This window comes from Clostridium sp. AM27-31LB (assembly GCF_003480745.1).
Lineage (GTDB): Bacteria > Bacillota > Clostridia > Lachnospirales > Lachnospiraceae > Butyribacter > Butyribacter intestini.
Genome location: NZ_QUJS01000010.1, coordinates 1 through 115,343 on the forward strand (window position 1 = coordinate 1; position 115,343 = coordinate 115,343).

At 35.8% G+C, this 115,343-nt stretch carries 88 protein-coding genes, 14 tRNA genes, 1 pseudogene and 1 other annotated feature (1 of these 104 running past the window's edge); of the genes and pseudogenes, 84 read left to right on the forward strand and 19 right to left on the reverse strand.

Annotated features, from left to right (window positions below; translation table 11 throughout):
• The first annotated feature begins 189 nt into the window (after positions 1-189).
• From DW721_RS13025 to addA, 18 genes are all read left to right on the forward strand, one after another.
• Positions 190-263 (forward strand) — tRNA-Asp (locus DW721_RS13025).
• A gap of 8 nt (positions 264-271) precedes the next feature.
• Positions 272-344, forward strand: a tRNA-Val gene (locus DW721_RS13030).
• A gap of 10 nt (positions 345-354) precedes the next feature.
• Positions 355-427 (forward strand) — tRNA-Thr (locus DW721_RS13035).
• Positions 428-454: 27 nt separating this feature from the next.
• Positions 455-536 (forward strand) — tRNA-Tyr (locus DW721_RS13040).
• A 47-nt stretch (positions 537-583) separates the two neighbouring features.
• Positions 584-657 (forward strand) — tRNA-Met (locus DW721_RS13045).
• 23 nt (positions 658-680) lie between these two features.
• A tRNA-Phe gene (locus tag DW721_RS13050) sits at positions 681-753 on the forward strand.
• Positions 754-780: 27 nt separating this feature from the next.
• Positions 781-853 (forward strand) — tRNA-Lys (locus DW721_RS13055).
• Positions 854-1,225: 372 nt separating this feature from the next.
• Positions 1,226-2,152: a DUF6512 family protein gene (locus tag DW721_RS13060; RefSeq protein WP_118746010.1), complete on the forward strand. Its 927-nt coding sequence runs from the start codon at positions 1,226-1,228 to the stop codon at positions 2,150-2,152.
• Between the two features lie 451 nt (positions 2,153-2,603).
• On the forward strand, positions 2,604-4,043 hold the full coding sequence (locus DW721_RS13065) for a hypothetical protein (RefSeq protein ID WP_118746011.1): 1,440 nt from the start codon (positions 2,604-2,606) through the stop codon (positions 4,041-4,043).
• Positions 4,044-4,411: 368 nt separating this feature from the next.
• On the forward strand, positions 4,412-5,359 hold the full coding sequence (locus DW721_RS13070; protein ID WP_118499683.1) for an ROK family glucokinase: 948 nt from the start codon (positions 4,412-4,414) through the stop codon (positions 5,357-5,359).
• Between the two features lie 1,153 nt (positions 5,360-6,512).
• Positions 6,513-6,677: a hypothetical protein gene (locus DW721_RS16165; protein ID WP_022014132.1), complete on the forward strand. Its 165-nt coding sequence runs from the start codon at positions 6,513-6,515 to the stop codon at positions 6,675-6,677.
• 314 nt (positions 6,678-6,991) lie between these two features.
• Complete coding sequence (locus DW721_RS13080; protein WP_118746013.1) at positions 6,992-7,984, forward strand: hypothetical protein; 993 nt, start codon at positions 6,992-6,994, stop codon at positions 7,982-7,984.
• A 435-nt stretch (positions 7,985-8,419) separates the two neighbouring features.
• Complete coding sequence (locus DW721_RS13085; RefSeq protein WP_118746014.1) at positions 8,420-9,166, forward strand: LytTR family DNA-binding domain-containing protein; 747 nt, start codon at positions 8,420-8,422, stop codon at positions 9,164-9,166.
• Positions 9,163-10,434 (forward strand): GHKL domain-containing protein, encoded by a 1,272-nt coding sequence (locus DW721_RS13090; protein ID WP_118746015.1) that lies wholly within the window; start codon positions 9,163-9,165, stop codon positions 10,432-10,434. The genes DW721_RS13085 and DW721_RS13090 overlap by 4 nt, the downstream gene beginning before the upstream one ends.
• A gap of 242 nt (positions 10,435-10,676) precedes the next feature.
• Positions 10,677-13,277, forward strand: a complete 2,601-nt coding sequence (locus DW721_RS13095) for a bacterial Ig-like domain-containing protein (protein ID WP_182436326.1) — start codon at positions 10,677-10,679, stop codon at positions 13,275-13,277.
• Between the two features lie 66 nt (positions 13,278-13,343).
• Complete coding sequence (locus tag DW721_RS13100; protein WP_055946259.1) at positions 13,344-13,811, forward strand: hypothetical protein; 468 nt, start codon at positions 13,344-13,346, stop codon at positions 13,809-13,811.
• A gap of 405 nt (positions 13,812-14,216) precedes the next feature.
• A complete protein-coding gene (locus DW721_RS13105) occupies positions 14,217-17,660 on the forward strand; it encodes a PD-(D/E)XK nuclease family protein (RefSeq protein WP_118746017.1) in 3,444 nt (1,147 codons plus the stop codon).
• 1 nt (position 17,661) lies between these two features.
• Positions 17,662-21,519: a helicase-exonuclease AddAB subunit AddA gene (addA, locus tag DW721_RS13110; protein WP_182436327.1), complete on the forward strand. Its 3,858-nt coding sequence runs from the start codon at positions 17,662-17,664 to the stop codon at positions 21,517-21,519.
• Between the two features lie 154 nt (positions 21,520-21,673).
• Here the strand turns inward: addA and DW721_RS13115 are convergent, their stop codons facing one another.
• Positions 21,674-21,988 carry an AAA family ATPase gene (locus tag DW721_RS13115; protein WP_243036024.1) on the reverse strand — a complete coding sequence of 105 codons (315 nt, stop codon included), beginning with the start codon at positions 21,986-21,988 and terminating at the stop codon, positions 21,674-21,676.
• Positions 21,989-22,441: 453 nt separating this feature from the next.
• On the opposite strand from DW721_RS13115, the gene DW721_RS13120 reads away from it, so the two are divergent.
• From DW721_RS13120 to DW721_RS13130, 3 genes are read left to right on the forward strand one after another with little or no spacing between them, the layout of a single operon-like run.
• Positions 22,442-24,175 carry a hypothetical protein gene (locus DW721_RS13120; protein ID WP_118746020.1) on the forward strand — a complete coding sequence of 578 codons (1,734 nt, stop codon included), beginning with the start codon at positions 22,442-22,444 and terminating at the stop codon, positions 24,173-24,175.
• Positions 24,172-25,020: an ATP-binding cassette domain-containing protein gene (locus DW721_RS13125; RefSeq protein WP_118746021.1), complete on the forward strand. Its 849-nt coding sequence runs from the start codon at positions 24,172-24,174 to the stop codon at positions 25,018-25,020. Before DW721_RS13120 ends, DW721_RS13125 begins: the two co-directional genes overlap by 4 nt.
• On the forward strand, positions 24,999-25,625 hold the full coding sequence (locus DW721_RS13130) for a hypothetical protein (RefSeq protein WP_118746022.1): 627 nt from the start codon (positions 24,999-25,001) through the stop codon (positions 25,623-25,625). The genes DW721_RS13125 and DW721_RS13130 overlap by 22 nt, the downstream gene beginning before the upstream one ends.
• A gap of 179 nt (positions 25,626-25,804) precedes the next feature.
• Here DW721_RS13130 and DW721_RS13135 read toward each other — a convergent pair whose 3' ends face one another.
• Positions 25,805-27,760 (reverse strand): NAD(+) synthase, encoded by a 1,956-nt coding sequence (locus tag DW721_RS13135; RefSeq protein ID WP_118746023.1) that lies wholly within the window; start codon positions 27,758-27,760, stop codon positions 25,805-25,807.
• A gap of 616 nt (positions 27,761-28,376) precedes the next feature.
• On the opposite strand from DW721_RS13135, the gene DW721_RS13140 reads away from it, so the two are divergent.
• Positions 28,377-28,823, forward strand: a complete 447-nt coding sequence (locus DW721_RS13140; RefSeq protein WP_022014123.1) for an Lrp/AsnC family transcriptional regulator — start codon at positions 28,377-28,379, stop codon at positions 28,821-28,823.
• Between the two features lie 16 nt (positions 28,824-28,839).
• Entirely contained in the window at positions 28,840-30,378 is a 1,539-nt protein-coding gene (locus tag DW721_RS13145) for a hybrid sensor histidine kinase/response regulator (protein WP_118746024.1), read from the forward strand.
• On the opposite strand, the gene DW721_RS13150 is transcribed toward DW721_RS13145, so the two are convergent.
• Positions 30,375-30,770 (reverse strand): transcriptional repressor, encoded by a 396-nt coding sequence (locus DW721_RS13150; protein WP_055946277.1) that lies wholly within the window; start codon positions 30,768-30,770, stop codon positions 30,375-30,377. The genes DW721_RS13145 and DW721_RS13150 overlap by 4 nt on opposite strands.
• 193 nt (positions 30,771-30,963) lie before the next feature.
• On the opposite strand from DW721_RS13150, the gene DW721_RS13155 reads away from it, so the two are divergent.
• Positions 30,964-32,025 carry an HD domain-containing phosphohydrolase gene (locus tag DW721_RS13155; RefSeq protein ID WP_118499705.1) on the forward strand — a complete coding sequence of 354 codons (1,062 nt, stop codon included), beginning with the start codon at positions 30,964-30,966 and terminating at the stop codon, positions 32,023-32,025.
• A 151-nt stretch (positions 32,026-32,176) separates the two neighbouring features.
• On the opposite strand, the gene DW721_RS13160 is transcribed toward DW721_RS13155, so the two are convergent.
• Positions 32,177-32,722 carry an NADH peroxidase gene (locus DW721_RS13160; RefSeq protein ID WP_022014119.1) on the reverse strand — a complete coding sequence of 182 codons (546 nt, stop codon included), beginning with the start codon at positions 32,720-32,722 and terminating at the stop codon, positions 32,177-32,179.
• Positions 32,723-33,343: 621 nt separating this feature from the next.
• On the opposite strand from DW721_RS13160, the gene DW721_RS13165 reads away from it, so the two are divergent.
• The 4 genes from DW721_RS13165 to DW721_RS13180 all read left to right on the forward strand — a co-directional run bounded on the left by DW721_RS13165 (position 33,344) and on the right by DW721_RS13180 (position 37,356).
• Entirely contained in the window at positions 33,344-34,612 is a 1,269-nt protein-coding gene (locus tag DW721_RS13165; RefSeq protein WP_118746025.1) for a chloride channel protein, read from the forward strand.
• 263 nt (positions 34,613-34,875) lie between these two features.
• Positions 34,876-35,018, forward strand: a sequence feature (ribosomal protein L10 leader region).
• A 104-nt stretch (positions 35,019-35,122) separates the two neighbouring features.
• On the forward strand, positions 35,123-35,623 hold the full coding sequence (gene rplJ, locus DW721_RS13170; RefSeq protein ID WP_022014117.1) for a 50S ribosomal protein L10: 501 nt from the start codon (positions 35,123-35,125) through the stop codon (positions 35,621-35,623).
• Positions 35,624-35,766: 143 nt separating this feature from the next.
• A complete protein-coding gene (gene rplL / locus DW721_RS13175; protein ID WP_022014116.1) occupies positions 35,767-36,132 on the forward strand; it encodes a 50S ribosomal protein L7/L12 in 366 nt (121 codons plus the stop codon).
• A 609-nt stretch (positions 36,133-36,741) separates the two neighbouring features.
• The gene (locus DW721_RS13180) at positions 36,742-37,356 is read left to right on the forward strand and encodes a type III toxin-antitoxin system ToxN/AbiQ family toxin (RefSeq protein WP_118746026.1); all 615 of its coding nucleotides are present in this window, start codon (positions 36,742-36,744) and stop codon (positions 37,354-37,356) included.
• On the opposite strand, the gene DW721_RS13185 is transcribed toward DW721_RS13180, so the two are convergent.
• On the reverse strand, positions 37,353-38,183 hold the full coding sequence (locus DW721_RS13185; RefSeq protein ID WP_118746027.1) for a Cof-type HAD-IIB family hydrolase: 831 nt from the start codon (positions 38,181-38,183) through the stop codon (positions 37,353-37,355). The two genes, DW721_RS13180 and DW721_RS13185, sit on opposite strands and share 4 nt — an antisense overlap.
• 610 nt (positions 38,184-38,793) lie before the next feature.
• On the opposite strand from DW721_RS13185, the gene DW721_RS13190 reads away from it, so the two are divergent.
• The 4 genes from DW721_RS13190 to DW721_RS13205 all read left to right on the forward strand — a co-directional run bounded on the left by DW721_RS13190 (position 38,794) and on the right by DW721_RS13205 (position 42,992).
• Positions 38,794-39,444: a response regulator transcription factor gene (locus DW721_RS13190; protein WP_118746028.1), complete on the forward strand. Its 651-nt coding sequence runs from the start codon at positions 38,794-38,796 to the stop codon at positions 39,442-39,444.
• Positions 39,445-39,459: 15 nt separating this feature from the next.
• A complete protein-coding gene (locus DW721_RS13195) occupies positions 39,460-40,842 on the forward strand; it encodes a HAMP domain-containing sensor histidine kinase (protein WP_118746029.1) in 1,383 nt (460 codons plus the stop codon).
• Between the two features lie 205 nt (positions 40,843-41,047).
• The gene (locus DW721_RS13200; RefSeq protein WP_118746030.1) at positions 41,048-41,971 is read left to right on the forward strand and encodes a hypothetical protein; all 924 of its coding nucleotides are present in this window, start codon (positions 41,048-41,050) and stop codon (positions 41,969-41,971) included.
• 259 nt (positions 41,972-42,230) lie between these two features.
• A complete protein-coding gene (locus DW721_RS13205) occupies positions 42,231-42,992 on the forward strand; it encodes an SDR family NAD(P)-dependent oxidoreductase (RefSeq protein ID WP_118746031.1) in 762 nt (253 codons plus the stop codon).
• 21 nt (positions 42,993-43,013) lie between these two features.
• On the opposite strand, the gene DW721_RS13210 is transcribed toward DW721_RS13205, so the two are convergent.
• The 7 genes and pseudogenes from DW721_RS13210 to DW721_RS13240 all read right to left on the reverse strand — a co-directional run.
• On the reverse strand, positions 43,014-43,694 hold the full coding sequence (locus DW721_RS13210; RefSeq protein WP_243036025.1) for a C39 family peptidase: 681 nt from the start codon (positions 43,692-43,694) through the stop codon (positions 43,014-43,016).
• A gap of 153 nt (positions 43,695-43,847) precedes the next feature.
• Complete coding sequence (vanS, locus tag DW721_RS13215; RefSeq protein WP_118746033.1) at positions 43,848-44,927, reverse strand: vancomycin resistance histidine kinase VanS; 1,080 nt, start codon at positions 44,925-44,927, stop codon at positions 43,848-43,850.
• A gap of 49 nt (positions 44,928-44,976) precedes the next feature.
• Entirely contained in the window at positions 44,977-45,687 is a 711-nt protein-coding gene (gene vanR / locus DW721_RS13220; RefSeq protein WP_022014107.1) for a VanR-ABDEGLN family response regulator transcription factor, read from the reverse strand.
• Positions 45,688-45,826: 139 nt separating this feature from the next.
• A complete protein-coding gene (locus DW721_RS13225; RefSeq protein ID WP_118746034.1) occupies positions 45,827-47,149 on the reverse strand; it encodes a sensor histidine kinase in 1,323 nt (440 codons plus the stop codon).
• Positions 47,150-47,154: 5 nt separating this feature from the next.
• On the reverse strand, positions 47,155-47,898 hold the full coding sequence (locus tag DW721_RS13230; protein ID WP_118746035.1) for a LytTR family DNA-binding domain-containing protein: 744 nt from the start codon (positions 47,896-47,898) through the stop codon (positions 47,155-47,157).
• Between the two features lie 28 nt (positions 47,899-47,926).
• A complete protein-coding gene (locus DW721_RS13235) occupies positions 47,927-48,499 on the reverse strand; it encodes an accessory gene regulator B family protein (RefSeq protein WP_182436328.1) in 573 nt (190 codons plus the stop codon).
• Positions 48,500-49,038: 539 nt separating this feature from the next.
• A pseudogene (locus DW721_RS13240) lies at positions 49,039-49,894 on the reverse strand (transposase); the annotation flags it as partial.
• Here DW721_RS13240 and DW721_RS15930 point away from each other — a divergent pair.
• The 26 genes from DW721_RS15930 (at position 49,874) to DW721_RS13370 (ending at position 73,300) form a co-directional block, all read left to right on the forward strand.
• A complete protein-coding gene (locus tag DW721_RS15930) occupies positions 49,874-50,281 on the forward strand; it encodes a hypothetical protein (protein ID WP_147355411.1) in 408 nt (135 codons plus the stop codon). The pseudogene DW721_RS13240 and the gene DW721_RS15930 sit on opposite strands and share 21 nt — an antisense overlap.
• A gap of 95 nt (positions 50,282-50,376) precedes the next feature.
• Positions 50,377-51,207, forward strand: coding sequence for a hypothetical protein (locus DW721_RS13250; protein WP_118746038.1), 831 nt, complete (start codon positions 50,377-50,379; stop codon positions 51,205-51,207).
• A complete protein-coding gene (locus tag DW721_RS13255; RefSeq protein ID WP_118746039.1) occupies positions 51,107-52,258 on the forward strand; it encodes a hypothetical protein in 1,152 nt (383 codons plus the stop codon). The genes DW721_RS13250 and DW721_RS13255 overlap by 101 nt, the downstream gene beginning before the upstream one ends.
• 224 nt (positions 52,259-52,482) lie before the next feature.
• A complete protein-coding gene (locus DW721_RS13260) occupies positions 52,483-52,617 on the forward strand; it encodes a hypothetical protein (protein WP_347560388.1) in 135 nt (44 codons plus the stop codon).
• Complete coding sequence (locus DW721_RS13265; RefSeq protein ID WP_182436329.1) at positions 52,614-53,486, forward strand: leucine-rich repeat protein; 873 nt, start codon at positions 52,614-52,616, stop codon at positions 53,484-53,486. Before DW721_RS13260 ends, DW721_RS13265 begins: the two co-directional genes overlap by 4 nt.
• Positions 53,487-53,840: 354 nt before the next feature.
• Positions 53,841-54,002, forward strand: coding sequence for a hypothetical protein (locus DW721_RS16170; RefSeq protein WP_182436330.1), 162 nt, complete (start codon positions 53,841-53,843; stop codon positions 54,000-54,002).
• Positions 54,003-54,161: 159 nt separating this feature from the next.
• Entirely contained in the window at positions 54,162-54,620 is a 459-nt protein-coding gene (locus DW721_RS13270; RefSeq protein WP_118746041.1) for a hypothetical protein, read from the forward strand.
• Between the two features lie 366 nt (positions 54,621-54,986).
• Positions 54,987-55,709 carry a hypothetical protein gene (locus tag DW721_RS13275; RefSeq protein WP_147355412.1) on the forward strand — a complete coding sequence of 241 codons (723 nt, stop codon included), beginning with the start codon at positions 54,987-54,989 and terminating at the stop codon, positions 55,707-55,709.
• Positions 55,706-56,497, forward strand: coding sequence for a DUF2705 family protein (locus tag DW721_RS13280; protein ID WP_118746043.1), 792 nt, complete (start codon positions 55,706-55,708; stop codon positions 56,495-56,497). The genes DW721_RS13275 and DW721_RS13280 overlap by 4 nt, the downstream gene beginning before the upstream one ends.
• Before the next feature lie 16 nt (positions 56,498-56,513).
• The gene (locus tag DW721_RS13285; RefSeq protein ID WP_118746044.1) at positions 56,514-57,143 is read left to right on the forward strand and encodes an ABC transporter ATP-binding protein; all 630 of its coding nucleotides are present in this window, start codon (positions 56,514-56,516) and stop codon (positions 57,141-57,143) included.
• 6 nt (positions 57,144-57,149) lie between these two features.
• Positions 57,150-57,770 carry a hypothetical protein gene (locus tag DW721_RS13290; RefSeq protein WP_118746045.1) on the forward strand — a complete coding sequence of 207 codons (621 nt, stop codon included), beginning with the start codon at positions 57,150-57,152 and terminating at the stop codon, positions 57,768-57,770.
• A 233-nt stretch (positions 57,771-58,003) separates the two neighbouring features.
• Positions 58,004-58,345 carry a hypothetical protein gene (locus DW721_RS13295; RefSeq protein WP_118746046.1) on the forward strand — a complete coding sequence of 114 codons (342 nt, stop codon included), beginning with the start codon at positions 58,004-58,006 and terminating at the stop codon, positions 58,343-58,345.
• 223 nt (positions 58,346-58,568) lie between these two features.
• On the forward strand, positions 58,569-59,963 hold the full coding sequence (locus DW721_RS13300; RefSeq protein ID WP_182436331.1) for a leucine-rich repeat protein: 1,395 nt from the start codon (positions 58,569-58,571) through the stop codon (positions 59,961-59,963).
• Positions 59,964-60,228: 265 nt separating this feature from the next.
• Positions 60,229-60,852 carry a hypothetical protein gene (locus tag DW721_RS13305; protein ID WP_118746048.1) on the forward strand — a complete coding sequence of 208 codons (624 nt, stop codon included), beginning with the start codon at positions 60,229-60,231 and terminating at the stop codon, positions 60,850-60,852.
• Positions 60,843-61,637, forward strand: coding sequence for a hypothetical protein (locus tag DW721_RS13310; RefSeq protein WP_118746049.1), 795 nt, complete (start codon positions 60,843-60,845; stop codon positions 61,635-61,637). Before DW721_RS13305 ends, DW721_RS13310 begins: the two co-directional genes overlap by 10 nt.
• Positions 61,624-62,364, forward strand: a complete 741-nt coding sequence (locus DW721_RS13315) for a hypothetical protein (RefSeq protein WP_118746050.1) — start codon at positions 61,624-61,626, stop codon at positions 62,362-62,364. Before DW721_RS13310 ends, DW721_RS13315 begins: the two co-directional genes overlap by 14 nt.
• On the forward strand, positions 62,351-62,743 hold the full coding sequence (locus DW721_RS13320; protein WP_118746051.1) for a hypothetical protein: 393 nt from the start codon (positions 62,351-62,353) through the stop codon (positions 62,741-62,743). The genes DW721_RS13315 and DW721_RS13320 overlap by 14 nt, the downstream gene beginning before the upstream one ends.
• 117 nt (positions 62,744-62,860) lie before the next feature.
• A complete protein-coding gene (locus tag DW721_RS13325; protein ID WP_118746085.1) occupies positions 62,861-63,493 on the forward strand; it encodes an ABC transporter ATP-binding protein in 633 nt (210 codons plus the stop codon).
• 287 nt (positions 63,494-63,780) lie between these two features.
• On the forward strand, positions 63,781-64,548 hold the full coding sequence (locus DW721_RS13330) for a hypothetical protein (protein WP_118746052.1): 768 nt from the start codon (positions 63,781-63,783) through the stop codon (positions 64,546-64,548).
• A 187-nt stretch (positions 64,549-64,735) separates the two neighbouring features.
• Positions 64,736-65,689, forward strand: coding sequence for an Abi family protein (locus DW721_RS13335; RefSeq protein WP_055946343.1), 954 nt, complete (start codon positions 64,736-64,738; stop codon positions 65,687-65,689).
• Positions 65,690-66,564: 875 nt separating this feature from the next.
• A tRNA-Lys gene (locus tag DW721_RS13345) sits at positions 66,565-66,637 on the forward strand.
• Between the two features lie 253 nt (positions 66,638-66,890).
• Positions 66,891-67,781: a YitT family protein gene (locus DW721_RS13350; protein WP_243036026.1), complete on the forward strand. Its 891-nt coding sequence runs from the start codon at positions 66,891-66,893 to the stop codon at positions 67,779-67,781.
• A 131-nt stretch (positions 67,782-67,912) separates the two neighbouring features.
• Positions 67,913-68,827 carry a cation transporter gene (locus DW721_RS13355; RefSeq protein WP_022013811.1) on the forward strand — a complete coding sequence of 305 codons (915 nt, stop codon included), beginning with the start codon at positions 67,913-67,915 and terminating at the stop codon, positions 68,825-68,827.
• A 114-nt stretch (positions 68,828-68,941) separates the two neighbouring features.
• Positions 68,942-71,164 carry an ATP-binding protein gene (locus tag DW721_RS13360; protein ID WP_118746053.1) on the forward strand — a complete coding sequence of 741 codons (2,223 nt, stop codon included), beginning with the start codon at positions 68,942-68,944 and terminating at the stop codon, positions 71,162-71,164.
• A gap of 364 nt (positions 71,165-71,528) precedes the next feature.
• Positions 71,529-72,320 carry a class B sortase gene (srtB, locus tag DW721_RS13365; protein WP_182436332.1) on the forward strand — a complete coding sequence of 264 codons (792 nt, stop codon included), beginning with the start codon at positions 71,529-71,531 and terminating at the stop codon, positions 72,318-72,320.
• A 95-nt stretch (positions 72,321-72,415) separates the two neighbouring features.
• The gene (locus DW721_RS13370) at positions 72,416-73,300 is read left to right on the forward strand and encodes an LPXTG cell wall anchor domain-containing protein (RefSeq protein ID WP_022013813.1); all 885 of its coding nucleotides are present in this window, start codon (positions 72,416-72,418) and stop codon (positions 73,298-73,300) included.
• Positions 73,301-73,547: 247 nt separating this feature from the next.
• Here DW721_RS13370 and DW721_RS13375 read toward each other — a convergent pair.
• A tRNA-Lys gene (locus DW721_RS13375) sits at positions 73,548-73,620 on the reverse strand.
• 987 nt (positions 73,621-74,607) lie between these two features.
• Between DW721_RS13375 and DW721_RS13385 the strand changes: the two genes are divergently transcribed.
• The 13 genes from DW721_RS13385 to DW721_RS13445 all read left to right on the forward strand — a co-directional run bounded on the left by DW721_RS13385 (position 74,608) and on the right by DW721_RS13445 (position 90,109).
• Positions 74,608-75,798 (forward strand): pyridoxal phosphate-dependent aminotransferase, encoded by a 1,191-nt coding sequence (locus DW721_RS13385; protein ID WP_118746056.1) that lies wholly within the window; start codon positions 74,608-74,610, stop codon positions 75,796-75,798.
• Between the two features lie 186 nt (positions 75,799-75,984).
• On the forward strand, positions 75,985-77,037 hold the full coding sequence (hisC, locus tag DW721_RS13390; protein WP_118746057.1) for a histidinol-phosphate transaminase: 1,053 nt from the start codon (positions 75,985-75,987) through the stop codon (positions 77,035-77,037).
• 49 nt (positions 77,038-77,086) lie between these two features.
• Positions 77,087-77,494, forward strand: coding sequence for a glycerol-3-phosphate cytidylyltransferase (gene tagD / locus DW721_RS13395; RefSeq protein ID WP_022013563.1), 408 nt, complete (start codon positions 77,087-77,089; stop codon positions 77,492-77,494).
• Between the two features lie 94 nt (positions 77,495-77,588).
• Complete coding sequence (locus tag DW721_RS13400) at positions 77,589-81,329, forward strand: CDP-glycerol glycerophosphotransferase family protein (protein ID WP_243036027.1); 3,741 nt, start codon at positions 77,589-77,591, stop codon at positions 81,327-81,329.
• A gap of 181 nt (positions 81,330-81,510) precedes the next feature.
• Positions 81,511-85,254: an Ig-like domain-containing protein gene (locus DW721_RS13405; RefSeq protein WP_118746058.1), complete on the forward strand. Its 3,744-nt coding sequence runs from the start codon at positions 81,511-81,513 to the stop codon at positions 85,252-85,254.
• Between the two features lie 248 nt (positions 85,255-85,502).
• Positions 85,503-85,577, forward strand: a tRNA-Pro gene (locus DW721_RS13410).
• A 51-nt stretch (positions 85,578-85,628) separates the two neighbouring features.
• Positions 85,629-85,699: transfer RNA gene (locus DW721_RS13415), tRNA-Gly, on the forward strand.
• Positions 85,700-85,705: 6 nt separating this feature from the next.
• A tRNA-Arg gene (locus tag DW721_RS13420) sits at positions 85,706-85,779 on the forward strand.
• A gap of 15 nt (positions 85,780-85,794) precedes the next feature.
• Positions 85,795-85,868, forward strand: a tRNA-His gene (locus DW721_RS13425).
• 135 nt (positions 85,869-86,003) lie between these two features.
• A tRNA-Gln gene (locus tag DW721_RS13430) sits at positions 86,004-86,076 on the forward strand.
• Positions 86,077-86,119: 43 nt separating this feature from the next.
• The gene (thrH, locus tag DW721_RS13435) at positions 86,120-86,719 is read left to right on the forward strand and encodes a bifunctional phosphoserine phosphatase/homoserine phosphotransferase ThrH (RefSeq protein ID WP_022013899.1); all 600 of its coding nucleotides are present in this window, start codon (positions 86,120-86,122) and stop codon (positions 86,717-86,719) included.
• A gap of 414 nt (positions 86,720-87,133) precedes the next feature.
• On the forward strand, positions 87,134-89,116 hold the full coding sequence (locus tag DW721_RS13440) for a methyl-accepting chemotaxis protein (protein ID WP_118746059.1): 1,983 nt from the start codon (positions 87,134-87,136) through the stop codon (positions 89,114-89,116).
• Between the two features lie 18 nt (positions 89,117-89,134).
• Positions 89,135-90,109 (forward strand): sugar ABC transporter substrate-binding protein, encoded by a 975-nt coding sequence (locus DW721_RS13445; protein ID WP_118746060.1) that lies wholly within the window; start codon positions 89,135-89,137, stop codon positions 90,107-90,109.
• A 106-nt stretch (positions 90,110-90,215) separates the two neighbouring features.
• Here DW721_RS13445 and DW721_RS13450 read toward each other — a convergent pair whose 3' ends face one another.
• Positions 90,216-92,351, reverse strand: a complete 2,136-nt coding sequence (locus DW721_RS13450; protein ID WP_182436333.1) for an EAL domain-containing protein — start codon at positions 92,349-92,351, stop codon at positions 90,216-90,218.
• A 194-nt stretch (positions 92,352-92,545) separates the two neighbouring features.
• Positions 92,546-92,737 (reverse strand): hypothetical protein, encoded by a 192-nt coding sequence (locus DW721_RS13455; protein ID WP_118746062.1) that lies wholly within the window; start codon positions 92,735-92,737, stop codon positions 92,546-92,548.
• Between the two features lie 333 nt (positions 92,738-93,070).
• On the opposite strand from DW721_RS13455, the gene DW721_RS13460 reads away from it, so the two are divergent.
• Positions 93,071-94,402 (forward strand): MATE family efflux transporter, encoded by a 1,332-nt coding sequence (locus DW721_RS13460; RefSeq protein ID WP_118746063.1) that lies wholly within the window; start codon positions 93,071-93,073, stop codon positions 94,400-94,402.
• Positions 94,403-94,435: 33 nt separating this feature from the next.
• Here DW721_RS13460 and DW721_RS13465 read toward each other — a convergent pair whose 3' ends face one another.
• The gene (locus DW721_RS13465) at positions 94,436-95,182 is read right to left on the reverse strand and encodes a hypothetical protein (protein ID WP_118746064.1); all 747 of its coding nucleotides are present in this window, start codon (positions 95,180-95,182) and stop codon (positions 94,436-94,438) included.
• Between the two features lie 316 nt (positions 95,183-95,498).
• Here DW721_RS13465 and DW721_RS13470 point away from each other — a divergent pair, with 316 nt between their 5' ends.
• The 4 genes from DW721_RS13470 to rsmA all read left to right on the forward strand — a co-directional run bounded on the left by DW721_RS13470 (position 95,499) and on the right by rsmA (position 100,592).
• The gene (locus DW721_RS13470; RefSeq protein ID WP_243036028.1) at positions 95,499-96,995 is read left to right on the forward strand and encodes a spore germination protein; all 1,497 of its coding nucleotides are present in this window, start codon (positions 95,499-95,501) and stop codon (positions 96,993-96,995) included.
• A 120-nt stretch (positions 96,996-97,115) separates the two neighbouring features.
• A complete protein-coding gene (locus DW721_RS13475) occupies positions 97,116-98,561 on the forward strand; it encodes a sodium:proton antiporter (protein ID WP_118746065.1) in 1,446 nt (481 codons plus the stop codon).
• A gap of 371 nt (positions 98,562-98,932) precedes the next feature.
• Positions 98,933-99,700 (forward strand): TatD family hydrolase, encoded by a 768-nt coding sequence (locus DW721_RS13480; protein WP_118499724.1) that lies wholly within the window; start codon positions 98,933-98,935, stop codon positions 99,698-99,700.
• A 31-nt stretch (positions 99,701-99,731) separates the two neighbouring features.
• The gene (gene rsmA, locus DW721_RS13485) at positions 99,732-100,592 is read left to right on the forward strand and encodes a 16S rRNA (adenine(1518)-N(6)/adenine(1519)-N(6))-dimethyltransferase RsmA (RefSeq protein ID WP_118746066.1); all 861 of its coding nucleotides are present in this window, start codon (positions 99,732-99,734) and stop codon (positions 100,590-100,592) included.
• Here the strand turns inward: rsmA and DW721_RS13490 are convergent.
• The gene (locus tag DW721_RS13490; RefSeq protein ID WP_022013909.1) at positions 100,570-101,274 is read right to left on the reverse strand and encodes a phosphatase PAP2 family protein; all 705 of its coding nucleotides are present in this window, start codon (positions 101,272-101,274) and stop codon (positions 100,570-100,572) included. The genes rsmA and DW721_RS13490 overlap by 23 nt on opposite strands.
• 345 nt (positions 101,275-101,619) lie before the next feature.
• Here DW721_RS13490 and DW721_RS13495 point away from each other — a divergent pair, with 345 nt between their 5' ends.
• The 3 genes from DW721_RS13495 (at position 101,620) to DW721_RS16470 (ending at position 103,425) form a co-directional block, all read left to right on the forward strand.
• Positions 101,620-102,612, forward strand: coding sequence for a hypothetical protein (locus DW721_RS13495; protein WP_118746090.1), 993 nt, complete (start codon positions 101,620-101,622; stop codon positions 102,610-102,612).
• Positions 102,613-102,905: 293 nt separating this feature from the next.
• Positions 102,906-103,268 (forward strand): DUF4869 domain-containing protein, encoded by a 363-nt coding sequence (locus tag DW721_RS13500; RefSeq protein ID WP_243036029.1) that lies wholly within the window; start codon positions 102,906-102,908, stop codon positions 103,266-103,268.
• Entirely contained in the window at positions 103,240-103,425 is a 186-nt protein-coding gene (locus tag DW721_RS16470) for a hypothetical protein (RefSeq protein ID WP_243036030.1), read from the forward strand. The genes DW721_RS13500 and DW721_RS16470 overlap by 29 nt, the downstream gene beginning before the upstream one ends.
• 48 nt (positions 103,426-103,473) lie before the next feature.
• Here the strand turns inward: DW721_RS16470 and DW721_RS13510 are convergent, their stop codons facing one another.
• Both DW721_RS13510 and DW721_RS13515 read right to left on the reverse strand, forming a co-directional pair.
• Entirely contained in the window at positions 103,474-104,034 is a 561-nt protein-coding gene (locus DW721_RS13510; RefSeq protein WP_118746067.1) for a DUF5662 family protein, read from the reverse strand.
• Positions 104,035-104,189: 155 nt separating this feature from the next.
• The gene (locus tag DW721_RS13515) at positions 104,190-105,338 is read right to left on the reverse strand and encodes an AraC family transcriptional regulator (protein WP_118746068.1); all 1,149 of its coding nucleotides are present in this window, start codon (positions 105,336-105,338) and stop codon (positions 104,190-104,192) included.
• Between the two features lie 571 nt (positions 105,339-105,909).
• Between DW721_RS13515 and DW721_RS13520 the strand changes: the two genes are divergently transcribed.
• From DW721_RS13520 to DW721_RS16475, 5 genes are all read left to right on the forward strand, one after another.
• Positions 105,910-107,658, forward strand: a complete 1,749-nt coding sequence (locus tag DW721_RS13520) for an ABC transporter ATP-binding protein (protein ID WP_118746069.1) — start codon at positions 105,910-105,912, stop codon at positions 107,656-107,658.
• Positions 107,659-109,437, forward strand: a complete 1,779-nt coding sequence (locus DW721_RS13525; RefSeq protein WP_055946428.1) for an ABC transporter ATP-binding protein — start codon at positions 107,659-107,661, stop codon at positions 109,435-109,437. It begins immediately after the preceding gene.
• Between the two features lie 369 nt (positions 109,438-109,806).
• Positions 109,807-110,289, forward strand: a complete 483-nt coding sequence (locus DW721_RS13530) for a DUF2500 family protein (protein ID WP_118746070.1) — start codon at positions 109,807-109,809, stop codon at positions 110,287-110,289.
• Positions 110,290-110,328: 39 nt separating this feature from the next.
• On the forward strand, positions 110,329-110,829 hold the full coding sequence (locus DW721_RS13535; RefSeq protein WP_118746071.1) for a DNA topology modulation protein FlaR: 501 nt from the start codon (positions 110,329-110,331) through the stop codon (positions 110,827-110,829).
• Between the two features lie 398 nt (positions 110,830-111,227).
• On the forward strand, positions 111,228-115,343 hold the 5' portion of the coding sequence (locus DW721_RS16475) for an InlB B-repeat-containing protein (protein ID WP_118746072.1). The gene runs 297 nt beyond the window's last position; the window shows 4,116 of its 4,413 coding nt (coding positions 1-4,116); the start codon lies at positions 111,228-111,230; its stop codon lies off the right edge, out of view.

Sequence of the window (115,343 nt, forward strand, 5' to 3'; positions counted from 1 at the left end):
AAAACTTGTTTTCAGATTTGACTTGTAGTCAGACCGGTATTTGAGTGGAATGACATGAAGTATGCAAAGCATACGAATGACATGGAGCTCAAGTGCTTGAGTGTAACGAAGATTCTTCTTGCAATCAAAAGGAAGTCGAAATATTCAATATACAGTTTTGAAGGTATCAGGTTTTACCTATACTAGAATGGCCTGGTGGCTCAGTTGGTTAGAGCGCCGCCCTGTCACGGCGGAGGTCGAGGGTTCGAATCCCTTCCGGGTCGTTTAAGTTGGGATCTTAGCTCAGCTGGGAGAGCATCTGCCTTACAAGCAGAGGGTCACAGGTTCGAGCCCTGTAGGTCCCATTTATTTTTTGCCGATGTGGCTCAATTGGCAGAGCAGCTGATTTGTAATCAGCAGGTTATCGGTTCGAGTCCGATCATCGGCTTACACAATTGAATATTTGTTGTGTTATGGGCGGATTCCCGAGTGGCCAAAGGGGACAGACTGTAAATCTGCTGCTTTATGCTTCGATGGTTCGAATCCATCTCCGCCCATTTACCTAAGTTGATAAACCGCAGAGTTTACCAAAAGGATTTAATGACGCGGGATGGAGCAGCTAGGAAGCTCGTCGGGCTCATAACCCGAAGGTCACAGGTTCAAATCCTGTTCCCGCTACTTAGATAATTATTTATCTATATGCCCAGATAGCTCAGTTGGTAGAGCAGAGGACTGAAAATCCTCGTGTCGCTGGTTCGATTCCGGCTCTGGGCATTGAGGTAAAAACCTCATATTTTAGATGGGATACTAGCTCAGGTGGTAGAGCACTTGACTTTTAATCAAGTTGTCGGGGGTTCGAATCCCCCGTGTCTCATTGAAATAATAAAAGTAAAAAAGGACTTATTACGATTTCGTAGTAAGTCCTTTTTTTATCGATCTAATATGTTGCCGTACATAATGTACTAAGCTTATATATTTTGTTAAAGATTTTTAGAGATAAATATTAATAAAAAAAGAAGATTTATGACAAAGATTTCTTTCCAGTGTGTAAAGAAATCACATTACATATAATAACAATTACTACATACAATATTTATTAGAAACTTTGTTGGAGATTTTATAAAAGTTATTCTAGTAAACAACTTATAAATAATAAAATACATATTAAAAGCTGTTAAGAGCTTAACTTATCTGTTGGAAGCTGGAAATATGATTTAAAAGTTTAAAAAGTTTGGAGACAAATTGTATGTTGATGGATAATAAAAAAAGTAATTTGAGTATTAGTTCCAATAAAAATTCTATGGCAGAAAAAAAGATAACAGGAAAAGAAAAAGAGGACAAGGAAAATATTAAGGAAAGTGAAAACATAAAAGAGAAGAAAAATACAAATAAGTTTGAAAACATGAATAACAAGAAAAATACAAATAAGTTTAAAAATATAAAAAACAGTGAGAAAGTAAAGAAATATAAAAATATAAATGAAATTGGGGATATAAAAAAGAAGAAAAATAATAAGGATATAAATGAGTTTGAAAGTATAAAAGAGTTCTACAAAAAATATGTTGTAATAGGATTTTTTGTTGTTGGGATATTGGGAACGCTGTTTCATTTTGTGTATGATTGGTCGGGTCAAATGTGGTTTGTTGGATTGTTTGTACCTGTTAATGAGTCAACATGGGAACATATGAAGCTGTTGTTTGTACCTATGCTTATTTATATTATGCTTGGCAATTTGTATATTAAAAGACAGGAATTTATGCAAAGTAAAAAATATAAAGAAAAAAATAGAAGTAATAATATCAAGATAAATAGGGATATATATGGTTACAATTTGGAAATAGTAAATGACAGGCAAGATAAAAATAATGAGTTGCATCAGATAGGATATACAGGACTGTTTGGAAATATATTCGGTACATGGAGCATACCGTTTTTGTTTTACGGATATAAGGGAATACTCGGCTTTGAAATTGCATGGGTAGATATAAGTACATTTTTCGTTGCTGTCTTAATTGCGTTTGCAGTGCAATATCATGTGTTGATATATTCATATAAAAAACAGACACAAAATTGTGGAAAAACAGTGTTGATTGTTAATCTGGCACAGCTTTTTGTCTTTGTATTGTTGACATATCATCCGCTTAATCTGGGGATTTTTATAAGTCCGGTGTAAAACTTGAAATAAGGCTGTTATTATTTATGGACAAAAACAAAAAGTTTTCATTGTTTAAAAGCAATAAGGTAAAGTAATTATAATATAAAGATAAAAATAAAAGGCAGTTATAATATAAAGACAAAAATAAAAGGCAGTTATAATATAAAGATAAAAATAAAGGGCAGTTATAATATAAAAACAAAATCTAAAAGTTGAGATATGATAAAAAAACAACTAAAAGCTGTTACACTTAAAGACAACAACCAAAAACTGATATTTTAGTGGCAGAATGTGTTTTAGGTATGTTATAATGAGTATGTTTATGTGGAAGTTTTTATTAAATCTGATTGATGGGCGATAAAATATATATAGAAATAGTGATAGATATAGCCCTAGCAAAGCCATATGCTTCAACATATGGGAATGTCATATAATAAATATCAGAGAATAAAAAGAAATGAGGAAGTTTATGGAGAGTTTAAAGAGAATTACTTTAAATCCTGCTAAGTGCGGTCTTGACTTAGGGGATGGTAGTGAGCGAGCCGAATATGTAAATCAGGATTACATATTGAATGTGCTCGGCAGACCTCACAGAAATATTGGTATTATGTACACCTATTATCCTAAGGATAAGGAATGGCCTCAGAGGATAAGTGAGGCTTGCAAGGATATGGAAATTCATTTTCAGTGGGATTATCCGTATGACGATTATTTCCCTTACCTTGGTGGCATTGGCGGCAGTATGGATGGTGAGCCGTTTACTTTTATGCGTGATATAAGGAAGCACGGACAGGATGTTGCACTGACACTTACGATTGACTGTTCTTTGGAGGATGAATATCTCAGGCAGATTGCAAAGGAACTTATAACTTTTGGAAGAATGAGACTTCGTATAAACCATGAGTGCACAGGTGACTGGTTTACACACAATCAGAGATTTTCATATCAGGATATTGGTGATTTTTTTGTAAGATTTGCAAAGATTGTCAAGGAGGAAGCTCCAAATGTATCTATTGTGTATTGTGGAGGTTCAGTTACAAGTCTTGATAATGATGCACCTATCCAGTACGAGAAGGAGTTCACGGAGGCATACAAAGTCGCGGATTACTGGTCAAATGACTGTTATCTTGCACTTCATTACGGCTGGCCGTTTGATGTTTGCGAGAAAGGCGGAGACAGCTATGCAGTGACACCGCTTGATACATTTGTGGAAAGGCTTGAAAAGACTTCAAAGCGTCTTACAAAGGTTGCTGACAATGTATGCAAACCTCTTGTTATATCTGAGTTTAACACGGATGGAGATGTGACAGGTCCGAGACGACAGGGTGAGTCAATTAAGAGATTTGTTGAAAGAATAAAATCGGATGATGCGGATTGGTTTGATGGTTTTTCTATGTACCAGTTTAGAGACAGAGGACGGCTTGGTCTTGAAATCGAAGATCCAAACAATAAATCTGTTGGAATAGCACAGCCGTTACTTAAACAGTATCAGGAAATTTTGAAAGACCCTTATTTCCAGCCGGTTATCGAGGAAAAAGATAAGTTGGAACTCCCTGCAAAGATGCGCTGGGGCGGTTCTGAGGACGCAGACGGTGTTGCCATTGATATTAAGATGGAAGGAAATCCGGAATTTTTTGAGATTACTTTTGAAGAAGAACTTAATATCATGATGGAGATAAACGGAAAGTGGTTCTATAAAGCACCTGAGACTAAGACAGTTGACCTTATGCCTGCGTTCTTTGATTCGGAGGTAAAAGATGGACAGGTTCTTACATTGAAGATGTTTGCACCACCGGCAACAGGTGAAAATGACGAAAGTCAGGGCGATGACTGGGCAGTTAATTATTATACTGAGATGAAAAAAATGCCTGAACTTCGTATCAGATATGAGGCTGTCGAGGAGTTATAATAACCGGTTTCAAATTTTATCATAGTAAAATATAAATAAAGCTGCAATTTAAAGTAGTGGTATAACAAGAGTATGAAAATATAAAAAATACAAGTAATATTGTAAAGAGATTAAAGTGCTGTTGTAAATTATATAGAAACAATGTTTTAGTCAATAAGTTGCAACTCTATAAATAGGTGCAGATAATTTTTAGCGGTTGCATTAAAGGTGTGAATAGTACTGATATTTAAATTGGTATATAAGTATTACGAGTAATAAGCAGTAAAATGTAATATAAAAATAGTAAAAAATTATATACATAATAACCAACGGTGATTAGAAAAAATTGTATTAAGAAAATATTGTAATAAAAAGAAAGGTGGAACAATATGACAAAGTATATTTATGGAATTGATATAGGTGGAACTACGGTCAAGATGGGACTTTTTGACGAAAAGGGCGATATGCTTGAAAAGTGGGAAATTGTTACCAGAAAAGAAAACAATGGAGAAAATATTCTTCCTGACATTGTGAAGTCTATTAAGGAAAAGAATACAGAGAAATCTATTGAGACAGACGATATTCTCGGTATTGGCATGGGTGTTCCGGGTCCTATAACAGAGGACGGACGAGTTCTTAAGTGTGCAAATCTCGGCTGGGGGATTTTCTCGGTTGCAGATGAGATGAGTAAACTTACCGGAGTTGAGAAAGTTAAGGTTGGTAATGATGCAAATGTTGCAGCTCTTGGTGAGCAGTGGCGTGGCGGCGGACGCGGTTTTGACAATATCGTTATGGTTACGCTTGGAACAGGTGTAGGTGGTGGAATTATTATGGATGGCAAAATCCTTACCGGTGAGAATGGAGCTGCCGGTGAGATAGGTCATATAACTGTAAATCCTAAAGAAACTCTTACCTGCGGATGCGGATGTAAGGGTTGTCTTGAACAGTACAGTTCGGCAACAGGTGTTATAAGAATGGCTAAAGAGCGTCTTGAAGCGTCTGACAAGCCGTCAGAGCTTAGAAAATTTGCTGCTGATGAAATAGGTGGCAAAGAGGTTTTTGACGCTTATAAGGCAGGAGACGAGCTTGCAGCAGAAGCAGTAAATGAGTTTGCTATATATCTTGGAATGGGACTCGGAAATGTAGCTTCAGTAGTTGACACACAGGCATTTGTAATCGGTGGAGGACTTTCTAAGAATGGTCCTGTAGTTATCGACATTGTTAAAGAGCAGTATAAGAAGAATGTAATGTTTGCACTTAAAAATACAGAGTTCAGACTTGCGGAGCTTGGAAATGATGCTGGAATGTACGGTGCAGTACGCATGGTACTCCAGTAATTTTTGGTAAAGAAAATTATTGAATAAAATTTAAAATAAAACACGAAAGTCTATGAAAAACTTTGTAAAATTCATGAATTTTACAAAGTATGAATGCAGATAAACATTCCCACGACTCTAGTGCATAGAGTATTAGGCAGTGGGGAAAGGTGTTACTTATGCAGACAAAAAACAGACTTTCGTGTTTTAAAAATTCTCAGGTATATTTAACTTGCGTCTAAGTTCAGTATCAGTAATTATAGGATAGATTATTATCTTGTGTATAACAGAGTCATCTATGGATTTGATTAGTTTTTTCTAAAATATAACCTGCTACAATATTTATTAAATTTATCAACATACATATGGCAAGTGTTCCGTATAATCTTTGCAGGTTGTGTAAATAAAAAAATATGTAAAGTATTGTTAAGATAACACAGAACAGCAGGCAGCGTTTTTTTAGCGAAATTTTTCGCTCAGGAGTCATAGGTCTGTTTTTGGTGCCGACAGGGGATAAAACAGCTATTACAGACAGTGATATTGCAAAGGCAGCAGTCCATTGCCATGTAAGTGCGGAGGATATTGCACCTGAATAAAGCACAAATACAAAGGTGATAAGTGAAAGTATGGCACACCGTTTTGGAGTGGATGCATGAAATCCGCCGCCGAAAGAGCGAAGTGGTGTAAAAACAGCCAAAAATATAAGTGTTTCAGGCAGTTTGTGTGAAAACACACCATATAAGACTGCAAATATAAACAGGAAAAACAATTCTATAATATAGTCAAGACAATAAGAATAAATAGGAATTTCCTGCTCGGAGATTATATTATTGGCAGATAATGTTTCAGCAATAGATGAACTTATTTTTTTTGATATAATCATTTGTTCCTCTTTTCTGTTAAAAGTATAACTCAGATTTTGTTATTTCATTATAAAACATTTTTATATAAATAACTATAGAATTGGACTGAGAGGTCAAAATTGGGGTGTGAGAGGTAAATTTTTATGAAAAAATGACCAAAAAACTCAATTTTTTGCATTTCAGTCCTGTATTTCGACCTCTCAGTCCTAATTTCGTTCACAACTCATTTTTTGTGGTATAGTTAAATTACATTGGAAAACGATTGAAAAAAGTTTCCTGATGAAATTTTAAAGAAAGGAGAAAAATGAACTATGAAAAAGACTTTTTCTGATATTGTCGTAAAGTACGGCACAGCTATATGTGCATTGGCAGTAATGGTTGCACCTGTAGCAGCAAGAAGCTGTAAGCTTTTATGGTATGAGTCTGAACAGCCTGACGGTTTAGACAAGTTTGTGGCAGAACATACTGAAAAATAATAAAAATGATGCTGTTTTATTAAAAACATCGTTTTTGCAAAGCGTTGTATAATTGGGTACCGGGGAATAAAACGGCTCTCTCACTCTTTACTCTACCCGGGGGTGAGAGAGTAAATGATTTAATGGGTGGAAGCAAAAAAGAGTTTTTGAAAAAATGATTGTATAAGGCGAATATATGTGGGAAGAGGGATTGCTATGAAGTTATATCAAAGCAGTCCTGTTTTTTTGCTTGAACTAAAATAAAAATTTTTTGCATCATTTTGGGTGGTTGTATCGTTATTAGTTATAAATGGTAATAAGGGAGGCGGATGGTTATGAAAAAAATTATTGTTAATCTGGTTTTGATTTTGGCTTTCGTTTGTGGATTTAGTACGGTGAGGGCAAAGGCGTATTCTGTTGAATTGGTGAAGAATGGTATTTATGCAAAGTATATTCCGGAAAATGTTATGAAAAATGCACCTGTTTTGTTTAAAAAGAATGTTGATAAAGTTATGAAATATTATGAAAAGCATAAAAATGAAAGCGATTATGATTTTTTGCAAAAAGTACCATTAGCTTATAAGGATCTGCATGATGCGGTAGGAGATTTAAAGGATAATGACAAAATTGTTATCTGTAATCCTTTTATAATTTATGATATTAACGATGAGGATGAAAAATATACCGGCTACACATATTATTTTGTGGTAAAGAAGAATAATGAGAAAGTGAGTTTGTTTACTATTTATGTGGAGGAGGGCAAAATTAAATTTGATTATGATAAGATCTGGGACAAATATACCGGTATGAAAAATAAGATAACTGACAATACTTTGTTTTATTGGATGAATGGAAAGATATATGCACAGACAAAGAATAAAAATGAGATGGTATATGATGGCTCCGGTACCGGTGGAGTATTAATGGGTGGCTCAGGGGATAATCTGGTAGAACATTCGGATGTTAAATATATCAAATTTAAGAAATTAAGCTATGATGAAAAGAAGAAGATAATAACTAAATATTTAAAAAATACGGCAAAAATATCCGGCAGGAATGGGAATAGTTCCGGTGACAAGAAAAGTAAATATGTATGCGGAAATGGAACTTTATCAGATAAAAATGGGACTAATGCGGATGATGGCTTGGATTTAGAGGACGAGGTAAGCGATGATAATAATCAGAGGGCTGGAAAAATAAACACCTGCTATAATGGAGCTGGCAGGGGAAATAATGGGACAGATGTAAAAAAAACAGTTGCAGCGGCTGTTGGAGCTGTTTTTGTGATTGTGGCAGCAGTAATTTGTTATAAAAGAAAGAAGCGGTAAAATTTGCTGGAATAATGATTAGAGAGTAATCTTTGTAACAGTTCAGCCTTTCATCTCTAACATTCATAAACCTGCCAGCAAGCTGTCAGTCGCTGCGATGCAGCTATTGTTTATTTCATTTCAGAGATGAAAGGCTATTCTACCATAAAAAGATAATCAGCAATTCATTAAGCGGGCTTATGCATTGCTGATTATCTTTTTATGGCTGAACTGTTACAGTAGTTTTGTAAAATTTATATATTAGGTATTTTCATTTTTTGTCTTTTGTTTTATCATTAAATCGGTATCTTTATTGTCTGGTTGACTGTTTTTAGATTGATTTAACACTATAAATAAGTCAATACACAAGTAGTGTTATGAGCAAATAGCAGAGTGGATTGCGGATATCTGCTTGAATTATACCAAAGACAAGAGAACATAAAATGGAGGATTCAGATGAAGATAGCAATATGTGATGATGAAATATCAGTATTAAACGAAATAAAGAGTTTGCTGGCTGAATATTGCAAAGATTACGACAGAGAGATTAGCTGCGATGTGTTTCAAAGTCCGCTTGAACTTTTGACGAAAATGGAACAGAGCGGATGTTATGATGCGTTGTTTTTAGATATTCTTATGAATGATGATAACGGAATAGAGGTGGCTCGTGAACTGAGAAAGACCGATAAGGATGTCAGGATTGTTTTCCTGACTTCGTCACCTGAATTTGCGGTACAGTCATATACAGTGGGAGCGTTTTATTATGAATTAAAGCCGGTGAGACGGGAAAGCTTTTTTAAGCTTATTGATAGGTTGTATTCTGAGTGGGAGAGGGAAAAATCAGAGTTTTTTATTGTCAAATGTGATAATGGAATAAATAAGATTGATGTAAAAAATCTTGAATATTGCGAGGTGGTAAACAGGGCACTTGTGATATGTCTTGCTGATGGTACAAGCTTAAAAAGTACGGTAAAGATAACAGATATTGAGGAAAAGCTGAGAAAATTTGGCTGTTTTATCCGTCCGCATCGCTCTTATCTTACTAATTTGAGGTATATAGAAAATATATCTCAGAAAAATATAATAATGAAATCCGGAGCAAAAATTCCTATACCACATGGAAAATATACTCAGACAAAAGAACGATATTTGGAATATGCGTTTGAAAATGAATTATTTACAAATGTGGGAGGAAGCGTATGAGTGAGTTGATTACGCTGATAAATTATATAGCCGTGAGTATATTTGGAAGTATATTGTCGGCTGCTTTTTGTGGAATTGGGAAAGAAAAAAAGCAAAGAAATCTAATTGTTTTTACTGTTGGAGTGGCTCTTATAATAGAAGGAATAGTTTATTATTTTTATGGAGAAAGGGTTGTTCATGAGTTTTATCCGGTTTTTGCACATATTCCGCTTGTGATAGTATTATGGGTTATAACAAAACGCTTTTTGAGCAGTCTATCTTCGGTGCTGACTGCTTATTTGTGCTGTCAGTTCAGGCGGTGGCTGGCACTTTTGTTTACATTTGCCTTTAAAAATAGTGATGGGTTGCTGCAGATAGTGCAGATTATCATAACTGTTCCGTTTTTGATTTTATTATTAAAATATGTAGTTGCATCCGTGAGAGAGATGATTATGCGTCCGGCAGCAGAGATGTGGACTTTTGCCATAGTGCCGATAGTTTATTATCTGTTCGATTATTCAACGGTTGTATATACGAAGCTTTTGTATGAGGGAAGTTATATTGTTGCTGAATTTATGCCGACATTTTCATGTCTGTTTTTCCTTATTTATGTCAAACAGAGTACAAAACAGGAAAAGACCAGATACAGACTGGAGCAGGAAAAGAATGCATTTGAGATGCAGGCAAAACAGTCTGTTAAGGAGATTGATTTTTTGAGAAAGAGTCAGGAACAGGCGGCTGCACACAGACATGACCTGCGTCATCATATGCAGTATATTGCTTCATGCATAGCAAATAATCAGAATAAACAGGCATTGGAATACATTAATTCAGTGTGCAAGGAGATTGAAGCACAAAAAGTTGTTGATTATTGTCAGAATGAGACGGCAAACTTGATATTGACAGCATATGCACAGCGTTTTGAAAAATCAGGTATCAGTTGTGAAATTAAGTTTGTGCTTGGCAGGGATATTAGGATTTCATCTGTCGATATGTGCATAATTCTTGCAAATGCACTTGAAAATGCGTTAAATGAATGCAAATTTCTTATGACGCAGAATATTTCAACGGAGATAAGCGTGAACGGATATGAAAAGGATAACAGGATTTTTATACAGATTTCAAACACCTGCCGTCAGAATGTGTTATTTAATGATGGTATGCCTGTCACGAAGGCAGAGGGACATGGTGTCGGTACTAAAAGTATATGCTCGGTTGTGAATAAATATAACGGAATGTGTTCTTTTAATACAAAGGGAGATATGTTTATCTTAAGGGTAGTGATATAAAGGCAGCAGTTTCAGTATGTAAAATATTGAGACTGCTGTTTTTGTCGTTTATGCGTGTTTTTAGGTCGATTTAACCGCATTTTGGGGCGATTCACACATATTGTCACAATTAAGTGATGCCGGGTAGTATAATAACTATAGCGTTGACAGAGCCAAAATTAAAAGATGCTTTCAGACGAAAAGGAAAATATGAACATAAAAAAGGGTTTAATCAATAAATAACTGAAAGAGAGGAAATGCCTATGAACAAAACAAAAAAAACACAAAGAAAGATACTTGCGGTTATATTAAGTTTAAGTATGATGCTTTCTATGACTGCTATTTCTCCTAAAAAAGCAGATGCTTTTATGAAAGCAGATGTAACGGAAATCAAATCATCTGATATGTCTGAACTGTTGAGTCATTATTGGGATTACAAGCTTGAGGAAAATAAGCTTACTATTAATCTGACTGACACAGAGGCTGAGAAAAATGTCAAAGCAGCGATTGCCGACGGTGCAACTAAAGCATATTATCAAGCGGATTTGGATTTATACATAGATAATGTAGCAACAGGAACATCCACCGCAAAACCATTAACTTCCAGAAATTTTGATGGAAATACTTGTAACATATCGCAAGATGTTTCAAGTATTGCTCAAACTATAAACACTCTTACTGTCAGTGTAAGTTTGGTGACGACGACTAAAGTAGGTTTAAAAACAACTAAAAAAACAACTCTTTGCTATAATTTTCCTATATATCTTGAAAAGGAAAACGGAAAAATCTCAATCTATTCTCCATACGGTGCAGCCGCAGTTAAGGCTTTGGAGGACTTTAATGCAAATTATAAACCTGAGAATTATCTTAAGACAAGAACATTCACAAATATTGCCTGCAAGTCATTTGAGAAGATTGTTGAAAAAGCAAAAGAACTTACTAAGGATTGTAAAAATGATGGCGAGAAAATTAAGATTATCCATGACTGGATATGTACGAATGTAGCGTACAATTATCCGGCTATTCAAGGTACAACAAGTGGAAATACTACTAATATTGATACATCCTATAAGTATGGGGAAAAATATGGAATTGACAGAGCATTTGAAGATGGACTTGCAGTATGTTCAGGATATGCCTCGCTTGGCGAGCTTATGTTCCGTGCAGCAGGTATCCCAAGTATGTGTATCGAGGGAACAGGAGGTGCATTAGATGATGGCACTGAAAATAAGTCGAAGTTTGATTGCAATCATGAATGGAATGTTGTATATTACAATAATTCATGGCATTTTATGGACCTGACATGGGATAGTCCGAATGTTTATTATGGTAAAGGCGATAGTAGAAATATTTCCGGAAAAGCACCGTATTATACATATTTTGGGATACAGGCAGAATTGTTCGGAGTTTCTCATTACCAAAGACAGATATTTGATGACGCAGAAGAGGTAACCGGTATAAAAGTTGTCAATCCGAGGACACAGTATTTTGTGGGTCAAAATCTTGAAAAGAACAGCGAAATAGAACTTACAGTTGAAAATAATAAAAAGACCTGGTATGGAGTTAAAGAGAATGCGGCATATAGCGGATATGACTTGAGTAAACCGGGTAAACAGACTGTTACGGTCAGATATATGGGGCTTGAAACAACATATGATATTGAAGTGCTCGAAATGGATCATATCAAGGTTGTGCCAAGCGAAAATACAACATATCTTATAGGAAGTAAATTAAAAACTGATTTTAAATTATATGTTGTAGCAAAAGACGGTAAAGAAGTTCTTATAAAAGATACAAACGCTGAAAATACATATGTTACCTGCAGCGGTTATGATATGAACAAGGAGGGTAAGCAGACCGTTACGGTTTCTTATAAGGATTTAACGGCACAGTATGATATTAATGTAGTAGATGCAAAAGAAATCAGTGTTGAGACTGACGAGACACCGGTTTATCCATATGGGACTCAGTTCAAACCAAACTTTAAATTATATGTTACTAAGTCGGACGGAACTAAGCAGTTAGTTGAAAACGGAACTTCGCTTGCCACTTGTACAGGATATGACCTTAGCAACTTAAATAAAGTGGGTGAACAGGAAGTAACGGTTAAATATCTTGGATTGACTGCAAAATACAAGATAAAGGTGGTATTAGCAGTTGGACTTGGCTGTGTTGTAGCAAATAAGTCTTTTGAACAGGGACAGGAACTCGACACTACTGGAAATAAAGTATATTATGTATTGAAAAACGGTGAAGAGCTGATGGTAAATAATGCGGATGTTACTTACAGTGGTTATGATAAGGAAAAGACCGGCATACAGAAAATTACGGTAACTTGCAATGGACTTACTACTTCATATTATGTTACTGTAAAAGCTAAGAGTGAGCCAACGGCAACTCCTACAGTAAAGCCAACGAAAAAACCGACGGCTACACCAAAAGCAACAGCAACAGTAAAACCGACGAGAACACCATCTGTTACAGCTAGTGCAAACCCAACGACAGCACCGGATGATGATGCGGCTGCGACAAAGAAACCGACAAAGAAACCGACAAAAACATCGTCTAAAAATCCTAAAGGAACAAAAATAGCAAAGGTAAAAGCGGGTTCTAAGAAACTTGTTGTAAAGGTAAAAGCACAGAAAGTTAAAACAAACGGTTATCAGATAAGATATTCTTTGAAGAAAAACATGAAAGGTTCAAAGACAATAACATTGACAAGAAATACCAGAACATCTGCAACTATAAAAAAATTAAAGGGTCGCAAAACTTATTATATACAGGTTAGAACATATCGTAAGATTGGCAAAAAGAAATATTACAGTACATGGTCTAAGGCAGTTGCTAAAAAGACATTGAGGTAGGGAGTAATAAACTTCTTTCATAACGCATATATATTTAGTAATAAGATTTAATTTATGGGGGTTGCTATGTCGAAAACAAAAATTGTGGTTTTGCGTATGAAAGAAGTTGTATATACGGCTGTGTTTGTTGGAATAGGTGTTTTGCTGCTGATAGTTTTGTTTTTTATGTTTGGCAGACAGAATTCGCCTAAAAGTGAAAGTACACAGAGTACCATAAACAACGAAAGCAGTACATATAAAAATGATGCAATATATAGAGCGGGAATTTATGAGAGCCAGTTTGTAATAGGGGAAAAAACAATAAATCTCGAAGTTGCCCTTGATGAAGAACAGGTTAAATCTGTTAAAGTCAAAAATTTAGATGAGTCTGTTGAGACTATGTATCCGCTGATGAAATCGGCAGTTAAAGATGTGTCAAAACAGCTTTCGGCTGGGGTGTCGATTGATGAAGTTGTTTTATCAAAAAATTCCATGTACACGGAAAAGCTTATTTTGGATGCGGTAAAAGCGGTACTTGATGAGCAGAGATTGTAGGGAATTTGAAAATATTTGGGGACGGAATTTGTGAAACTTATAGGATTGTAAGAAATGTGCGGATAGAACAATAATTTCTATATCCGCACATTTTGTTTGTTTTTATGAGAGTATCGCAAATTCCTGTTATAGCAGACATACAATTTTTTTATTATTTACTGAACTGATATAGTTTTTTGTAAATGTAAGTCTGTTGACTTGTATTTTATGTTATACTTAGATATAAGATTTTTTATTTGGTTTGGATAATTTATTTAATGACTATTCAAAAATCCAGATGTGTAGTATAGTTAAATTTTATTATTTATGTTATATCTTATTTGTAAATTTAGTGCAAGAGTGCGATTTCTCTTATCTTGCGAATTTATGATATATTGATGTTTATACAGGAGAAAGGATAACGGGATGGCAGTTCAGTTTATTTTTGGTGGTTCGGGCAGAGGTAAGACTTATTTTTTACAGCATAAGATTATGGAGGAGGCTGTGAACAATCCTAAAAAGGATTACATTATGATAGTGCCTGAGCAGTTTACCATGCAGACGCAGAAAGATATGATAAAGATAAGTCCGGGACACGGCATTATGAATGTTGATGTGCAGAGTTTTGTCAGGCTTGCATACAGGGTGTTTTCGGAGACCGGTGTGGGAAATTTGTCGGTGCTTGATGACCTTGGAAAGATTATGATATTGAAAAAAGTGCTTGGACAGAATAAGGACGAGCTTAAATATTTTGGAAGAAATATAAATAAGGACGGCTATATTTCAGAAATCAAATCGTTTATGTCTGAACTTATACAGTACGGTGCTGATGAGGACGAGATAGAACGGATGATTAAGGCTTCTGAAAAGAAACCGGTTCTTAAATATAAATTGCAGGATATGTCTGTGGCTTTTAAGTCATTTAAGGAATATATTGAAAAGAATTATATTACTTCTGAGGAACTTCTGAGTGTCTTTGCCGATGTTGTCTCACAGTCAGAACTTCTTAAAGGGGCTGTTATATGTCTTGACGGCTTTACAGGTTTTACACCACTTCAGTACAGGCTTTTGCGTGAGCTTATCAAGACGGCTGAAATGGTCTATGTGACGGTGACGGCTGATGATAGGGAGTCGGTTATAAATAAAGGAAAAAATTATCAGTTATTTTTTATGAGCAGAAAGACTGTTCATAATATAAGGCAGATTGCGAGTGAGACAGGTGTTGAGGTTTTGGATGACATATGGACGGGAAAAGAGATAAGTCAGACAAGATTTGGTGAGTCGGAGGAACTTGAATGGCTTGAACGCAATCTGTTCAGGTATCCGTATAAGAGATACAATAAGAAAAATGAGGTTTCTGATATAAGCTGCCATGTGCTTAAATATGCCGAGGACGAGGTTGATTTTGTAGTTCAGAAAATAAAAGGACTGCTTGTCGGCGGCTGTCGTTATAGGGATATTGCGATTGTTGCAGGAAGTCTTGAAACATACGGAAGCATTATCGAACACTCAATGAAAAAGGCTGGGATTGCCTGCTTTGTCGACCAGAAAAGAGGTGTTCAGTCGAGTGTGCCGGTGCGTGCCATAGATGCACTTTTGCAGATAATAATAAAAGATTTTACTTATGAGGATGTGATGGACTATCTGAAAAGCTGTCTTTCGTGGACGAGTGACAGTCAGAATGATATTCTTGATAATTATCTTCTGGCTACGGGAATCAGAGGTTTTAAATCGTGGAACAGGGAATGGAACACGGCATATGCCTACAGAAGGATGACTGACGAGTCAAAGGATTTTGCAAACGGAGTTGTCGAGAATGTCAGGCTTGGTGTTCTGGAAAATCTGTCAGAGCTTTATGAAAAAACGGCAAAAGGAAAGCATACGGTCAGAGAATATGCGGCATCATTGTTTGAGTTTTTTGAGAGACAGCATTTTTATGAGAAGCTGATGGAATTTGCTGACGAATACGAAGAAAATGAAAATTTTGATATGGCGAGTGAGTACAGACAGCTTTACGGCATGGTGATAGAAGTATTTGAAAAACTTGTCTCGCTGATGGGTGATGAGGAAATGTCGCTAAAGGAATTTAAGGATATTCTTGATGTTGGTTTTTCGGAGGCAAGGATAGGAGTAATTCCGCCGGGGATAGACCAGGTTATGGCTGGTGATATGTCGAGAACAAGGATTTCAAATATAAAATACTTGTTTCTTGTGGGTGCTAACTCTTCAAATATTCCAAAGGGTAATGGAAGCGGCGGTATTATTTCGGAGTCGGAGAGAAATTTTCTTGCGGAAAATGAATTTGAACTTGCACCGACGGCAAGGCAGCAGGTATATACGGAGCAGTTTTATCTTTATTTAAACCTGACAAAGCCATCAAAACACCTATATATAACATATTGCGACAGCGAGAGGGACGGAAGTGTAAACGAGCCGTCGTATATTATTTCGAGGATAAATAAGATTTTTCCGTCAGTAAGTGTCAAATTTGAGGAGCGAAAACAGAGCGAAGAAAATGCTTGGTCTGATGATGAGGGAAAGAAATATCTTATCGCAGGTCTTAGAAATGGAGATTTTTCTGATAAAAAATGGCAGGAGATATATAATTGTTATTTTGACTCAGAGGAGAATAAAAAAACGCTTGATAACATATTGACAGCGGCTTTCTTTAAGGAAAACAAGAGCAGTATTTCCAAAAAAATCGCAAAGAGCCTTTATCCTGAAAATCTCAGAGGAAGTACATCACAGCTTGAGAGATATGCGGCTTGTGCATTTTCATATTTTATGCAATACGGACTTAAGCTGCAGGAGAGACAGGAACACACCATTGAAGCCTATGATATAGGAAATATCGTTCATGATGCACTTGATATGTACACTAAGATACTTCTTGCAGGAAACAGGAGATGGCAGGATGTTGATAAAAAAGAGCAGGAAAAGATAGCAGGCGAATGTGTGGAGAAAGCGGTAAGTCTCTGTAAAGACGGTATTATGAGGGACACGAGCAGAAACCGGTATATGATAAAGCGTATTCACAATGTTGTTAATAAGACGATATGGGCAATTTCAAAACAGATGGGTCAGGGAAGTTTTGACACTATTGAGAGTGAGCTGATTTTTGAAACTGTCGGAAAAGCCAAAGATACAGATGAGGAACTTATAAAACTTGTCGGAAAGATTGACAGACTCGACGGATTTTCGGACGGTTCAAAGGACTATGTGAGGGTTGTCGATTATAAGACAGGAAACAAGGAATTGTCGCTCAGTGAACTTTATTACGGACTTCAGATGCAGCTTGTCATTTATCTTAAGGCGAGCATTGATAAGAAATCTAAGGCTGAAAAGATAGTTGTGCCTGCGGGTATGCTCTATTACAGGATAAAAGACCCTATCTTAAATGAAAAGGTTACACCTGAAAATTTTGAGCAGAAAACTTTGGAATCGCTTGCGATGAACGGGCTTGTAAACGGAGATTTTCCTATGCTTGAGGGAAGTGACAGAAATCTTGAGCAGAACAACGGCGTGTACCAGCCTGATTATGTGTCTTCCGTAAGCAATATTGAAACCGGGAAAAAAGGTCAGCTTAAGAAAAGCTCAGGTGTCACAAATACAGATTGTCTTAATGAGCTTATTAAATTTACGGAGAAAAAAGTTGTAGATATGTCGGAGGAGATACTTGACGGAAAAACACTTGTAAATCCGTATAAGACAAATGAGTCACAGCCAAAATCAGCCTGTATGTATTGTGCGTTCAGGAGTGTGTGCAGATTTGACAGCAGGCTTTATGGCAATGATTACAGGATGTTTGAAAAATTGTCGGATGATGATGTTATGAGAATTATTCATGGGGAACTGTCGGAGGAGGAATGATATGGGCGATACAAGATGGACGGATGACCAGCAGAGAGTTATTGATGCGAGAAATTGCAATCTTTTAGTTTCAGCGGCGGCTGGTTCGGGCAAGACTGCGGTGTTAGTTGAGCGAATTATAAAAATGATAACTGATGAAAAAAACAATGTGGATATTGATAGATTGCTGGTGGTTACCTTTACAAATGCGGCGGCAGCAGAGATGAAAACAAGAGTGGGTGAGGCTATAGAGAGCAGGCTTCTTGAAGAACCTGACAATGAACATCTCCAAAGACAGGCTTCGCTTCTTCATAATGCACAGATTACGACAATGCACAGTTTTTGTCAGTATGTCATAAGAAATTATTTTCATGTGATAGATATTGACCCTGCTTTTAAGGTTGCAAATGAGAATGATATGAAGATTGCTCAGAGTGAAATTCTTGCTGAGCTTATCGAACAGCGTTATGAAACGGAAAAAGATAATGAAAATTCAGCGTTTCATCTATTTTCAGAAATGTTTGCTCACGGCCGTGATGACAGTAAGATTGAGTCGATTGTGCTTGAATTATATGGGAAAGCCATGAGTTACCCGTGGCCTGAAAAGTGGCTCAATTCGATTACGGACATATATAAATGTGAGAATGTGCAGTCACTCGAAAAGACTAAATGGATAGGCGAGTTTGTAAGTTATGTTAAGGAGCTTGTAAATTCATACAAATTACTTGCCGAAAAAGCAATAAAAATATGTGATGAGTCTGACGGTCCGGCAAAATACAGAGCAGCTTTTGAGGATGACATAAGGCAGTTTGATGATATATGCAAGGCGGAGAATTTTGAAGAATTGTCGGCGGCATTTGGAAAAGTTTCAAGGATGGATAAGGGCAGAATTACAAAGAAAGACAATGTCGATGTAGAGAAAAAGGACATGGCAAGTGCGTTCAGGGACTCTTATTTTTCAAGTCAGGGAGGAATGATAAAACTTCAGGAGAAATTTTTCAATAAAACTTTGGAGCAGCAGATACAGGAATTAAATGAGATGGCACCTGCCGTGGAGGAACTTGTCAAGCTGACGATTGATTTTATCCATGCGTTTGCAAAGCGAAAAAGAGAGGACGGGGTTATTGATTTTAATGATATGGAGCATTTTGCCCTTGCAATACTGACGAGTGAAAATAAGGAAGGTGAGGTAGTTCCGAGCAAGGTGGCAGAAGAACTCAGGGAGTATTATCAGGAGATAATGACGGATGAGTATCAGGACAGCAATTATGTTCAGGAGCTTATACTTACCAGCATTTCGGGAGAGCCTGCAACTGCTCCTTATATGTTTATGGTAGGTGATGTAAAGCAGAGTATTTACGGTTTCAGGCTGGCAAGACCGGAATTGTTTATGAACAAATATAACAGCTACAGTCTTGAGGGTGGAACAAAGGAGCATAGAATTGATTTAAAGCAGAATTTCAGAAGCAGGGCTTGTGTGCTTGAAAGTTCAAATGCTGTCTTTGAGAAGATAATGAAGCCGTGTCTTGGCGGTGTTGAGTATGACGAAGCGGCAAGACTTGTGCCGGGGCGGGTTTACGAGGAGACAGACAAAAAAACGGCAGAAAAAGCGTCAATTATTCTTATTGACAAAAAAGCAGATAATGACGATGGAATGATGGACAAAGAGCTTGAGGCCGCAGCAATCGGAAATAAGATAATTGAGATGGTGCAGGGTGAAAATCCGCTTTATGTATGGGGAAAACAGGGTTATCACAGGGTTACATACAGCGATATTGTAATACTTTTAAGGAGCGTTCAGGGGTGGACAGAGCCGTTTCTTGAAACATTGTCTGATATGGGAATACCAGTGTCGGCAGGCACGAAAGCAGGATTTTATGAGTCGATAGAAATTCTCACAATGACAAATCTGCTCAGGATAATAGACAATCCGAGACAGGATATACCGCTTGTGTCAGTGCTTCGCTCGGTCTTTGTGGGACTTAGTGATGATGAACTTGCGGCGATAGCCGTAATGCCGAGGACTCTTGATTATTGGGATGCAATGAGCCTTTTTGTAAAGACAGTGAGAAAAGAAGACGGCACAGAAAAGTATATGACAAATATAGTTCTTGATGAAAAAGAAGCAGATGAGCTGGCAGACAGACTGGAAGATTTTATGGATAAATTAAATTATTATCGTGAATTGGCAAAAGAACTTCCGGTCGATAAGATAATACAGACAATTTATGATGAAACTGATTTTTATGATATTATGTCGGCAATGCCGGCGGGCGAAAAGAGGGCGGCAAATCTCGATATTTTACTGGGACAGGCGAGGGATTATGCAGCAAACGGGCATCATGGAATATTTAAGTTTACACATTTTGTCGAGAATATAAAAAAGGCGGCGCTTGATATTGGAGAAGCATCGGTAAACAATGAGAGCATGAACGCAGTAAGAATAATGACAATGCACAAAAGCAAGGGACTTCAGTTTCCGGTTGTATTTGTGTCAGGACTTGGAAAAAGTGTAAATCTCATGGAGGCAAACGACAAGGTTATAATAAATTCGGACTATGGTGTCGGAACTGATTATGTAAATCTTAAACTTATGTACACCGAAAAAAGTCTGTTCAACAATTTCCTCAGAAGTAGGATAAAAGTTAATGCACTTGCCGAGGAAGTAAGAATGCTTTATGTTGCGATGACAAGAGCCGAAGAAAAACTGTTTTTAACCGGAGTGTCTGCAAATATTCTGCAGGGAAACATGGGAGCAAGAGGAGAGGGAAAAAAGAAGATAACGACATGGAAAGAAAAAGGGCAAAACCTTGAATTTTCGGGACTTTTGTCACTTACAAAGCACATAGACATGATAATGGCTGCGATAGCTGACAGACCTGTTTTTAAGGAGTGCATAGAAGAGCTGGAATCTGAAAAAGTGTATGGAACAAATGATGAACTTTTTGACCTTGAGGTGGTATCAGTCAATAATATTGTAAGCGTATCAAAGGAAAACCGTGAGATAGCAAAACAAAAAGAAAAAGAACTTATAAACTGGGATGCGTCAAAAGTTTATGATAAAGAAATGAAAGATTATATAGCACAGAACTTGGAATTTTCGTATAAATATGAAAATGAACTTGGAATACCTGTTAAAGTGTCTGTATCTGAACTTAAAAGAATAGCGATGGAAAAACTTGACGAGTTTAATGCTGGAGATGTTGAGGAAAATCCGGTACGAGAGGAGGAAATTTCGCTTTTTGACGGCTTGCATGAGGAGTGTTCATTAGACGGTAAAAATAATGAGAATGTAGCAGAAAGCAAATATGCAGATATACCACGACCTGACTTTATGAAAAAAGAGGAAGTAAAGACGGGTGCCGCAAGAGGAACACTTTATCATCTTGTTATGGAACATATTCCGTATGAAAGACTTGACAAAGATTTTGACTTTGCACTGTTTATTGAAGAACTTGTGCAGGGCGGTTATATGACCGAAGAAGATGCAAAAGCGTTGAATGTAAAGAAATTTGAGTGGTTTGCAAAGAGCAGATTATGCGGCAGGATGAGGGCGGCAGCAGAAACAGGGGAACTTAAAAGAGAGCAGCCGTTTATGATAGGAATACCCGCAAATGAAGTATATCCTGACAATAGTGACAGTGATGAGCTTATAATGATTCAGGGAATTATTGATGCCTTTTTTTATGAGGGCGAGGATATAATACTTGTTGATTACAAGACAGATTTTGTCATGAAAGGACATGAAGAAAAACTGGTAGAAAGGTATAAAACACAGCTTGATTACTATGCGAGAGCGATAGAGAGTGTGACCGGTAAAAAGGTGAACGAAAAGATTATTTATTCATTTTCAATTGGTAGAGAAATAATGGTAGTGTAGATATATATGCATAATATTAGCTCCGGTCAAAAGCCGGAGCTTTAAAATTTTAAGAATATTGCCAAAATTTTCATACGCTACTCCTTGACAGTCGTAGCATGAGGCTAACTTTTCTGGTTCTTCGTCTGATGGACTGTTACCTGTGTCAAAATAACTAATGGTTTTTACCACTAATGAGCATTTCCATCATAGTTTTTATATAAGGACTTACTTTTTGGATAAGGCTGTTTATAAGTCCATTTGAACTTGAATCTGCCCAATATGTTGTAAATTTCTTGAATTTAAGATAATTTATTATGGACCATGGATTATAAATATCTTTTTTATCTGAAAGCCCAAACTCATCAAGTGAATCAAATACTTCCTGTTCAGTAAAACCAAATGCTGTTTCATACAGATTTGATGTTGTTGTAATTATGACAAGGTTGTTTAGGTCGCTGAAAATACTTTCACGGGAAACTCTTGCCATACGCACCCTCCGTTCGATTTTATACCGTTTATCATAAATCTGTAAATAGATTTTAACATTTGGATATATTAAAGTAAAAGCAACTTGTCGGACTGTTGCAAAAATACCCATTCGTTACATTGTGCCGTAATATATCAAAAAATTCTGTTAATATAAAGTTGATCAAAGATTGCAATGTTTGAAATTGATTTTTGAAATCAATGTAAGTGTATAGTAAATGTTGATTAAAAAGATATTTTTATAATAAAAGTATTTGACAAAAAGAGTGTGATTTGATATTATTTTGACTTAGGATGAGGTGAAGGAATGGATTTATGTAGGAGAGCAGAATACAGAGAAAAAATGTCATGCAAGTGCAACATTAAGTAATGTACAATAATAATTAGGATAATTCATACATATATAGCAGAAAATAGGGTGGGATGTATGAATTATCTGTTTTAGGAGAAAAAAATGTTTAGGTTGAATTTAAAAAGATTTATTAAAAATAAAATTATGGTTTCTGTCGTGATAGTTATTTTTTTCTTGGTTACAATGTACATTTATAAAGATGATGAAATAAAATGGACAAGCAGACCATATCTTCCGATACAGGATAGTTTAAAAATAATGCCGGTATTATTTTTTTTATTTATGATATTATCATATGAAATTTTTTATCAGATAAAAAAGAACAGTTTGCAGGAAACAATATATGCAGGAAGATATGGGAAACAAAAACAGTTTTTTTATGATTTTTTTATCGTATTTTTTCTTGATATTATGACAACTTTATATATTTTTGCAGGATATCTGAGATATTATCATATAAAGAATATTACAAATCAGACATATATTTGGTATTCGGTTCGAGTGTTAGTGATTTATGTGTTTTTGGCTTTGTTGGTTGCAGTATTTTTTGGAATTTTTGCAGCACAGTTTTATAAACGAATTGCAGGAATAAGTGTTTTGCTATGTCTTTATTTTCTTCTAAGCGACACATTTAACATTTTCATAGCAAATCTTTTTATGGATAATTATGAATTAAGCAATAAATCATTGATTTTTGCTTTGTTTTATAGAAATGCAGATGCATTGTTGGATAATAACTATTTTCTTACTGCTGAAAATACAAATATTTATAGAGTTCTTTTCTGGATTATATTATGCATGACACTTATTTGTATAAAAAATAAAAATGAAATTAGAAAAAAAATTGTGTTATCAATATTGACGCTGGTTTCATTTGTTATTGCCCAATTACCTTCGGGAGCATGCTATATATTTGAGTATGCATCCAATGCAGATGCATGGACACATGAACAAATTTATTATGATGAATATTTTTCTAAATATGATACTAAAAGTGAAAATATTATTAAGAAAGTAAAAAAATATAATGATAAATTTAAAATAGTCAGATATGATATGACATATGAAATATCGGATGTTTTAAATGGAAAAGTTGAAGTTGTACCTGATAAAAAAAATTTAAATGAGTACCAGTTTACAATGTACCATGGATACAAAATAAAAAGGATTACAAATGAGGAAGGGGAGGAGTTAGAGTATTCAGTAACGGGTGGAGATTACATAAATATTATTAATAAAAAAGAAAATATACAAAAGATAGTTTTTGAGTATTCAGGATATTGTAGATTTTTTTATTCAACAACTCAGGGGATTAATCTTCCAGGGAGCTTTGCGTATTATCCTATACCTGGATGGCATCAGATATATGATGTTGATGAAATGAAATATACACATAACTATCTTAAAAATAATCCGGAATTTAATCTGAAGATTGTAAATAAAGGAAATTATAATATAAATGTAAATCTGCCTGAAAAGGATAAAAACGGAAAATATCAATGTTTTAATGGAAATACAACGGCACTTACAATTACGGGAAGTCATTATTTTGAAGAAAGAAAGTATGAAGGAACGGGAATTTTGTATTCAAATACTGATAAAGAAATTTTTTCAGTTAATAAAAGTTATTTTGTTGAATTGTTTAAGATATTGAAAAAAAATGGATTTGAGTCATCCGATAAAAAAATAGTATTATATGATTCTGGTGGTGAGGATTATTGTTGTGTTACTAATACAGGAATTTATGGCAGATTGGTTGAATTGCCGGATTATATTCAGAGTCTTAAGGAAAGTGATAAAGACTATTTTAGATATGTAATGGAGAGTGGAAAATGAGTGAAGAAATAAAAAATAAATTGGAAATATGTAATGTAGAAAAGAAATTTAAAAAGAATGAAGTTTTAAAAAAGTTAAACTGTACATTAGAAAGCGGGGTATATGCTATTTTAGCACCAAATGGTGTGGGGAAGACGACTTTAATGCGTTGTATAGCTGATATTTATTCATATCATGGTGAGATAAAATTTAATGGGAAAAACATAAAAAAACAAAAGGTTAAGATAGGATATCTGCCACAACAGTTTGGTTTGTTTCCGGAACTTACTGTTTATCAGATGATGGAATATTTTTGCAATCTTAAGAAGATATCAAAAAAAGAAAGGAAAGCTGCGATTGAGATTTGTCTTAAAAAGGTAAATCTTTATGATAAGAAAGATGAAAAAAACAGAAAACTTTCTGGAGGAATGATAAGGAGAGTGGGCATAGCGCAAGCGATACTTGGAGAGCCTGATATCATCCTTTTTGATGAACCAACGGCGGGACTTGATCCTGAGGAGAGAATGAGATTTAAAAATATAATAAACAATATTACAGGAAACAGTATTGTGTTAATATCAACTCATATAGTTGAAGATGTTGAGGCATGCTGTGAGAGTGTGCTTATAGCAAGTGATGGAAGGATAAAAAAACAGGGAACTGTAGAACAGATACAGGAGTGTGCTAAAAATAGGATAATAGAGATACCTGAGGAAAAAATTGAAGATGATAATATATTATTCGTAGAAAAGTCATATATAAAAGAAGGAAAAAAAATGTATCGTGTTATTACAAAAAATATAGATGAGAATGGCGTGGAGCCTACCGTGGAGGATGGTTATTTATGTTTGCTAAAAGAGGATTAGAAATATGGTTTGAAAAGATAAGATTCGAATGGAAAGGTTTTGGTAGGATAAAATATCTGCCGTTTATAGTTGATTATATATTGTTGCCATTATTTGTTATAGTTTGTACAAAAACATCTGTTATGTATAGGGAAGAATTTTATTTTTCATTACATGGTGAATATTTTATCCCATTTATGTCAATATGGTGGATAATATTGATATTGCAGGAGTATGTTGAAGGTGTGGGAAGTGAAGTTATAAGGATATACGATAAAAATAAGCTGCCTGAATTATTTTTTTATTTTTGTATCTATCTTATAAGCCTTATTCCGATATTTGTTTTTTCTGTAAAAGCATGGGAAGTTGATATTGAAACAATAGAGATGTTTTTGGCTGAAAGTATATTTTATTTTGGAGTAGTAGTGTTTATGACATTTGCGTTTAAGTCTATACTTGCGGCAGTAGTATCAGTGCTTGGTTATACGCTTTTATCCCAGTCGGTCTTTAATGAGTTGTGGGAAAAATTTAAACTGAATGATTTTAGGAATGTTAGAGGATATATATTTGTAGGTATATGTTTTATTATACTTGGGATTGTTGAAAAACAGAGGAAAAGAGTATAAAACGATTTTAAGATATGTGAGGGATGTCTATATAAATTTTCTTGCTGTAATAGTTTATTATGAAGATGAAAAGAACTGTAATTTTTATCAGCCGTGGAAACGGACAAAATAGAAATTACAGTTCTTTTCGTGTGCTTAAAAGCTGTGTTAATAAATTGCCTTTGACAACATAGAGATAGCTATACCTCTATGTTTTCGATATCCTTTATCCACATATTGACTGATGCATCACTAGGCATACGCCAGTCACCTCGCGGAGAGAGTGCAACACTTCCGACTTTTGGTCCGTCAGGGAGGCATGAGCGTTTGAACTGCTGTGCAAAGAAACGCCAGTAAAATGTTCTGAGCCATTTATATATGGTTTCTTTGTCGTAGTCACCGTCAAATGTGTATTTTGCAAGGCGGTATATCTTTGACGGCGTGTAGCCAAATCGCATAATATAATATAAGAAGAAATCGTGCAATTCATATGGACCGACAAGGTCTTCTGTTTTCTGTGCGATTTTTCCGTCTTTGTCAGGCGGAAGAAGTTCAGGGCTTACAGGAGTGTCGAGTACATCCATAAGTACATCGTGAAGCTGTTTGTCAGGTGTTGTCTCGGCATAATACAAGACAAGGTATCTTACAAGTGTTTTTGGTACGGAGCAGTTGACACCGTACATTGACATATGGTCACCGTTGTAGGTTGCCCATCCGAGTGCAAGCTCTGACATATCACCTGTTCCTATTACCATTCCGTTTAGCTCATTGGCAAGGTTCATAAGGATAAGGGTACGCTGTCTTGCCTGAGAGTTTTCGTAAGTTACATCATGGATTGAACTGTCATGCCCTATATCCCTGAAATGAAGATTAACTGCTTCATGAATAGGTACTTCTTTGAGTGTTGCACCGATTTTTTCGGTAAGGATGCACGCATTCTGGTAAGTTCGGTCGGTTGTTCCAAAACATGGCATTGTTACTGCACAGATGCCGCTTCTGTCAAGGCCGAGCATATCAAAGGCTTTTGCTGTAACTAAGAGTGCAAGTGTTGAGTCAAGTCCGCCTGAAATACCGATTACGGCTGATTTACAATGTGTGTGTTCAAGTCGCTTTTTTAGTCCTTTTGCCTGAATATTAAGTATTTCGTCGCATCGGCGGTCACGGTCATTTTTATCATTAGGTACAAATGGTGTTTTCTCAAAGTGACGGGTGAGAGTTGTGTCGCAAATGTTTTTAAATTCAAATTCAGCCACCTCATATCCGTTTGTTTCAGGATCATTGATGGTAAAAGTGGACATTCTCCTGCGTTCGCTAACAAGTCTGCCAAGATCAATCTCGCTTATTGTCATACCGTTTTCAAAGCGTTTTGTTTCAGAGAGAATACTTCCGTTTTCGGCTATAAGATTGTGTCCTGCAAAGACGAGGTCTGTTGAGGATTCGCCCTCACCGGCATCTGCATAGATGTAGCCGCTAATAAGTCGTGCTGACTGGTTTTTTACGAGTTCACGCCTGTAAAGGTCTTTGCCTGTTGTTTCATCGCTTGCTGAAAGATTTGCGATAACGGTCGCTGATGCCATGGCATGATAACATGATGGCGGAACCGGCATCCACAAATCCTCGCATATATCTATGCCTATGACAAGTTCCGGGAGATTTTTTGCTTTGAACAGCAGATTTGCACCAAATGAGACAAATGAGCCGGAATCTTCTAATTCATAACCAAGTTCAGGTATATCTATATAAGAAACTTCTTTAGGTCCGACTGCAAAATGCCTTGCTTCGTAAAATTCTGAATAATTCGGAATATGTTGTTTTGGAACGAGTCCGAGCAGTGTGCCGTTAAATACTACAGCGGCGACATTGTAAAGTTTAAAATTATTAAGAAATGGCAGTCCGACTATTGTTACCATATCAAGATTTTCAGATGCCTTGATTATCTTTTTCAGACCGTCAAGTGAGCCTTTGAGAAGAATATCCTGTAAGAAAAGGTCATTACAGGTATAACCTGATATTACAAGCTCAGGGAAAACGGCAAGTTTTACATCAAGTTTATGAGCTTCATTCATTGCTTTTATAATGTTTTCTGTATTAAAATCCGTATCACCGACTCTTATGTCAGGGGTGATGGCGGCAGCTTTTAAAAATTTATCTTTCATTGTTACCTCCGTTATTTTGATTAGATTGCTGTTTGAGGACTATTGTACCATAAAAAAGGGTTTTTAGACAAAAAAATAAGAATCGCCTGGAGTGACGATTCTTAAGGAGAAGGTATGAAAAAAATTTAAGCACTATCAAATGATTTTGTTTCATTTGATGATGTTATAATAACAAGGGAATGTGAACTTGCAATGTTATTTTTGTTAATTAAATGTGAACAAAAATTTAAAAATTATCATTTTTTGTAGAAACAGGGTGTTTTTTTGAAAAACTAAAAACTTAACGGATAAAGATTAAGGATAAATAAGTAAAAAGCAAATAAAAAAATCAGGAAACACATAAGTATTTGTCCTGATTTCTTTTGGGCGTTAAAAAATATTAAATTAAAATATATAAGAAAATCAAGGAAAGTTTCCTTCGATTGTCTCAACATCAACAGTTGTGATGATACTATTAAAAGGAATTAAGGTCAAGGGGGAAAAGTTAAGTTGAAATAAATTAACATAATTAACGGGAAATGTGCTATTATAATAAGTAGAAAAATAAAAAACTTAATTTTATTAAGCAAAAAATATTAGGATTTAAGGGTTAATACGATATAGGATTGGAGAAAAAATGAAAAACGATGAATTAGACAACATAGATAAAATGATAATAACAATGCTTCAGGAAAATGCAAGAATGTCTTTGAAAGAGATTGCACAGAAAGTATATCTTTCCTCTCCGGCTGTTTCGGCACGAATAGATACACTTGTTCAGAACGGATATATAGAGGGGTTTCATGCAAGAATCAATCCAATCAAGTTAGGGTATCATATAAAAGCATTTATTAATCTTGAGGTGTCACCAATCGACAAAAAAGATTTTTATCCATATATAAACAGTTGCAAAAATGTTGTAGAATGTAATTGTGTAACAGGTGATTATTCAATGCTGCTTGAAGTATTATTTCCAAGCACGGATGAATTAGATCAGTTTATAGGAGAATTACAAAAGTATGGCAGGACAAAAACACTTATTGTGTTTTCAACTTGTGTGGAGTACAGAGGACTTCAGATGTGATAATGGAGGATAAGGTTTGGATTTTACAGGAGCGTTTGACAATATGCCTGACTGCATGGTGGTTGTCAAACGGAATTTAGACAGAGAAGATGGCTTTGAAGAAGTATATTTAAATAAAGCATTTAAGAACAAAAAGAGTTTAATAGACAGTTTTGAATCAAATGTTCTTTTGAAAATTTTTCGAGATAGATATGATGAAATTAAGAGGGTAATATCGGATATTTTTGCGGGGATAAAAAAGGCAGAGATGATTTCTTTGTATAATGAAGAACTTGGAGGAAATTTTTCTGCACAATTTTATATCGCAGGAGAACCCGAATATTGCATATGTATTTTCAGGGAAGAATTTGGAAGCATGGAGAATAAATCATTAAAGTGTGCTTATGATATTTCTAAAGTGGCAAATGAAGCGAAAAGTGCCTTTTTGAAGCATATGGGACAATATATGAAAACTCCGGTAAATTATATTATCGGGATAACTGATATGTTGTGGACATCTAAAAAATATTATCATGACAATGATAAATATATAAGTAAGATAAGAAATGCCTCAGATGTATTGCTGGAAAATATAAATAGGATGTTGGATGTAAGCAGGATAGCAGTCGGAGACACAAGACTTTTATATGAAAAAATTTCTATTAGCGAACTCATTGAAGAAATAATTGGTGAAATAGAAGAATATATAATCGAAAAAGGGCATGAACTTATTGTAAATATGGATGACATATCACAGGATAATGTATATACAGACAAAATGAGATTAAAGCAGGCAATTAAAAATATTGTGCTTAATGCAGTTCAATATACATATAAAAACGGGATTATAAAAGTTACGGTAATAGAGGGAAAACAAAAATTTGGAAATTTATCAATATATGAAATAATAGTGGAGGACAATGGTCCGGGAATTGAAAAACAATATATTGATAATGCATTAAAAAGTATCATATTTGAACATGACAATAAACAGAATGGACATGGAATCGGGCTTGGTCTTTGGATAACAAAAAATTCCATAAGAGTTTTGAATGGAGATTTAAAGGTTGATAGTAAACTTGAAAATGGAACAAAGTGTACGATAAGTGTTCCGTTGTCAACGGAAAAGGATTATTGTAAGGATAATAATTATCTTTCAGAAAACCAGGCATTGAAATTTATCAGACAAAAAAATAAAAACCAGACAAAAAGAGTTTTAATAGTACAAAATTTAATAACATCCAAAAATACACTCAGACAAAAGCTGATATGTCTGGGATTTGATGTAGAATGTGCTTCAACGGGAAAAGAAGCACTTATGATATACAGGGAAAAAGGAGAGGGGTATTATTGTGCCATAATAACTGATGCACAGCTTCCGGAAATAAGTGGTTATGAACTTGTACTAGAAATACGAAAAGAAGAAAAAGGGATATATCTGCCTATAATAGCCCTGTCAAAAACCCATTATATAGAAGATTCCGTATTTTCGGAGGAAATGGGAATAACAATGCATATCAGTAAGGATGCAGATATATCCGTTTTGAAGGCAACATTTGAAAAGCTAAATATTTAGCAATGTTCCTTTTGGCAGCATTTTTCGCAAAGACCGTGAAAAATAACTGTATGTCCTTCTATTTTGCCGGGAAAGTTTGCATTTGCAATAATGTCGATATGCTCAATGGAGTCCATTTTAATATCTAACAGGCACTTGCAGGCTCTACAGAAAAAATGATTGTGCGGAATGGGATTGCCATCAAAGTGAACAAATCCATCTCCGCAATCTATCTGTATAGCTTCGCCATGTTCTACAAGAAAATTCAGGTTTCTGTAAACTGTGCCAAGACTGATATTAGGAAATGTTTTTTGGATATTTAAATAAACTGTATCAGCGGTCGGATGACAGGTAACAGACTTAAGATAGTCCTTTATTGCTTCGCGCTGTTTGCTGTAGCGAATCGTTGACATAAAAATCACTCCTATATAATGGTAAAAAACAAAAGGTTTTAAGTGTATAAACAATAATAATTACTAATATAGTATATTATACCAATAAGGCAGGTATATGTCAAAAAATAATAGTACAAAAAATTTAATAATAAGGTATAATATAAGTTATATTTATCAATAAAGGAATATTGTTATAAAAGGAGAAAATAGGATGGCACAAATGCGTATTCGCTTGAATCGATTGAAAAGCGGAATGATAATAAAGGATAATATTTATTCTAGAACAGGGACATTTTTAATAGGAGCGGGGACTGTAGCTACACCTGATATTATTTCTTTGCTTACAAAACATCTTATAGAGTATGTTAATGTTGAGTATGATTTATTGGCACACGGGCAATCACAAACAAGTACGATAACTCCTGAACAGAAGAAAATATTTAAAGAAAAATTTTGTATAGCAGAGGAAACAGTATCGAAAAATCTTAAGAAAATGGTGTCAAATGATAAGGATATAGATGTAAATGAATTGCTGGAGTCATTAAATGAAGTTGTAACAAAAGCTGACAATACAGTGAATTTATGCGTTTTATTATCGAAGATGAAAGAAAATGCCTCCGGTCTTTATACACATTCTGTTAATGTTGCATTGTGGGGGCAGATACTTGCAGGATGGATGGGATACAGAGAGGATATGATAGAAAAAGTTGCGATTACGGGTATTTTGCATGATATAGGGATTCTTAAATTTACACAAAATGAGTTAGATGATTTTTCCTTTCACAAGGAACTTGAAATGGGAGCTTTTTCAAAACATTCAATGTATGGATATGAACTTGTTAAAAATAAGGATCTTGACCAGAGTATAAAGCAGGCTGTTTTGACACATCATGAACACGCAGATGGTTCCGGATTTCCACTCGGTGTTGACAATAAAAGCTTAAATCCGATACAGAGAGTTATTGAGATAGCAGATGTTTATGATACGCTGCTTATGAGAGAGCCGGGATTTAAGAGAATGTCACCTTTTGAAGTATTGATACAATTAAATGAAGTGGAAGGTAATAAATATGATCCGTCAGCACTTCTGATATTTACATCAAGGCTTGCACAGACTTTCATACAGTGCAGAGTGCGGCTGAATAACGGTCAGGAAGGAAAAATAGTATTGTTTAATAAGTACAGTATATTAAGACCACTTATTCAGGTTGGTTCGGGATTTGTTGATCTGGCATTGAGAAAAGACTTAAATATAGTGGAGCTGCTTGATTAAGCCGGAGCACCATCAAATATGTGTAGCAGTCAAAAAGGCAGTGATATAAAGAAAGTATGAAAAATCAGAGTACATGATAGCAAAAAAGGAGGAAAACACTTTTGTGATTTCCTCCTTTAAAAATCTTTATATGATATTTACGCAGAAATTATTAACCGAAATATCTTTCAAGTAAGCCTTTGAAAGCTTTTCCATGTCTAGCCTCATCTCTAGCCATCTCATGAACTGTATCATGGATTGCGTCAAGTCCGAGTTCTTTAGCTTTTTTGGCAAGAGCCATCTTTCCAGCTGTAGCACCGCACTCGGCATCTACACGCATCTCAAGGTTTTTCTTTGTGCTGTCTGTGATAACTTCGCCGAGAAGTTCTGCAAACTTAGCAGCATGCTCTGCTTCTTCGTAGGCTGCTTTCTCCCAGTAAAGTCCGATTTCAGGATAACCCTCACGATGAGCAACTCTTGCCATAGCAAGATACATACCTACTTCTGAACATTCGCCGTTGAAGTTGTCTCTGAGTCCCTGAAGAATTTCCTCATCTACGCCCTGTGCTACACCAACAACGTGCTCAGCAGCCCATGTAAGCTCGCCCTCTTCCTGTTTGTTAAACTTGTCTGCTGAAACTCCACACTGTGGACATTTTTCAGGAGCTGCATCTCCTTCATAAACATAACCGCATACTGAACATACCCATTTTGCCATAATAATAATCTCCTTTTCTAAAAATTATATTGTTTGATTTTTGTTAAAAAATTTGTTGTTTAATCATTAGTAAATAGTAATTATTACTGTTTATGTGTTTTATATTATCATTTATTATTTACTTTGTCAACAGAAAAAATGTATTTTTTTTTAAAATGATGAAAAAATACTGTTTAAGGGTGAAAGTACAATGAAAATGTAGTTGTAATAGAGTGGCAAGGTTGTGTGAAAACCGTTGGAATATAGTGATATATAAGAATAAATCAGGAAAATAGGATAATGGTACGAATATTGTAAATTTTATATAAAATATCATTATCAAAGATGTAAAAAATATATTTTACATCTTGTGGGGAGAAAAAGACCGGTGGTATTGCAAATGGGTTAGGTATGGCTAATAATGATAATGAATACTGATAAAGTATGAAATATTTGTCATTTTGCAAAAAAAATAGTATTCTATTATAATTGATATAGTGGCATAGCGGTTTTGAGGTAAATTAGTGTCGCAGATTGTATTATTGCTGTGTATCTTTTGTAATATTACAAACCGCTTTAATTTTTTGTCGGTGTTTGACAGGAGATGGGTCACAAATCTATGAATAGAGGATAACAAATAAAATGAAAAAGTATCAGATGATAAAATTTTACATATCAAGAATTTATAAAAACATATACAGATTTATTAGATGGGGGATTTTTTCGGCGATAGTAGGAATCGTTGTCGGTTCTTTTAGTACATTGTTTGCGTATTGTCTGAGAGTGGTGACAGAGATAAGAACCGGACATCCGCAGATAATATTTGCACTTCCGCTCGGAGGTATTATTATAGTGGCACTTTACGGAATTTTTAAATATAAAAATGATAAGGGTACAAATCTTGTCTTATCGACAATTCATGCGGAAACAGAAATACCTTTCAGAATGGCACCGCTCATTTTTATATCTACGATTATCACGCATTTTTTGGGAGGTTCGGCAGGCAGAGAGGGAGCAGCATTGCAGCTTGGCGGAAGCATAGGAAATCAGCTTGGAAGATTGTTTAGATTTGATGAAAAAGACAGACGAATAGTAGTTATGTGTGGAATGAGTGCGGCGTTTTCGGCAATATTTGGGACTCCGATAGCTGCATCAATATTTTCAATGGAAGTTGTGAGTGTTGGGGTAATGTATTATGCCGCACTTGTGCCATGCGTATTTGCGGCACTAATTGCATCAAAATTTGCAACACATATGGGCATAGGACCTAATACATTTAATATAGCATATATACCGGGATTTCAGATAGTACCGAGCATAAAGATAATCATTCTTGCAATGTGCTGTGCGGCATTGAGTGTAATTTTTTGTATGGTACTTCACGGACTCGGCGACATTTACAGGGAAAAAATTAAGAATCCTTATATAAGGATAGTTTTTTCAAGCATTATCATAATAATACTCACTGTTATACTTCATACGGACGACTATATGGGGGCAGGCGTGCCCGTGATAGTGAGGGCGATACATGGAAATGTAAAGCCGATGGCTTTTATATGGAAGATAATTTTTACGGCACTTACTCTTGAAGCCGGATTTAAGGGTGGTGAGATAGTACCGTCATTTTTTATAGGGGCGACTTTTGGCTGCCTTTTCGGTCAGATTTTTGGAATTTCACCGTCACTTTGTGCAGCAGTTGCTATGATGGCTGTTTTTTGTGGAGTGACAAACTGCCCGATAACATCAATGTTGATAGCATTTGAACTTTTCGGCTATGAAGCTGTGCCATTCTTTCTTATTGCAATAAGTGTAAGTTATCTTATGTCAGGATATTATGGATTGTATCATGATCAGACTATCGTTTATTCTAAATATAAGGCAGAATATATAAACAGAAAGGCGAGGGAATAATATAATTGGTAACAGTTCAGCCTTCCATTTATTATATTCATAAACCTGCCAGCAAGCTGTCAGCCGCTGCTACGCAGCTTATGTTTATTTCATTTATAAATGAAAGGCTATTCTACCCAAAAAGGATAATAAACAATAAAATAAGCAAGCTTATTTATTGCCAATTATCTTTTTTGTGCTGAACTGTTACTATAATTGAGATAAAAACGCAAAAAACACTTGACACACATATATATATTGTGGTAATGTTAATTTTGTTCTTTGAATTGCAGGACACACTGCCGTAGACAGTAGGTGCCGGTGAACCGGTGTAAGTACAAACGCCTACCGAGGAAGATGAATTTCGATATGAATTATTTTCACCTCGTTCGGCTGGATTTATGCGACGAGGTTTTTATTTTGCCTGAAAGAGATTGTGTTTTGTTTAAATATAATCGACTTTTTAGGACAAACTATATTGTCTGTCTGCAGTGGATATTATGGGGAGAACCCAGGAAAGGAGACTTACTCATGGCAAAAGTTGAAATCAAACAGCCTATAGTTGATGAGATTAAGGCAAAGATTGACGGTGCTGCAACTGTTGTACTTGTAGACTATCGTGGACTTACAGTAGAGCAGGATACAAAGCTTCGTAAAGGACTTAGAGAGGCAGGATGTGAGTACAAAGTTTACAAGAACACACTTATGAAGCGTGCTTTTGAAGGAACTGATTTTGCTCAGTTAGATGACTTACTTGACGGACCATCTGCTATCGCTATTTCAAAAGAGGATGCAACAGCTCCTATCAGAGTGCTTAACAATGTAGCAAAGGAAGCTGAGGCACTTGAATTTAAGGGTGCAGTAGTAGAAGGAACATTCTACGATGTTGACGGTGTTAAAGCACTTGCAAGCATCCCTTCAAGAGAGGAACTTATTTCCAAGTTACTTGGTTCTTTACAGTCACCTATCACAAATCTTGCTCGTGTTCTTAATCAGATCGCTGAAAAGGGTGATGGAGCTGCAGAGGCTTAATTATTTGAACGAAACGGGAACGGTAGGTTTCCAAAGAAAATGCTGATGTTTGCACTTTCGGTGTGAGCGGCGGCAGGATACTACATCAGTCAGATGACTGATGCAACGAATTTATAAAATATATTTATTATGGAGGTAATGAGATGACAACTCAGGAATTTATCGATGCTATCAAAGGCATGACAGTTTTAGAATTAAATGATTTAGTAAAAGCTTGTGAGGAAGAATTTGGTGTTTCTGCAGCAGCAGGTGTTGTAGTTGCAGCAGGTGCAGCAGGTGCTGACGGAGCAGCTGAGAAAGATGAGTTCGATGTAGAGCTTACAGAAGTTGGACCAAACAAAGTTAAGGTTATCAAAGTTGTTCGTGAAGTAACAGGTTTAGGACTTAAGGAAGCTAAGGAAGTTGTTGACGGAGCTCCTAAGGTTGTTAAAGAGGGTGCATCTAAGGAAGAAGCTGAAGACATCAAAGCTAAGATCGAAGCTGAAGGTGCTAAGGTTACACTTAAATAATTTACTGAACATTTATAATGTGAGGAAAATATACTGTCATCCAGACAGAAATAAAAAGGCGGACTGCTTTCAAAGTGGTTCGTCTTTTTTATTAGTAACAGTTCAGCCTTTCATTTCTTACATTCATAAACCTGCCAGCGAGCTGTCAGTCGCTGCTTTGCAGCTTATGTTTATTTACGCGAAAGTAAAGTGAGGATGGAACAAATTTATTTGTTCCATCTGAGCGTGCTCGCGAGGGCTTTGCCCTCATTTCAGAAATGAAAGGTTATTCTACCATAAAAAGGTACTTAACAATACAATGAACAAGCTCATTGTATTGCCAATTATCTTTTTATGGCTGAACTGTTACTTTTATTATAAAAATATGCAAAAATTGCTATTGATTATATTTGAGTAATTGCATATAATAAAGATAAGAACAGCATAGTTTCTTATTTGGTGTGTTCCTACCGAAGGCGTTGAAGTGGAAAACGATATAGGTTGGCGTGTCCCTGCCAAAGGCGTTGAAATGGGAAACAATATAGGTTGGTGTGTCTCTACCAAAGGCGTTGAAACGAGAAGCGATAAAGGGAAGCATATGCTTCCTTTTTGTTTAGGAGGAATACATAGGTGAAATTTAGCAAAGTACAGTTTGTGTATATTGATATAGATTATTTAAAAGCAATGAATGAAGCAGATTCAGAAATATTTTACGATGAAAATAATAAGGAGTATAAGTTTAAACCGCACTTAGGGATGCTTATAAATCAGGAAGACAGGGAATATGTTATTCCGTTGACATCTGCAAAAGAAAAACATAAAAAATGGGCAGATGTATCAGGTGAATGGTATAGGATTTATGAAATTATAGATATTACAACAACACCTGTTAGAAAAAATGATATTATTGTTGATATAAAAAATCAAGACTTATTGAAAAATATTCCATTGGAAACAAGGAAGAATTATAAACAAAGAATTTTATCTGTGTTGGATATAAGAAAAATGTTTCCAGTGAAAAAGGGTGTATATACTAAAATTAAATTTGAAATTAGTAGTCGGGCATCAATCGCGGATAATCAGAGAATGGCATTGATGTTAAAGGAATATAATTTTATATGTAATATAAAAGAAAAGATTGAGGAGAAAGCTGAGAAAATATATGTAAAGCAACAGAAGAAAAATAAAATATTAAAATATCATTGCAATTATAAGAAATTAGAGCAGGCTTCGGATGAGTATTAAAACTCATCCAGCACTTTTGCAACACCGTTCTCTTCATTTGATAATGTAACAAAGTCGGCTTTTTCTTTGACAATATCAAGTGCGTTTGCCATCGCAATGCCGTATCCACAATGTTCTATCATCTCAATATCGTTTATATCATCACCAAAAGCACATATATCTTTAAGTGAAATATCAAGATAATCTGCCATATGTTTGATGGCATCGAGTTTGCTTGCTTTTTTGTGAAAAAATGTATATGTGGTTTCACCACGGTAATGGAAATATTCACAGCCGCATTTGTCGGCAATGGCTTTTGCAATATTGTTATCAGATATATGAGCAACTATCTTGCACGCTTCTTCGGGAAATGATTTGTCTATGTCAAAATAAATTCCCGGAGAGTGATCTTGTTTTATATTGTTAAAAGATTGATTTTCAGTTTTTTTGCCGTTTGCGGCTGTGTTGATGCCGGCAGCGGCAGGGTTTGCAATGTTGGCTGGAAACCTATACAATGCCGTAGTTGTTGGAATGGCTATGTGGGAAGTGCAGTCATATTTTTTTAGTTCGTTTATTATGTCGTTTGTCATATCTTTAGTCATTGTGCGTGAATATACGAGTCTGCCGTTTTCATATACAAGTGTTCCATCGGTAAGTATCTGAAAATCTGCGTGAAGTTTTCTTGCATAATAAGAAGCACCGACTATGTATCTGGCTGTTGCGATTGCAATGTGAATACCTTTTTTGCGGCATCGTTCAAAGGCTTTTATGGTTTCTGTTGTTATCTCTTTATTGTTATTTAGGGCAGTTCCGTCTAAATCCGTAACTATAAGTTTTGGTGTAAACATCTTTTTCTCCTGTTTTTTAAATATATTTTACCATATATAAGTAAGTTAATATATGAAAAAATATATATAAAAAAGTTATCTGCACTTACATTTTGGGTGTTTTTTGCATTTTTGACATTTGCGGCATTTTTTACAGTCGCAGAAAGTGTCGAGCATTTTTGAAACTTCGTCCCAAGAGTGTTTCATACAGATTGCTTTTCTGTCAAGACAGCAGTTATATTGGGTTGCTTTTCTAATGCAGTTTTTGATGGACATATGTTAGAGTCTCCTTTTGACAGGGAATATAGATGCCCGTGAAACTATCATACATTATAAAATTGAACAGCTATAACAAATAGAATGCAATATATAATTTGTTTCGTAAACATCTATATTATTATATTAATTTGATAATCATTTGGTTACTATTTTGTAGTATGCTATATATGAACTGTTACTGTGTTTTGGTTAATGTTTACTCGCAAGCTTGACAATAGCTGTCAGGCTATAGGCAGGAGTTATAAAAATGCAAGAGCTTAGAGGTGAAGTAAGATGACATTCTGTTGCTGAGAAAAACAAATTGTTATTATATAATCATCTCATAAAAAGTTGCTGAGAAAAGAGGTTTATTATGGCTGGGATTTTAATTGTTGAGGATGATACTACAATAAATGAGATGGTTGCAAGAAATCTTAAGATGGTAGGTCACAAATGTACACAGGTATATGACGGTAAAGAGGGACTTGAAATGATTGAAAATGGAGATTTCGACTTGGTGCTGCTGGATGTTATGCTGCCCGGAATGTCGGGGTTTGAGATTATGGAAAAGACTAAGGATGTACCGGTAATATTTGTGACGGCAAAGGGGGAACTTAACGATAAACTGCACGGTCTTTCGATAGGAGCGGAGGATTATATCGTAAAGCCGTTTGAGATATTGGAACTTATCGCAAGAATAAATGTAGTGCTCCGCAGGGCAAAGAAAAATGATGATGTCTTTAAGATAAGTGATGTTGAGGTAAATCTTGACAGGCACGATGTATTTAAAAATGGGGAGAGAGTTCAGCTTGCACCGCAGGAGTATGAGCTTCTGGAAGTGCTTATTTTAAATAGAAATATGGCAATGTCGAGGGAGAAACTTCTTGAACTTGCGTGGGGATGGGACTATATGGGAGATACAAAAACGGTTGATGTTCATATAAGAAAACTTAGAAAAAAATTAGGGCTTGAAAAGGAAATCTGCACGATAAATAAGCTTGGTTACAGGCTTGAAACTGATTAAAAAGAGGAGATTATTATGAAGTTATGGCAGAAATTATATGTGGTGCTTATTATTCCGATACTGCTGATTTTAAATATTGCGATATACCTGCTTTTTGGAATTACATATAAGGAAAATATTGCAGCGGAAAAAAAACAGGCGGTCGGGGATTTTGGAATGATAATTGACCAGATTTATGGTGAAATGCAGCAGTCACAGTTAAATGACAGGGATGTTAAAAATATAATTCAGAAATATACCAATTATTATAAGCAGCAGAAGATAGAACTTGGACTATGGCAGGGCGAGAAAAAAAAGAAGATTTATTATTCGGATAAGGCTCATTTTAATACTAAAAAAAACATCATTAAAAACAATAAGGTTATAAAGTGTTATATTGACGGGCATACAAGACTTATGGTGTTTAAGCTGCAAAAATGTCAAAAAAAGACTTTTTATTTTGGATATGAGAAAACTCTATATAATCTTGACAGTATGTGGAAAAATATAAGAATATATTATGCACTTGGAAGTCTTGTAATATCAATTATTATGGCATTGTTTATGATAGTTGTTTTGCAGAAATGCATAAAACCGGTGGAAAATCTTAATGAGACAGTTAAAAAAATGGCAGGCGGCGAACTTGAGACAAGAACCGATATAAAAGGAAGTGATGAGCTTGCCGTTCTTGGAAAGAATATAAATATAATGGCAGAGACGATAGAGAATAACATGAAACAGATTATGGATGAGGCAGAGCGTAAACAGTGGTTTATTGATAATCTTGCACATGAAATGAAAACTCCGGTAACAGGGATTTGCGGCTTTGTCGAGTATATGGAGAGAGCTAAGATTTCCGATGAAGAAAAGATGGAGTGTCTTGGGTTTATAGGACATGAAGCAAAGCGTCTGCAAAATATGTCATATGAGCTGCTTGACCTTGCGGTGATAAGACATTCCGACATTAAAAAGCAGAATATCAGTATGAATAAATTTACGGATGAGCTTAAAAAGTGGCAGGAGAAGAGATTTGCAGAAAAGAATATTAAAGCAGAGTGGGAAATTAAGGCTGACCGTTTATTCGGGGACGAGCTTCTTTTGGAAATGCTCATAAGAAATATATTTGAAAATGCGTTCAGGGCAACAGATGAGGGTGGAAAAATAAGTACATATGTATATGAAAATGAGAAAAATACTGTTTTCGAGATTACTGATACAGGCTGCGGAATGGAGCCAGAGGAACTTGAGAAGATAAAAGAACCGTTTTATCGTGTAGATAAGTCGAGAAGCAGGAAGCAGGGAGGAACGGGACTGGGGGTTTCACTTTGTCAGAAGATAGTTGAAAAGCATGACGGCTCAATGGAGTACCGTTCTAAAAAGGGAGTCGGAACGACAGTAACCGTAAAAATCCCATTATAATCCGAAATGTTTACCGTTTGGTAACCTTATGGTTGTTTTTTGGTAAGGACAAAGCTGTATATTGTGTAACATAAAGTGAATGAGATTTTTAGATAAAAGTCAAAAGTCACGGCTGCCTGCAGACTATAAGGTAAAAAAATTATTGATGCAAACAGAGATGTGGAATTCACTTTAAAAAAATATAATAGACAGGGAGGAAAAAGTTATGAGATGTAATAAGAAAGTTTTAATGATTGCTACAACGGCAATGTTAGGTGTAGGCTGTATAGGTCTTATGGGAGCAATGAAATACCAGAATGTAAAGACGGAGGCATCAGACATAAAAGAGTCTGAGGTGGCAAAGGTTGGGGTAGATGTTTCTAGCGGAAGTATGGAGGGCGAGACACCATCCGAAGGTGAAAGAAAAATGGATAAGGAGATTATTGAGAAGTATAATTATAAAGGGTATGAGATTTCATTTATAAGATATAAAGATCCAAAGACAGGTGAATATCTTTCTGATAAAGTAAAATCCAGCGATTACGATTATAAAAAGACATTCAGGGATATTATTGATAAAACGGAAAACGGTAACTGGAAGTTTATGTTTGAATGTCTTAAAGGAAAAAAGGATATGATAACGGCTGATATTGACTGGCGGATAGATAATTCAAAACTGGTTAATGAAAAATACTACGGTAAATTGATTAGAGTATGGAACATACATTTTGGCATAGAAGACCAAGATAGCCCTTTGAATGTTGCGTATTTTGTGACAGATGTTGAAAGTGGAAAATATACTCATATTTCAATGAACAGTAAAATTGACTGGATGCTTACATCGGGAAATATGAGTGATAAAGTTAAGGCTGAGTTCAAAAAGTATGAAAAGCTCTGTGCAGATAAAACAAAGATGAATAAATGTGTTAAAGAAAGTGTTGCTAAAATAAAAAAGCAGATAAAAGAGCTGTATGGAATAAATATAGTAAAAGAGGTAAAAAAAGATTATTATACACATGAGTATATTTCAAATAACCTGACAACATTTGGGTCAATCACATTTAATGGTAAGACGGATGATGGTAGGAAGATAACTGTTGATTATGATGTGGAAGGTGATTATATAAATAATTGGGATTATAAGTATTAGGAATTACAAAAATTACATTTTAACATTATCAGGCAAGTAGCAGAGCGGATTATGAATATTTGCTTGGCTTCCTATTTCTGCACACATTTTTTGTGCATAGTGTAAAAAATCTTGCATATATGAATTTTTCACATTATGATATAAGTGCCAAAATCAGACAGCAAAATAAGCATCGGTGGAAAATCAGGGAACAATAATCCTTTTGATGTGATTTGCTTTAGACTAGACACAACAAACAGAAATGGAGTTTGAATATAATATGAAATATGTATTGATAACGGGTGGAACAAGCGGTATAGGGTTTGCTATGGCAGGTGAATTTCTTGAAAGAGGATATGGAGTGATACTTGCTTCATCGAGCAGAAAAAATCTTGCCATAGCAAAAAGAAAACTTGAAGTTAAGAAATCAAAGATTGTGAAAAGTACGAGGTATATCATTACGATAGAGCAGGATCTTTCTGTTGAAGGTGGGGCAGAAAGATTGTATCACAAAGCAAAAACTCTTGGTGTTGATATAGAGATACTTGTAAATAACGCAGGCTTTGGACTGACGGGTGGGACCGAAAGTATAAATATAAAAGACGATAAAAAAATGATACAGTTAATTGTGACTGCACCGGTTTGTCTTTGTAAATTGTTTTTGCGTGATATGTATGAAAAGGGGAGAGGAAAGATTTTAAATGTGGCTTCGACAGGAGCATTCCAGCCGGGACCATATACCTCGACATATTTTGCGGGCAAGTCTTTCATATACAGTTACAGCAGGGCGATAAGGCAGGAGGCAGCAGTAAGAGGTGTGGTCGTGAGTACACTGTGTCCGGGAACAACAAGAACAAAATTTTTTGAAAAAGAGGGACTGAAAACACCGATATGGGCAATGTCAGCAGAAAGAACGGCAAAAATTGCAGTTGACGGACTGATGCGTGGCAGAGGTGTTATAGTTCCGGGAATAATAAACAATGTTTTAAGGTTAATACCATCGGGGATTAAGATGTACTTTGTGGGAATATTAAAGAGATAAATTGAATGTTTTAAATGGGCATCAGTTTTTGCTGAATGCCCATAAATTTTTAATCTGTTTTTGGAGTGTTTCATAGTCCCAAAGCCGGCTTCGTGAGCGGCTGTTGGGGTCATTTACTTTTATCTGTCCGTTTTCTGTTTTGGTGAGGACTATAAAGTGTCCTGCTGTCGTAAAATCGCCCGGTTTCATGCTGCATATGAGGGGGTCGTTATTTTCAAGATGAGAGAATACAGTGTATTTGCTCAGTGGAATTTCTGTTCCTGTTATGCCAAATGCAGATGCACCTTCGGTCATCAGGCTCCAAGAAGTACCTGTTCCCTCTATATAATAGCCGTTTCTTTCGGCGAATTTTGCAACTTTATATGGTGTTATCTGTTTGTTGCGGGTAAGTCCGGATATTACCATTGAAAGACAGGTTGGGGCACAGCCGGATATTCCTATATCTGAATTTCCGTAAGCTGCATCCCTCCAGCGTTTATCCCATTGGATAAGGAGAGGTATGCCCTCTGAAAGTTCTTTTGAAGTAATGTTTCCGTGAGATTTAGCAGTTTCAATGCTGCCGTTATTTAAAACGGCACTTATGGCATTTGATGCCGTATCGATTACTTTAGGAACACCACGGAATATTATAAAAAATAAAAGTATTGCAAGTGTAAGTTTTTTAAGATTTCTTTTTCTTCTTTTATATCTTTTTGTACTCACAGATATTTCCTCCCACTAAACTGTTATTAGGTGTTAGCGAAACTTTCGCTATCTGGGATTATTTTAATCTATGAGGAAATATTTTGTTTTGAGAAAATCATAAGTAAAACTTACAATATTCTTGCATTTTGTGTGTAAATATAGATAAGACCGTTATAAGTCATTTCTAAACACAACCTCAAAACTGATGCTCTCATTTTCGCTTGCAGCATTTATCTGTCCGCCGTGAAGTTCAACAATCTCTTTTGCAATGGCGAGTCCAAGTCCGGCACCGCCTGTTGATGAGGCTCTGGATGAGTCAAGCCTAAAAAACTGCTCAAATACACGGCTGAGTTTTTCGGGAGAAATGGTTTTGCCGTTATTTTTAAACAGGATATGTGTATCATTATCCTGTTTTGTGAGTACACAGGTTATTTCGGTGTCCGGATAGCTGTAATTAACGGCATTGCGGATAAGATTGTCAAACACCCGTGAGAGTTTGTCGGGGTCACACATAAGATTTATATCAGGTGCAATATCAAGATTCCAGCTTAATTTATGCTCTAATAATATAGGGAGAAATTCGCTGCATATCTGTTCGAGCATACGGCTTAAATTGACTTTTTCGATATCAAGTTCAATGTTTGTAAGGTTGAAGCGTGTAATATCAAAAAATTCGTTTATTAAATCTTCGAGCCGTTCGGCTTTATTTAGTGCTATCGAGGTGTATTTTTCGCGTGTTTTTTGGGGAATATCAGGCTCATCCTCTAACAATGTCAGGTAACCGATAACACTTGTAAGTGGTGTTTTGAGGTCATGGGCGAGATAGACTATAAGGTCATTTTTTCGCTGTTCAGCTTCTTTGGCAAGCATGGAATTGTGAACAGCATTTTCTCTTACGGCATTAAGTTCGTCCTGAATGGATTTTAAATCTTCTGACAGAACGATAGGCTGTTCTGCCTGAGTGGTAAGTTTTTTTGAAGCATTAAGTATTTCGTTGATATATCGTGTCCACTTCACAAGAAAGGATATTGTGACAATAAACCATGTAATAAAGCACAGAAAACCTCCGATAAGCCATTTATGTGTCTTTATTGATTTAAGAATAATGTAATCCGGGTCATCGGGATACCAGATTTTGAGGGAGCAGACTGCCGCTCCGATGATAAATATAATAAAAACAAGTGCGATAAAGCCGATAACGGTAAGCATATATCGTTTGATAAGTTTTTTAGTAAGGCTGTTATTTTTCATGTGACACCTCTGTTGATTATTTTTGAACCACAAATAGGCTCTTTACTTTTCAATCATCAATCGTATATCCGACACCCCATACCGTCTTGACATACTTAGGTTTTCTGGCAGGTTCGTGCAGCTTTTCACGAAGTCTTGCAATGTGCGTCATTACGGTGTTGTTGCTGTCTATGTACTTTTCTTTCCAGACGGCTTCAAAGAGTTCTTCCGATGACACCACATTTCCCTTGTGTTCACACAGATACCAGAGAATATCAAATTCAAGCGGTGTGAGGGCAAGCTCTTTATTGTTCAGAAATACTCGGTGACTGCTTTTTGAAATGTTTAGACCTCTTATATTATGTTCTGTTGTTGGAGCAAAAGTGTTATTGTGTTCATTATCGGCTTTGTTGTAACGGGTGTAGCGGCGAAGCTGCGTTTTTACACGGGCGGTAAGTTCAAGTGGATTGAAAGGTTTGCAGATATAGTCATCAGCACCGAGAGTAAGCCCTGTAATCTTGTCAGAATCTTCATTTTTTGCCGTCAACATGATAATAGGGAAAAAATAATCTTTGCGTATCTGTTTGCACAGAGAAAAGCCATCAATATCGGGAAGCATTACATCAAGGATTGCGAGGTCGAGTTTTTCGTGCAGGGCACATTCGAGTGCATCTTTGCCATTGTAAAATTTAAAAACCTTAAAACCATCGTTTTCGAGATATATCTGGACAAGGTCTGCAATATCTTTTTCATCGTCTACTATCATTATATTTGTACTCATAAAAAACTCCTCCGGGAATGTTTGTTGAAGTTGGGGGCAGAATAACTTTTAACCTTAGCTAATGCTGTAGATTGCTATCTTAACCTTATCATCATATTATCACCCGGAAATAGAGGTGTCAAAGATAGAGATTTTTATCTCAACACTTTTTTTGTGAATTGGATTTCTGTTTTAAATTTAATATAGGGATGGATATTATGGTTGTGTATTCATCATCGGTCATGTCACTTATCATCATGCCACGGTTTTTCTTGACAGTTTGGTCAACATTTGTCGTGCCGAAGCCATGTTCTAAAGAGGTGTCAGGCTTAATTTTTTTGGGAAGATTTTTGGTGCTATTGCAGCAGTCTATACGAAATTTGTCATAAGCATCTATATAGATGCTTAGCTTAATCCATCTGTCAGAAACAGCAAGCTTTTTACAGGCATTGATACAGTTGTCAAGAAGATTTCCAAGTATTATACACAGGTCATAATCTTCTATGGGGATGCGTACTGCCTCTAAATTTAAGGAAGTAGAGAATACAATACTATTTTCTTTAGCCAGGTTACTATAGTTGCTTAGTAATGAGTCGATAACCAGGTTTCCGGTGTTGAAAAGAGAATAAGTATTCTCAAGGTCTTCATATGAAGCTTTAACATAAGTGTTGAGTTCGTCATATCGTTTTTCCTCGATGTATTTTAAAATGGTAAAATGATGTTTCTTGGTGTCGTGCACAACGCGTCGTGTATTTCTGTATGTGGTACTAAGCTGTGAATATTTGTTTTTCTGAAAATTAATCTGCTGTTCGAGCTGTGTGTTTTTCAATACCAGCTTATGCGTGTATTTTATGCGTTCAAGGATAAAATAATTTGTAATATTTAAAATCAAAATACAAGGTAAGATAATTATGTCATAAGAAGTAATTTCAATTTTAAAGTTTTTTTGAGCAGACAATGTATTAAAGAGCAACAATGATATAATAGGTGTGACGAGACTGAATATATGATACTCAAAATCAGATTTTTCGCCACCCTTTGAAAACATTGTGAAAATAAGTATAAACAAAAATAATATTATTTTTGAACCAAAACCTAAAATAGCAACAAGATATGGTGTTTCATGTTTTAATATATCAGGAGATGTAAGTTTGATGATGAGCATAAAGGTAGCTTCAGAAAAAGCAGCAAAAAATTGAAAGATTATACTGTAGATAACTTTTCGCCGTAAAGTAGTCTCATACAAAAAACATAATGCAAAGGTGGAAAGTATGCTTAAAGAAATGGTTACAAAAATAGAGAACTGTTTGTCAGGATTGTGAAATAAAAGCTGGTTTGCCATTAAAACAGATTCAGCCAGTACAAATGCGGCATAAAACAGGGGTGCGGGAATATTTGTCCTGCGTGTGTGAAAAGCCCTGTTGAGATAAACAAAGACCAAAAGCATATCAGTGATATAAGATAAAATGTCAAATATTATCATTTAAACTAAACCCTCCCGGTGTCATGTATGACCAACTGATGTTTATAAGCTGTTTCAAGCTCTTTCCTCATGCGGCGGCTTAGAGGAAGCGTATCAAGATTATCCATTGTCAGTTCTGAGCCAGAAAAAAAGTGAATATGGGCAATATTTACAAGAAAACTGTTGTGGCATTTTTGAAAGGGAAACTGTTCCAGTTTTTTTGTCCATTCTTTTAAAGTGCCTTTCGCAGTGAGCTTTTTATCTGTCAGACAAAATTGTAAAAGATTTTTTTTGGAATCAATGGTCTCAATATATAAAATGTCATTAAAATTGACTGCTGTTGATGTATTATCAATAGCATCTATAGTAAGGTAGCAATTATTATCATCCATGTCAAGGCGGATTTCATCGAGAACTTCAAAGAGAGTTTCTTTGCTTACGGGTTTTTGCAGATAGTTATAAGGGTGTACCTTGAAACTGTCATGCATATATTCAGGATAACTGCTCACAAAAACAATAAATACATGGCGGTCTATACTTGAACGGATAATAGATGCAAGCTCTATGCCATTTGGTTCGGGCATTTCTATATCGAGAAAGACTATATGATAGTCATTAGCGTGCCTGAAATTTGTAAGCAGGCTCTGACTGCTCTTAAAAGAAGACAGCGTAAGATTCATATCTTTTTCAAACTGATAATTTAAAATAAGATTAGTTGTTTCTTCTAAAAAGACGGGGTCATCATCACAGACGGCAATTCTATAGTTCATATTAATCCTCCCTGTTAGCAGTTTATATTTAGTGTTTTAATTTACCGATTATCTGATTTATTGCAATTATAAATATACAGGCGTTTATCATAAGATAAAATTCAGGCATATCATTATAAATAAATGCCGTATATACAGTTGAAATTAAAATTATATATATAATACAAAATTTTTTTAATCTGTGCTTTGCATCTGAGACAAGTCTGTTGTTTTTGTGGTCGATGGGTGACAGATACATTATAAGTACACAACATATTATATAGCATATATTTAAGAGTGTTAAAGGTATATTACCAAATAACTGATAACAAAATAATGTGACAAAATACAATGAATAAGATAAAATGCTGCACATTATGCGGGTTGAAGCATGAGCACCTCCGGCAGACATTTTTAATGGAATGATAATGACTGCGAATAAAAGTGCGGAAATAAATCTGTTAAAGATAAGTCCTGACAAAAGAATGGTCAGCGGAAATATAATAGTATCTATTGCATATTCAAAACAATAGATATAGGAAGCCCTGTCGTCATTACTTATAGTGCCTGAATTGATAAAAAAATCTGTTATATGTTTTGCTGCTGTATTTGATATTTTCATAGTATTCCTCATTTCTGTTTATCTACACATTTTATATATCGGTGTTTGTGTCAGGTGTGCACGGACACTAAGTTTGTGTGAAAGATTTTGCTGTTTATAATAATTATCCATAATATAGTTGTTTTTGCATCTTGTATTCCCAGATATGACTGGTAAATAATTATTATACATGAAAATATATAATTGTGCCAAAAAATGGGAAAAGTGGTCAAAAAACGGGGGAAAGGGGTAAAAAATAGCAAAAAAACAATGAAATTTACCACTTTTCCTTAAATTTTGACCCCTTTTCCCATTTTTTCGTTTTTGGTCGAAAAAAGGTGTATAGTATAAATTGTGCAAGATAAAAGTACAATTTTGATTGCAGATAAGGCTGAATTTATGTAAAGTACAAATTTTAAGCTGAAAAGTTGATTTCTACAAGATTTAGGCTCACTTTAATAAGCTTACGACTTTTATTAAAGTTGGTAAGTCCTAAGCTATGAAAGATTTTAAGCTTCTTATATGCTGTCGCTGATTTATTTTATCAGCAACAACTACAGTTAGTAACTGTGAAATACCTGACAGTAGTAAATCAGCATGTAATGTTTTTTCATTGGTAGTTTTACGATTAGCAACGCAGAAACTATCCTTAAAGTGGTTGATTGATTTTTCAACATTAACCCTGATTTTGTATGTTTCATCCCATTCCTTAGAACCTCGTTCTACACCGGGATAGGCTCTGAGATTTTTTTCGGGATAAACATAGATCATTTTGCCGCATGAAGAAGTTGTACATGGATCATCGCAGTGACAGACACGACGGCTTGACTTGTCTTGCCGGTTGTATTCCCATTTCATTTTGGGACATACAAATTTCATGGTAGGCAGTTTGCTTCTTAGATTGGATTTGCTTCCTTCTCGTTTCATTGGAAGTAAAGGATCATAAGAACTGTTAAAGTTATTGGCTTTTGCATAGGCTTTAAGCTGTTTAATAATGCGGTTGGCATATTTAGGGTTATTTTCGGTAACATAAGCTTCAATGCCGGAAGTATCAAACAAAAGCATAGAAGCAAGATTGTTATCAATGTCTTGACATATCGGTTCGGTAATATCAACAAGATTATCAAAAACCGATTGTAAGTCTGATAAAAAGTCTTGCTTAAAGCGAGTGATTTTTGAAGCATCAGGAACTTTGGTAAAACCACAGAATTCCCTTAGAGGTCTGGAATAATGAAGAAAGACCAGCAAAAGAGAATCTGTTGGAATAGAAAACAGATGTTGAATAATCAAAGCACAAAGCATTGCAGTTAAAGGATATTTACGATTTCTGCCTGTCGCTGCATAGTAATGATTGTAAAAAGAAGTCGGAACAATTTCATCAAGGTCGATGAAATATTGAACAATTCAATTGATGAAGTATTGGTAATACAACATGCCAAAGAATTTGATATTCCAGAAATCACTGAATCCGAAGTGCAGGAACAACTACAAGATTATAAAAACCAATATCCTGATTTGTATAATGAGGCAGTAAACATATATGGTGTGGATGAACTATACCAAGGCCAAGAAAATAGAATGATGTATGACAGAGTGAAAAAATATGTGATGTCGAATGTTTTACAAGAAAAGTTCACTGAACAAAATATTAAAAATTTTATTGCCAAATACAAATTATCTGAACAGTTAAAAGAGTATTCGATGGAACAAATAAAAAAATCATTGAAAAAAGAAATCGAGGATTATCTTTTTGATGAATGGGTAGATGATATAAAGAAAGAAGTAAACATTGTTTACTATTGAGTCAAGAAATTCCATTAAATACATTTTAAGGTATCAAATTTTGTAGTGATGTACAAGATAATAAACAATTAAAAAAAGAAAGCGAGGATTATCTGATGAAATCAAAAAAACTATTAATAATGTGTTTGAGCTTGTTTTTAGCATTTGGAATTTGTGTGCCAGTGATGGCAAAAGAACCAGAAGGGTATAATTCAAATAAAGTTCCAGAATGTATGCAGCCAGGTACAATAATTTTATTTGATAGCAACACACACTTTATTATTTTGGAGGGAGATTTTCCGAATACAGAAAATAAACAGAAAATTTTATTAGAAGAAAAATCTTTAGAGGAAAGGGAACTGGAAGGTGAAGCTAAACGTAATGGAACTTACTATTCAGCACCTCATGAAGATAACATGGTACCTGTTAAAGGAATGAAAGTTATTTACGGAACAGATGGATTACTGAATACCGTTGAGGGGGCAGGAAATAAGACAGCAAATATCACTTCGATAGTAAATACAACTTATAATAAGATTTCTGTTTCTGACTCCAATAATATTATGAAAGCTGCCGCAAATAAGAAACTAATAGCTCAATGGGGACCTAATAATTATAATAAACTTTACAAAAGCGGAAAAGAGTATATTGGTTATGGACGAGCTACAACTTTTAATGATAAGAAAGGTCAGAGGGATCATATTTTGAAAAAGGGTGATGTAGCAACGAGTTTGAGATATGATAACTGCCAATATGGCACGAAGGTGCAGGTAAATGCACGAAAAAAAGGAAGTACGAAGAACGCAACTCATGTTATGTATAAAAGAGATGCAGGAGGGATGGATAATGCGATTGTGGATATATGGAAAGAAGGGGTTGAATATTGGGGATATAAGTATTCAAAGAATCTATCTTTGCCGGGCAAAACAAAGATTGTCCATAATTAAGCACATTAACATATTCATTTCTTTTGTATTGGTTATAATGCTTTTTGTGGGATGTCAGACTACCGAGAAAACACTCCAAAAGGATTCGGGCAATCTGGCGAAAACAAAAATTACAGAAGATAAGTATATAACACTTACAAATACATATGTGGCAGATCAGGCAGGGGAAAATAATGAAATGATGGTTATGGATGTTATAAAGTATGATTTATCAAATGGGACAATATCTAAAATAGCTTCCCTGCCCTATACTTCGCAATATCCATTGACTATGTATGATGCAGAAGAAGAAAAAGTATATTATACAGCAAATGCCGATGATGGCAAGGGAGACGAATTATTTGTTATGAATTGCAATACTGATGAATCAGTGCAGTTAACAAAATATTTCTTTGCGATCAATAATATATATCCTATAAAAAATGGCATCTTTGTTGCTGGGGTAAAAAGACATGAGGAACTAGTTAGACCCTATTTTTATGACAAAAAAACAAAGAAAGTTAATGCAATCTTGCTGCCTGAGGATGTTAATATAACTTGCACTCATTATAATCCAATTAATCAGGAACTATTCGTGGTCGGATATCGAGAACAAGATGACAGGAAAGCCTTAGAAGAACAAGGTGAAAGCGGTGATGTGCAGGGTATTACACATACTATATATAAGTTTGAAGATAATAAATTCAAGCAGATATATACCAAAAAGAACTGTTATATCAAGAGCATTGCTACTTGTGAGGATAGCTTATTTATCAAATGGGGGGCGAGCTATTTTAGCGAGCATATGAAACTATCAACAGTATATCCAGGGAAAAAAACGGAGGAATCTTTCCAATTTCCGAAAAGTGAAATGGAAAATCTGGTTGATAATGCTTTAGTGTATGTGGATGAAGATGAGATTTTCTATTTAAGGAATTTTGAAAAAAAAGGCAAGGGAGAGAGTGTAGATCAATTGTGTTGTTATAGCAGACGCGATAAAAACATCAAAGTATTATTTGATACACAAACGGAGTCAGCAATTAATAATGCTCAGTTTATTGTTAAGAGATGATTTTTTTCAAGCCTATATGTTGCTAACCTTGTAAAGAAATTCGAGAATGAAATATAAAAAGAGAATGCTTCGGGAAAATAATTATTTTCAGAGAAACATTCTCTTTTTGTGTTTTGTATTTATAGATATACCGATTTTACAGTGTCTTTGTCATCCTGTCCTATAAATACCCTTTAGAAAGAGAACCACACGCATCACTTTTGGTGGAACTTGGATTTCAGCCATTGGCAATAGCAGAGCGGCTGGGGCATGAAAAGATAGAAACCACATTAAATACTTATTCACATTTATATCCGAATAAGCAGGCAGAACTGGCAGAAAGATTAGAACTTGAGAAGACATGGGAGGGATTGATATGAAAAAAACTAAATCTGAAATTTATCTGTTGGTGATGGGAGTTGCAATGGCAGGAGGAATTTTTTATGGAAAGGAAACTGTCGGAGCAAAAAACTTTAGTAAAAATGTGCAGGTTGCAATAGGGAACAGTGAAAAACTTAGTTTAGGAAATAAGAGTAATAGTATTAAATGGACGGTAGTATCAGGAAAAAATAATATTAAAATAGTTGATAAAAAAGCAAATCAACTGAGTATATCCGGAAAAAATACGGTGTTAAAATTTGCTGATAGCTGCAAGAATGTGGATTTTTCATTTAAAGTTCCGAAGAGTATTGTTATCGGTAAAGGAATTGAAAAGATTACGACCAACTCGGATGTGCCTTTTGCCGTAAGTGAAGAGGGTGCTGCATATAGTGGAAATCTTAAATGGAGTGACATTACATTTGAAAATGGCATTGTTCTTAAATATGATAGTGTAAAGGCATTATTGACAGAGGGATATTTTGGAAGAAAATTGTATAAAGCTTTTGATAAAGAAATGAAATATCAGAACGGAATGTATATATGGGGAGAAAAATATCTGACGGATTATGACGGTAAGGAGGCTTCGCTTGAAATACCTGATGGAATAACGGAAATAAATGCCGGAGCATTTGCACAATGCACTCAGATGCCTGAAAAGATAACAATACCTGACAGCGTTTTTAAAATTGAAAAATATACATTCAATAATCAGAACACAGGCAGACTTAAAGAGATTGTAATGAGCGATAAGACGATTGCAGACAAAGATGCCATTGAACCGGATGTCATGAAAAAACGGATGTATTGCTTCTGGACGAGCCTACAAATGGTTTGGATGATAATACTGTTAAAGATTTTTGGAATATAAAGGAAGAATCAGACAAGTTATAATTGTGTTTAAAGTTTCAGTATTCCGTTTTCTAAGTATGACTGGTAAATAATTATTATACATGAAAATATATAATTGTGCCAAAAAATGGGAAAAGGGGGCAAAAAACGGGGAAAAGTGGTAAAAAATAGCAAAAAAATAATGAAATTTCCCACTTTTCTTTAAATTTTGCCCACTTTTCCCATTTTTTCGTTTTTGGTCGAAAAAAGGTGTATAGTATAAATTGTGCAAGATAAAAGTGCAATTTTGATTGCAAAAGTTTGTCTTACACAAAATTTTATCTGTTAAAGACTAAAAAGTCTTGAGCGGAGTACGGAAAGGAGAGAGGACGGGTTGAGAAAACTAAAGAAGTTTATCGAAAAGCATGGCAACAGGATTTGTGCTATGGCGGTGGCTTTCGGGGGAGTTTCGCTGATGAGTTGCAGATATATCTTTTACGAACCGGAAAAGCCTGAAGACTTAGACAAGCTGGTAAGCAGCCGTGCTAAGAAGTGATGTTGATGTTACAGTGTAAAAATGTGACATTAATATCGAAAGGTGTATAAAGGGAATGGGACTATTAAACAAAATACACCCTCACCCTTAACCTCTACCCGGGTGAGGGCTGTTAAGATGATGTGGGTAGAAGAAAATAAAAGATTTGAGTAAGAGATTATGAATAAAAAAATTTTATGTATAACTAAAAAGGTGATAACAGGTTGTTTGGTTGCAGGTGCATTAATGATGAATGTTTCGTCTGTGGGAGCTACGACTAAGCAATTAACAATAAATAAATTAGGCGGAAAATTTAAGTACACAAGTGACCGAAGAAGCCATAATCATGGTTATGTTAAGGTGAGATGTGGCGGAGTCAGACCGGAAATGCCATACACTAAAGATGGATTTGAAAGAATCCGTGTTAGAATTTGCAGAAAAGATGGTGAGGGGAATTATAGACTTTTTAGTGTAAGAACTGAAAATGAGTATAATACATACATAATTAGGGAAGGAGCTGAGACAAGGAAAATTTATTTGAATCAGGATTATCTGGGAGTTAATACTGCATATTTTGGGTGGTGCGGAAACAGTAAAAATTATGGTGCGGATGCGGAAGTAGCATACGACGCAATGTAAGAGGATGTTAAATAGTTGCACATTATAATAGTAAGTCGATGATAATTGATTTGCTTCAGGCTTTGTAAAAAATGCAAAGTCTGAAGCAGTTATAGCTGTTTTTTGGTAAAAATAATTTTTTCCGTTTGGTGACTTTATGATTATCTTTTTGTTAGATTGTTATGGTAGTGTTTTTAATAACAAAAGAAAATTATTATGATGTAAAAATGTAAATAAGAAACATTTAGAAATGGAGTTAAGATGTTAAAGAATATAAAAACGCAGATAAATATTATAGCCAGACAAAGGGGTGTTTTTTATTGTTTCTTTTTATTGTTAGGGTGCGTAATTTTTAATTACATACACAATCTCAAGAGATGCAGTAGTTTGGAGAGGTATATGGTTCCTAATTATCTGAATATGTCAGTTTTTTCATATGACAATCAGTATGGGATATATATATTGACATTTATGGCTATACTGCTTGTTTTGCCAGGTGGATTATCTCTTGCAAAAGACAGAAAAAACAGAACAGATATATTGTATGTAAACCGATGTGGCGGTTATAAGAATTATTATATATCAAAAATAGCAGCTGTTTTTACTGTTACTTTTGTATGTTTTACAGTTCCTTTTTTGATTGAGATTATATTGAATGTATGTGCATTTCCAAATGAAGCATCCGAAGAAATGAGGTCAGTTTATCAGGCATATGATAAAAGGAATAATGTCGATGGTACCGGTGGGACATTTTGGATGTGTGGTATATATTATTTATATCCGGGATTGTACGCAGTTTTAAGGATTGTTTTGACCGGTTTACAGGCAGGGTTATTATCGTTGGTTCCATTGGCAGTCTCATGTTTTTACTGTAAGTATCAGGCATATCTGCTTTTACCTGTATATCTTATGTCTGTTTTTTGGAATAATACAACTTTTAAGGTGTTTGGACATAAAATAGAACATAATTACGCAAGTTATCTGACATGGGGAAATACGAAACTCGACACATCGGATTGTATTTATTTCCTGATTATGGTATTTACGGTTGCGTTAGTGTCTGTAATATGTATGCTTATATGTGCGGGAAGAAGGGAGAACAAAAGGTGAAAGTTTACAGAAGATATTATTTAATACCCTTTTTGTATGGGATTATTTTTTCGTGGTATGGCAGTTTTCATAATAGTAAAAAGATTGAGTTATGGCAGATGGTTTCGGCGATAACCGGTGGAAATATAATAAATTCAATGAGTAATCATGTGATTTCAGCAATTTTTGAACATTATGTACCGTTTTTTATGTTTATTATAATATTTTCTACATACATATATAGAAATTTTTGTAACAGCAGTGTTTATGTTTTTTCAAGGTGTGAAAACAGAGTAAAATGGTATATGAAAGAAATTTTAAAATTACTGTTATTTACATTGGCTAATGCAATGATGATTTTAGCGGGATATATTGTTACTGCTGTTGTCGGAAATAAATTAGCATTCAGGACAGACTCGATTTTTTTGGTAGTCAGATATTTGATTATTTATACATTATGGAGTTTTTCGATTGTACTTTTGGCTAATATTATATCTATTTTAAAAAATGGAATATTGGGTAATATTGTAGCAATCAGTATTCCTATAATAGTGACGGTATGTCTTATGACAGTCAATTTTGAAAAATTAAAAGGGATGGAATGGAAGAAGCTGATATGGAATCCGTGTGCGTATCTGGTTTTTGGCTGGTATAATGTGAAAATAGAAAATAAACAGATAATTGGCTCAATGTCGAGAGGTCTTTCGATACAGAGAGGATATTTGATGTTTGCGGCAATAAGTCTGATTGTTGTCATTGTAGGTGCGGCTGTTGTTCAGCAAATTGATATTATGGATAATAAAGAATGATTGGAGAAGTGGCAGAATGAAAATAAAGTTGAATAATGTGTCTAAAACTATTAAGAACCAAAAGATATTAGATAACATAAATGCTGAATTTGAGAGTGGAAAAGTTTATGGAATAGTGGGCAGGAACGGCTCCGGAAAAACCATGCTTTTTAGAGGAATGTCAGGTCTTATGAGGATTGAAGGGGAGGTCTGGCAGGATGAAATGCTGCTTGGACGTGATATGCGTATTTTGAAAAATCTTGGTATTATTATAGAAAATACGGATATGTATCTTGAATTTTCAGGATATATGAATTTAAAGTTTCTGGCAGATATAAATAAGAAGATAGGGAAAAAAGAAATAAGACAGGCAATGAAAGATGTCGGTCTTAATCCAGATGAAAAGAAATCTGTTGGAAAGTATTCTTTGGGAATGAGACAAAAATTATCGATTGCACAGGCTATCATGGAAAAACCGGATGTATTGCTTCTGGACGAGCCTACAAATGGTTTGGATGATAAGACTGTAAAAGATTTTTGGGAACTTATAAGGAGAGAAAAGAAAAGAGGGGCAGTTATATTACTAGCCAGTCATAGTAAAGATGATATTAGGGAACTTGCAGATGAAATTTATCATATGAATAGTGGGGTTCTGACAAAGGAGTGAATTTAGATGAAGTTAAAAATAAGCATAATATCATTGATATGTCTGATTGCGGCTGTTGCGGGGATTGTTGCACATAATGCAAGAAGTGATGCGTTAAATGATGAGAAAAATGCAGGTGAACAGGTCGTTTCTTTTTTTAGAAAAGACTATCAGCCGCTATTAGAAGAAGCCAGGGAGGAGGCATTAGGAAGCAAATTAATATTAGAAGTAAAAGGAAGAAAAAACAGAAAATTTGTTCACGGGGCATTAGTTCAGGATGTAGAATTGATAAGGGTTGTAAAAGGAAAAATCAATACGAAAGATTATCATCAGAAAATGTATGTAGTAGGTGATGTGTGGGTTGAAAGCAGAAACAATGCCGGAATGGGATTTACAAACTATATAAAAAATGGGGACAATTATATCCTTTTTGCTAATAAGGTGTATGAAGATTATGAAAATAAATGCAGTGTTATCGATATGAATAGGGATATGATAGGTTTTAACAGGCTTAATGTTTCGGAAAATAAAAGTTATGTCTGTAAAAAAGGTAAAAAACATACAAAGTATAAGAATGTGCGTGATAGTGAATTTTTTTGTAATGATGAAAAAACTTTGAAAAAATTTTGGAATTTAAACAGGGAATAATAGATACATTACATGATTATCTGGAGCCGGGAAGTTTTTATGAATAATAATACTGTAACATAATCTTAAATGCTTAATAACTTTTTTCTTAAGAAAATAAAGAGTAGTATATTTATTAACAAAGGGAAATAAATATATACGGAAAATACAGGAAGTTCAAAAGGGAGGAAACAAAATACACCCTCACCATTAACCTCTACCCGGGTGAGGGCTATTAAGATGAGGTGGTTTGTATGCTTAATTACATAAAACTAAATTTTAAGTTGATGACAAAAAAGAAAACATTTATTGTTGCATTTGCGGTTATGTTAGCTATAGCAATAGCGTTTCCGTTTGTGACATATATCAGATATATGAAAAACTTTGAATTTAATATGCCGGCAGCAAATTCTGTATTTATGGCTAATACATTTATGCAATGCTGGGATTATTTAGTGGTTATTTTTCCATTTTTGGTGGTTTTTCCGTATGCGATGTCATTTTACGATGAAAATAAATTAGGAGTTAAGTTTTATATTCAAACAAGAGGAGGTAGAAAAAAATATTATTTTTCTCAAATAATAGTATGCTTTTGAGTGATCTGCATAGTCCATTAATAGTTCTATAAAATAAATGCAGTGTTATTAATGTGAATAGGCATATGATAGGTTTTAACAGGCTTAATATTTCGGAAAATAAAAGCAATGTCGATAAAATGAGTCATAATTTTAATTAAATATGTGCAACATTTTAAAAATTTTCCTGTTATATATTATAACAGGAAGTTTTGAATATTGAATTTACATGGGAGGGATTGATATGAAAAAATCTAAATCTGAAATTTATCTGCTGGTGATGGGACTTGCAATGGCAGGAGGAATTTTTTATGGAAAGGAAACTGTCGGAGCAAAAAGCTTTAGTAAAAATGTGCAGGTTGCAATAGGGAACAGTGAAAAACTTAGTGTAGGAAACAAGAGTAATAGTATTAAATGGACGGTAGTATCTGGAAAAAATAATATTAAAATAGTTGATAAAAAAGCAAATCAACTGAGTATATCCGGAAAAAAGACTGGTACTGCAATAATAAATGCAAAAGTATCCGGAAAGAACACAATATTTAAGTATAAGATTAAAGTTAAGAAAGTGGTTTGTTCATTAAAGAAAGGAACTCTTACGATTAAAGGAAAAGGCAAAGCTTTTTCTAAGGAAAGCGGTCTTTTTTGGGAGAATACTGCTATTAAAAAGGTAGTTGTAAAGAAAGGAATTACTGAGCTGCCGCCATCTGCATTCAGAAGCTGCACAAATATTGAAAGTGTGAATATAGCATCAAGTGTAAAGAAAATTGGAGACAGGGCTTTTGGGGGATGTAAGAAAATAAAGGAAGTTGTATGTCCGGGAGAATTTAATGTTTATGGAAACGGATATGCGGACAATGGCAGCAATTCAGATAATTCATGGAGTAAAGATACACCTTTTCCGGAGGAGTGCGGCACGGTCAGATTTAATTCGCAGCTTAATACAAAGAAAGTAAATACTGATATTATATCTGCAAAAAAGATATATGTATGGTCAAAAGACAAGAAATATAAAAATGTAGATGGCAATATATATAGTAAGGACGGAAAGACATTTGTTATGTATGCCGGAAAAAATACGGTGTTAAAATTTGCTGATAGCTGCAAGAATGTGGATTTTTCATTTAAAGTTCCGAAGAGTATTGTTATCGGTAAAGGAATTGAAAAGATTACGACCAACTCGGATGTGCCTTTTGCCGTAAGTGAAGAGGGTGCTGCATATAGTGGAAATCTGAAATGGAGTGACATTACATTTGAAAATGGCATTGTTCTTGAATATGATAGTGTAAAGGCATTATTGACAGAGGGATATTTCGGAAGAAAATTGTATAAAACTTTTGATAAAGAAATGAAATATCAGAACGGAATGTATATATGGGGAGAAAAATATCTGACGGATTATGACGGTAAGGAGGCTTCGCTTGAAATACCTGATGGAATAACGGAAATAAATGCCGGAGCATTTGCACAATGCACTCAGATGCCTGAAAAGATAACAATACCTGACAGCGTTTTGAAAATTGAGAAATATACATTCAATAATCAGAACACAGGCAGATTTAAAGAGATTGTAATGAGCGATAAGACGATTGCAGACAAAGATGCCATTGAACAGGGTATAAATGTAACTAAAAAATAATTTAACATTGTCGGTTAAGCAACACAGAGGATTGTGAATATCCGTTTTACTGCAATAAATATGGGTGTTTGAAACTTAGATATAAAAAACAAGCTATAAATACTGAAAAAATAAGTGTTTATAGCTGTTTTTTGTATTTGTAGAAAGTTATGTTTACCGTTTGGTAACCGTATGGTTGTTTTTTAGTAAGGTTGTTATGATAGTGTTTTTAATAACAAAAGAACATGGTTATCAATGTTTTTGAAAAAGAAAAGAGGAAGAGTTTATGAATAAAAAAATAATAAATTCGGCTTTAAAAATATTTGTTGGAATAGTATCGTGTCTTGTGATTGCTTTTGTTGTCATGAATGAATTTGGGATAATTGATGAGATAAAAAGTATGCAGCGTATAAATAAGGTCGATAAAAATAATGGGACATGGAAAAGTGAAAAGATAGGAAAAGATAAAGCATACATGGAAATCTGTGACGGAGAGGCAGGAAAAGAACCTGATTTGGCAGGTGTGAACATTAGGTCTGAAAAATATCAGGAGTCATCCAATATTGATATGTATGTAAGGTTGAAACAGGATATGCAGGATGTCACATATGAGAAAATAGAAATATATGAACCTGATGAAAACAATATTCATTCTGATAATTCATACTATTATTGTTTTGTTCCTAAAGACTGTGATTATATAACGGTGGGAAAGAAAAGAATAAATATACAGGAGGGAAGTATAGACACCGTTGAGCATGGGACTATCAAGTTTAGAATGGCAATGTTTTCAGGTGGAAAGTACCGTTCAGATTATGATGTGAGAGATGCAAAAAAAATAAGATTTTATACAAAATCAGGTAAAATATATCAATACTCTGTTTATGAAGGAGAAGGAAAATGGTTATAGCAGAAATATATAAAGTTTTTAAATCATGGAAATCAAGGATTGTTATTATTTTGGCAGCTTTATTAGGAATTTTACACACTATTGACTCAATATTTTATACAGGAACAGATAAAAAGAGTTTAAATCCTTATCATCCTGCGTTTGCTTCATTTTTAAATGGAATATCGGCAAACGGAAAATACAGAACTTATTTTTTGTGGATAATGCCTATATTTTTAATCTTTGCATATTGTGACAGATATGTCTCGGAAAAAAAGAAAAATATGGATATAATTTATTGTAGCAAGATAGAAAAAAAACAATATTTTATTTCAAAACTGGTAACGGCGGGAATTGTTGCAGTGATTATCAATCTAATTCCCAATATTATAAGTATTATAATGACAAGTATTTTTCTTCATGGGAAAAATGGATTTATGGATGTAGAAAAATGGTCTTTAAAAGATGTGGGAACTTTTAATTACTGGTGCATACATCATGCGTATGCAGCATATGCAGTGTTTCTTTTATCAAATGTAATAGTCATGGCACTTTTAGCTGTAATATGCCAAAGTATAATTTTTATTATTGAAGATGCAAAACTTGCAATGCTTATTATGACAGCAATATGGATGGGGGTTTATTTTGGAAACAATTACTTTTTTATAGGATTTATTTTGCAGCCGTTCATTGATGAAAGCAGCCTTACATCATTTGTTGTGCACTGGCTGAGATATATTCCCTTGGTAATATTGTGTGTATTACCTGCTTATTTTAAGGTGGTGAAAAAAAGTGAAAGGTTATAAGAAAAAAATTAAAAATTGGTGCATGGTCTGTATTATGGTTCTGGTTACATTTAGTATATTGTGGGTCGGAATGAATTTATCAATGATTTTTGGAAGATTTGAAATAAGTGTTGACAATATTATTGATGTAATAGATGAAAAATATAATAATTGCATAAAAATGGCAGGAATGATAATTCCTGTTATATATTCGGTGTCATTTGGCTATATTTTTGTCATAGATAAAAACTATGTAATACTTAGATATGGAAGAAACAGATACGGAAAGAAAGAAACAAAAAAAGTCTGCATATTTTCTATACTTTTTGCGGCTATATATATTTGCACTGATGTGATGCTTATGAGTATTTTTGTGAGACATTCAGTTTTGACAGATACTTCCTATTATTTATATATTATTTTAAGGTTTATAATGATGGTATCTTATTTATCTATGATAGGAATGACTTTATTATTTTTGCGAAATGTTATGATGTTTTTGGACATATATTTTATCATAGGAGGAATGATATATGTATTTTTAACATTGCTTTATTATATTATTGGAACAGTCAATATACCTGTAATGTGTATGGCATTTGCAGATGAATGGTTTACCAGGCATAAATTTGATGGGCTTAGTTACATTATAAATATTGCAAAGATGTTTTTGACTTCGCTTATTTTAATGTATCTCGGACAGATTACATTTATGAAAAGGGACATTATAGGAAATGAAGAAGTTTAGGACAACAATAATCGTATCAGTAATTCTTATTTGCTTTTCAAGTTTTATGCTTGGAAAGTGCAGTGAAAGTATGTACTGTGGTATAGAGTTTGAGAGCAGTATTTATACATATATATTAAATGCTTTGATTTTTATATGTGGCTTGTATTCAGGGGGAGATATTTATGAGCGTATGCTTAGTGTAAGTGATGTATCAGAACAGAAGCTATATGAAAGGCTAAACCAGTTTAATCTTGCTAATTATATAAGTATGCCACGAATAAAGGATATGTCAGGAAATGTATTATGGACGACTATGTGTGTGTTGGCTATGATAGTGTTTGTTGTAGGAGTGTTGTGTGTATATATAAAAAAGGTGGATTTACTTAAAAAAAGTTAGGTGGTTGTGAAACCGATTATATGTTGTGTTAGTTGTTATATCCTTACAATTTAAGTATAGCTTATGATAGTTTCACAAAAATTTATAGATAACATGGATATACGGAAAGGAAGAACGATTATGAAAATAGAGATTAAAAATCTTACTAAAAAGATTAAGGGGAATACGGTACTTGAAAATGTGAACCATACTTTTGAAAGCGGAAAAGTATATGGACTTCATGGAAGAAACGGAAGTGGAAAGACAATGCTTTTAAGAAGTATCTGCGGTCTTATACTCCCGACTGAGGGAAGTGTAGTTATTGACGGAAAGGTTGTCGGAAAAGATATTGAGTTTCCGGAGAGTGTCGGTATCATCATTGAGCATATGAGCATGGTCGATGATATGACAGGATTTGATAATCTGAAAGCTTTAGCCAAGATAAACAACAGTGTATCAGACGATGATATAAGGATGTGTCTTGCGGATGTGGGACTTGACCCTGAGGATAAAAGAAAAGTAAAAAAATATTCTCTCGGAATGAAACAGAAGTTAAATATAGCACAGGCTGTTATGGAGAAGCCGAAACTCTTACTGCTTGATGAACCGACAAACGGACTTGATAAGGAGAGCATCGCAAAGTTTTATGATATACTTAAAAGACTTAAGGCTGACGGAACGCTTATTATAATAGCAAGTCATATAACCGAGGATTTAGATGCATTGTGCGATGAAATAATAGAAGTGGAAGAGGGAAAACTTGTAGATTGATTTTAATACTATCAGATAAGTAGCAGAGAGGATTGTGGACACACACTTCACTGCAGTAAAAATTAGATGAAAAAAATTTTGGAATTTAAACAGGGAATAATAGATACATTACATGATTATCTGGAGCCGGGAAGTTTTTATGAATAATAATACAGTAACATAATCTTAAACAAATCTTAAATGTTTAATAACTTTTTTCTTAAGAAAATAAAGAGTAGTATATTTATTAACAAAGGGAAATAAATATATACGGGAAATACAGGAAGTTCAAAAGGGAGGAAAAAGTTATGCGTAGAGAGATTTATGAAAATATAATAGGGACTTTACTTGGAATTGCAATGCTTGCGGTGGTTTTTGCATTTGTCATAGTATTTTTCTTTGGTGGAAAAACAAGTAAGACCAAAGTTTCACAGCCGGTCAAAGCAGCATTGGCAAAGTCGGATATATCAGTTAAAAATGATATGAGTATTTTTAACAGAAACAATTCTATACATAGAAGCTGGAAAAGTGAGCCGGTAGGTGATATGAATCTGTGGTTGAGAATGACAGATGTAGGAAAGCCATATGACGATGGGGAGTCGGAGTCCGGTGATGTTTCAGACAATGCTGCTTATAGTGACAAAAATGAGAACTCGGATTATATTCCGGTTTTGCAGAAGTTTGACGGGTATCGTGTGTCTGTGAAAGCGAGGTCTGACAGGTACCGCAGATTTAAAAGTAAGGAGTTTTTTATTCCGGCAGATTATCTTGCAAGTATAGATTACACGCAGGCAAATATTTATACCATATGTAAACCGGAAGAAAGCGGCGTATGTTCAAAAAATATGTATTTAAGTGTGGTCGCACCGTCAGATTGTAAGTATATAAGGGTTGGCAATCAGACTGTTGCAGCTCAGAATTGTGAGATGTATATAAAGAAAGCGGGTATGCTTAAGTTTAGTGTATGTGTGTTTGAAACTGACAGTGATACAGATATTTACGCTAACGGTTATATCAGAATGTATGATAAAAAAGGGGAAATGCATAATCTTATTCCAAACAGATATGGGGCTTAGGAGGTTATAACAGTTCAGGGTCAATTATTGTCAGAGACGGCAAGTTGTGCCTTGCATTGTTCTGAAATATGTGTTAATATAATTATAGGCCGTAGGGAGGCATGGGTAATGCCTTAATCCAAATATCCCATTAGCGGGATTAAGAATGGTATATCCATTCTTTTTTTTTACCTAAAGGAGAGATAAAATGGCACAAAAGGAATTACCGATTACGCTTGAAGAACAGATAGACATGATGAAAAAGTATGTGTCTTTTAGACAACGAATACGAATGCGTCGTTTTTTACTGCATGCAGGATATTTTAGAGCGAGCAGATATGGAAAATTTTTGCTTTCTAATGTTGAGAATGTGGGTTATAAATCGTCACAGGATGCATTGTTTGCATTGTATCAGTTTGATGTTGATCTGAGGAGAATACTTATTTATTATTGCAATCGTGTCGAAGTGCGATTTAAGAGTGCAATATCTAATGCCTGTGCGATAAAGGCACAGGATGGGACTTTTTATATGAAAAAGGAGTATTATGCTCCGTCAAGAGGAGAGAGGGATACCAAGAAGAGAAAAACGAATATAAAATATTTTGAAAGCGTTTTCTATGATGATATTGTACGCAAAGAAGAAAAACTGAGAAAAAATGTTGTTAAATATCCGGAACTAAAAGAGTATCGTAAAGGTGGAAACAGGCATACCAATAAACTCCCAATATGGGTAACATTCAGTTATACGGAATTTGGTACTATGTCAATGATGTATAATTATCTTCGCGGCGATTTGAGAAAGGGTGTGCTTACATATCTGTTTCATGAGAAAAGATATTCTAAAGGAGATACGGAACTGGTGGATACATGGCTAGATGGTGTACGAAATTTGAGAAATTATTGTGCACATAATTCCATGGTGGTTGGACTGAAATCCTCCATTGTACTACGACATCAGAAAGATGCAGAAAATCTGTTACCTAAGAACAATGATTTATATTCCAGATTATACGCATTGAAGAAATTGTTGTCTGTTGAAGATGCGAAGTCCATGAAGAAGGATTTGGTGAAACTGATAAAAAAGAGCAGTGTAGATATTTATACATTAAAAATACTTCCGGAACAATGGGAGATACTATACGATGAAATCAGTGAATTTTAATAGTAATGTTTGAATATAATAGTAATATCCGTAGGGAGGCGTGGGTAAAGCCCTGATCCGAATATCCCATTGGCGGGTAGGCAGTTCGAAAGAGAGCTGCCTATTTTTTTTCGCAAATTTTCCCATCAGTACCAGTAACTTACCTTCTGGGTTCTCTTTATTAAATACCTGCATTGATATACTTTAATTGTCCGTAAGGGATAACCACTTGCAAGTGATACAAGAAAATTTAGTCGTGTGATACAGGAACCATATTACATGACGGCAGATCAAACATAAAATGGGGAACCGGAATACCGAGGTTATTTGAAGCCTGTGAGGAGTACGGATTACCAAAGCCAGGGCTGATTGATTTTGATGGCGATTTCAGAGTAAATATGTACCGTAAGGTAAAAGGTGAGTTTGGTGTCAATGGTGTGGCTACCCAAACACACCAAACTACCCAAAGCAAGGAATTAACACTATCAGATGATGATAAAAATATATTGGAATTAGTCCATAATTATCCGTACATGTCTCAAAGAGAGTGTTATGGAGCTCATCCCAACTGCGTAGGACTCCGGCTTTTTTAGTGTTAATAATGACATTTCTGCTGATACAGAAATCTTTATTCTTACTTTGCGTGGCTGATTTTCATCAAAATAGTATTCATCAGTCAAAATAAGGCCAGAAGTATTCTTCTTATGAATTCATGATTATTTTCACAAGCCCCTTTTTGACTGGGAGAAGATGGATTACAATAAAACAGCCGAGACCTTATCACTCCGTCTGAGTCATAAAAGATGAAAAAAATTGTAAAAAACTGTTGACACATAAAAAACAGTGTGATATAGTAATATCGTTGTCGCAAGACAGCGGTGTTATTTATATTGTATGCGCTTCTAGCTCAGTTGGCAGAGCACCTGACTCTTAATCAGGGTGTCCAGGGTTCGAACCCCTGGAGGCGCATTGAAAGTCCTCGTTTGGCAGTTTGGTCTGTTGGGTAGGGACTTTTTTTTATTGTATAGGAAAATGTTCGTAAAGTACACTAGGAGCAAAATGCTGGTTTTGCTCTCTTTTATGGAATTAAGAGATGAAAAAATGCCGATAATAAAATTAGGACAGTAAAAAATTGCACATCAGATTTGTGTATGCATACATTTGATACACACTTGAAGCATATCTGATGTGTACAAATAATTGTACGGAGATGAGGATTGCTATGGGAATTATTATAACTCATAAACAGATGGAATTTTGGAAAAGAAATATTACGGCGGTCGTGGGTATGCTGATTTTTTCTATGGGCATAAATTTCTTTATCGTGCCCGCTGACCTGTATAATGGTGGAGTGCTTGGTGTCAGTCAGATAATCAGAACATTTCTTGTCAGGTATCTGCATCTTTTTTCGGGAAGTACGGATATTGCAGGTGTTATCAATATGCTTCTCAATGTGCCACTTTTTATTTTGGCATATTTCTCAATAAGTAAGAATTTTTTTGCGAGAACTCTTGTGTGTGTGGTTAGTCAGACTTTGTTTCTGAGTGTTGTGCCGATACCGGCTAAGCCTATTGTTGCGGATGCACTTTCAGCGAGTATCATAGGTGGTATATTTGGTGGTGCAGGTATAGGTATTGCTTTGAGGTCAGGTGGTTCAAGCGGTGGAATGGATATTGTAGGAATGTTCTTTACAAAGAAGTTTAAGGGATTTTCGGTCGGCAGGATTTCACTCATGTTAAATGCCGTCGTGTATGGAATTTGTGCTGTTTTGTTTGGCGTTCAGACGGCAATTTATTGTATAATCTATTCGGCAGTAAGTATGCTCGTGACAGACCGCACTCACACGCAGAATATAAATGCTGAGGTTATTATCTTTACCAAGAAAGAACCTGTTCAGATAATGGATTATATAGTGAAGCAGTTTAAGCGTGATGCTACATGGTGGGAGGCAAAGGGCGGTTATACTGAGGAAAAGACTTATATGACGATTGTTATTTTATCTAAATATGAGTGTGCACAGCTTAGGAGAGAGTTAAAGCAGATTGATGAGCACGCTTTTGTTGTTGAGAAGGATGGTCTTAACATCATGGGACGGTTTGAAAAACATCTTTGATATTGAATGTGAAAAAAACGGAAAGATACAGGCAAAAAGTACATGGAAGAAGAAAAACAAAGTTACAGGCGGCAGTCGGGGTGCGAAGCAGCTTATAAAATGAAAAAATCGGGAATGAGGGAGGTTTTGGTGTGGGAGAAAATGAAAAAAATCAAAACAAAATGAGATACGAAAAGATTATCATGAATATCTCTTTAATAGGAAGTATTTTGTTTATGCTGTCAGAAGGATTTATGGCATATTATACAAAATCACATTCGCTTTTGATGGATTGTATTTTTGATGTTACAGATTTGATAATGATAGGACCGTTTATGGTGCTCGTACCTCTTTTGTATAAGCCGGTCACGGAAAAAAGACCGTATGGATTTTCGCAGGTGGAGTCTCTCTTTGTAGTTATCAAATACAGCGTTTTGCTTGTTATAACGATTCAGCTCGTGTGGGACAATCTCTATACGATTTTTCACGGGGGCAGGCATGTTGATGGTGGGAGTATCGCTGTTTTTGAGCTTGCGGTATGTGCGGGGTGTCTTATAATCTATATTTTAATGTACTATTTCAGCAGAAAATACGCTTCTCTAACGATTCAGGCGGAGATTTACATATGGAAACTGGATATTATCTCAAGCTTTGGTGTGGCGGTTGCTTTTTTTATACAGATACTTGTTAAGAAAACGCAGTTTGCATGGATTGCATATTATGTCGATCCTGTGGTTGCCATAGTGATGGCTTGTTTCCTTCTTATAGAACCGGTGAAAATGATTTTTGTAAATCTGAAAAATCTGGTGCTTTTTGCCCCCGAACAGGATATAATGGATAGTATAAGATTTGTTGCGGAAAAGCATATGGACAAGGTGTATTGTGATATTGAATTTCTTGATGTTATTCAGACGGGAAGAAAAACATGGGTTGAGATTTATTTTAAAAGTCACAATGATCTGATAAATACAAAAATTCTTTTGCAGCTTCGTAATGACATCAGAGCAGAACTTAGAAAGGAGTTTGATCAGGTTTATGTTGAACTTATTCCAAGTCTGCCTGATTAAATTTTGTAAATATGATAATGTACTTTTAAAAGATAGTGACGGTGAAGTGCATTTTAGGCTGACGGATGCATAATAGGTGTGAACGGGACAGCCAATGTAGAGGAGTTGAGCGATATGGGCAGAATACTATCGTATGTGATGTTCGGTTTTTTTGTCTGTACTACGATAATGTCAGCGAGTGTTTTGCGTAGTAGGGAAAAATTAAAAATAAATAATATTCTTTTTGCACTTGTATGTATAGGAAGTTCCATTTGGAGTTTCTGTTTTGGATTTATATGGATTCAGACAGATCCGCTTCGTGCATATTACTGGCGGTGTGCGGGTATGGTCGGCACATTTATGTATATGATATGTGCTATGTTAGTCATTGCAAGATGGTGTGGACAAAAGAGATTGTGGATAAGTGCGATAAAAGGCTTTGCTTTTTCGGCAATTCTGCTATATCCGTTTTTAATGCAGAAAAGCAATACGGTATATCATATGTCTGCAATAGGTATGACATATGTGTTTGTTCCGGGAATATGGAACACATTATATGATATATATTGTATTGTGTGTGCTATAGGCTTGTTTGCACTCAGTGGTTTTATGAAAAAAAACGGAGAGCGCAAGTGGGAGCGTATCGTAGGTAAACGCCTGTTGTTTTGCGAGAGTGTTATTGTTGCCGGTATGCTGCTTGATACGATAATGCCGGTGTTTGGATTTAATGCTTTTCCGGGAAGCACACTGTCACAGTTATTTGGGGTGCTGCTTCTTTACAGAATTTATCTTTTTATAAATAAAAATAAAGTTAAGCTGGAAAATGTATCAGAGTTTGTTTACTATTCGGTCAAATCGCCGATTCTTATATATGATTACAATAAGAAACTTAGGATTGTCAATAAAAGTGCGACGGATTTTCTGAAAATTTCAGAACAAAATTGTGAGAATGTTTTGTTTACAGATCTTTTTGAAATGGGAAATGAAAAACTTAAATATGGTGGGTATTCTAATAAGATAGATGTAAGGTGCAGGGCGAATGGTGCTCACTGCCGGCTTGATATAAACCAGATATCTGATGAGTACGGCGAGACAATGGGATATATTATTATCATTGATGATCTTACAGATAAGATAAAGACTATTGAAGCTCTTGAGGCGGCAAGGAAAAGTGCTGAGGCAGCAAGAAAGAGTGCAGATGATGCAAATAATGCAAAGTCAAATTTCCTTGCACAGATGAGTCATGAGATAAGGACACCGTTAAATACGGTGCTGGGAATGAATGAGATGATTTTGAGAGAGTCTGACTCTGAGACGGTTTCAAAGTATGCTTCGTACATAAAAAATGCGGGACAGACATTGCTCGGTATTATAAATGATATTCTTGATCTGTCTAAGCTTGAGGTGGGTAAGACAAATATAGTTGCAGAGGATTATAATCTTAAGTTTGTAATCAATGATATAATCAATCTTGTTTCTTTGAAAATCAGGGAAAAGGGGCTTAAGTTCCGGCTTGATATGGCAAAGGATATTCCAATGTATCTGCATGGTGATGTTTTGAGAATTAAGCAGGTTATTATCAATATCATGAACAATGCCGTTAAATATACGGATAAGGGTCAGATTACGCTCGGTGTCGGCTGGGAAAAGGCTGATAAGGAGAGTATAATGCTGATATTTGAGATAAGAGATACCGGGCGTGGTATAAAAAAGAAAGATATTGAAAGGATTTTTTCACCGTTTGAGAGGGCGGAAGAACAGCGAAATCATACGATAGAGGGGAATGGACTTGGTCTTGCCATCACAAGAAAACTCGTAAGGCTTATGGGTGGAGAGATAAGTGTGAGGAGTGAATTTGGAAAAGGTTCCGTTTTTGAAGTCCAGATATTGCAAAGGATAGTGCACGAGAAGAACGGTGAAAATGTTTTGAAGCTGCAAAACAGGGAAAAACATGAGGATACACATATAAGTGCACCTGATGCAAAAATTCTTGTTGTCGATGATGTTGAGACAAACAGGATAGTTGTAAAAGAACTGCTTCGTGTCACTGATATAAATGTGGAGGTTGCAAGCAGCGGAGAGATGTGCCTTGAACTTATGAAAAACAACAGGTATGACCTTGTTCTTCTTGATCATATGATGCCAGGAATGGACGGGATAGAGACATTAAAACTTATAAGAAAAATGGAAAATTCACCTAATAAAGATACTCCGGTCATAGCGATGACTGCAAATGCGGTTCTTGGAGCAAAGAGTATGTATCTGTCAGAGGGATTTGACGATTATATTTCAAAGCCGATAGGCTATATAGAACTTGAAAATCTTATAAAGCGGTATGTGGACTGTAAAAGAGCTTAACACTGTAATCGTTGCCGGTCACACAGTAGGTTGAACAGTAACAGGCAACAGAGAGGATTGTGAATATCTGCTTGGATTTTATTGAAAAATGTCAGAATATAGTTTATACTGATTTTATGTGTCGTAACAGTTCAGCCATAAAAAGATAGTTGGCAATACAATGAGCTTGTTCATTGTATTGTTAAGTACCTTTTTATGGTAGAATAGCCTTTCATTTCTGAAATGAAATAAACATAAGCTGCATAGCAGCGACTGACAGCTTGCTGGCAGGTTTATGAATGTAAGAAATGAAAGGCTGAACTGTTACTATGTGTCTGCGTGGATTGTGAATATCCTTGACATTTTTTTTAGAGGGTATATTTATATGAAGAAAAATATGCATAAAGAAAAGAAAAAGCATAAAAAAAACAGTAAAAAGAGAAAACAGGTCGGAATTTTGTTTGTGCTTATCGGAGTTTTGCTTATTTTGGTATTTGGATTTGGTGAGTACCAGAGTTATAAAAGTGCTATTGAGATTAGAAAACTTCAGCAGCTAAAAGAAGCTTCGAGTGACAATGGAAATGGGATTGATACATCAAAAATACTTCCGGAGTACAGAAATCTGTATAAGACAAACTCAGACCTTGTCGGATGGCTTGTGGTGAATGGCACACAGATAAATTATCCGGTGGTTCAAAGTACCGTATATCAGGAGTTTTATCTTGACCATAATTTTGACGGTGAGGATGACGAGTCGGGAGCAGTTTTTGCCGATGCCCGCAATGATGTTTTTAAACCGGATGACAATGTTATATTGTATGGACATAATATGAAAAACGGTTCTATTTTTGGAACGCTCCAATATTATCTCGATAAGTCATATTATGAGAAACACAAGACTATGTCATTTGATACTTTGTATAAAAGATATGATTATCAGATTGTGGCTGTAGGGCTTTCCAAGATAACGGATGAGTCTGCTGATACTTTTAAATATTATGATTTTCTTAATGCAGCCGGTGAGAAGGAATTTGACAACTTTAAAGAAAAGATTAAAAGTCTGGAAGTTTATGATACAGGGGTTAAAATGAAATATGGGGATAAGCTTATAACTTTGTCTACTTGTAACAGCGTAGAAAAAAACGGAAGACTTTTTGTTATTGCAAAAAGAAATTGAGATTAATGTGAAAAAATTTAACTCACAAGATTTGTGTCTGTGCACATTTGACACAAACTTAACGGATATAAAAAGTGTGCAGAAATGAGGATAGTATGAAATTGATAAAAAAGGTAATGGTTTTTGTTGTCGTTATGGCATTATGTATGTACGGAGCAGGTTTTGCATCTGCTGATGAAAATGATACATATTCAGTTACATATAATCTCACGGGACTTACGGCATCATCACAGGAAACAACTGTAAATCAGGGAAGTTCAATGAGCATCACGCTTACTCCTCAGGATGGATATACACTTCCTGACAGTGTTACGGTTACGATGAACGGTGCAACGCTTACTGATGGATATACATATGAAAACGGTGTTCTTACCATAGATGAAGTTTATGGAAATACTGTTATCACAGCTAAGGGTAAAGGCGGTTCGAGTGGAGAATCCACATATAAGGTTTCGTATGACTTTTATGGTGTTACGGCGAGCAAGGGTGAAAGCAATGTAAAGGCAGGAACATCTTTTTCTGTCAAGCTTACTGCAAATGACGGATATAAACTTAAAAGTTCAAAAGTTTCAGTTGCCGTAGACGGAAAGAAAGTTTCAGGCGGATATTCATACGACAGTGGAGTATTGACAATAGACTCGGTTTCAGGGGATACTACTATTATAGCGATAGCTGACAAATCGGGTTCAAGTGACAGCAAATCAAAGAAGAAAAAGACGACTGCAAAAAAAACTACGAACAAGAAAAAGTCAACAGGCAATAAGAGTAAAAGCGGCAGTGGTACGAGCGGTACTAAGTCAGGAAGTTCAAAGTCTGTACAGGCTCTTAAAAGGTCGGGAAAAGCACCGGTTAATTATCATACAGGCAGCTATAAAGCTCCGAAAACAGGACAGGATTTTGATACAAGATATGCCGGAGCAGCAGGAATTGTGTTTATCGGTGTTGGACTTGTATTGTTAAAGAGAAGAAAAATTGTATAAATGATATTAATATGCAGGGGTCAAAATGTTTTTTGCACCCTGCATCATATTTTGAAAATAAAGTTAAATTGAAAAACGCCCGTTGTGGCGTTTTTTTTGATATGACATAATAATAGTGGGATGGTTTTTATGTGGTGATATTTTATGATGTTTTTTGCTCCTGGTGCCCCACTGCTTTACGAGCATTTTCCTATACAATAAAAAAGATTCCACTTTCGTGGAACCTAAGAAATAGAATATGTTGCAATGCGCCTCCAGGGGTTCGAACCCTGGACACCCTGATTAAGAGTCAGGTGCTCTGCCAACTGAGCTAGAAGCGCATATATTGTCTTTTTTCAACTCGACAACAATCAGATTATATCAGAATGTTTATGCAAATGCAAGCACTTTTTTTGAAAATACGGATTTTATTTTGTGACCATTATTTTTTTGAACAGTATTTGTAGCTGCCTTATATTTGTGATTTTGTGACAGCAAAAGTAATTCAGTTGATTATTTTGTAGTAATTTGTAAATTTATATGATAGAATAAATTCGTTGCCATCTCCTATACCGGCAAGGAAAGGAGGTGTTTGCTATGGAGTACATAACTTCCATATTTGTTACTGTCATGGGTGGTGTGATTTGTCATTACATTATCAAATGGTTAGATGGTGACAAATAATTGGTAACTAGCCTGTGGTATTAAGCCTTCCACGCAAAAAATAGGAATAAAAACCCCCGATGTAGCAGCATCGGGGGTTTTGTTTTGTGTTCGCTATGGAACATAACTTCCTTTTGTCTAACGACATTATAGCATATGTAAAAATGATTTGCAATATGCATATTATGAGAATTATTTTCGCTGTGTCTATTCTTGTATTTTGGGTATCGTCAAACAGCGTAACAGTTCAGCCTTGCATTTCTTACATTCATAAACCTGCCAGCGAGCTGTCAGTCGCTGCTTTGCAGCTTTTGTTTATTTACGCGAAAGCAAAGTGAAGATGGAACAAATAAATTTGTTCCATCTGAGCGTGCTCGCGAGGGCTTTGCCCTCATTTCAGAAATGCAAGGCTATTCTACCATAAAAAGCTACTTAACAATACAATGAACAAGCTCATTGTATTGCCAATTATCTTTTTATGGCTGAACTGTTACCAAACAGCAAAATCTATTACAAAAAAATCTAGCATATGCCATATAAGAGTGCTATACTTAGAGGGAAGTGTGTTATTGTTCACTCGCAAACACATTAGTTTTCAGCCTATGAATTTATGAGTGGATTTTACATTGGTCTAAATGCAGTTAAGTATAGAAATGAGGTTTGAAATGATAGCAAAAAAGATGGTTAAATATGTTGAAGGAAGTTCTGTAATCCGTGCCATGTTTGAGGAAGGAAAGAAAATGGCGGCAAAATACGGAGCAGAAAATGTATATGATTTCAGTTTGGGTAATCCGAGCACACTTCCACCTAAAGAAGTGAATGAAGCAATTATTGATATTGCATCTAACGAGGATCCAAACCGTTTACATGGATATATGAATAATTCTGGTTTTGAGGATGTAAGAGAAGCTATAGCACAGTCACTTAATAAAAGGTTTGACACACATTTTTCCCAGAAAAATATTTTGATGACGGTAGGTGCGGCAGGAGGTCTTAATGTTATTCTTAAGTCTATAATAGACCCGGAGGATGAGGTTATCGCATTTGCACCGTATTTTGGAGAGTACAATAATTATGTGGCAAACTTTGATGGAAAGATAGTTGCGGTTTCTCCTAATCCACCATCATTTCAGCCAAATATAAAAGAATTTGCGGAAAAGATAACACCTAAGACAAAGGCGGTTATCATAAACAATCCAAACAATCCTACGGGAGTTGTATATTCGGAGGAGACGATAAAGGAGCTTGCAAAAGTCATTGAGGATAAGCAGAAAGAATACGGAACGGCGATTTATCTTATAGCTGACGAGCCTTACAGAGAGCTTGCATACGATGGGGTCGAAGTCCCATATCTTACAAAATATTATGATAATGCTATTGTTGGGTATTCATACAGTAAGTCATTGTCACTTCCGGGAGAGCGTATCGGTTATCTTGTTATTCCTGATGAAGCAGACGATTTTGAAAATCTTATTGCGGCGGCAAATGTTGCAAACAGGATTTTAGGATTTGTAAATGCACCGTCACTTCAGCAGCTTGTGATAAAGAAATGCCTTGATGCGAGCACTGATATTTCAATTTACGACACAAACCGTACACTTTTGTATGATAAACTTACATCACTTGGCTTTGAGTGTGTAAAGCCGCAGGGTGCTTTCTATCTCTGGATGAAAACGGCAGAGCCTGATGATGTGGAATTTGCGGCAAAGGCAAAAGAGTTTAATCTTTTGATAGTTCCGGGAAGTTCATTTATGTGTCCGGGATATGTAAGGATTGCTTACTGTGTGGAAAAGGCGATGATAGAAAGGTCGTTTGCGGCATTTGAGAAGCTTGCACAGAGTTATGGATTGAAATAAACAAGCCGCTGAAAAATAAAAACACAGCTAAATTTTTCACTAAAGAATAAATGGTTAAAAAGTAAAAAAATAAACAAATAATGATATAAAAACAGAATGAGCGGCTGAAAAATAAAAATTTAAATAAAATTTTCTATAAAAACGGCGGAAAAGCCGATAAGACAATAAATCAGACGGAGGATTACAATGAGCAGTTGGAGAGACAATTTAAGAACTATAGACCCATATGTACCGGGAGAGCAGCCACAGCTTAGTGATATGATAAAGTTAAACACTAACGAAAATCCATATCCACCATCACCGAAGGCAAGGGATGTGCTGACAAATTTCGCACTTGATACACTCAGGCTTTATCCGGATCCTGATTCGTCACTTCTCGTAAATGCGATAGCAAAAAGATATGAGGTTGGAGCGGACCAGGTATTTGTCGGTGTGGGTTCTGATGATGTGCTTGCGATAGCGTTTATGACATTTTTTAACAGCAAAAAACCGATACTTTTCCCGGATATAACATATTCATTTTATGATGTGTGGGCAACACTTTTTAATATTCCGTTTGAAAGACCGGCTTTAGATGATGATTTCAATCTTGTGGCAGCAGATTATTATAAGGAAAACGGCGGAGTTGTTATCGCAAATCCAAATGCACCAACAGGTATCGTGCAGAATGAGAGTTTCCTGAGAGATGTTATAGAACATAATCGTGATGTTGTTGTTATCATAGATGAAGCTTATGTTGATTTTTGCGGAGAGTCTGCCTTATATTTGACAAAAGAGTACGATAATGTGCTTATTGTTCAGACTTTTTCAAAGTCACGCTCAATGGCAGGCATGAGAATAGGCTATGCGATGGGCAATCCTGAACTTATCAAGGCTATGAATGATGTTAGATTTTCATATAACAGTTATCCAATGACAAGACTTTCAGTTGCTTTAGGTGTTGCGGCTATTGAGGATGAGGATTATTTCCAGGCAACCAAAAATCAGATAATTGAGACAAGGGAGTGGACTAAAAGAGAGCTTAAAGCACTCGGCTTTACTTTTGGTGACTCAAAGACAAACTTTATCTTTGCAAAACACAGTACGGTGGATGCGGAAGTGATTTTTGATAAACTTCGTGAAAAACATATTTTTGTAAGACATTTTTCGAGTGAACGCATAAGAAACTATCTTCGTATATCAATAGGAACGATGGCTGAGATGGAAAAATTCATTGACGAGTTAAAGAAAATAGTATAGTATAAAAAAATATGGATGTTTTACAACTGTATCATACTGGAGGGTAAAGATGAAAAAAGTAATAACTTACGGAACATTTGACCTGCTTCATGTAGGGCATATAAACATATTAAGAAGAGCGAAAGAACTTGGTGATTATCTTATAGTTGTACTTTCAACAGATGAGTTCAATGCCATAAAGAATAAAAAGGCATATTACTCATATGAGGATAGAAAGCAGATTCTTGAAGCGATAAGATATGTCGATAAAGTTATTCCTGAAAATACATGGGAACAGAAAATTTCAGATGTTGTAGATAATGATATAGATGTGTTTGTTATGGGACATGACTGGGAAGGCAAGTTTGACTTCCTTAAAGATTATTGTGAGGTTGTGTATCTGCCACGAACAGAGGGGATTTCTACATCAAAGATAAAAAAAGATTTAGGTATTAATGGTCAGAAAAAAGAGGACTGATAAACCTGAATATTTTAACACTAGCAGCTAATAGTGTTATGAGCAGACAGCAGAGCGGATTGTGAATATCCGCCTGACTTAATAGGTGGGACTGTTGGTAACGACAGTCCCTTACAAGTGTTTAGAAAGGATTTTTAAGATGTTTATAAATAAGGCGAGGGCAAAAATGGTAAGCGGTTACCATGTGTTGAAAAACAATGCCAGAAGAATACTGAAAAGAGCACCAAAAATGAAGTTTTTTTATGGCAGTTATTATAAGCACTGTCCTGTTGTGGAGAACAGGATATTGTTTGAGTCGTTTCATGGTTCGACAATCTCAGATTCTCCATTTTATATTTTAAAGGAACTTTTATCGAGAGAAGATGCGGACAAATATGAGATTTATTATAGTACAAATCCACAGGACTATGAGACACACAAGAAATTTATTGAAGCAAATAATATTCCGGTGAAGCTTGTAAGTATTACTTCTTATAAATATTTAAAGGTACTTGCAACAGCAAAATATCTTATTAATAACAGTTCATTTCCGGTGTATTTTATAAAAAAGGATGAGCAGGTTTATCTTCAGACCTGGCACGGAACACCGTTAAAGACTCTTGGAAAGCAGATGCGTAAGGGTATCGAGTCAATGTATAATGTTCAGCATAACTTCTTGCAGGCTACTTATCTTATGCATCCAAATGAGTTCACCAAAAATGCGATTATGGAGGATTACAATCTCAATCCTTTATATACGGGAAAAGTTGCACTCAGCGGTTATCCGAGAAATAGTATCTTTATGGATAAGGAAAAGGCGAAAGAGGTTAGAAAGCAGCTTGGTCTTGAGGACAAGGTCGTATATGCATATATGCCTACATGGCGCGGTACGAGCAATCATTCAGTAAATCAGAATGCTTACGGCAGAGAAGTTACGAAGATGATGCAGTACCTTGATAAAAACCTCAAGGATAACCAGATTTTATATGTAAACTTCCATCCGATACTTAAAAACAGCATACAGCTTGGAGATTATAAACATATTAAGAGCTTTCCGGCTGAGGTTGATAAATATGAATTTTTAAATAGTGTTGATGCACTTATAACGGATTATTCAAGTGTATTCTTTGACTTTTCAGTTACGAGAAAGCCTATTATCCTCTATATGTATGACTATGATAAATATATGTCAGACAGAGGAACTTATTTTGATATAAAAGAACTTCCTTTTGTAAAACTTTATGAACTCGAAGATTTAAAGGAATGGCTTGTATCTGAAAAGATACTCGGTGCAAGCTATGATGATGGAGATTATTGCGAGAAGTTCATCAAATATGATTCGCTCGATGCACCTGCTAAAATGCTCGACCTTGTATTATACGGCAAGGAAGAAGGTATGATAGTTGAGGATTATTCAGAAAACAGACAGAAACCCAGAAGAATCATACATCCTCAGAAAGCATCGACAAAAGGTGACTTTGAAGTTATCAAACAGTTTTCAAAGGATAACGATATTGTACAGTTTGAGAAGAAGTGGTTTAGAAAAAAGGTTAGTTGCATACTGTATGATGATTACAATTATGACTTTGATTATGTCATAATCACAAATACAACACCGAGAACCTACTGGGAAGAGTTTTTGTATAAGCTTGGTGTTAAATCTGTCATTGCAAGACTGCAGGAGAGAGAACTTAAGAGAACTTTCCCTAATTTAAAGGTTCAGACACCGTATCTCAGAGAGTTTTATATTGCAGCGGAGGGCTGTGGTACAAGAAATACTGAGAGAATACCGGTTGAGTCAGATATAGAGAGCGGTGAAAATGGGATTACATTAACCGTAAGAAATAAAGAGCGTTTTGTACCACTCAGTTTTATGCTTCTTGAGAAAGATTATTCTATATTGTGTATGAGAGAACTTTCAGACGAGGAGAGAAAGAACGGAGTTATTCACGAAGATTTCAAAAAATGGAATGAAAAAATGTCGCCGGTCGGAAGATACCAGCTTGCAGCCGAATTTGTGGACATGGAGTCCGAAGAAAAATTTATCGGAACATTCTATTGTCCTGAAATTGCTAAAAAAGCAGATGCAGGGGCAGAAAAGTATGATAAGCCGGATGCATATCTTGCTCCGTGCATAATAGAAAAAGTCGGGGATCCGGACAGCATACGCTTCTATGAAGAGGGAAAAGTGGCTGTTATTCCATATTCAAGAAATGGAGACAGAACGATTTCAATCACGCTCCGCAGACCGGAGAAGATTGTTGATGAGTACACACAGGCAAAGATTAAAAAGATTAAGTCCAGCAAAAACACCTGTACCGTATATATGAAGATGAGAAAGCAGGATGGTCTTAAGATTAAGGATGTAGTGCTCCGATACAGAAGTGCACTTACCTATGACATTCCAGTCAAATACGATATAAAGGAAAATGATGTTCATTATTTTATTACCGCATATATCAATTTTGCTGAGATGAACTTAAGAGAGCTTTATTGGGATTTAAGAATACTTGCAGACAAACATGGCTTTGAAAATGAGATAAGGGCAAGATTTGTAAATAATTACTGGAAAAATAAATTTTATATCACAAACAGACAGTATTCGGCAGGCGAGGGGCATATGACATTCCCTTATTATACAAAGGGAGGCTGTCTTGCATTCCTCTACCGTCAGGATTCAGAATATGATGCGTATTCGACGAAAGTTAAAGAGATAGCTGCGAGCGGAATATATGTATTGTTTAAGCCTTTATTAAAGAGAAAGAAGATATGGCTTGTATATGAGAAATTCTGTTCGATGGCACAGGACAACGGATATTATTTCTTTAAGTATTGTATGGAAAATCTCTCGGATGAGGAGAAGAAAAATATTTATTATGTAATAGATAAGAAAGCTCCTGATTATGAGAAGATTAAAGAATATGATGACCATATAATACAGTTTATGAGCCTGAAACATGTTTTATATGTACTTGCCGCCGTATTGTATGTTGCATCGGACTCCAGAACGCATCTTTACGCATGGAGATGCAAGACGAGCCTTATCAGGTCAAAGATTGACAAACGACCTATATTCTTTCTCCAGCATGGAGTTACGGCTCTTAAACAGGTCGGACCACTGTTTGGAAGAAAGGGAAGCAGTCCTATGACCTATTTTGCGACAACTTCAAAGTTTGAGCAGGATATAGTAGTAAAATATCTTGATTATTCCGAGGCAAAATCACCTATTACGGGATTTACAAGATGGGATGTTCTTGAGGATACTTCGACAAAAGATGATAAACTTATACTTCTTATGCCGACATGGCGTTCATGGCTTGAGGAGGTAAGTGATGAAGATTTCTTGAAGAGTGAATATTACAAGAATTATTCAAGTCTTCTTCAGAGCGAGCGGCTTGACGCTATATTGGAGAAGAACGATGCAAGGATGATATTCTACATTCATCCAAAGTTTGCAGGATACCTTAAGAACTTCAAAAAAACGGGTGAGAGAATAACATTGGTTCCATTTGGACAGAAGCCATTAAATGAGATTATGAAAAAATGTCATTTACTTATAACAGATTATTCAAGTGTATGCTGGGATGTTTATTATCAGAAGAAACCGGTAATCTTCTATCAGTTTGACCTTGACCATTATAATAATGCTCATGGAAGTTATATTGATATGGAAAATGAATTGTTTGGACGACACGCATATGAGAAAGAGGAACTTATAGATAATATAGAAGACTGCATAAATAAAGATTTTGCACTTTTGCCGGATGATGAGAAAAATCACAATCATTACTTTGAGTATATAGATGATAAGAACAGTGAGCGTACTTATATCTATCTTAAGAGTAAAGGATATTAATATTGTTAAAATATTCGCAGCGCCCGTAGTTGTTATACCGGACGCTGCGAATTTAGGTTTAATAATGGTGTGACTGCCGGAAGTTTGGGGCAATCCGGGAATATATGGTAACACATTATTAACACAAATTTGCGGTAATATAGAAGAATAGGGTGAAAACAGGATAAGAAAGAGGTAATTTATGAGGTTGAGAAAACAAATAAGCTTATTTTTAAGTTTTGCAATTTCAATAACATCAATGAATGTTACGACTTTAAGTAACAGTATATCGGGAATGACAAAGAAAGCAAAGGCTGCTGATATAGTTCTGGCAAGCAGTCCGGAGCCGACAAGCAATGCATCTGCGGCAGCTATGGATGCGGATATGAGAGTTATATTTACTACAGACATTCATGGTCAGGTGGTCAATTATGATTATCAGTCGGCGAAGGAAGTAAACAGAGGTCTTAATAAGGCATATACGCTTGTTAAAAAGGCGAGAAATGAGGTTGGAACAGGAAATTATCTTACATTTGACCTCGGTGACAGTGTGTATGATTTTACTACAGATTACATATATAATCATGAGCCTGAGGCATTGCAGCCGGTTTATAATGCTATGACAATGATAGGTTATGATGCCATCACGCTTGGAAATCATGACTTTGATTATGGATATGATTATCTGGTAAGTCAGCTTGAAACATCAGGACTTGAACAATCCTGTGTGTTATCAAATGTTTATAGTGCTGCCGATAATAAGAGTATATTCGGTGTTGAGAATAAGATAATCGAAAAAAACATTACCAATGATGAAGGTCAGGTAATGACTGTAAAAATTGGTATATTGGGTGAAACGGTACCATCGCTTTCAAGCAAGACAGAGAAATATAAAGGAAAACTCGTGACGGAAGATATCCTTGAGAATGCAAAGAAGCAGGCGGCTGCACTTAAGAAAAAAGGGGCAGATATAGTAATTGCACTGGCTCATTCCGGTTTCGGAACGGACAATCCGAAGAAAAAAGCCGGGGATATGGCTTATATGCTCACAACGGTAAGTGATATAGATTTAGTGCTTGCAGGACATGAACATATAGATTTTCCGACCGGATCTTCAAGTGATGCACATTACTCACTGCCAAATGTTGACCTTAAGACAGGTCTTGTAAATGGAAAAAGACTTATCATGGTTCAGGACAGTTGTCGTGGCATCGGAGTTGTTGATTTAAATCTCAAAAGAGATGAGACAGGAAAGATAGTAGTCAGCGACTCTAAGTATGAGATAAGAAAAACAAAGAAAGACACTTCTTGTGATGAAGCTATTACCGGGACTATGTCAAAATGGGATAGTGTTCTTAAAACATATTGCAATACGGAGATAGGAACTATCGCAAGCGGAGACAGATGGAATAACTATTCAGCATTGCTTGAGAGTAATGAGATAATCCAGATTGTTCACGAGGCACAGCTTGACTATGCGGCACGGTTTGTTGAAGCCAATAAATCAAAGTACGGAAGCTGGCCAATAGTCTCGTTGGCGAGATATACGAAGTATGGTGGAGAAAGTGGAGGAGATTATGCTGATATTTCAGGCAAACTGATGGAGGGTAATCTTGATACTATTGCGAACTACCACAGGTATGTATATATATATTCAATGACCGGAAAACAGCTTAAAGAATGGCTGGAGTGGGCTGCATCTATATATCAGACTACGGGAACTTCAAAGGACACTAAGTGGAACAATATCATATTGTCAGATTATATAAATAAAACCGGTGGAAATTCGCTGGTACAGGAACCTTATCTTGGCGACTGGAGTGAGTTTTTTCAGTGCAGCGGTATAGAATATACGATTGATCCAAGTGCTGCACCGAGATATGATGTGAACGGAAGTTATTTAAATGACACAAACAGGATTACTTCGATGACCTACAATGGCAATCCTATAAGTGATGACCAGAATATCGTGCTTGTGACGGACAAGATTACACCACATATGCAGTGTGATGCAAATGCAGGCGTAAATGACAATATACTTCAGAGTTCACATGACAATCTTCAGGATGTTATAGAGGAGTACCTGAAGGAAAAGGCACAGATAAGTGATCTCAAATTAAATATCTCACAGAATTGGCAGCTTAATCTTCCGGACGATTATAAATTCCTTATGGAAAGCGGCAAGTCAGGTGAGAGTCTGCTGCTTGCAAAGAACTGGTGTAAAGGTGTTTATGATACAATGGGTTATTTCAATTATTATAATTGTAATACAGGTGTACAAAATAGACAGGATGATATGATACCGTCAGTTGTCGTATCGGAGACAAGCAAGGCAGATACAAAGAGCAGTGTTCCGGTAAGAGTTGTGGCAAATGCAAAATCAGGAATAACCGTCAAAAAGTATGTTAAGGGGGACTATGATAAGGACTCTGAGGTATGGAATCTGACACCGGCAAGTGGTGGTGCTATAACAATGGATTCAGATACTTTCAGTGTGTCAGAAAACGGTGTCTATTCAGTTTATGTTGAGAGCGGAAACGGAAAATCAGTAATTGAGAAAGTTGCGATTACCAATATTTATCCGACTTCGCTTATAGCACCGGTAGTAGGAACAGTTACAAATATTGATGATGAGGTTACAGGTACTGCGTATCCAAATCTTACGGTAAATGTTAAGATTGGTTCTAAAGTTTATAAGGCATCAGTAAATGTCAAAGGAAAGTTTACTGTTAAGATACCGGTACAAAATGCAGGGAAAAAGATTACGGTATATGTTTCCGATAAGAGTGGTGACAAGAGCAAGAGCACGAGTGTTACCGTCAAGAGAAATGGACCAAACAGCCCTAAGATTACATCTGTTAAAAATAACGGTTATGAGATAAAAGGAAATACAAATGACAGCAATGTCAAGGTTTATGCGGTTATTGGCAAAAATGTGTATGTTTCAAAGGCAATAGGTTCTTCTTATTATAAGAAGTGTAACGGTTACGATAAGAAACTTAAGATAAAGAAAGTTAATGTTGTCATAAAAAGCAATGGAGACTATACGATAGCTATTCCTAATCAGTATTCAGGAACAAATGTATCTGTATATTCGGTTGATAAACTTAGCAGAGTGAGCCATGTCAGAAATAAAAAGGTTTCAAAGAGTGCACCGAATAAACCGACTATCTACACGGTTTCAAGTTCCGACCGATATGTATTCGGAAAAGTGCCGGATAGTGGAAAGTGTACAGTTATATTGAAGCGTGGCAAGAAAAGCTATAAAGCAAAAGCGGATGCAGATGGTTATTACAGAATAACATCACCGAGGCTGCACGCTAAGGAGACTATCACGATATATGCACAGGACAAGGTAAAAGGCAAAGTAAGGACAGGTGTATCTAAGAGTAAAACCGTAAGCTCAGCATATGATGTTTACAAGAAGCACAGAAATACTAATCTTCATATAGGTAAGGTGACAAATAAGAGTACCTATGTGACAGGAAGATGGGCTAAAGGTAAAGCTACGGTATATGTGTTTGTGGATGGTATAGTATATGTCAGAAAGACAGGTTCAAACGGCAAGTTTAAATTTAAGCTGAAAAAGCGTGTTGCTGTAGGAACAGGAATCTATGCTACGATAAGGAAAGGGCATGGCAAATCAATAAAGGCGATGCGTAAGTGGAAAGTTGTGCTTGGAAAACCAAGTACGCCAAATATATATGGAAGACTTACGACGAGAACCACAAAGATAATCGTGCTTACAAGAGAAAAGTGTCCGAGAGTAGTATTAAGAATCGGAAAACACAGATATACAAGAAGAAAAAACAGCGGTTATTCTAAGAGAATGCACAGATACCGCTATATATTTAAGATTAGAAGGTATCCGTATAGGACACATTTGAGAGCTTTTGCAACAAATAGTGCAGGAACAAGTCAGAGTAAATTAAGGATTATCAGATAATGGATAAAGCGGGGAGGCAGAAGTGCCTCCCCGAAGTCTTAGGTGAATAAAGTAACAGTTCAGCATTTGAAAATACAATGAACAAGCTCATTGTATTGCTAATTATCTTTTTATGGCTGAACTGTTACAAAAAAAAATTAAAAAATTTGAAAAAAGTTGTTGACAAACAGTGCAACATAATGTAATATATATCTTGCGTCACGGGAAAGCGGTTAGCGAGTAAAGCGAAAGCGAGAAAGCAAACAACTCGGGGTGTGGCTCAGTTTGGCTAGAGTACCTGATTTGGGATCAGGGGGTCGCAGGTTCGAATCCTGTCACCCCGACTGGTGACGCATTAAATAAATAAAGCGGGAAACACATTTGTTTCCAAATGTGCGGGTGTAGTTCAATGGTAGAACACCAGCCTTCCAAGCTGGATACGTGGGTTCGATTCCCATCACCCGCTTTGTATGTGTCAGTAGCTCAGTTGGATAGAGCAACGGCCTTCTAAGCCGTGGGTCGGGGGTTCGAATCCCTCCTGGCACGTTTTAATTTTATATGGTGGGTATAGCGCAGTTGGTTAGCGCGCCAGATTGTGGCTCTGGAGGCCGAGGGTTCGAATCCCTCTATCCACCTTTGATTTCCTTGTAGTTTACAAGGATTTTTTACTATATAGGAGAGTTGCAATATTTAAGAATAATTTGCGGAGACTTTTTATATAGTTTATGATAAACTGCGGTTTGCATAACAAATGTAAATGGCATATATGATGGGCCGTCGCCAAGCGGTAAGGCACAGGACTTTGACTCCTGCATCCCGCGGGTTCGAATCCCGCCGGTCCAGTTGCTTTAAAGAACAGATATAAAGAGAAAAGAGGATGGTTGAGATGAATATTGTATGTTTAGACTTAGAGGGAGTTCTTGTACCGGAAATCTGGATAGCATTTGCTGAGGAGACTGGGATTCCGGAGCTTAAGAGAACAACAAGAGACGAGCCTGATTATGACAAGCTCATGAACTACAGACTCGGGATTTTAAAAGAGCATGGTCTTGGTCTTAAAGAAATTCAGAACACTATTGCAAAGATTGATCCTATACCTGGAGCAAAAGAGTTTTTGGATGAGCTTCGTTCTATCACACAGGTTATCATCATCAGTGATACATTTACACAGTTTGCAAGCCCGCTTATGAAGAAACTCGGCTGGCCTACAATTTTCTGTAATTCACTTGAGGTTGCGGATGACGGAGAGATTACAGGATTTAAGATGCGTTGTGAGCAGTCAAAACTTACAACAGTTAAGGCACTTCAGTCTATCGGTTATGAGACTATCGCAAGCGGTGACAGTCACAATGACCTCGGCATGATTCGTGCAAGTAAAGCAGGATTTCTTTTCAAGAGTCCTGACAGCATTAAGGCAGAAAATCCTGACCTTGAAGCATTTGATACATATGATGAGCTTATGGCGGCTGTCAAAAAGGCTTTATGATATTTAAAGTAAGTATTTAAGTTTGAAATATTAAATAGATTAAAAATCCCGGACTGTTCAGGTCTGGGATTTTTATATGTATAGAAAATGCTCATAATGTATCAATGATTTTCAGTTAAATATAGCAGAAAAATTTTTAATATTCAAAACGCAGTAATGAATTGCAGCGGGATATTTGGAATACAGGAACAAGTGTGTGTGTTTTATTAAAAAGCGTTAAAAAACAGATATAAATATTATGTAAAAAGCGTTAAAAAACAGATATAAATATTATGTAAAAAATGTTATAATTGGTATAAATTAAATATATTTTGTCAAATTTGATTGATTTGATTGAAGATTATGTGATGTACTCTCGGAATTTTTTGTTAAGAAGATACCGAGAGTACATTTATAAAGGAATGGAGGATTGTTATGAAGAAAAAAAGAAATATGTCAATTAAGGCAAAACTACTTGGGATAATAATTCCGGTTATGGTTGCGATTGTAGTTGTGCTGGTACTTGTTGCCTATGAGATGTCATCAGGGATAATTGGAAATTATTCAGAGAATCTTTTGGAATCTTCGGTAGATAATCAGGCAAATGAAATTGAGTCATGGCTTAATAAAAATATTGCAGGTATTAAGTCGGCAAAGAAGACTATTGAACAGTTGAAACCTGATAATGAGGAAATGCAGAATATTCTTGATGGTTATTATGGATTTGATGAGAATTATCCGGGTGGAATATATATAGCTGATTCAAACGGGAAGCTGATGAAGGCTTCTGAGTCGGATAAGTCTGAGAGTGATGTAACAGGAAGCGTGTGGTACAAAGAAGGACTTACAAGGGTTAATCCTAAGGTGGGTTCAGCATACAAAAATTCTAAGGGAGAAAATGTTATCAGTGCATCGGCTATGATAAATGATGGATCTGGAAATGTGAGTGTTATTTCTGCCGATATGACACTTGACCGTGTTGCGATTATCGTTAATTCATTTATAGAGATGAAACACGCAGAAGCGGTACTTGTTGACAAGAACACAGGGGTAATAATAGCTAACAGAGACAGTGAGCTTATATCACAGAAAATTGGTGATGGAAAACAGAGTGACTATTATAAACAACTTGCCAAGAAAGTGACGGCAAAAAAATATGATTCTACAACACTTGACGGAAATATGACTGTTTTTAAAGAGGTTGACGGAACGGACTGGCTGCTTGTTTCTTATATACCAAAGAGTGTTATAATGTCAGATATTGCTCATCTTCGTATGGTAATGATAGTTATAAGCGTTGTGTGCATACTTCTGTTATGCGTGCTTATTGAGCGTGTGACACACATTGTTATCAAGCCGGTAAAGAAGATGACAAAGATTATTACCCAGATGTCATCAGGAGATTTCACTGTAACAATGGATGTAAAGGGCAATGATGAGATTGCTGTTATGGGATACAGTGTGAAGAAATTTATAGAAAATATGAAACAGATGATAAAAGAAATGGGAAGCATTTCCGGAAAGCTTAAAGAACAGGCGGATTCCAGCAAAGAAGTTTCAAGTGAGATGAATTTGGCGGCATCAATACAGTCACAATCCATGGGTGAGCTGAACACAACGGTTGACCAGCTTTCTCTCTCTGTAAATGAGATTGCGGAAAATGCAACACAGCTTGCAGGAGTTGCATCTGATACAAAAGAGGACAGCAGTCGGGTTAAACAAAAGATGAATGAAACTGTAGCCATATCTGAAAAAGGCAGACAGGATATGGAGCGTGTAAGCATTGCTCTTGAGAGTATAGAGGAGTCGATACATAATCTTGAAGCTGCTGTAAATAAGGTTGGAAATGCATCAGGTGAAATTGTACAGATTATTAATCTTATTGGTGAGATTGCGGATGAGACAAATCTGTTATCACTAAATGCATCTATAGAAGCGGCACGAGCAGGCGAAGCAGGAAAAGGTTTTGCGGTTGTTGCATCTGAGATAGGAAAGCTTGCAAATAACAGTACAGAATCGGTTGCAAATATTACGGCACTTATAACAGAGATTAATAATCTTGTTGGAGATGCGGTAAGACAGGCATCAGGCAGTGCAGAGGACATATCAGGCAGTGCAGGTCTTATACATACGGCAGTTGATACATTTGATGTTATATTTAAAAATATACAGGATACCGGTGCGTTGATAAGCGAAATGGCAGGCAAGATAAATGAGGTAGATGAGGTTGCAACAAATGTTGCGGCAATCTCAGAAGAACAGGCAGCAAGTTCAGATGAAATACTTGCAACTTCAGAATCCATGCTTCAGCAGGCTAAGAACATTTCAAAGAATAGTGAAGCGGTTGAAGATGAGGCAGAAAATCTTGCCATGTCTGCAGTACAGCTTGAAAATCAGGTTCAACAGTTTCGGATATAAGTAAAGGAGGTATAACTCATGAAGAAGATTGTAAGTTTGGCTATATGTATTTCATTGATGATATGTTGCTTGAGCGGATGTAAAAACGATTCAAAAAGCGGTAATGTAAATGCAGATGGAATGAAGATTTTTATATCTGTATCACAGGCGGATGATTTTAGAGGAGCATTTGCACAGAAAGCTAAAGAATTGGCAGAAAAAAGTGGTGCACAGGTTGAAGTTGTGGATGAAAAGAATTCTATTGAAACTCAGGTAAGTGACATAAAGAAGGCTGTATCTGAGAAGTATGATGCGATAATATGTGGTCTTGTTGATATAGATACGGCTTTTGAAGTTGAAGCACTTGCGGGGGATATTCCTATCGTATTTTTCAATACTTGTCCTGAGGATGACAAGCTTGATGCAGGAAAATATGTCTATGTGGGTTCAAATGAAGAAGACGCAGGAAAATATCAGGCTGAATATATACTTAATGAATTTAAGTCATCAGATGAAATAAATGTGGCAATATTTAAAGGTGCTCTTTCTCATGCGGCAACAAAACCAAGAACAGAAGCTTTGAAAAATGCTTTGAGAGCATCGGGAAAAACAGTAAACTTTGTGTTTGAGGACACGGCAGAATGGGATAATGTCAAGGCAGAAGATATGTTTAAGCTGTTTTTTAAAACAGGTCAGAAATGTGATGCTGTTGCCTGCAACAATGACACAATGGCGACAGGTATTATACAGGCGTGCAAGGATGAGGGAATTAGCGATATAAAGATTTTAGGAATTGATGCAACATCTGATGGCTGTAAGGCTATTGAGTCGGGGGATATGGCATTTACGGTATATCAGTCTGCTACCGGTCAGGGAGAAATGGCGGTAAAGGCAGCCATAGATCTTGCAAATGGTGGAGATTTATCAGGATTTAAGGGGGTTACAAAGGATAAGAAATATGTATGGGTGCCATTTGAAAAGGTAGACAGTTCAAATGTAAAGGATTATGAGTAAGTTTGCCGGAATGTAGGAAGTATAGGTATAAAAAAGAAAGAGTCAGTAGATTTACTGACTCTTTCTTTTTGAGTAAAAAATCATATGAGTAATAGTTCAGACTTTTTTACTTTAAATAGGTATTTTCAAACTCTTCAATAGGAATAGGCTTTGAAAAATAATATCCCTGATAAATGCGGCAGCCCATTTTGGTGAGTGCGGTGACCTGTTCTTTAGTTTCCACACCTTCTGTAATAACTGAAAGACCGAGTGTTTTTGAAAGGTCTATAATGTTGTTTAGTATTGACATACTTCGTTGTATTCTGTCAGGTTTTGTTGTTCTTAAAAATCCCATGTCTATTTTAAGTACATCGACATCCATATCTTTTAAAGTGTTTAAAGATGAATAACCGCTTCCAAAATCATCAATTTCGACTTGGAAACCATAGTTTCTGAATTGCTCAAGGATTTCAAGTTCACCTGATATACCGGTCATTATGGCGGTTTCAGTAATTTCAAGTTTAAGTGTTTTAGGTATGATGCCATATTTTTCAACAAGTGTTGTTATGGTTTTGTAAACATCCATGTAATAAAAATCTTTTGCGGAAATATTTACTGAAATATAAAGTTCATTTTTTCCGAGTTTCTGCCATTCGGAGAGTTTTTGTACGGCGAGTTCCCAGATATATTTGTCGAGGCGGTAAATAAGTCCCGTTCGTTCAAAGACATTAATAAAATCTCCCGGGAATATAAGTCCTCTGTTTGGATGCTGCCAGCGTACAAGAGCTTCAGCACCAAGCATTTGTCCTTCAGGTGTCATCTGCGGCTGCAGGTACATACAGAATTGTTTTTCAGCAAGTGCAGTATCAAATTCTCCTACAATGCGTTTTTCGAGCAGAGTGTCGTTGAATATACTGTCGTTGTAATAAGCAATACATTTATCATATGTTCCGTGAAGTGTTTTTATGGCAATATTTGCTTTGTCACACATAATAGAGACATCTTCGTTACAATCTGTTATTTCATATACACCGACATATATGTGCAGGTGATAAAGCGTGTTGTTAAAAGTTTTGCTCAGTGTGTATATTGCATTGAGAAAATCTTCCTCTTTAAAATGTTCTTTAGGGATACATACCGCAAATTTATCACCGCCTGTTCTTCCGTAAAGAGTGCCATTGCAGCAAGTTGTTTTAAGGAGCTCTGCAAGCATTTTTAAGACTTCATTACCCTTTTCAAGTCCGAATAAGTCATTTACCAGCTTAAAATCTTTGATGTTTGAACAAAGAATAAGGCGGGGAGTATCAGGATCACGCTTGAGAAGTTCTGATACTTTCTCGCTGAAATATGAGCTGTTGTATATTCCGGTAAGTCTGTCATGAGTTGCAAGGTAGCGCTCTTTGTTGTATGCTATATACTTTTCGGTTACATCTATAAGGCTGATAAAGAAACCAATATAATTTTTATGTGAATCATAGAGCTTTCTGAATTCGGCATCGAAATGATGTTCATCGTCACCTAACATTCTTTTTTCACTCCAGGTGAAATAATCTTTGTTGTCTAATATGTTTTCTTCAAGCAGTCTTTGTGCATATTTGCTTATATTTTCGGTTGAACCGTCATCTGAATCTAAATTAAAGAGTCTGCGTGCACTGTCGTTTGCATAGACACATTTGCTGTCAATGTCAAAACAGATTACGGAGTTGTTAATTTCAGTGACTACTATAGAAAGCGTTTTGTCTATCAGCTCATTTGGCGTATGGTAAAATGTAAAATAACATATAAGAAATGCTGCTAATAGAAAAAACGGGAGTGACAAGTCTATAGGAAAACCTGATATTGTGTATATAAGGTTTAATATTATGATGACACTCATAACCGATATGATAGGATAGTATTTCTTACGGTAGAAATGTGGTATTTCGGCAATCTTAACTATCAGTGATGCGATAAACATCAGCACGATAAAATAAGCAAAGATATAATGCAGATAATATGCAGCATATCTTTTATCAATGCGATAGATTAAAAGATTGCCGTAAGTTGTAAGTTTTAATGTAAAGACCTGATGATAAAAAGCATTTAAAAACAAAGATATACCATCTGCAAAAGCAAGAATAAAACATCCGGATCTAAAAGGTCTGACCTCACTGAAAACATTAGTGTATTGCTGTGAGTATTGTAGTATGTAAATAAGCATTAAATCATATGCAAAAAGATATAATGCCATTGCAAGATATGATATGGTTTCGTTTATATTCAATGTAAATAAGCCATTTCCCAGGATGGTAAAAATGGCAAAGACAAGACATCTTGTAATGGAAGATGAAATGTCGTTGTGAAATTTTTTAATGTTTTTTATACAGACCAATATTGGGATTATCATTAAGTATATTAGTATAGTGTATATTTTACCCATTCAATATCAACCTCCATTAAAAGAATATATATTAAATATCAATGTTTGAACATAGATAATACGCTGTCTAATTTATCTGTCTGTGTAATGCAGGCAATCTCCATCTGTCTCTTTGAATCTTCAACAGATGTTTTAGAAGAATTTACAATGCTTATTCCACCGCATATAACAGTTGAAAGGAGTGAGCAGAATATAACTGCTGCAATAATTTTAGTCTTGATAGATTTCATAATAATCCTCATTTCTGCACACATTTTTTGCATATCAAGTTTGTGCCAAGTGTGCACAGACACAAATCTTGTGTGTGAAAAATCGGATTTTTCACACTAATGTCTCTCCAATCATGGTTGTATGTTATTAAATGCTTAATATAGTCTGATTTGTAGATGTATGTGTCTATTTTACCACAAAACAGATGATTTTGAAATAAATTGATTAAAGAAATATTCGTACAATAGTAACAGTTCAGCCATAAAAATGTTTACTTTAGTGAAAAGTGTGTTAAAATGATTTCCGGTCCGCAAAAAGTGATACAGAAGTATGGAAATGAGGTTTGAATTAAGATGAAAGATTTGACAAAAGGAAAAACATTGCCGCTTATAATGGGATTTGCAATTCCTATTGCGATAGGAAATATATTTCAGTTATTCTACAGTCTTGCTGATACGAGGATAGTAGGACAGTTTCTAGGGGAAAACGCACTTGCGTCTGTGGGTGCTACAAGCTCACTCAACAATATGATAATCGGATTTCTGCTCGGTATGACAAACGGATTTGCGATAATCGTTGCGAGAAGTTATGGCGCAAAGGACGAAAAAGCGATAAAAAAGGCAGTAGCTGCAACATTTGTGCTTGGAATAGCGGTGTCGTTTGTGTTTACGGTGCTCAGTGTGGGATTTTTAAGGAACATACTTGAATTTCTCAACACTCCCAAAAATCTGATAGACGGTGCTTACAGATATTTCAGAATAATCCTTTTAGGAATGACCGGTGCGATGCTCTACAATGTCTGTGCCGGGCTGTTCAGGGCGATAGGTGACTCGATAACCCCACTTATTTTTCTGATAATTTCCACATTTGTTAATATAGGTCTTGATATTTTGTTCGTTTGTGGATTTAAGTGGGGAGTTGAAGGTGCAGCATTTGCAACAATCCTGTCACAGATAATGTCATTTGTGTGCTGTTTCGTGTATATGCTTAAGAAATATCCCGTACTTCACTTTGGGATAAAAGATATAAAACTTGAAAAAGGACTTGTAAAATCAATGTTTGCGATAGGCTGTTCAATGGGATTTATGAGTTCGCTTATTAATATAGGTTCTGTTGCACTTCAGGGAGCGATAAACTCTCTCAACAATGCGAACTATATAGTCGCACATACTGCGGCGAGAAAGATTTCAGAATTTTTCATGCTGCCGTTTACCGTGTTTGGAACAACGATGGCAACATTCTGTGGTCAGAATATGGGAGCAAAGAAATCAGACAGGATAAAGAAAGGGATATGGCAGGTGACGATAGTCACATGGATATGGTGTGCATTTATGGTGCTTTTGTCATATACTGTTGTGCCGTACATGGTTGAGATGATAACTGCGACAAAACAGCAGCAGGTGATAGACACGGCAACGCTTTATCTCAGAGTTGACACGCTGCTCTATTTTATACCGGCAGTCATATGTATCCTTAGAAATGCAATGCAGGGAATCGGGGATAGCGTAACACCTGTTGTATCAAGTTCATTTGAGCTTATATGTAAAGTGCTTGTGGCAACATTTTTGACCCCGGTACTCGGATATTGGGCAATCATATGGGCTGAGCCTATTGCATGGGTCATAATGGTAATACCACTGCTTATCGGGATAAAGAAAAATCCGGTAATAAACGGGGGAGAGTAAATATATTAGATTATTGAATATTTTCGCAAGGTCCTATCTTTTATATAAGATACACCGCCCGTTTTTTCCGATTTCTTCGACTGCACCGGTTCGTTTTAGGACGGTAAGTGTAGTCTGTGCAAGGCGGAGGGGGATTTTTGCACATTTGGCAAGGTCTTTTGAGGTGAATGTTTCCGGGAGATTATGAGGCAGCAGCAGGGCATAGTCCTTGCCGCCGTCTATATAGAGTTCATCATGGAGTGCGACAGGTATGCGGTCGTAGCGTGATGAGCCCTTTTTTCTTGTCTCGTTCCAGCCGTTTAAAAGTCGGTATTCCTCCATATCAACAAGGACAAGACAGATGTGCAGATTAGGGTTTGACAAAAACATACTTATCTTATACAGCTCTATAAAAGCATCAAAAAAAGTTCCGGTTTTAGGTGATTTACGCTTTTTAGAGACTTCTCCCGTGTCCTCGTCTATCCAGTAAAGCCACTTGTTGTGTGGGATGGGATAGACAATGGTAACAGGATATTTTTCTAAAAAAACACTGAGTTTCTTACGCATTGCATTGAAACTTCTTGTCTGTATCTCTATAATCTCATCATCACGCAAAATATCCGCAACAAAGCGGCCAACTTTTATCTCCTGATGTGAAATGTCAGGCTCATAAAAGTTTTTAAGGACTGCGTGCATTGTTTTTTCTTTTAGAGTGCCGATACCGTTTGTTTCACGCTCTTTGGCAACAATTTTTTGGCAGGCATCGGCGAAAAGTTTCTGGTCGTATGTAGTGATTGACATAGGGCGGCTCCTAGGGGTGTTAAGGTGTAATATTTTTTGAAAATCTTTAATTCACAAATTTAACTGAATAATAATATATATAATCATTGTCAGTCTCGTCAAGTCCATCAATACTATTCTTTGTGATGTGCTGCATAGCATATGTATATTTTACTGTTTTCTGCAAACAATAACCATTGTTCATAGTCAGGCGGATATTTGCAATTCGCTTTTCTGCTTGTTTAATAGTGTTAAAAATCAGATATATTGAAAAATATATTGAAGTTGCTTGCAAATATCGCAAATGCGAACAGTAACAAATCGGAGGCAGTCGGAAATGAATAGTGGTACGCAGCAAAACAGTACAGATAATACAAAACAAAAAAGCTCCATTATTTTTGGAAGTGATTTCAAAATGCGTCAGCAGGAGATAAGCAATCTTTTTAAACTTGATGAAAATTTTGATCTGCTTCACCGTGAGGTCCGGATTGGAGGCAGGAAAGTTTCTGTATATTCAGTGGATGGATTTCTGCCCGGAGATACGATAGAAAAACTTATGCAGTTTTTTTATTCGATTAAAGAGGAGGATATGCCTGAGGATTTAGCAGGTTTTATAAGTAAAAGTACACCGTTCGTCGATATTATGGAGATTGATGAAGAACAGGATTTTATAGATAATTTCCTTGCAGGACTCACCTGTATGATGATAGAGGGGTACGAAGGGATTCTTGCTCTCGATCTTAGGGAATATCCGGGACGAAGTGTGGAAGAACCTGAAAAGGATAAGGTTTTAAGGGGGTCAAGGGATGGATTTATCGAGGCACTTATACCGAATATGGCACTTATCAGGAGACGAATAAGAGATAAAAACCTTATGTTTAAATTTGCGAGAGTAGGCAGAAGTTCAAGGACGGATATTGCTGTCGGATATATGCATGGCAGGGTAAATGAAAAAGATGTAAAAAAAGTCATGGACAGCATAAATTCAATGGATGTTGATGCACTTACAATGAATCAGGAAAGCCTTGCGGAGATGCTTTTTCCGGGAAAATGGATAAATCCGTTTCCAAAGTACAAATATACGGAAAGACCTGACACGGCGGCGGCAAGTATGCTGGAGGGAAGTATTGTAATACTTGTCGATAACTCACCTGCCGTTATGATATTGCCTACATCATTGTTCGGTATAATCGAAGACGCAAATGATTATTATTTTCCTCCTGTAACGGGAACATACTTAAGGATTACAAGAATGGTGACAAATATACTTGCCGTTTTTATCACACCTGTTTTCCTGCTCCTTATCGAAAATCCGGAGTGGGTGCCGAAGCCGCTTGAATTTATATTAATCCGTGATGATATAAATGTGGCACCTGTATTTCAGTTCCTTATACTTGAATTTGCAATAGACGGATTGAAAATGGCAGCGGTCAACACCCCGAATATGCTCACAACACCACTTAGTATCGTTGCCGGTATCGTATTTGGTGATTATACGGTAGACTCAGGATGGTTTAATCCGGAAATAATGCTCTACATGGCATTTGTTGCGGTGGCAAATTATACGCAGAGCAATATGGAACTCACCTATGCAGTCAAATTTCATAGAGTGATACTGCTGATATTGACAAGTATATTTGGTGTATATGGATTTATAGCAGGAACGGTACTTCTTATAGCATCACTTCTTATGACACATACACTATTAGGAGAGGGATATCTCTATCCGCTGATACCGTTCAATGCAAAATGTCTTGCAAGAAGATTTTTCAGAATGAGCCTGCCGGCATATGAAAAGACGCACAAAAGGGAGCGTCAATCATCAAAACAATAAAAAATATCTAAAACATTTATTGATTTTTTATGACCTCTGTACTATAATAACTCGGTATGCGAATAATGTTATATTCTAATAAGTAGAAACAGTGTTATTTTACACAGGAGGCGTAAGAGTATGAAAACAGTAAAAAACAGCTTTTTGGCTATTGTATCAATGCTTCTTCTTGCGGCTGCCGTCAATCCGGCTGTGTCATTTGCAGCAGAAAAGGGAGCTGAGCAGGAGCTTGGAAACAGTCTGTCGCTTGCGTATTGTATTCCGTTTGTCGGAATGCTTCTTTGTATAGCGATATGCCCGTTGGTTATCGGGGAGTTATGGGAAAAATATAAAGCGGTAGCAGTAATCTTTTGGTCACTTGCGTTTTTGATACCATTTGCCATAGGTTATGGCGGAAGTAAAACATTTGAAGAATTTCTCGAAGTTATTTTTGGAGATTATATTACATTTATAGTGTTGCTGTTTGGTCTGTTCTGCGTGGCAGGAAATATAGCACTTGAGGGCGATCTTGTAGGTACACCTAAAGTAAATATTTTGATGCTTCTTATCGGTACGCTTTTGTCGAGCTGGATTGGTACGACAGGGGCAAGTATGCTTATGATAAGACCTATAATCAGAGCAAATAAATGGCGTAAAAGAAAAGTACAGATAATAGTATTCTTTATTTTCCTTGTATCAAATATCGGAGGCTGCCTTACACCGGTCGGTGACCCACCGCTTTTGATGGGATTTATGAATGGTGTTGATTTCTTCTGGAGTTTGCACCTCATTCCGATATTGTTATTAAATATTGTACTTCTTTTAGCACTATTTTTTGTAGTTGATACAAATGCATATAAGAAAGATATTGCTGACGGTCTTAAACCGGAAGTGCTTGAAAATAAAACACCTATCCGTCTTTCAGGTGCAAAGAATATAATCTTCCTTGCAATGATAGTTGGAGCTGTTATATTGAGCGGAGTTCTTCCGCAGATAAGTCCATTCTTTGCAAAGAATATTCATATATATGGCGAGGTAGAGTTTGGATATGCATCACTCCTCGAAGTTATCATAATACTTGCCGCAGCTTTGCTTTCGTACAAGACTACGGACAAGAGTATCAGGGAGGATAACCATTTTACATGGGATGCCATCGAGGAAGTTGCCGTTCTTTTCATAGGTATATTTATTACAATGATACCTACACTTCTTATTCTTGAAGTAAAGGGCGGGGAACTAGGAGTGACAAAGCCGTGGCAGTTCTTCTGGATAACAGGATTTTTGTCAAGTTTTCTTGATAATACACCGACATACCTTGTATTCTTTAAGACAGCACTTTCACTTGGATTTAAAGACGGAATACAGGTTACGGGAGGATTTGTTCCAAAAATACTTCTTATGGCGATTTCGTCAGGTGCAGTATTCATGGGAGCAAACACATATATCGGAAATGCACCGAACTTCATGGTTCGCTCGATTGCCGAGGAAAACGGTATCAAGATGCCATCATTCTTCGGATATATGCTTTGGTCAATAAGCTGTCTTATTCCGGTATTTTTGATAGACATGATTGTGTTCTATTTATAATAGTAACAGTTCAGCCTTGCATTTCTTACATTCATAAACCTGCCAGCAAGCTGTCAGTCGCTGCTATGCAGCTTATGTGTATTTCATTACAGAAATGAAAGGCTATTCTACCATAAAAAGGTACTTATAATATTTTAAAAATTGTATTTTAGTAAAAAATCCGCTATACTAAGCATAATGTTTGTATGGTGGATTTTTTTGACAGTTTTTGCTGCAGACAGAATTTAGGGTAAAATCTGCTTTTGACAGAAAATTTTTATATGTGAATAATGTTTATTTGATAGAAAAATATAATAAACTTTAACAGGTTTATTAAGAGTTTCTAATGAAACGCTATCATGTGCAAAAAAACAGCACGGAAAAGGGGACATATGATTTTTGATACACACGCTCATTATGATGATGAGAGCTTTGATGAGGACAGGGAAGAATTGCTTTTTTCATTAAAAAATAAAGGAGTTGGGACAGTTGTAAATGTTGGTGCAAGTGTTGCATCGACAAAAAAGACATTTGAGATAGTTAAGAAATATGATTTTATGTACGGTGCGGTCGGTATCCATCCGGAGGATGTAGAGAGACTTGACGAGAGCCATATGGAGTGGCTTAAAAGTCTTGCGGCTGATAAAAAAATCGTGGCGATAGGCGAGATAGGACTTGATTATCACTATGACGAGCCGGAACGGGAAGTTCAGAAGAAATGGTTTGCAAGACAGCTTGACCTTGCCTATGAACTTGATATGCCGATTATTATTCACAGCAGGGATGCGGCAGCAGATACACTCGATATAATGAAAGCACATCACGGGGATGAGCTTAACGGAGTTATCCATTGTTTTTCTTACAGTCCGGAGATGGCACAGATTTATCTTGATATGGGATATTATCTTGGAATTGGCGGAGTAGTTACATTTAAAAACAGCAAAAAACTCAAAGAAGTAGTGAAAATGACACCACTTGAGCGTATTGTGCTTGAAACAGATTGCCCATATCTGACCCCTGAACCTCATCGTGGAAAGAGGAATGACTCATCATATCTTAAGTATGTGGTGGAATGTATTTCCGAACTTAAGGGGATTTCGGCTGAGAAAATCATAAAAACTACTTGCGAAAATGCGGTGAAGATGTACCGGATAAAATAATTAGTGTGCAACAGCACGGAAATGAGGAAATATGGCAACACTTGGAATACCACAAAATACAATAGAAATATTACAGAAATACAATTTCAGATTTCAGAAGAAATTTGGTCAGAACTTTCTTATAGACACTCATGTTTTAGAGAGGATAATAAGCGAGGCAGGGATAACAAAAGATGATTTTGTACTTGAAATAGGACCCGGAATAGGTACGATGACACAATATCTGTGTGAGAACGCAAGAGAAGTCATGGCGGTTGAGATAGATGACAATCTCATACCCATACTTGCAGATACATTGTCTGCTTATGACAATGTCACGGTTGTAAATGAGGATATACTTAAACTTGACATTGCAAAAGTGGCAAAGGAGCATAACGGCGGCAAGCCGATAAAGGTTGTTGCAAATCTTCCATATTATATAACAACACCTATCATAATGGGATTATTTGAAAGTCATGTGCCACTTGAAAGCATAACAGTCATGGTGCAGAAAGAGGTCGCAGACAGGATGCAGTCAGGACCGGGAACAAAAGATTATGGTGCATTGTCGCTTGCCGTACAGTTTTATTCAAAAGCGGAGATAGTCGCTAATGTTCCGGCAAATTGTTTTATGCCGCGTCCAAATGTCGGCTCTGCGGTTATAAGGCTTACCTGCCATGCGGAAAGACCGGTTGATGTAAAAGACGAAGCATTTATGTTTAAAATAATAAGAGCATCATTTAATCAGAGAAGAAAAACACTTCAGAACGGATTAAATAATGCTTCAAATCTAGGTGTAAATAAAGAACAGGTTGTCACAGCATTAGAAAAAATGGGACTTCCTGCAACGGTCAGAGGAGAGGCATTAAGTCTTGAACAGTTCGCCGAGCTTAGCAATCTGTTGAAAGCTTAGTCTGCCTGAAAGGTCTGATATAAACAATCGTGTAATAAAAAGCAAATAATACACAACCGCCGACAAGGTCTAAAAATGAGTGCTGTTTAAGTGTCAGCGTTGATATGCAGATAAGAATACAAAGTATAAGCGATGAAAGTCTGATGATTTTAATCGCTTTTCTTTTTTTGTCGTTCTTAACAATATTAACATCATCGACATTTCTAAAATAATAACTGCGGCTTATGCCAAAATGGATTGCAATCGAGTTGAACACATGGATGCTTGGAAAAACATTTGTATCCGTGTCGGTTCGGTAAAGTATGTCAATGATAGTAGTAAAAATATTGCTGTGGTCAAAGGTTTTAGGCCGCATTGTCTGCTGATTTGGAAAAATCGTATAAATGAGAAGTGAAGTCGTCATTCCTAGTAGCAGCACGGCACAACACCTATAAAAATCGTCGAGGTGCTTTGTCTGAAAGAAAAGATATACTAAACTGACTGCGACATATAAAAACCATAAAAGATAAGGAATTATAAAAAACTCACAAAAGGGTATATAATCATCAATCTTGCAATGAATGTCGGTGAAATGCACATTGGTTCTCTTCTCGAGACTTGTAAACCATAAAAGATAAATCGGCATATATAAAATAATAATTGCGTGTTTGTATTTGAAAAGAAATTCTTTTAATCTAGTCATAAAAAACCTCGTTCTGCTGTTTTTGTGTAAATATAGTTATGTCAAAGCAAATGTTGTTGAGAATAAAAATACCGTTGCGTTATTGCTGTGGGACATATAATCGTGTAAAACTTGCTGCATTTGCTGTGTGTAGGTGTCAGACAACAAATGTAATGAATAGTTTAGCATAAAATTTGGGATTAAACAATCCTGATATAAGGGATAAATGGATTTAAATTTTAGGTATTAATATTAAAATTAATTTAGTTGCGTTTGTAGTGTATCTTTAATATAATTGTATCAAAGAATATGAGTATAAGGTATATAAGAGGTGATATGCAAAAAGATAAGAGGGGGAATGAAAAGTTGAATACAGAAATAAAAAATGTGCTGAGTGCAGCAGATGATAAGGCACAATATGATGCGTATGCAAAGAAGCTGATTGCACAAAAGAGTATATTAGCAAATATATTAGTAAAAACTGTTGGTGCATTTAAAGGTATGAATCCGAAAGATGTTGTAAAGTATATTGAAGGAGAACCTGAAATAGGAGTAGTGCCTATTGAACCCGGTATGACAAATGCAGAATATGTATCAGGTGAGAAGATAAATGGATTTAATACAGAAGATATTGAAATAAATGAGGGAATGATAAGGTTTGATATTATATTTTATGTAAGAATGCCGCTGCCGGATAAGTCCAAAAACAATTTGTCGAAGATTATAATAAATGTAGAATGTCAAAAAGATGAGCCGCCAGCATATGAAATATTAAATAGGGCAATCTTTTATGTGAGCAGATTGATATCATCACAAAAAGAAAGAGATTTTGTGAATTCAAATTATGATGATATAAATCAGGTGTTTAGCATATGGATATGTATGAATATGAAGTACAATAGTATGTCGCATATACATCTTGCAAAAGATGAGATTTTAGAGCCATATGATTGGAAGGGGAATCTTGATCTGATAAACATTGTGTTGATAGGTATAACCAATACATTGCCGGAATATGAAGAAAAATATGAATTACATCGTTTGATATGTACATTACTATCAAATGAACTGCCAGAGGCACAGAAATTTGATATTCTTGAAAAAGAATATAATATTCCGGTTGATACAAAATTAAGAGAGGATGTGAGTGTGATGTGTAATTTAAGTTTAGGAATAGAAGAAAGAGCAGAGGCGAGAGGAGAAGCGAGGGGAGAAGCCAGAGGAATGAAAAGAACCAATGAAACGATTATTATAAATATGTATAAAAATAAGTTTACATTGGAACAGATTTCACTTGCAACGCAGAAAAGTGTTGAGGAGATTGAGCATATTATAGAAGAAAATTGCGTGACAATGTAGCAAACTGTTATGTGTTTGTTTGTGTTAAAATGTTTTTTGATATCAGTATAGTAATATTTGGAAAAATATAAATGGAAAAAGCATCTTTTCTTTGTGTTGATATGATATTTATCAAGCTGAAGAGATGTTTTTGTTTGTATATATAGGGGTAAGTTGGAATATAAGTTGATGTAATTTACATTAAATAAAAAGGAGCGGCAGAAATGATTGACATATATACAATAAAAAAAGACTCTAAAGACTGAATCATATACAATGATTTATACTTTAATTTGAATACAGCCAATGAGGAGATGACAGAAAAAGACATTGCTATCATAAAGCGGGCAGATGATGCTATATTAACACAGGATAAGCATATTCAGACAAAGTATGGTCTGGGAACAATCAGAAATTTATCATCAGGCTGTAAAACATTGTTAAATATTATAAAATATCCTGAAAAAGTGGTGTGTGTAGAGGAATGTGGACCTAATATATTAAAGATGATATTTCAGATGGATAATATTAAAATATATATGTCAAGACCGGGTTTTACAGATATTCCCAAGGATGCAAAGCTTAGATTTAATGATTGCGAGATTGTAACGGGAAATATAGGGTATAATGCATGGTGGAGCAAGGAATATGAGAGGAGAGAAAAAGATGATATATAAAAATATTTCATTTAAGGCAACTCCGTTTTCATATGAGTTGGTTTTTGATGATAGGATAACACTTGTTGGTGGAGATAGTGGAACAGGATTGCATTTTTGGCGGTTAGTAAATGAAATCTGTTTTGATGGCAATCGTGAGGAGAGGAAGAGAAGATAGAATCAGGTGGTTGCATAAATGAGCAACCACCTGTTGAAAAGATTGTTTTCAATACTTATTCGACTTCTTCCAGTCGATATTTTCCCTAATGTACTTAAAAGTTGCTTCTTCGCCCTCATCAGCAAGCATAGTCAGCAGTTTTTCGAGCAATTCCCGTGTATCGGGATGCAGTACATAGTAATCTTTGTTTTTGTTGTAGTATGCCAATGGGAAAGAGTCATTGTAGGTATCACGGTTATAGTTTTTGCTTGCGGAAATCCTGTCACAGAACATTTCGAGGACATATCTTGTAGGCATAGGCATACCGACAAGACCATCTCTTGGGTTTATTGCGAAATCTATCCAGTATTCAAAATGATGTTTGTTGCGTCCTTTGTGGTGAAGCCATGCTGAAGAATATTTTTTATCTTCTTTTTCAGCAAAATTTGGGCTTCTTTTGCCACCCTGATAATATTTTACACCTGCAAAAAATTCTATCGGATTATATTTAGACCAGTCGTGCATGATCCCTTGCTTGTAAAGACCTGCTTTAAAGCAGTAATGTCTTACAAGATTTTTGTGGTGTAGAATTGTACTGAGATGACCGTAAAAATTTTTTAAGTAGTTCATAATGTGCCTCGTTTCTGGTATATGTATATTGCATAACCTTTTTGCATATGATATAATGTGGCATAGGCAAAAAGATATGATTTATTCATTTAAACACCTATGCCTGTTATTAGGTATAGGTGGGACAACTAACTAGACAAGTATATCATAATCTCTCATGAATTTCCATATTCTCTCCTCCAGATCTTAGGGGTCATTCCTTTCCACTGTTTAAACGAGCGTATCAGATGGCTGCAATCTGAAAATCCGGTTTCCTGACTTATATAATTTAAGTCAAGGTCGGTATATATAAGCAGGTCTGCTACACGGTTAAGCCGTATAAATTCTATATATTCTTTGCATGACTGGTTGTAAAGCTGCTTGAATGAACGGGCAAAGTTTGAGTAACTCATATTACACATTTTGGCTAGTTCTTTTACTTGAAGCTGCTCATTGTAATGTCGGTCAATATATTCCGTGATATTGTCAAATGGATTGTCGGGGGCTGATGCACAGAGTATTTTCTCGTCTACAGCTATGCCTTTTGATATCCATATACGGCTCAGATATGTAAGGAGTTTTGCGATATTTGTGCCGATGAGTGTATCGTATCCATATTGTCTTGTTTTTATTTCTTCAATGCATTGTTCAAAGAGTTCGTAAATCTGATAGTTTTTTAAATCCTCTTTTGAAAAAAATATATTTTCCGGATTTTGTTCATAAGCAACATTCATCATATTTAAAAATCTTGATTTGTAGTTGCCTGATATATGAAGAAAGTTAAGGTCAAATTTTAATACCTGATAGCGTATATTACAGTTTTTAGATAATATTGTTTTTTCGGGAACAGGCTGGATAGAACCGTGTTTTTGGTCAATCTTAGGATGTATTTCATCGGTTGAAAGCGGGCTTAAACAGGCTTTTTTACTTAAGGAAAGACCGTTTTTGGCGATGGAAATATTATTGTTTGACGCATATTCATTGCCGGAAAGACTGTTTGCAAATAAATTACCGGAAGTTAAAATATCTGTGTTAGTTGTTGGGGTACTGGCTTCGGTGCACGCAGATATGGCTTCGGCCGGGGTTTCATAAATTGAATGTATATGTTTCGGATAGAAGATAATAATGTCGCCCGGAGTAAGATTATAAACATTTTCATTGCAGGTAACTTCTACATTTCCGTTTAATATATGAATAATTTCAAAAAAATAGTGCCAGTGTGGGAGGATTGGGAAGTTGTCCGGTATCGAGGTGTGCAAAAATGCCTCTATAGGTGAGTTAAGTCCATCGCAGTATTCATAAAGATTTTTAATGTTTTTTTCCATAGTGGTTCTCCGTTCTTTGGTGTTATGCAGTTTTATCAAAAGTGATATGATGTTGGGGAAAATATGCTTTACCCAAACTGCTGTCACGAATTGTTATATTTCTATATGTTGTTGCTCCGTGCATCATAATACTAAAAATAATGAGGTGTGAAAATGTTAGTTTGCACTGATTTTGTTTGCAGATATTATATAACATATAAACGATTTTTTCAATAATATAAGTTTGTGATAAAGATAGCAAAAAATAAAGCAAAATAGTATCTTTGCGGCTTAAAATAGTATTATATGATTTTGATATATGATAGGTTTATACAATTTTTTTATATGTTTATTATATTATCTATATGTCTGCTGTGCTATACTGTAGAAACTTTCGTAAGTTATTGTTTACCGGCAAACTTGATATTAGATATAAAGCTATGTGCAAATGACAGAGTTGGCAATACACTAGTGTACTGGCATGTTGTTATTTAGCTAAATATGAATAGGTCAGCACACTAGGTGTAAACATTAACAATTACGAAAAACAGAAGAAAAAGAGTACATGAACAGAAAAAGGAGGACAAGAAAAATGACACCGATGAAATGGTTTTATTCGTTTCTGAAGAAATACCGCTGGCGTATGTTTTGGGGCATTGTGCTGACTACTATTGTTGCGGCTTGTGCTTTGGTGAGTCCGTATGTTTCAAAACTTATCGTTGACAGAGTTATTCAGCATGAACAGTATGGTATGCTTAAAAATCTTATTATTGTGCTTATTGTTACTATTATAATAAGAGGAATATGCAGATTTTTTTCGCAGGTGCTTTTTGAGACGAGTTCGCAGAATGTTCTTTACAGTATGCGTGACACTGTTTACAGAAAACTTCTTCAGGAGGATTTTGCTTTTTACAACAAGAACAGAACAGGTGACCTGATGAGCCGCCAGACCGGTGATATGGATGCTATCAGACATTTTGTTGCGTATGTAATATATGTTACATATGAATATGTCTTGTATTTTGTGATAGCTCTTATCATGATTTTTGCGACAAATCTGAAAATGGCTCTCTGCATGGTGCTCGTGCTCCCGCTTACGGCACTTACCACATATTTTCAGGCAAAGAGTGTTAAGCCTGCTTTTAGAAACTGCCGTAATGCGTTTTCAAGTCTTAATACTTTTGTTCAGGAAAATGTAAGTGGAAACAGGGTTGTTAAGGCTTTTGCAAAAGAAGATTATGAGATGGAAAAGTTTGCCGTTGAGAATGATAAGTACAGGGATTCTGAGCTTGGTGCGGCAAATGTTTGGAAAAAATATGTGCCGCTGTTTGAACTTTTCTCAAATATTCTTACATTGGTACTTATGCTTGTCGGCGGTATTATGGTTGTGAACGGTCAGATGACAATGGGTGACCTTGTTGCAGTGAATGGTTATCTCTGGATGCTCACAATGCCGCTTCGTATGGCGGGCTGGCTTATCAATGATATGCAGAGATTTACGACTTCTGTTGAAAAAATCTACAATACATATATCGCTGAGCCGGATGTTAAGAAGCCGCTTAATCCTATACACCGCAAGAAACTTGATGGAAATGTCAAATTTGAGCATGTTTCGTATCAGGCAGATGATGAGGACATTCTTCACGATATAAATTTTGATGTTAAGAAAGGTGAAACTGTCGGAATAATAGGAACTACAGGTGCAGGAAAGTCTACGGTGATGAACCTTTTGTGCCGTTTCTTTGATGCGACAGAGGGAAGTGTCTATGTTGATGGTGTAGATGTTAAAGACATGGATATGTATGAACTCAGGGAAAATATCGGTATTGCGATGCAGGATGTATTTCTCTTTTCAGATACAATCGAGGGAAATATCGCATACGGAAGACCGGATTGCACCTTTGAGGATGTAAAGCGTGTTGCAAAGATGGCGGATGCAAATTTATTTATTAAAAATCTTCCTGACGGATACGACACTATCGTAGGTGAGCGTGGAGTAGGTCTTTCAGGCGGTCAGAAGCAGAGAATTTCGCTTGCAAGAGCATTACTTAAAGATCCGTCAATCCTTATTCTTGACGATACAACATCGGCTGTTGACATGGAAACGGAGAGTTATATTCAGAGACAGCTTGAAAATATAAATCATGCCTGCACGACATTTATAATCGCATACAGAATTTCTTCTATTAAAGATGCGGATAAGATACTCGTGCTTGACCAGGGCAGGATTATTGAGCAGGGAACACATGAGGAGCTTGTTGCAAAAAACGGATATTATGCGACGGTTTATTATCACCAGTATCCAATGGCAGCTAAAATAAGAGAACAGGGGGTGAAATAGATGGCTAGAAATAAATACGATGTTGACGAAGTAGTAGAGCAGAAATTTGATATTAAGCAGCTTAAAAGACTTGTTGATTATATCAGGCCTTATAAAGGAAAAATGCTTTTTGTGCTTGTGCTTATGCTTTCCTCATCGGGACTTGGAATGTTTCTTCCGAAGTTTTTGCAGATTGAAATGGATAAGTATATACCTGATAAAGATATAAAATCAATCGTGATGCTCACGGCACTTGCCGGTGTTATCGTTCTCTATTCGGTAATAAGCACAAGGATAAAGATAGATGTGACAACTAAAGTCGGTCAGGACATAATACATACGATAAGAGAAGATATTTTTAAACATCTTCAGGAACTTCCTTTTAGTTATTATGATGAAAGACCGCACGGAAAAATTCAGGTAAGGGTAGTAAATTATGTAAACAACCTTAGTGACCTTCTTTCAAACGGTATTATAAATACGATAACCGACCTTTGCAATCTTATATTTATATTGATATTTATGTTTGCAATGAGTCCTAAACTTACACTTATATGTCTCTGCGGACTTCCGGTGCTTGTCATATATGTAGTGTTTTTGAAACGGAGACAGAGCCATGCATGGCAGGTTCAGAGCAACAAGCAGTCAAACTTAAATGCTTACATAGCAGAGAGTATTAACGGAATCAGGGTTACACAGGCTTTTGTAAGAGAAGAAAAAAACATGGACATATTTAATGACCTCAGTATGTCCTACAGAAATGCATGGCTTAAGGCGGTATATTATAACTTTGCTATGGGTCCTATGGTTGACCTTATATCAACGATAACAACATCATTTATATATGTAGTCGGTGTTTCGTGTATTATAAACGGCGGACAGTCAGGAGTTACAGTCGGTGTACTTATCGCATTTACGGCTTATATAAGCAGATTTTGGGCACCTATAAATACTATCGCAAGTTTTTATAACAGTCTTTTAACTGCAATCTCATATCTTGAAAGAATATTTGAGACAATAGATGAGCCGGTGGAAGTTAAGGATGCACCTGACGCAACGGATATGCCTCCGATAAAAGGTGATGTATCATTTGAAAATGTAAAATTTAGCTATGAGGATGGAGTACCTATTCTTAAAGATGTAAGTTTTGATGTGAAACAGGGACAGACGATAGCGATAGTCGGACCAACGGGAGCAGGAAAGACAACAATCGTAAATCTTTTGAGCCGTTTTTACAATGTTGACAGCGGAAAAGTTCTTATTGATGGAATTGACATATCAAAGGTAAAAATACATTCGCTCAGAACACAGATGGGTGTGATGATGCAGGACAGTTTTATATTTTCGGGAACTATTATGGATAACATAAGGTACGGAAATAAGACTGCAACGGATGAAGAAGTAATAAAGGCGGCAAAGACGGTATGTGCACATGACTTTATTATGGAGATGGAGGACGGTTATAATACTCAGGTAAATGAGAGAGGAAGCAGACTCTCAGTTGGACAGAGACAGCTTATCTCATTTGCGAGGGCATTGCTTGCAGACCCCGCAATCCTTATACTTGACGAAGCTACTTCAAGTATTGATACGGAAACGGAAATCGTACTTCAGGAAGGTCTTAACAATCTTCTTAAAGGAAGAACTTCATTTATCATAGCACACAGACTTTCCACTATAAAAAATGCCGACACTATCATGTATATAGATAAGGGCGGCATCGTGGAGGCTGGAAGTCATGATGAACTTCTTGAAAATAAAGGGGCTTATTATGAGCTTTATATGTCGCAATATATGTAACAGTTAAGTAGTAGGAATAACGGAAAACAGGGGCTATATATGTTCTTAGGTGGCACGCTTGCGCTATACAAACACGCAGCGGTACTAATGCACCAAAATACGGTGCATAAGTGCCAGCGAGTTTGAAAATGCCACTTGCTAAACATTATAGCCCCTGTTTTCCTGTTTATTGGAGAAATGAACAAAAAATGATATGGCAGCGGTTGGCAGGTTTATGAATGTAGGAAATGGAAAGCTGAACTGTTACATTATCAGTTGGATTGATTTGGTGGAATATACGATTGAAAGGGGTTATTTTGTTGCATATAGTTAGACGTAATGTTATTATGAGAATAATATAGAATTAATTGGGGAGAGGAGATATTAGGTATGTTTTATGAATCTGATGCAATGTTTGACACATCATTTGATATTTTGGTCGTGCTGTTTTTTGTGTGCTTTTTTGGAGTGATAGGCTATGTCGTGGTGAAAGTTGTAGTGCAATGGAATAGAAATAATCACTCCCCTTTAATAAATGTTCCTGCGACAGTGATTGCAAAGAGGGCAGATGTTTCAAGTCACAGGTATGCAAATGCAAATGATTTTTCGGGACTGGCTGATTATGAATGTGACCGCAGTAAGTGGGAACAGTTTGTCAGGCAAATGGAACTGTTTTATCAATTCAAGTGTGATAAATTAGAATTTAAAGATATAAGTTATGGGAGCAAAATATCTTTTGAAATGGATGCTTGCGGTCATTTTGCTGTAAAAGGAAAAATATATGGCGTCCATATGACACATTCTTTGGAATTTGAATTTGATGCAGACCAGACGGTATTGCCTGAGTTTATAAATGGGTTAAAAAAATTGTAATACAATGGCGGGTGATTTTGGAAAGGTGGTACTGTTATAATGAAAATAGATATTATAGGTTCAGTGGCAAGTGGAAAAACAACATTGGCAGGAAAAATATCACAGAAATATAATGTGCCGTATTATGAAAAGGACAATGTTGTCTGGGACAGGACTCCGGATGGAGACAGAAAACGGACACCCAAAGAACGTGATTTGTATTTTCAAAAGATTATCAGTGGTGATGATTGGATAGTAGAGGGAAGTCCAAGAAAGTGCCTTAAGGAAAGTTTTGGTTGCTGTGATTATATAGTTGTCTTGGACGAAAAAACTTCTGTAAGATTGTTTCGGGTATTCAAACGGTGGATAAAACAAAGAATAGGGAAAGAACACTATAATACAAAGCCGACTTTGAATTTTTTGAGGTATAATATTAAGTGGGTGTTGGAATTTGATGATATGAAAAAGGATTTGTTTAAGGAGTTAAATTCTTATGGCGAAAAGGTGAAAATATTTCGCAATTCTGATGAGGCATATGAGTTTATTTCAAGAAAATATTAAAAGATTATGGAGGTTTGGTTATGGCGGTGATATGCCGGTGTCAGCAGCTAACAGTGCTGTAAGCAGGCAGCAGGGCGGCATGGTGCTATAGAGGAATGAATTTTGGAATGTCATGAAAAAGTAAATGAAAATTTGTGTCATAAGGAGTATAATAGTAAAGTGATGGTGAAACTGATTATAGGTTGTGAATTTTTGTGCAACATATACAATATCAACACAAGGCACGCTTTCGCTGCCCGACACTCGTATCGGTACATAAAGCTGCAAAAGACGCAACTTAAGTACCGACGGTGTCAGAAGCACCTTGCTTATGATATGTAAAGTTGCACAAAAAAATATAGCTTGCCTAGAGTTTCGCAAATGTCTGATAATGGAGAGAAAAGAAAGGAGTTTTGTAAATGGAGTTTGGAAAAAGGTTTAAAAAGAAATTGTTGTGTGTGTTGGTCGCAACTTCTTTGGTCTTAACAGGTTGTTCAGGAGGGGAACCGACAGATGACGGTGAAGATGATGTTCCTAAGGGACAATATGAACTTGTTGTCATGAATCAGTATGGAGAGATTGTTCCGGGGGCAGAGGTTAGTATAGGCGGAAGTACATATACGACAAGTGATTATGGAACCATTAAAATAGATAATCCGGGTACGGGAAATTATGATATATCTGTTAAGTGTAATAATTATTATGATTACAATGCTAAATATAGTATTGGTGATGAGAGCACAGGGAAGATTACGATTAAAGCGGCAACTTTAGATGCACACAGGTTACAGTCAGCCGTATATAAAAGAGGGGCTGGAAAATTAGACCTGGTTGATACATATAAAAAGGTTAATAAAGGAACGGCAGGCTGGAAGTTTTCTATTGATGCCGCTGTTTGCAATGATGCAGAAACAGTAGCAGCATATAAACTTTTTCAGAGAACGGAAAGTGGAGATAAAGAAATTGCAAGCAGTACCACAGGTGAGTTCAATGATATAAGTATTAATGATTTTTCGGTAGGTACGGGAGTGTTTATAACCGTGTATGATAATGATGGAAATCAAATATCAACTTCGCTTAGGCTTGAGATAGCGGAAAATCCAAATTATACTGAGCATACAGAGCTTAGTTTTGGAAATGAGAATAAAATAACTGTTAGCGACAAAGTGCCTATATTTGGAGGGACGGAATTAAATTTTGGTTTTCCTTCAATACCATTGGATTATAAAGTGTCTGAAGATACTATCCATATAGGTTTTAATGTCGATGATGAAACTTTTGATGATAATGCCCTGTTTGAAAATTACAAAAAAATGCTTAATCAGGTTAAAGCGGCAAAGTTTGCTTCGACAAATATGAAGACTGCCATAGCACAGTTGAAAAAGAAGCAGAAGAAAAAAGGCGTCATGGGAATGGCAGGTTTTGATAAAGGCGTAGAGGTAACGGCAAGCGGATATGCAGAGGCAGGCGTAAATAGTGACGGAACATTATCGTCAGGAACAGGTTATCTGTGCGTGACGGCTGAGGCATCAGCAGAGTTTGACTGGCAGTTTGTTGTATGGGTTATACCGGTAACTATAGGAATAACAGGAGCAATTGAAGCGGATTTTGCGGATACCATAACATATGATTTTAATGAAAATAAACTTGAGGGAGATTCGTCACTAACATTAAAACCATCTCTTGAGGCAAATGCAGGCGTGGGATTTAAGTATCTCAATGGTGGAGTGTATGGCTCGGCAGGACTCGAGACAAAACTTGTTATAGCAAGTTTGAGCGAGGAGCCTGGATTTACATATCTTGATCTTAGCAGTTCGATAGGAATATATGCAAGAGTTGCATGGTTTGAACCAAAATATGACATTGCAAAAGGAACATTCCATTTATGGACAAGAGAAGATAAAAAGTCGGCACAGTCAGTTAAGAAAATATCTGATGGCATGACAGATTTTTCACAATTATATGACTTGGCAAATTATAAACTTTCAAAAAATGCAGATAAAATAAAGATAAAGGCTGTTTCTAAAGGTGACAAAACAGTAATTGCTTCGGGAGTTAATCCGGCGGCAGAACCGGTTGTGTCATCAAATGGAAGAGATGCTTTAAATGTATATACGGTGCGTGAAAATGTAAATGGTACGGATTATACAGCACCTAAACTGTATTATCAGACATATACTGCCGATGGAAATACAGGTTCGTGGTCGGACGCAAAAAAAGTAGACCAGGATGAAAGTGATTCTTCGACAGCGGTCAGTGAGATGAATCAGAAATTATATACTGATGGCAAGGACTATTATATGGTTTATCAGGAGTCATCTGTAGGGCCGGAAATATTAAAAAGTTATGCTTCAGCTTCAACAGATGCAGAAAAAGACAGTATTCTTAAATCAATATGGAAAAATGTTGAACTTCATGTAAAAAAATATGATACTGAAAATAATAAGTGGATTGATTATGGAAAGATAAAAACGGACGCTGCATTTGATTATAATGCTGATATTATTGTTAATGAAGGTCAGATATATGTATGCAGTGCGGCAAATGCAGAGGGCGATTATTTTGGAACAGGAACAGATAAGAACTATATAAATATCTCAAACTGCACCATAAATGATGCTTTGGTAACAAAAAACTGGAATGTAAAGAAAGCAGCAGGAAACCTCAACTCAGTTACATCCCTTGCAGCAGGTATTAAAGACAATAAGATAACCTGCGTATATGGTGTGGATTCAGATAATGATTTTTCTACGGATGAGCAGGAAATAAAATCATATACGGATGGTGACAGTCAGGAAAACATCAGTGTTTGCACAGGAAGTGCCGTAACTGTAGATTATGGATACAAGAATGATAGAAAAGAAACATTCACGATTGCATCAAATAGCAAACTTTCGTATCTGAAAGATGATGGTACAGTTAATGGTATCGTTGATGATATGGGAAGTTATGACGGAGTATATGCTATAACTGACAGAGGTATTTATTATGCGAAGAATACTGAAAATGGAACAGAGATTTTTGTAAGATATAAAACGGCAGATGGTACATATGGAGATGCTGTTCAGGTTACACAGGAAGAACGCTGGCTGAGAAATGTATCGGCATTTACAATAGCAGATAAAGATTTTATCGTTGCATCATCGGATGATTATGATGTCGAGGGTGACAGAGGTGTTACAGATTCAGAGATAGATGCTTTTGAAGTGACGGATTACTATGATCTGAATGTGGAAGAGGCAAGTTACGATTTGAATAATTCTTTGATGGGAGAGGAACTTCCGGTAACTTTAAAACTTAAGAATGATGGAAATAAAAAGATTTCGTATGTTGAGGTAAAGGTAAATGATGCAGACGGAAAAGAAGTGGCACAGAAGTCAAAATATTATGCGGTTGATATAGAGCCGGGTAACGAAAAGAACATTACACTTGAACTGTCAGGTATGAACATTGCGGAATATGGAGACTGGAAAGTTTCGGCGGACATAGTTTCGTCAATGCCGGAGGATACTGCCAACTCAGGAGATAATTTGATTTCTATGGAACCGGCACAAACAGAGGAAGCATCAACTTCACCGAATATTAATAATGAGCCAAAAGAGATAGAGGAAAAGACAAAGGATAACAACGGCACAGAGATGGCTTTAGGAAATAGTGATTTTGTTGTAAGAACACAGATGTGCGATTCAGGTGCTTATCCATATATGCTTGTCGAGGTTAAGAATGAAGGCAATAGAAAGGATTCAGCGGCTCTTAAACTATATAACGCAAATGATGTGACAGAGTCATATGGAGAAAGGGATGTTTCAAATCTGGAACCGGGAAGTGCCAAGATGTTTAAGGTAAACATAAAGCAGGATTGGGCAGATGATAATGGAAAAGTAGCGGTGCTTGCTCATGTTCAGGATGCCTCAAACGAAATGTACACATATAATAATTATGCATATCAATATACGACCATAAATTATGGAAGATTTTTGATAAATTATATTTTGAATGGTGGTGTAAATAATTCTGAAAACCCATCGACTTATACAACAGCAGACAGGATAAAACTTAAGGAGCCGACAAAAGACGGTTATACATTTGAAGGCTGGTACACATCTTCAAAATTTGATATTATCTCAAGAATCTCTGAGATTGCATCGGGAAATGCACAGGATATAAGTGTCTATGCTAAGTGGAAGCAAAAAGAAGCAGAAGCAGCAAAAACTCCTGCACCGGAGGTGACTGAGAAACCGCTTGCAAAGCCGACGACAACACCAACAAAGACACCGGCTGCAACAGCAAAAGTGACAGCAAAACCGACAACGAAACCGACAACAAAGCCGGGCAGTAATAATCCAAGTGCAGGCAGTAAGGTTAAGCTGTTGAAAAAGGGAATTATAAAGAAACTTACAAAATATAATGCATATTTTAAGGTTACAAAACCTGGAAAAGTTGTTAAAAGTAAGATAACAGGTGGAGAAGTTCAGTTTGTTAAACCGATTAAAAATAAAGCTTCAATATCTGTACCGGACACTGTAAAGATAGGA

What these genes read in the sequence shown, in the direction of transcription:
- DW721_RS13060 (WP_118746010.1), top strand. Translation starts at nt 1,226, where the DNA reads ATGTTGATGGATAATAAAAAAAGTAATTTGAGTATTAGTTCCAATAAA.
- DW721_RS13515 (WP_118746068.1), bottom strand. Translation starts at nt 105,338, where the DNA reads ATGGAAAAAAACATTAAAAATCTTTATGAATACTGCGATGGACTTAAC.
- DW721_RS13305 (WP_118746048.1), top strand. Translation starts at nt 60,229, where the DNA reads ATGAATAAAAAAATAATAAATTCGGCTTTAAAAATATTTGTTGGAATA.
- DW721_RS13310 (WP_118746049.1), top strand. Translation starts at nt 60,843, where the DNA reads ATGGTTATAGCAGAAATATATAAAGTTTTTAAATCATGGAAATCAAGG.
- DW721_RS13385 (WP_118746056.1), top strand. Translation starts at nt 74,608, where the DNA reads ATGATAGCAAAAAAGATGGTTAAATATGTTGAAGGAAGTTCTGTAATC.
- rsmA (WP_118746066.1), top strand. Translation starts at nt 99,732, where the DNA reads ATGGCAACACTTGGAATACCACAAAATACAATAGAAATATTACAGAAA.
- hisC (WP_118746057.1), top strand. Translation starts at nt 75,985, where the DNA reads ATGAGCAGTTGGAGAGACAATTTAAGAACTATAGACCCATATGTACCG.
- DW721_RS13445 (WP_118746060.1), top strand. Translation starts at nt 89,135, where the DNA reads ATGAAGAAGATTGTAAGTTTGGCTATATGTATTTCATTGATGATATGT.
- DW721_RS13185 (WP_118746027.1), bottom strand. Translation starts at nt 38,183, where the DNA reads ATGTTTACACCAAAACTTATAGTTACGGATTTAGACGGAACTGCCCTA.
- DW721_RS13160 (WP_022014119.1), bottom strand. Translation starts at nt 32,722, where the DNA reads ATGGCAAAATGGGTATGTTCAGTATGCGGTTATGTTTATGAAGGAGAT.
- DW721_RS13070 (WP_118499683.1), top strand. Translation starts at nt 4,412, where the DNA reads ATGACAAAGTATATTTATGGAATTGATATAGGTGGAACTACGGTCAAG.
- vanR (WP_022014107.1), bottom strand. Translation starts at nt 45,687, where the DNA reads ATGAGTACAAATATAATGATAGTAGACGATGAAAAAGATATTGCAGAC.
- DW721_RS13285 (WP_118746044.1), top strand. Translation starts at nt 56,514, where the DNA reads ATGAAAATAAAGTTGAATAATGTGTCTAAAACTATTAAGAACCAAAAG.
- DW721_RS13230 (WP_118746035.1), bottom strand. Translation starts at nt 47,898, where the DNA reads ATGAACTATAGAATTGCCGTCTGTGATGATGACCCCGTCTTTTTAGAA.
- DW721_RS13135 (WP_118746023.1), bottom strand. Translation starts at nt 27,760, where the DNA reads ATGAAAGATAAATTTTTAAAAGCTGCCGCCATCACCCCTGACATAAGA.
- DW721_RS13295 (WP_118746046.1), top strand. Translation starts at nt 58,004, where the DNA reads ATGCTTAATTACATAAAACTAAATTTTAAGTTGATGACAAAAAAGAAA.
- DW721_RS13510 (WP_118746067.1), bottom strand. Translation starts at nt 104,034, where the DNA reads ATGAACTACTTAAAAAATTTTTACGGTCATCTCAGTACAATTCTACAC.
- DW721_RS13190 (WP_118746028.1), top strand. Translation starts at nt 38,794, where the DNA reads ATGGCTGGGATTTTAATTGTTGAGGATGATACTACAATAAATGAGATG.
- tagD (WP_022013563.1), top strand. Translation starts at nt 77,087, where the DNA reads ATGAAAAAAGTAATAACTTACGGAACATTTGACCTGCTTCATGTAGGG.
- DW721_RS13235 (WP_182436328.1), bottom strand. Translation starts at nt 48,499, where the DNA reads ATGAAAATATCAAATACAGCAGCAAAACATATAACAGATTTTTTTATC.
- DW721_RS13350 (WP_243036026.1), top strand. Translation starts at nt 66,891, where the DNA reads ATGGGAATTATTATAACTCATAAACAGATGGAATTTTGGAAAAGAAAT.
- thrH (WP_022013899.1), top strand. Translation starts at nt 86,120, where the DNA reads ATGAATATTGTATGTTTAGACTTAGAGGGAGTTCTTGTACCGGAAATC.
- DW721_RS13335 (WP_055946343.1), top strand. Translation starts at nt 64,736, where the DNA reads ATGGCACAAAAGGAATTACCGATTACGCTTGAAGAACAGATAGACATG.
- DW721_RS13195 (WP_118746029.1), top strand. Translation starts at nt 39,460, where the DNA reads ATGAAGTTATGGCAGAAATTATATGTGGTGCTTATTATTCCGATACTG.
- DW721_RS13130 (WP_118746022.1), top strand. Translation starts at nt 24,999, where the DNA reads ATGTTTGCTAAAAGAGGATTAGAAATATGGTTTGAAAAGATAAGATTC.
- DW721_RS13460 (WP_118746063.1), top strand. Translation starts at nt 93,071, where the DNA reads ATGAAAGATTTGACAAAAGGAAAAACATTGCCGCTTATAATGGGATTT.
- DW721_RS13300 (WP_182436331.1), top strand. Translation starts at nt 58,569, where the DNA reads ATGAAAAAATCTAAATCTGAAATTTATCTGCTGGTGATGGGACTTGCA.
- DW721_RS13265 (WP_182436329.1), top strand. Translation starts at nt 52,614, where the DNA reads ATGAAAAAAACTAAATCTGAAATTTATCTGTTGGTGATGGGAGTTGCA.
- DW721_RS13120 (WP_118746020.1), top strand. Translation starts at nt 22,442, where the DNA reads ATGTTTAGGTTGAATTTAAAAAGATTTATTAAAAATAAAATTATGGTT.
- DW721_RS13225 (WP_118746034.1), bottom strand. Translation starts at nt 47,149, where the DNA reads ATGATAATATTTGACATTTTATCTTATATCACTGATATGCTTTTGGTC.
- DW721_RS13065 (WP_118746011.1), top strand. Translation starts at nt 2,604, where the DNA reads ATGGAGAGTTTAAAGAGAATTACTTTAAATCCTGCTAAGTGCGGTCTT.
- DW721_RS13290 (WP_118746045.1), top strand. Translation starts at nt 57,150, where the DNA reads ATGAAGTTAAAAATAAGCATAATATCATTGATATGTCTGATTGCGGCT.
- addA (WP_182436327.1), top strand. Translation starts at nt 17,662, where the DNA reads ATGGGCGATACAAGATGGACGGATGACCAGCAGAGAGTTATTGATGCG.
- DW721_RS13360 (WP_118746053.1), top strand. Translation starts at nt 68,942, where the DNA reads ATGGGCAGAATACTATCGTATGTGATGTTCGGTTTTTTTGTCTGTACT.
- vanS (WP_118746033.1), bottom strand. Translation starts at nt 44,927, where the DNA reads ATGAAAAATAACAGCCTTACTAAAAAACTTATCAAACGATATATGCTT.
- DW721_RS13330 (WP_118746052.1), top strand. Translation starts at nt 63,781, where the DNA reads ATGCGTAGAGAGATTTATGAAAATATAATAGGGACTTTACTTGGAATT.
- DW721_RS13155 (WP_118499705.1), top strand. Translation starts at nt 30,964, where the DNA reads ATGGCACAAATGCGTATTCGCTTGAATCGATTGAAAAGCGGAATGATA.
- DW721_RS13480 (WP_118499724.1), top strand. Translation starts at nt 98,933, where the DNA reads ATGATTTTTGATACACACGCTCATTATGATGATGAGAGCTTTGATGAG.
- DW721_RS13440 (WP_118746059.1), top strand. Translation starts at nt 87,134, where the DNA reads ATGAAGAAAAAAAGAAATATGTCAATTAAGGCAAAACTACTTGGGATA.
- DW721_RS13105 (WP_118746017.1), top strand. Translation starts at nt 14,217, where the DNA reads ATGGCAGTTCAGTTTATTTTTGGTGGTTCGGGCAGAGGTAAGACTTAT.
- DW721_RS13095 (WP_182436326.1), top strand. Translation starts at nt 10,677, where the DNA reads ATGAACAAAACAAAAAAAACACAAAGAAAGATACTTGCGGTTATATTA.
- DW721_RS13115 (WP_243036024.1), bottom strand. Translation starts at nt 21,988, where the DNA reads ATGGCAAGAGTTTCCCGTGAAAGTATTTTCAGCGACCTAAACAACCTT.
- DW721_RS13100 (WP_055946259.1), top strand. Translation starts at nt 13,344, where the DNA reads ATGTCGAAAACAAAAATTGTGGTTTTGCGTATGAAAGAAGTTGTATAT.
- DW721_RS13500 (WP_243036029.1), top strand. Translation starts at nt 102,906, where the DNA reads ATGACAGAAAAAGACATTGCTATCATAAAGCGGGCAGATGATGCTATA.
- srtB (WP_182436332.1), top strand. Translation starts at nt 71,529, where the DNA reads ATGAAGAAAAATATGCATAAAGAAAAGAAAAAGCATAAAAAAAACAGT.
- DW721_RS13320 (WP_118746051.1), top strand. Translation starts at nt 62,351, where the DNA reads ATGAAGAAGTTTAGGACAACAATAATCGTATCAGTAATTCTTATTTGC.
- DW721_RS13270 (WP_118746041.1), top strand. Translation starts at nt 54,162, where the DNA reads ATGAATAAAAAAATTTTATGTATAACTAAAAAGGTGATAACAGGTTGT.
- DW721_RS13455 (WP_118746062.1), bottom strand. Translation starts at nt 92,737, where the DNA reads ATGAAATCTATCAAGACTAAAATTATTGCAGCAGTTATATTCTGCTCA.
- DW721_RS13370 (WP_022013813.1), top strand. Translation starts at nt 72,416, where the DNA reads ATGAAATTGATAAAAAAGGTAATGGTTTTTGTTGTCGTTATGGCATTA.
- DW721_RS13090 (WP_118746015.1), top strand. Translation starts at nt 9,163, where the DNA reads ATGAGTGAGTTGATTACGCTGATAAATTATATAGCCGTGAGTATATTT.
- DW721_RS16470 (WP_243036030.1), top strand. Translation starts at nt 103,240, where the DNA reads ATGAGAGGAGAGAAAAAGATGATATATAAAAATATTTCATTTAAGGCA.
- DW721_RS13255 (WP_118746039.1), top strand. Translation starts at nt 51,107, where the DNA reads ATGCGATTGTGGATATATGGAAAGAAGGGGTTGAATATTGGGGATATA.
- DW721_RS13085 (WP_118746014.1), top strand. Translation starts at nt 8,420, where the DNA reads ATGAAGATAGCAATATGTGATGATGAAATATCAGTATTAAACGAAATA.
- DW721_RS13465 (WP_118746064.1), bottom strand. Translation starts at nt 95,182, where the DNA reads ATGTCAATCACTACATACGACCAGAAACTTTTCGCCGATGCCTGCCAA.
- rplL (WP_022014116.1), top strand. Translation starts at nt 35,767, where the DNA reads ATGACAACTCAGGAATTTATCGATGCTATCAAAGGCATGACAGTTTTA.
- DW721_RS13205 (WP_118746031.1), top strand. Translation starts at nt 42,231, where the DNA reads ATGAAATATGTATTGATAACGGGTGGAACAAGCGGTATAGGGTTTGCT.
- DW721_RS13200 (WP_118746030.1), top strand. Translation starts at nt 41,048, where the DNA reads ATGAGATGTAATAAGAAAGTTTTAATGATTGCTACAACGGCAATGTTA.
- rplJ (WP_022014117.1), top strand. Translation starts at nt 35,123, where the DNA reads ATGGCAAAAGTTGAAATCAAACAGCCTATAGTTGATGAGATTAAGGCA.
- DW721_RS13150 (WP_055946277.1), bottom strand. Translation starts at nt 30,770, where the DNA reads ATGTCAACGATTCGCTACAGCAAACAGCGCGAAGCAATAAAGGACTAT.
- DW721_RS13250 (WP_118746038.1), top strand. Translation starts at nt 50,377, where the DNA reads ATGAAATCAAAAAAACTATTAATAATGTGTTTGAGCTTGTTTTTAGCA.
- DW721_RS13405 (WP_118746058.1), top strand. Translation starts at nt 81,511, where the DNA reads ATGAGGTTGAGAAAACAAATAAGCTTATTTTTAAGTTTTGCAATTTCA.
- DW721_RS13140 (WP_022014123.1), top strand. Translation starts at nt 28,377, where the DNA reads ATGAAAAACGATGAATTAGACAACATAGATAAAATGATAATAACAATG.
- DW721_RS13520 (WP_118746069.1), top strand. Translation starts at nt 105,910, where the DNA reads ATGACACCGATGAAATGGTTTTATTCGTTTCTGAAGAAATACCGCTGG.
- DW721_RS13080 (WP_118746013.1), top strand. Translation starts at nt 6,992, where the DNA reads ATGAAAAAAATTATTGTTAATCTGGTTTTGATTTTGGCTTTCGTTTGT.
- DW721_RS13525 (WP_055946428.1), top strand. Translation starts at nt 107,659, where the DNA reads ATGGCTAGAAATAAATACGATGTTGACGAAGTAGTAGAGCAGAAATTT.
- DW721_RS13165 (WP_118746025.1), top strand. Translation starts at nt 33,344, where the DNA reads ATGAAAAAGTATCAGATGATAAAATTTTACATATCAAGAATTTATAAA.
- DW721_RS13475 (WP_118746065.1), top strand. Translation starts at nt 97,116, where the DNA reads ATGAAAACAGTAAAAAACAGCTTTTTGGCTATTGTATCAATGCTTCTT.
- DW721_RS13535 (WP_118746071.1), top strand. Translation starts at nt 110,329, where the DNA reads ATGAAAATAGATATTATAGGTTCAGTGGCAAGTGGAAAAACAACATTG.
- DW721_RS13125 (WP_118746021.1), top strand. Translation starts at nt 24,172, where the DNA reads ATGAGTGAAGAAATAAAAAATAAATTGGAAATATGTAATGTAGAAAAG.
- DW721_RS13490 (WP_022013909.1), bottom strand. Translation starts at nt 101,274, where the DNA reads ATGACTAGATTAAAAGAATTTCTTTTCAAATACAAACACGCAATTATT.
- DW721_RS13470 (WP_243036028.1), top strand. Translation starts at nt 95,499, where the DNA reads ATGAATAGTGGTACGCAGCAAAACAGTACAGATAATACAAAACAAAAA.
- DW721_RS13530 (WP_118746070.1), top strand. Translation starts at nt 109,807, where the DNA reads ATGTTTTATGAATCTGATGCAATGTTTGACACATCATTTGATATTTTG.
- DW721_RS16165 (WP_022014132.1), top strand. Translation starts at nt 6,513, where the DNA reads ATGAAAAAGACTTTTTCTGATATTGTCGTAAAGTACGGCACAGCTATA.